This is a genomic window from Streptococcus taoyuanensis (genome assembly GCF_029589235.1).
In the GTDB taxonomy this organism is placed as follows: domain Bacteria; phylum Bacillota; class Bacilli; order Lactobacillales; family Streptococcaceae; genus Streptococcus; species Streptococcus taoyuanensis.
Genome location: NZ_JARQVW010000001.1, coordinates 115,343 through 229,377 on the forward strand (window position 1 = coordinate 115,343; position 114,035 = coordinate 229,377).

Here is a 114,035-nt window from a genome sequence, read left to right on the forward strand (position 1 = left end):
ACAGTTCCTCAACCTTCCTAGAGTAGAAATTGGCTTTTCGGAAGTTTAAAATCGAACGATAGATCAGCCAAATTCCTAAAGTAACTGGAAAGACAATCGGCAAGGTCTTGTAGCCATAGAGCAGTAAGTAGACCGCAAAAACCAAGGCGACCATACTGTGAAAGAGCTGTTGCTGCTGAATGATACCAGCTTGGCGCAATCGGTAATAGCGTGAAAAACGCGAAAGGGAGATTAAAAAGAAACCACAGGAAATCAACCAGCTAAACGAGCCGATGTGCTCAATTGGATTGATAAACAAGACAATACCGATAATGGTAAAAATAGTAGCTGAAATCCCAAGGGATATCCGGTTCAATTGATTCATAGGGCCTCCTTATTCATCTAATTCGCTCAGGTATTCATAGCGATCGTACTTCTCAAGCAATCGCTCATTTTCCTGATCCAATTCCTTTTGAAGGGCTGACAATTTGCCAAAGTCAGAGCCGTTTTCATTCATCTCCACTTCAATCTCTGCGATCCGATTTTCAATGGCTTCGATATCTGCTTCAATACTCGCCCACTCTTGCTTTTCCATATAGCTCATGCGCTTCTTCTCTTCTTTTGGCTTGACAGGTTTCTCTTTTTCAACCTTGTGACTGGCCGTTACTTGAGCTGCTTCAAAAGCTTTTTCATCCAGGTAATCCGTATAATTGCCAAAGAACTCCCGAATGCCCCCGTTTTCAAAAGCCAGGATCTTGCTTGCCACCTTGTCTAGGAAATAGCGGTCGTGGCTAACGGTAATAACGGGACCTCCAAAGTTTTGAAGGAAGTTTTCCAAAACTGTCAGGGTAGCGATATCCAAGTCATTGGTTGGCTCATCGAGGAGAAGCACATTGGGTTTTTCAATCAAGAGTTTTAAAAGAAAGAGGCGCTTCTTCTCACCACCGGAAAGTTTTTCGATCAAGGTTCCGTGCATGGAACGTGGGAAAAGAAATTGCTCCAAGAGATCTGCAATTGATGTCGTCCCAACGGTTGTCTTCACTTCCTCAGCAACTTCCTGGAGAAAATTTATCACGCGCTTGCTCTCATCCAAACCATCAATCTGTTGAGAGAAATAAGCCACCCGCACGGTTTCTCCGATAATGACTTGCCCTGACTGAGGCTGTAGTCGTTCGGCGATCAGATTGAGTAGGGTGGACTTGCCGACGCCATTATCCCCGACGATCCCGATGCGGTCCTTATTTTGCACCAAGAGGTTAAAGTCCTGTAAAATCGGCTTGTTTTCAAAAGCAAAACTCACATCTTTAAACTCGATGACTTTCTTTCCGATTCGGCTGGTCTCAAAGTTCATCTCCAAATCTGTCTGGTTGCTTTGACCAGACAAGTCTTGCTTAAGATCATGGAAACGATTGATCCGAGCCTGTTGCTTGGTCGCACGCGCCTGAGGTTGACGCCTCATCCAGGTCAACTCCTGCTTATAGAGTTGCTGCTTCTTATGAAGAAGGGCTGCATCACGCTCGTCTTGCTCAGCCTTTAAGCGAACATAATCCTGGTAGTTGCCCTGATACTCGATCAAGCTAGCTCGATCCAACTCAAAGATCCGTGTCGAGATATTATCCAAGAAATAGCGATCGTGGGTAATGAAAAGCACAGTTTTCTTAGAGTTCTTCAAGAAATTGGTCAACCATTCGATGGTATCAATGTCCAGGTGGTTGGTTGGCTCATCTAGTAAGAGCAGGTCGTGGTGAGACAGCAAAACTTGTGCCAGTTGCACCCGACGACGCAAGCCCCCAGATAGATCTCCAACTTTGGCGTTCAAGTCTTCAATTCCAAGCTTAGAAAGGACTGTCTTAACCTGACTCTCGATTTCCCAAGCATTAAGCGAATCCATCTCCGCCATGACCTTTTCAAGACGGGCTTGGTTCTCTTCTCGGTAATCCGCCATCAAGTATTCATAATCGCGAATGAGCTGCATTTCGCGCAAATCACTAGATAGCACCGTATCCAGAACCGTCTTTTGATCATCAAAGTCAGGTTCCTGCGTCAAATAACCAATCGTATAATCACTCTTGGCAGAAAAAGGACTCACATCTCCATCAAAGCCAGAGCGACCCGATAACACATCTAACAGCGTGGTTTTTCCAGTTCCATTGACCCCGATCAATCCGATCCGATCCAAGTCATGAATGATAAAGGAAATCTCACGAAAGACGGTCTTATCTCCGACAGATTTGGTTAATTTATCGACAATAAAATCGCTCATTTTTCCTCCTCTTTTGCTTGCTGGATATAGGCGATGATGGCCTCTTTTTCATTGGCCAGTTCCCCATCGACAATGGCATATTCAATTTTTGTCAAAATCTCTCCCAAGGCTGGACCTGGTTGAAAACCATATTCTTTGATCAGCATACCGCCATTGACCACCACTTCATGCTTATCATGAATGGTCAAGCTATCATAGACACGCTCAATGGCCAAATAATCCACACTCAAGGCATAGGCTTCACGGAGCTCTTCAGCCACTAGCAACAAACGCTTCTCATACTTGTAACAGGCACGCTTGTCTAGACTTCCTTTTTCTCGGAGTTTTAGAATCTCCACGATCTGCTCCACCGTCTTGGCAAAGTCTCTAGAGGTCTTCCATTTCTTAAAGAATTTTGGAATATCTTTAATCTCTAGTGCTAAGACCAAAGCAGCCCAGGCTTGCTCAGAAGTTGAAAAGGTATATTCTAGCTCTATGTCAAACAAACGCTCGATCGCTTCTTTACGATCCTTCATCTCTGGCAGATAGTGATAGGCTCCACTGGCCAGCATAGCCTCCAAACCTTGTCTCCAGTATGGAGAAAGCAAGAGTTTATCAAACTCGATGAAGGTACGCTCTACTGAAATCTTCTCAAGTAAGGGAGCACACTCCTTCATAGCGTCAAAGGTTGCCTCTTCTAATTCAAAGCCGAGACTGGCCTGAAAACGAAAGCCTCGCATGATCCGGAGAGCATCTTCGTTAAACCGTTCATGAGGAAGGCCAACCGCCCGAAGGACCTTGTTTTCTAAATCTTCTAGTCCATGAAAGAGGTCAACAATCTCTCCTTTTTCATTTAAGGCAAAGGCATTAACCGTAAAATCACGACGCTTGAGGTCTTCTTCTAGCGAGCGCACAAAAGACACGGAGCTTGGACGGCGATAATCTACATAGACATCCTCCGTCCGGAAGGTCGTGATTTCATATTCTTGCCCATTTTCAAGGACCAGGACGGTCCCATGTTCGATACCGACATCTACTGTGCGTTCAAAAATCGCCTTGGTCTCTTCTGGGTATGAGGAGGAAGCGATATCGACATCGTGAATGGGACGATCCAAGAGGGCATCTCGGACAGATCCCCCGACAAAATAGGCCTCAAAACCAGCTGCTTTAATCTTCTCTAATATTGGTAAAGCCTCCTGAAACTCAGAAGGCATCTTTTCTAATCTCATAGTAAGTGTTCCAAACCATAAACAAGCTCATGACGCTTGACAACTTCTTTAATTCCTAGATTTACTCCTGTCATGAAGGAAACACGATCGTAGGAATCATGACGGAGAGTCAACCCTTCGCCTTGGCTACCAAAAATCACCTCTTGGTGAGCGACTAGGCCAGGCAATCGAACCGAATGGATGCGCATCCCTTCAAACTCTGCTCCTCTTGCTCCAGGCATCAACTCTTCTTCATCTGCTGCACCTTGCTGGATCTTCTCGCGCTTCTCAGAGATCAACTCAGCTGTCTTAATTGCTGTTCCACTCGGTGCATCTTTTTTCTTATCGTGGTGCAATTCGATAATTTCCACATTCGGGAAATACTTGGCTGCTTGCGCTGCAAATTGCATCAAGAGCACGGCTCCGATGGCAAAGTTCGGCGCGATCAAGCCACCCAAGCCCTGTTCACGTGAAAGGTCTGTCAATTCTTGGATCTGCTCGGGAGTGAATCCAGTCGTTCCCACAACAGGCGCAAAGCCATTCTCAATTGCAAAGCGAGTATTCTCGTAAGCGACCTTGGGCATGGTAAAGTCCACCCAAACATCTGCCTCTAGACCCGCAACATCTTCTTTGCGGTTAAATACAGGGACTCCTGCAACCTCTGTCTCATCAGTAAATGGATCGATCAAGCCGGCTAATTCTAGCTCAGGATCTTCTGAAACCATCTTGTAGGCTGCTTGTCCCATTCTTCCCTTGAAACCTGCGATAATGACTTTAATTGACATAGAATTCTCCTTAAACGATAGGGATATACCCAACTGCTAAGCTATGGTCACCTAAGTGCGTCCCGATAACCCCTCCAAAGGTAGCAAAAGGAATATCACCTTCCACTCCTTCTTCAATGAGCAGTTGGCGAAGTGCTTCTGCTTTTTCAGGGACATTGGCATGGATGACAAAGACTTGGTAATGACCATCTGCGATATCTGATACAACAATCTCTACCAAGCGTTTCATGGCTTTCTTTTCCGTCCGGACTTTCTCAAAGACCTCAATCACACCTTCATCATTAAAATGAAGAATAGGCTTGATGCTCAAAAGGTTCCCAAGAATAGCAGCCCCATTTGACAGACGGCCACCTTTAACCAAGTGGTTCAAATCATCCACCATAATATAGGCGGAGGTTCCATCAATCTGGTGTTGGACATTGGCAACAATCTCATCAAAGGAACGGCCTTCACCAGCCCATTTCAAGCAGTCTTCTGCCATCATCCCTAGAGGAGCACTGGTGATTTTTGAATCCGGAAATTCGACGGTCAAGCCTTCGAATTCGTCCTTCAAATATTGGATATTTTGGTAGAAACCTGAGATACCAGATGACAAGAAAAGACCGATAGCATGCGTATAGCCCTTAGCTGTCAAACCAGATAAGACTTCTTCTAACTCTGCAACACTCGGCTGGCTAGTCTTTGGCAATTCCTTAGAGGCAGCCATCTTTTGGTAGAACTCATCGTGTGTCAGGTTCTTCCCTTCAACATAAGACTCCCCATCGATATAGATCGGGATCTCTAAAATAAATAAGTCGTCGTGATGGAGCACGTCTTGCGTTAAATAGGCAGACGAATCCGTGATCACTGCTAATTTCATTGATTAAAACTCCAAATTAATACCCGGTAAATCAAGGGCAATTTCTGTGACTTCGTAAGTCAAACGGTTGAGCATATTCAAGCAAGGGCGAGCCAATTCTTCCACTTCGTCTTTGCTGAATTCGCTTGGTTCATTGACATAACGACCAAACAAGTGGTTGATTTGAGTGATGGTTCCGCTGATCACAAAACCGTCAAAAACGATCATGTAGCTCAAGATGACAATCAAAGAAGTTGTGTTTTGTTCTTGATCACGATTGATCAATTGAAAGTTTACATCTACTTTTGTTTCAGGGATGCCATTTTCTTTTTCCCACTCAAAATTACGAGCATCATAGTGGTATTGGCTGACAAATTCTTTTTCACGTTGAATATCCATTTTTATTCTCCTAAAAATATGCGATAGGCTTATTATATCATAATTCAGCTCAAGATACCAACGTAGAATGAGGTGATTTTTTCGCTAGTACAAGAAGAAAAGGTTGGGAGTCCCCAACCTTTTAATCATATTTAGTTTTTAGGTTTGCGAAGCAATCCGAACAAGATACCACTTACAACTGCACCGATCAATACGAACAAGATGTAAAGAAGTGGATTTGATGTTAGGGCGATAACGAAGATTCCTCCGTGAGGAGCCATGAGTTTCAAGCCTGCAAGACCAACAAGGGCACCTGTCAATGCTGAACCTGCGATGAAGCTTGGGATGGCACGAGCTGGGTCAGCTGCACCAAATGGAATGGCACCTTCTGTGATGAAAGAAAGACCCATAACAATGTTTGTCAAACCAGAATCGCGTTCTTCTTGTGTGAATTTATCTTTAAACAATACAGTTGCTACGAATACTGCCAATGGAGGAACCATACCAGCTGCCATAACAGCTGCCATAACAATAGAACCACCTGAAGCAACAGATTCAGCAAGTGTACCTGTAGCGAAGACATAAGCGGCTTTGTTAACTGGTCCACCCATATCGACAGCCATCATACCGCCGACGAGAAGTCCAAGAAGGACAGCTGAGCTACCTGACAAGCTTGAAAGGAAGTTGTTAAGACCAGTATTAATGGCAGCCATTGGAATATTGATGAGGAACATCAAGAATCCTGTCAAACCAACACCAAGCAATGGCAAGAGAAGGATTGAACGGATACCATCGAGTGAACGTGGAAGACCTGCAAGGGCTTTGCGAAGTAAGAGAACAATTCCACCTGCAAGGAAACCACCTACCAAAGCTCCAAGGAAACCTGATGATACGGCTGCTGGTAATTCACCTTTAGCAGCACCGTAGGCGATATTTCCAAATGCTGACCCTGAGCTAGCAATAGATCCAGCGATAAACCCTGCTACAAAACCAGGTTTTTCAGCGATTGAGAATCCAATGTAACCTGCAAGTACAGGAAGCATAAAGCCAAAGGCTACTCCACCAATTGTTTTAAATTGTGCTGCTAATACATGATAAGAACCAAGACTAGACAATTGATCTTGAGGCACACCCATAACTTGGTCAATCAAGAAAGCAAGGGCGATCAAGATACCACCACCGATAACGAATGGAAGCATTTGAGAAACCCCACTCATCAGGTGTTTATAGAAGGCTCCACCCAAGCTCAATTTTTCTTGGCTAGCGCTAGCTTGTGCAGCATTTTCAGCGTGGAAGACATCTGCTTTGCCATCCAAGATGGTTTGGATCAATTCTTCTGTCTGACGGATACCGGCTGCGACTGGTTTAGAGATCAATTTTTTGCCATCGAAACGAGCGGTTTCAACTGCTTTATCCGCTGCAATGATCACTCCTTCAGCTTTGGCGATTTCTTCAGCTGTCAAGCGGTTGCCGACACCAGATGCACCGTTGGTTTCAACGCGGACCGTAACACCCATTTCTTCACCTTTTTTGATGAGGGCTTCTTCTGCCATGTAAGTGTGGGCGATCCCTGTTGTACATGCTGTAACGGCAACGATGAGAGGTTTGTCAGATGAAGCTGCTTCTTTGACTGCTTCTGCTTTTTTCGCTTCTTCAGCTGCAGCTTCTTGCTCTTCTGCATCAAAGGCAGCGATCACTTGATCAGGAGTGCTTGCTTGGCGAAGTTTGTCCGCAAATCCTGGTTTCATCAAGTACTTAGACAATTCAGCAAGGGCTGCCAAGTGAGTGTCGTTTGCTCCTTCTGGAGCTGCGATCATGAAGAACAAGTCTGTTGGTTGTCCATCAAGCGAAGCATAGTCCACACTCTTGTTAGATTTCGCAAACAATACCGTTGCTTCTTTGACTGCTTCATTTTTGCTGTGGGGCATAGCAATTCCGTCACCCAAACCAGTTGAGGTTTGTGCTTCACGGTTCATAATCCCAGCTTTGAAAGTTTCAAAATCTGTCACCACACCATTGTCAACGAGCGATTGGATCATCTCATTGATCACGCCTTCTTTATCTGTTGCTTGAAGATCAAACAACATCACGTTTTTATTTAAAACGTCTTGAATTTTCATAGTTTTTCTACCTCTACTTTTTCATAAGTTTCTTTAATATAGTCCGCTGTCGCCAAATCATCTGAGAAGGTGGTCGCTGTTCCACAAGCCACGCCCCATTTGAAGGCTTCAATGACATCTCCTGTCGTTGCGAGCTTCCCAGTGAAGCCTGCTACCATAGAATCTCCAGCTCCGACTGAATTCTTCACTTGCCCTTTGATTGGTTTTGCGAAGTAAGTACCGCTTGGACTGACAAGGAGAGCACCATCACCCGCCATGGAAATAATGACGTTTTGTGCTCCTTTGGCCAAGATTTCTTTGGCATAGCGTTCGATTTCTGGCAATTCCGTCAAGGTAACGCCAAAAATATCTCCCAACTCATGGTTGTTTGGTTTGACCAATTGTGGATTAAACTCCAAGGAATCAATCAAAGTTTGCCCTTCAAAGTCGCAAACGACTTGTGCACCTGTCGCACGAGTTGCTGCGATCAATTGTTTGTAAATGGCATTTCCAAGTGAAGATGGGGCAGATCCTGCAAAGACTACCACATCATCTGCTGTTAAGCTCGATAAGATGTTGAGCAATTCTTGCAACTGAGCTTCCGTTACTTCTGGACCATTCCCATTGATTTCTGTTTCCTCATCAGCCTTGATCTTGACATTGATCCGTGTATCTTGGTCCACTGTCACAAAGTTGGTGGAAATGTCTTCGCTGGTCAGTACGTCTTCAATGAAACGTCCGGTGAAACCACCGATAAATCCAGTCGCTGTGTTCTCGATATCGAGACGCTTCAAAACACGACTGACATTGATCCCTTTACCACCGGCAAATTTATCTTCCGAAGCCATCCGATTGACCGCTCCGGTCTCTACATGATCGAGACGGACAATATAGTCAATTGCTGGATTCAGTGTAACTGTATAAATCAAACCTCTATAACCTCCGTTTTTTCTTTTAAAACCTTTAATCGTTGCGGTTCACTTTGATTGGTGATAATCATGGCTCGCTTAATAGGAGCCACTTTGACAAAGGATGTCACCCCAATTTTCGAATCATCCGCTAGGATATAGGTTTTTTTCGCATTTTCGATAATCGCACGCTTGACAGATCCTTCTTCCAGGTCTGGAGTGCTGTAAAATTCATCATCGATTCCATTCATTCCAAGAAAAGCCTTGTCAAAATTCAACTGACCGATTTGATTGAGCGCGATCCCTCCGATACTAGCATCTGTAGAAGATTTTACCTTCCCACCGATGATGACCGTCGGAACATTTCGCTCGACCAACTTGGTCGCATGGTGAATCGAGTTGGTCACCACGGTTACTGTTGGATTGACAATTTCTTGTACCAAAAGTTCATTGGTCGTCCCGGCATCGATAAAGATCACATCATGATCTTTGATCAATTCCGCTGCTTTTACAGCGATCTTTGACTTAACTTGAATGTTTTTGATAGATTTTTCTTTATTGCTTTCTTCCTCTTGAAGAAAATGCAGGCTTTCCGCACCGCCGTGAACCCGGCGAAGTTTACTTTCAGCTTCTAATTCATCCAAGTCACGTCGAACTGTTGATTCAGACGTCCCCAGCTCTTGTACAAGGGTTTCTAAGGAAACAAATTTTTCCTTCAGTACCTTCTCGAGGATGAATTGTTTTCGTTCAGACTTAAGCATTTCTCCTCCTTTTGCAATCGATTACAAGGACTATTATACTCCATCTCCAAAAAATGTCAACACTTTTTATCATTTTCTGTCATTTTCTTTCAAACATTCTAAAAGTGTACAAAAAAAGCAGGAAAGAACTCATTTTGTTAAGCGAGTTCTTTTCCCACCCTCATATATCTTCTTTGAAGATTTTAAGCAATAAAGTGTCTAAGCATCCACTCTATCTTCGGTATGTCTTAATCATTTTTTGAAGATTGTTTCTTTTTCTTAAAACCAAACAATCCAGCAAGTAGCCCGACAGCAACACCTGTTGTTGCTACTGCATATTTAGAAGAATCTGCACTTGCCACAGCTTGGCTGTTTTCTTTTTTCGGTTTGATTTCTTCTACTTTGGCTTCTTGTTTTGGAGCTGGAGTAGCTGTTGGTGCTTGCACTTGTGGACTATTGGTAGTTGTTGGAAGAACCGTTGGTCTATCCGAGAAAGTTGTTGGATTGCTTGAGCGGATATCCATTGGCATATCTGCTGCTTCTAAAATAGCTGGATCCATTCGTGACGCTAGATCTTCATATTGGGAATTCAACAGTTCCACGACACTTTGATAAGATTGAAGAGTTGTGAATTCTTCTTCCAATTTTTCTTTTTTATTCTCTAAATTAGCCACCGCAGCTGATAAAACGGATTGGGCTTTGACCAATAATTCTGGAGCATTTTTAAAGTCAGAAAGACGTTTTTCAGCTGCAACCAGGCGCTCTTGAGCTGCCTTCAAGCCCTCATGCGCTTCTTGAACGACTTGGGCTTTTTCTGCTTCTTCTGCTTTTAAACGATCTAATTTCTCACGCGCAGCCGCTAACAAATCTTTCGCTTTTTGAAGGGCTGCTTCTTTTGGTTGGATCGCTACTTCAATCCGACCTCGAGATACATCAAGAGTCGCCTTCGCCTTTTCAACCGCATGGTCCTTGCTAACGAGAAGAATCTTGTAATTTTGGATGGTCTTTTGGACATTGGCCATCTCTACTGCCACATTCGAATTGGCATGGCGGGCATCTTCTAACTTACCTTGCAAGATAATGATTTGAGACTCTTGATTGGCCTTGTCCAGCTTGAGATTAGCGACTTCATCAGATTTTGCTTTCACATCTGATCTTGTCGTCGTGGCCCCAGCTCCCTGACGCAATTGGTAAGCGAGTGCACTGGTTGACACTGCTGAATGGACCGGGCTGTGTAAGAAAGCTGCTTCTGACATGGCATTGCTAGGGTCATAAGCGACTGATAAAGCTGTCGCTTTGTTGTCTACCATTTGGAGGTAATGACCAACCTTAGCAAAGGCCTCAGCCCCAATCTTCATATAGATATCGTTGGCATCAATTTGAGTTTCGTCTGTTGGTAGACCATATTGAGCCGCTACTTCTTGATAAGCCGCTTTTTCATTGTACCAAAAGTCAACCGCACCAGCAGGTGAGAAGCCATATGCAATGTTCTCGTTTGGCAAATACTTAAACATATGCCAGTTGGCTTTTTTGAAGTATTCCAACTGTACTTGACTGGCAGGAAGGGAATAAGGATCCAGCTCCAATTCAGGCAAGCCGGCATTGCGACGATAGCTATTGATGGCATCCGCAATTTCAAGAGCTCGAAGGTTGGCTTGCAAAGATCCAGACTCTCCAACTGTCAAGCCATCTTCTTCCCGACCACGCTTGTAGAGGGCTAAAGCACTCGCTGCAGCTTCATTGCCATTCTCGGCTAAGTGTTGCAAATAACCTTCATAAGTCGCTTGACTCAACTGAACTGGGCTATTGGCCGCTGCTTGTTCTAAGGCTGCCAATTCTGTTTCCTTGGTAGCGATGACCGCTTTCAAATCTGTCAGACGCGTTTGAGCCAGTTGAATATCGTTCTCAATTTGAGCCACTGCATCTGAACCGGTTTGCTGACTCGCTTGCAAGGTTGCCAGATAATTTTGAGATTCTCGAATACTTTGCTCGACTTGACTTTGCTCTACCAAGGCTTGGTTTAACACATTCTCATCATTAGAAATTGGCGCTTTGGCTTGATTTAATTCATTTTGTGCTACGTCAACCAAAGATTCTTGAGCTGTGACCTGGTTTTCTTGTTGACGAACAGCCTCTACGACTTGGTCATGTGCAGCTTCCGCCTCTTGAACCTTATTCTCTTCGATGGTCACATAGGCTTGCGCCACCTTAACGTCATTTTCTGCTTTCTGAACTTGTGCATTCGAAGTCGTTGCGATGAGGTTTTCCGCCTCTGTCACTTCAGATTTCTTTTCTTCCAACTCTTGACCAGCCGCCCTAACATCCGTCTGAGCATCGATCACTTTTTGCTCTTGGTAGTGGACATCTTTCACCACTTGCCCTTTTTGAGCTGTAATTTGCTTCAACTCATCAACTGTAATTGGTTTTTCGACTACTTCCGTACTGTTGGTTTCTGGATTATCATTTTGCTTGACCTCTTCCGCACTAGCCTTATGATGAAACATTCCAGACAGTACCGTTGTCGCCGCAACTCCTGTCGTAAAAACCGATTTTCCTAATTTCTTTCCCATTAACCTCACCCCCAAAACTGAATCATTTTCTTGAAGTTTCTCTACCCCCTAGCATACCACATTTTGTTACCAATAACTAGTAGGTTTAAAAAGTTTTTTTCATAAAATTTTGGGGCAAAAGAAAAACAGTTGACGCTGTTAGTCTTCTTGTTTAATTTGTTCCAACATCTTCACTTCTTCTGCTGTCAATTCGTAGTTTTCTAGCAGGTCAGGGCGACGCTCCAAGGTCTTTTTCAAACTCTGATAGAGGCGCCATTGACGGATTTTTTCATGGTGGCCACTCATGAGGACATCAGGAACCGTCATTCCTCTGTATTCATAAGGCCGTGTGTATTGAGGGTATTCTAGAAGGCCAGAAGAGAAACTGTCATCCTGGTGGCTGGACTCTTTGCCGATCACTTCTGGAATCAAGCGGACTGTCGCATCAATCATGGTCATGGCAGCAAGTTCCCCACCTGTCAGGACATAATCCCCCAGTGAAATCTCATCCGTTACTAAGGTTTTGATCCGCTCATCGTAGCCCTCATAGTGACCGCAGATAAAGATCAATTCATCTTCTTGAGCTAATTCTTCTGCGTAAGATTGATCAAAGGTCCGACCTGCTGGATCAAGTAAGATCACGCGCGGATTCTTTTTCTCAATCGCATCAAAGGCGTCGAAGATGGGCTGAGCACGTAAGAGCATGCCTTGGCCGCCACCATAGGGCTCATCATCCACATGCCGCGCCTTCTCAGCATTTTCACGGAAATTATGGTAGTTGATCTCAAGGAGTCCCTTTTCACGCGCCTTTCCGACAATCGAATGCTCCAAAGGCGAAAACATCTCTGGAAAGAGGGTTAAAATATCAATCTTCATCGTCTAACCCTTCTAAGATATCCACATCCACTCGATTTCCTGGAATATCAATATTGAGGACCACTGGTGGGATATAAGGCAGGAGAAGGTCACGTTTTCCTTTGCGTTTCACGACCCAGACATCATTGGCACCTGGTTGCAGGATTTCCTTGATTTGACCGATCAGCTGGTCATTTTCGTAAACATCAAGGCCGATGATCTCATGGTAATAAAACTCGCCATCCTCCAAATCCGTCAAGTCTTCTTCCGCAACCTTGAGGCTAAAGCCTTTGAATTTCTCGATGGCATTGATATGGTACATATCCTTAAACTTGATGATATCAAAGTTCTTGTGCTTGCGGTGACTAGCAATGGTTACCGTTTGGACAAAACGATCCTTTTCATCAAAGAGAGCCAACTCTGCTCCTTTTTTAAAGCGCTCTTCCGCAAAGTCTGTCACAGACAAGACCCGCATCTCACCTTGTAAGCCTTGGGTATTGACAATTTTCCCAACGTTAAAATAATTCATGATTTCTCCAGTGTAGTTTATTCACTCTATTTTATCACGTTCAAGGGATTTTCTCAAATGCTCTTTTCTGCTAGAAACTGCTCCAAATCCTTCTCGTGCTGGTATTTGACAGCTGCTGTTTTATCCTTTTTAAAGATGGTTTTAGTGAGGTCGATGTCATTGATAGCTGCGATAGCGACTGTATAGTGAATGATATCAGCCAGTTCTTTGGACAATTCCTCATTTGAGTCCTTAACCCCTTCTTTTCGTCCAGAACGACCATTTAAGACCTCGGCAACTTCCCCAACCTCTTCGACGAGCTTGATAAACAGACCTTCTTCCGTACGACTGTCTTTGTAATGTTCTTTTAAATAGGCTTGTAATTGCCGAATGGTCACTTCTTTCATAGCTTCTCCTTGTAACAAAAAAACGGGACAGAGTCCCGCCTTTTATTTTTCGTCAATAACGATTCTTACTTTTTTATCTTCAGTTGGGACAGAGTAGACAATCGTTCTTATCGCAGAAATGGTGCGACCTTTTCGACCGATTACACGACCAACATCGCTAGGATCAAGGTCAAGATGGTACTCCAAAAATTCAGGAGTATCTTCGATCTTGATGGTTAAAGCATCCGGTTGTGAAATCAAGGGTTTCACAATTGCAATAATGAGATTTTCAATCGTATCCATACATCAACCTACTTAAAAAATTATTTTGAGAATTTAGAATCGTGGAATTTCTTCATCACACCAGCTTTTGAAAGGATGTTGCGAACTGTATCTGAAGGTTGAGCTCCGTCAGCCAACCATGCAAGAACGCGATCTTCTTTCAAAGTTACTTGGTTTTCTTCAACAAGTGGATTGTAAGTTCCAACTGTTTCGATGAAACGTCCATCACGTGGTGAACGTGAATCTGCTACGTTGATACGGTAGTAAGGTTTTTTCTTAGAACCCATACGAGTCAAACGAATTTTAACTGCCATTTTTATAAGTCTCTTTTCTATATTTTAATTTTCGGTGAAATAGACAAGCTATTTAGCACATGATCTATTATAACACATTTTATAGACCTGTCAAGAAAAAAACTTGACAGTATTTAAATTTTTTTATTTTATCAGTAGATCGGCGATTTCTTGATAGTTGCTAACGGTATAAGTCGGCACTGCTTGGCTGGTATTTGCCTTGTGATCAGGATTATACCAGACAGTATCAATCCCCGCAGCATTTCCTCCTGTGATATCCGCCGTCAAAGAATCTCCGATCATAAGGGTCTCTTCCTTGCTGAACCCTGGAATCAGTTGGCCAACTTTTTCAAAAAATGCAGGTTCAGGTTTCTGAGTATGAAGCTGCTCAGAGATAAAGACCTCTTTGAAATAAGGTGCGATTGTAGAATGAGCCAAGCGTCCTTCTTGAATGGCTGTCACTCCGTTCGTTGCACCATAGAGCTGGTAACCCGCTTTTTCAAGTCGAGCCAGTAATTCCTCCGCACCGTGGAAAGACTGCCCTTGAAGACTGATGTAATCTTGGTAGCGAAGAGCTATCTCAGCTCCATCAACTGTGATTCCAAAGTGGGCAAACCCAATAGCAAACCGACTATCCACTAGCTCTTGCTTGGTCAACTTCTTTTGCTCCAAATCCTTCCAGAGACCTTGGTTCATGGGTTTGTAGTAATCCTTAAAGGCCTGTACATCTGGAAAATTCATGTCTTCTAACATCTGAGTCAAGGCTGTTTCTTCAGCAGATTCAAAGTCCAACAAGGTATGGTCCAAATCAAAAAGTAAAAATCTATATGCCATTACAAACGATCCTTCAATTTTTCTACAAATAAATAAGCTGCCGGGCAAGTGAGGGTATTCTTGATGGTCAGATGGTTGATCTGATAAATCTTCTTGCGATCGGTGTGAGGGAATTCCCGACAAGCTTTTGGTCGAACATCATAGATGGAACAGAGATTGTCCCCACCAAGAAAGGGGCAAGGCATGGATTTAAAAACCTTGTCCCCATCTTCGTCAACTTGAAGAAATTCAGCCTCAAAGGCAGGAAGCTTCATCTTGAAATATTTGGCGATCCGTGTGATATCGGCTTCCTTAAAATCGGGCCCTAAGGTTTTGCAGCAATTGGCACAAGCCGTACAATCGATTTCTTGGAAAACTTCATCGTGGATTTCTTGCGCTATTTTATCTAAATTCTTAGGTGGCTTCTTCTTGAGATTTGCCAATACCTTGCGGTGCTCCTTTTGCTTTTGGAGAGCTAACTGATGGTATTTTTCAATATCAATTTCCTGTGTCATCCTCTATTTCCTCTTCTAAACAATAGAAGCATTATACCACAAAGACCGTGAAAAAGGGAGTGGGACAGAACTTCGACTAATAAGGAGAGTTCGTTTTCCCACCCCCGCACAGTTGATTAGGCTATCTTTGGAGCTTAAAAAGCGAACAAAGATACCAATCAACCACTGCGTCATACTGTTATTCTTATCAAATATCGAAGACTGGATAGTTTAAGCCAACCTTCCTCTTGATTAATCGGTCACGGCACCTGTTCCATCTAGGCTCCAAGTGTTTTCAATGTATGGGATAAAGGTTTTCAAGGTTTCTGCATCCCCTTCAAAAGAAATGGTATAAACTTTTTCACCCTTCTGGAAGATCCAGGTAATCAGGTATTGACCAGATTTCATGACAATTTGAAGCTGGTAGGCGTCCAGACCTGCGACTTTAGTCCGCGCTCCCGTCATCTTCCCAACATCCTGATTATCTTGCCACATTACGGCCAGTTTCTTGGCTAGAAATCCAGCATTAAACTCGATATCCGCAGGAACTTTGGCCTTTTCCCGCGTAAAGCTGTTCAAGGTGACAATATTATAGCCACTGCCATCTGTATATTGGACAGCTTCTGTCCCATCGATATCCGTGAACTTGAACCATTTACTTGGAATATCGATGTATCCATAATCTGCATTACCAATTCGCTTGGTTTCTTGACTGGAAGTGTTTTTCTTTGTAGAAGAAGTATCCTTTGACGAAGAGCTGCTTGTTTGCTTTTCGACTTTGCTGCTACTTTCTTTTGTAGAAGAAGCTGCTGTGTCCTTTTGAGTAGTGTGACTACAAGCCATTAATGTGCAGGCAGAAAGAATCGTCAATGATGTGACCAATAATTTACGTTTCATGCTCAACCTCCTTGAGAACGTTTTCTTTCCTCTAGTCTACCATGAAAGTGGGTATTTTAAAATAGGATAAGTGTCACATCTGATGGAACCTTTCTATTTCAGTTCATTTTTTTCAAGCCTAAAACAAAAAGTGCCCTTTTGAGGCACTTTAAATGTTATTCTTCATCCATTGACAAGACAGATAAGAAGGCTTCCTGTGGTACTTCTACAGATCCGATGGCCTTCATCCGTTTCTTACCAGCTTTTTGTTTTTCAAGAAGCTTGCGTTTCCGTGAGACGTCCCCACCATAACACTTGGCCAAGACGTTCTTACGAAGGGCCTTGATATCTGTACGGGCCACGATCTTATGACCGATGGCTGCTTGGATAGGCACTTCAAACTGTTGACGAGGGATAATCTTCTTGAGTTTCTCAACAATCAACTTACCACGCTCATAGGCAAAGTCCTTGTGAACGATAAAGCTGAGGGCATCGACGGTATCGCCATTGAGAAGGATATCCATTTTAACCAATTTAGATGGACGGTATTCAGACAACTCATAGTCAAAGCTCGCATAGCCACGAGTAGAAGATTTCAATTTATCAAAAAAATCAAAGACAATTTCTGCCAGGGGAATTTGATAGATGACATTCACCCGATTTTCATCGATGTAATCCATGGTCACAAAATCCCCACGTTTGCGTTGGGCCAGTTCCATCACAGCCCCGACAAACTCTTGTGGCACCATGATTTGTGCTTTGACATACGGTTCTTCGATCGATGCGATCTTGGTTGGATCTGGAAACTCAGAAGGGTTTGAGACATCCAGTGCTTCTCCATCTGTCAAATTGACCTTGTAGATAACAGACGGTGCTGTCATGATCAAGTCAATGTTGAACTCACGCTCCAAGCGCTCCTGGATAACGTCCATATGAAGGAGACCCAAGAAACCACAACGGAAACCAAAACCGAGGGCCTGAGAAGTTTCCGGTTCAAATTGAAGACTGGCGTCATTCAATTGCAATTTTTCCAAGGCTTCACGAAGATCATTGTATTTGTTAGATTCGATTGGGTAAAGACCGGCAAAGACCATTGGATTCATTTGCTTGTATCCATGTAGTGGCTCACTTGCCGGATTGGAAGCTAGGGTCACCGTATCCCCGACGCGGGTGTCCGCAACGGTTTTGATAGAAGCCGCAATATAGCCGACGTCTCCAGTTGCAAGGAAATCACGTCCAACTGCTTTAGGAGTAAAGATCCCAACTTCTGTGACATCAAAGGTCTTACCATTGCTCATGAGTTGGATCTTATCGCCTGGTTTAACCATTCCATTGACCACACGGACCTGAAGAATTACCCCACGATAGGCATCATAAACAGAGTCAAAGATCAAGGCTTGAAGAGGGGCTTCAACATCCCCAGTCGGTGCTGGAACTTTCTCAACGATCTGCTCCAAAATCTCTTCAATCCCAATACCAGCTTTGGCAGAGGCTAGGACAGCTTCACTAGCATCCAAGCCGATGACATCTTCTACTTCTGTGCGCACACGTTCTGGATCTGCAGCTGGCAAGTCAATCTTATTAATGACTGGCAGGATTTCCAAATCATTGTCCAGCGCCAGGTAAACGTTGGCTAGAGTCTGGGCTTCAATCCCTTGAGCGGCATCCACTACGAGAATGGCACCTTCACAGGCAGCAAGCGACCGCGAAACCTCATAGGTAAAGTCCACGTGTCCTGGTGTGTCAATCAAGTGGAAGATATAGGTTTCCCCATCTTTAGCCGTGTAGTTCAATTCGATGGCGTTCAGCTTAATAGTAATCCCACGTTCCCGTTCCAGGTCCATGCTATCTAGGAGTTGGGCTTGCATCTCGCGACTAGACACGGTTTCGGTTTTTTCTAAGATTCGATCGGCCAAGGTTGACTTTCCGTGGTCAATATGGGCGATGATCGAGAAGTTCCGAATCTTCTCTTGTCGTTTTTTTAATTCTTCAAAATTTGGCATAATCATCTTCCTAGTAAATTTAATCGTACTCTTCATTATAACAAAAAAGATAGGCCTTTGCCTATCTTAATTCATTATTTTCAAAAATCGCTTTTGCGTTTTATTTCCCTCATATCCAATCCGTTCATAAAAGACATGCGCTTCTTTACGATGAGAGGCAGAATTTAAACGGATAAAAGCATAATGCTTGCTTTTGGCAAGTTCTTCAACTCGCTCCATCAATTGGCGACCGATCCCACGTCCTTGAGCAGAAGGGAAAACAGCAAGTCCCAAAACATTTAGACCAGCGTCACTATAGAGACTTTCATAAACTTCCGCTTCCACATAACCAAGAATACGTCCTGTTTGGTCCTCTTCATAAACAAAGCAAAAGTGACCCGAATCTGGCGAATTAAATTTATCAATCTGAGCTGCCACTTTCTCCAGGGTCGAATCATACCCCAATGCTTGGTGACATAAATCTCTAATTTGACCTGCATCTTTGACTTGAACAGTACGAATCATACCTTCACCTCCATGAACCCTATGGTATTATCTTAGATCATTTTCCTCAAAAAGTAAAGGAATATCTGATAAAATTCAAAATGAAAATCCGATTTAGATCAAATTCATCTTTTTTCGCATTTCTCAGGGATTTCTATTTACTTTTTCGATTTAATTCATTATAATAGTAAGGGTAAATACAAGGAGGTGAGTACGTTGGCCAGAGGTCGTGGAAAAGCAAGCCCTCAAGACAAAGAGGCATTACGGATTATATCGGAAAAGATTAGAGAATTACTGAAAGAACAAGGGAAAAAGCAGATCGAATTATCTCGTATTACTGGAATCCCTGCAAGTACCCTGACTGGATATGTAAAAGGAACTTCTCTTCCCGTTCCCGAAAATTTAGAGAAGATTGCAGCCTTTTTCCAGGTAGCAGTTGCTGATATTGACCCTCGATTGCGCAATGATTTTGTAGTCATTGATTCAGAGATTGAACGATTATATAAACAGCTCGATGAAGGAAATCAAGAAAATCTTCTCTCTTATGGAAAAAGTCTCTTGACCCATCAAAAAGAAAGACAGAAGATTGAAAAGCAATACCACTCTTATTCTGTCTATGATTCTTTTGCAGCATACCAAAATAAGAAGCAAGCTGATATCGTGTGGTTTGATCAAAAGATTCCTTACGATTTGGCTTTTTGGATTCATACGGATTCCCTCGAGCCTAAATACGAAAAAGGGGCCGTTGTGTTAATCAAGCAAACCTATTATGATCAGGCAGGGGCTATTTATGCCATTGATTTTGATGGACAGACCTTGATCAAACGTGTCTTTCGTGAGGCCAACGGTATTCGACTGGTTTCCCTCAATAAGAAATATAGTGATCAAATCATTCCACTAGATGAGGAACCTGGTGTGATTGGAAAAGTGATTGATGGCTTTGTGCCTCTTGATTTGGAGGAAATCAAATGATTAAATTAATTGCGATTGACTTGGACGGAACTCTTTTGCATGAGGATAAGACTCTCTCTAAAGGCAATATTGAAGCTCTTCACCGGGCCCATAAAGCCGGCTATGACATTGTGATCTGTACTGGGCGCCCTTTAGCGGGTGTACGTCCTATCTTTGAAGAGATTGGACTACCTGATGGTAACTACTATATGATTATCAATAACGGGTGTACAACCTTGTCTACTCAGAATTGGGAAATCATTGGCAAGGAAGAATTGAGCCTTGAGGACATGCACCGGTTGCAAGTTTTGACGGAAGATACAGACGTTCAGCTAACCTTATTTGATATGGATCACTACCTAGTGGTTGCACCTGAAGCCAGTGAACTTGTCACGATGGATGCGGGCATTGTTAATAGTAAACCGACACCTGTCTCAGAAGAAGATCTGCCTGACCTTGTTCCTATTTTTCAAGCCATGTACGTAGGAGCTCCTTCTGCTATTGATGACTTCCAAGCTCAGCACGAGGCTGCATTAGAGTCCGATTTTAACACTGTACGTTCACAGGATATCTTGTTTGAAATTCTGCCAAAAGGTGCCAGCAAGGCTTCTGCTCTTCAAGCATTAAGTCAAACATTAGGTTACAGGAGAGACCAGGTCATGGCTCTTGGAGATGCCAATAATGACCTTGAAATGCTACGTTTTGCTGGCTACAGCGTCGCTATGGGAAATGGCAATGCTGCTGTCAAGGAAATCGCAGACTTCATCACCCTGACCAATGATGAGGATGGCGTGGCCCATGCTATTCACAAATTAATTGAAACTGAAAAAGGAGAATGATCATGAAATACCAAAATTTGTTGGACCGTTTTATTACCTATGTAAAAGTTAACACACGCTCAGACGAAAATTCTACAACCACTCCAAGCACCCAATCACAAGTTGATTTTGCAACAAACGTCTTGATCCCTGAAATGAAACGCGTGGGTCTTCAAAACGTCTACTATTTACCAAACGGCTATGCTATTGGAACACTTCCAGCTAATGATCCAAGCTTTACACGCAAGATTGGATTTATCTCTCACATGGATACCGCTGACTTCAATGCCGAAAATGTCAATCCACAAATTGTTGAGAATTATGATGGGGGTGTCATTACCCTTGGTGACTCTGGTTTCACACTCGATCCAGCTGATTTTGCTCATTTGAACAACTACAAGGGACAAACCTTGATCACGACGGATGGTACTACTCTTCTGGGTGCAGACGATAAGTCAGGTATCGCTGAAATCATGACAGCTATTGAATACCTGACAGCTCATCCTGAAATCAAACACGGAGAAATCCGTGTCGGCTTTGGTCCAGATGAAGAAATTGGAGTCGGGGCAGATCAATTTGATGCAGAGGATTTTAACGTAGACTTTGCCTATACTGTCGATGGTGGTCCTCTTGGAGAGCTTCAATACGAAACCTTCTCAGCAGCTGGAGCTGAAATCACCTTCAAAGGACGCAATGTCCACCCAGGTACAGCCAAAGGTCAAATGATCAACGCTCTTCAATTGGCCATTGATTTTCATAACAAACTCCCTGAAGGAGCACGTCCAGAATTAACTGAAGGCTATGAAGGCTTCTACCACTTGATGAACATCGATGGAACTGTCGAGGAAGCAAGTGCCAGCTACATCATTCGGGACTTTGAAACTGAAAGCTTTGAGAAACGCAAAGACCTTATGCAATCTATTGCTGATCAGATGAATGCGGAACTCGGTAGCGAACGCGTTCTCCTCACCCTCAAAGACCAGTACTACAACATGAAGCAAGTGATTGAAAAAGATATGACGCCGATTACCCTTGCTAAGGAAGTCATGGAAGATCTTGGAATCACTCCAATCATTGAACCGATCCGTGGTGGTACAGATGGATCTAAAATTTCATTTATGGGGATTCCAACACCAAATATCTTTGCCGGTGGCGAAAACATGCATGGTCGCTTTGAATACGTTAGCCTCCAAACCATGGAACGCGCCGTTGATACCATTATCGGTATTGTGACCAAAAAATAAGAAACAAAAAAGGATTCGGATTGATTGTCCGGATCCTTTATTGTCTATTAGAAAGCTTGACAATATCTTTGACCTGATCAATTTTCTGAATCAGGTGAAGGCTTGTCTCATTGATCGGAAGATAGTAGACTTTATCTGCCAAAGATTCTGTAAAAGGACGATTCGTGAGTAAGATCACCTGTTGTCCTTTTTCTATCAGCTCTTTCGTCTGCTTTCGCACCTTTTGGTAAAAATGCTCATCACGGATTTCTAGATCATCCACCAAGACACAAGCAGCATCCAAACTCAATGATTCATTGGTTCCGTTTTGGGTCAGATAATAGGCTGCTCCCGCTTTGACCTCATATAAGCCAGCTGATGGCTCAACCGGAAGAAAGGCTGGACTTGTCTCAGCCTCTATTCCTTTATCTAACTCCACTAGATTGGCCAAGACCTGCAAATAAACAGGTGCTAATTTACTCAAATCCAAGAGTTCCTCAAACTCAAAACCACGTTTCAAAGCTTCTAAGATATAGAAGAGCCGGTGTGGCATATGACGAGCAATTTTCTGGATTAATTCATCATCGCTCATTTCCTCAGGAAGGATGGTCAGCAAGTTCTTATCTTTAATGGTTTCTAGGGCTTGTTGATAAGCTTCATCGATTCTCTTCCCAAATCCATAAACTGCCCCATAAGAGTGAATTTGGGTATTGAGACGGGCATTTTTAGCAGCATCAGAAAAAATCGGGATCTTAAAGAAGATATAGTCCAAACTCGGTTCGTAAACAGCCTTTAGATCTTTTAATAGGGGATGAGGCAAATGCTCGAGAGACCGCCCTAATTGCAACTGTACTCCTTGCTCAAACAAGGAATAGCCCAAGCCCATAGAGGCCATTGAGATACTGTCTGAAGCAAATGGATTAACTTCTAGGATATAAAAAGCATAGCTCGTCGGATCCAAAGCAAACTTGATCGAAATGGCTCCTGTCAGCTTCAAATAGCGACTGATGTGGATCGCTGCTTCACGAAGATTTTGAAACTCCCGGTCTGTCAGGGTGACAGCTGGCATAAATTGATAAGAGTCACTAGAGTGGATCCCGACAGGATCAATACTTTCAATAGAGGCCGCCAGGTAGTGATTGTCTTCGCGATCGCGCATGACGACAAAATCCAATTCCTTAAAGCCATAGGTCGAAAACTCTAGCAAACACTGCTGACTTGGAGAGACTGAAAGTCCCGTTTCCACTGCTTCGCACAGATCATCCAGGTTATGAGCAATCTTTCGCCCCTGCCCTTGCTTACTCGCTACCGGCCAGATCATAATGGGAAATTGAATGCCTTCAGAAAACTCGATGGCTTCTCGAACTGAACCAACCAGTGCGGAAGCGGGTACCTGATAGCCCAGCTCTTGAAAGAGGCGTCGTTGATCCGCCTGCTGATAAAAGGTCCGGTAGCGTTGGAGGCTCGGTCCAATAATCCTAATCGATGCGTCTTTGAAAAATCCAGTTTCTTCCAAACGAAACAAGAGATTCAAAATCTGTTTATCCGCAAAGGCTAAGAGCAAGCGAGATCCAGTATAGGAAAGAAGAGTCGTCTTAAGAGCATCCAGCTTGAGCTTACAGACTACAACCTGATCTGCAGCTTCTTGTGTAAAAGCATTTTCTTCGCCCAGGTATAGGACAAGAGCATTCCCATCCTTGGCATTCAGTTTTTGTGTTTCCTGTACCGCAGCCAAGAGGCTAATATCCTGATAAGAATCTCCACATAGGAGAAGCAATTTCTGGTTTTGTTTCATCATTCCTTCTCCCTTCTACTTTCGTGAATTTTGGCATCAATCAACTCTAAAAATTCATCATAAAAATAGAGATTTTCCCTTGGGCCTGGACTAGCATCCACTTGGAATTGAACCCCAAAAATCGGTTGGTAACGATGGCGAAAAGCTTCAATACTATGGTCATTGACGTTTTCATGCGTGACCAATAAATCATGGGGTAGGCTATCGCGTGCGATACTATACAAGTGATTTTGACTAGTCATCTCAATTTTTCCTGTCGCAATTTCACGAACAGGAATATTTAATCCGAAGTGTCCAACTTCCATGGGAGCTAGCTCCGCTCCATAAGCTTGAGCTAGTACCTGTGCTCCCAAGCCCATGCCCCAGATCGGAATTTGACCATTGATTTTTTGGATCAAGCGACAGAGTTTTTTCACCTGATGGGGATCTCCAGGCCCACTGGATAAAATAACGCCATCGGGCTGCTGTTCCATCAGTTCATCATAAGAGATGTCATAGGGATAGACCGTGACATTACAGTCCCTTTGACTCAGCTGGCGTAAGACAGAGTGTTTGACCCCTAGATCGATCAAGGCAATACTCTTACCAAAACCCGGTACAGCATAGGCCGTTTTTGTCGAGACTTGACGCACTTGGTCTTTGGGAAGGACTGTCGCTCGCAACTGATCCAAAATATGCTCGATCGAATCCCCCTTGTTAATGACCGTTGCCTTCATCCGTCCATACTTGCGGACAATTTTTGCCACCTGTCTCGTATCAATCCCTACAATACCAGGGATTTTTTTTCGCTTCAAGAATTCATCCAAGGTCATCTGCTGCCGCCAATTGCTCGGCATCTCCACCAGATGCTGAACGACTACCGCCAAACATGTCGGCGTAATCGATTCAGAATCATCCCGATTGATCCCTGCTGCGCCAATAACTGGAAAGGTAAAGGAGAGGATCTGGCCACTAAAAGCCTGATCCGTGATCAATTCTTGATAGCCTGTCATGGCTGTCGTAAAGACCAATTCACCAGTCACATATAAGTCTGCACCAAAGGCTTCTCCTTCAAATACAGTCCCATCCTCTAGGACCAATAATCGTTTCATCGAACCCCTCCCTTCTTTTACACTAATCCAATTTTATCATAGTTCCTCAAAAAAAGGAAAGTCAGATTCCATGTAGCTCTCTACTCTGTCCTCTTTCTTTCCTTTCAATGAATTTTCAGTTATCTTATTTTGCACCGCGACCTTTAAGGACGGCTTCAATGATGGCCATACGAACAAAGACACCGTTGGTCATTTGTTCTACGATACGTGATTTAGGAGCTTCTACCAAGTGGTCCGCAATTTCAACGTCACGGTTGACTGGTGCTGGGTGCATCAGGATCGCTGTATCTTTCATACGGTCATAACGTTCTTGAGTCAAACCATGAAGACGGTGGTAGTTTTCTTTAGAGAAGAGTGATTCGTAATCATGACGTTCGTGTTGCACACGCAAGAACATCATCACATCTACTTCTTCAATGACTTCATCGATAGTGACGAAACTTCCATAGTCTTCAAATTCCGCACTTCTCCATTCGTCTGGACCTGCAAAGTAAAGGGTTGCTCCCAAACGTTTCAAGATTTGCATATTTGATTTTGCCACACGTGAATGATCCAAGTCCCCAGCGATACAAACTTTCAAGCCATCAAAGTGACCGAATTCTTGGTAAATGGTCATCAAATCAAGCAAGCTTTGGCTTGGGTGTTGACCTGAACCGTCCCCACCATTGACGATAGAGGCTGTGATCGTTGGGCTTTCAACCAATTCTTTGTAGTAGTCCACTTCAGGGTGACGGATGACACAGACATCTACTCCAAGAGCTGACATGGTCAAGATGGTATCGTAAAGTGTTTCCCCTTTGTTCACAGAACTTGTCTTCACATCAAAGTCAAGGAGATCACATCCCAATTTCAACTCTGCCACTTCAAAGGCTTTGTGGGTACGAGTTGAAGGTTCAAAGAAAAGGTTTGAGATGATGTGTTGGTCTTCGTAGGATGCTTTAGCTCCGTTTTTGAACTCAATCCCACGTTTGATCAATGCCATTACTTCTTCATTGGTAAGAGTTTCCATTGAGACAAGGTTTTTAAGAGCGATTTGATTTTCAGACATGTTGATTCTCCTTTTATAATGTGAATGCAAATAGTTTATAATTTGTTTAAGCTTCTTTGATGAGGACGCGGTCTTGACCGTCTAGCTCCACCATCTCGACAATGATTTCCTCTGACTTACTTGTCGGGATATTTTTCCCAACAAAGTCCGGACGAATCGGCAACTCCCGATGCCCACGGTCGACTAGAACCGCAAGACTTACTCGAGCAGGACGACCGTGACTGACCAGGTTGTCAATGGCAGCGCGTATCGTGCGACCTGTATAGAGGACATCATCGATCAAAATGACTTCTCTATGAGCGATATCAACTGGTAAGACCGTCGTATCTTCTGTCGCCTTCATGTCATCTCGGAAAGGCTTGGTATCTAGTTCTGCTACAGGGACATCGATTTGTTCCAGCTGAGAGAGGCGTTCTTGGATCCGGCGAGCGATGTAAACACCACGCGTCTTGATCCCCACCAGCACAATCTGGCTTAAATCTTTGTTTCGTTCAATGATTTCGTAGGTGATTCGGGTAATGGCCCGTTTCATCGTCAAATCATCAACGACTTCTTTGGTTTTCATTCAGTCCTCCTTAGTTGTAAAAGAAAAACCTCCTTTTTCAAGGAGGTTCAGCAAATGGATGGTCTAAGAGGATAGAGTCTCGCCCTATGGTCCTAGCCATTGTTTTTCACAGTCTCCTTGCCTGCCTCACGGGACAGGATTAAAGGATTTATTTAATTGAGATAACTATATCACAGTTTCAAATGACATGCAAGAAAAAACTCAACTTTTTTCAAAAAAATTTAAAAACATGACTTTTCGTCTGAATAATGTTCGGCTTTTACTCAGAAACATCCGATTTCCGCTTGATATTTTTGATCCCATAGAGCACATAGCCAGCTAAGAGGTAGGCGATAAAAATGATCACCACCCATTTGCCCACAAAGGCCCAGCCGTATTTAGTAACATTGATAAAGAAATAGGCAAAGGGACTATCTTTTGCACCTGGAATCAGCCACTTCAAGACTAACCCATTGAGAAGGGCAAAGAGCATGTAAGCCAGGGGAATCGAGGTCCAAAGGAAGGGATCGAACTTACGATATTGCTTGGCTTTATCAATCACTAGGGTATCAAAGAAGAACATCAAAGGAACGATGTAATGACAAAGGAAGTTTTCCAAACGATAAAACTTCTCTGGCGTCGCAAGAGGCGCCAACATAAAGTGGTAGATGACACAGGTGATCATAATGGACATGGTAACTGCGCCTTTCATACGAAGGTAGCCCTGAGTCTGGGTCGAACGACCTCGAACCATGCGCCAAACCATGTCTCCCATAAAGAACATGACCAACATGTTGGATAAAATGGTGTAATAGAGCATCATGCCAAAACCACCATGCTTGGTCAGTTGTAGATAAACGCCAAGTACACTCAAAATAAGCAATAGAAAACGATAGCTAAATAATAGTTTGGATTTCATAGTATTCTCCTGAAAGAAAATGGGCTAGGCCCTTTAGTTTAATCAGGAACTTTCCTTAAGTGAGGACGGACGTCAGCGAACTTCTACGAAGTTCCATGACTTAGTTTTGAACCTAAAGTTTCAAAACTCCCGAGTACTTGAAACAATACTGTTTCAAGTACTTTTCTCACAGCGGAAAGTTCCATTATAAACTTAAACAACTCTATTAATTTGTGTACTGTTCTTTAAATCTTCTTCACAAATTCTGATTTGAGTTTCATTGCACCAAAGCCATCAATCTTACAATCGATGTTGTGGTCTCCTTCCACGATACGGATGTTTTTCACGCGCGTTCCTTGTTTCAAATCTTTCGGTGCACCCTTCACTTTCAAATCTTTGATCAAGGTCACCGTATCGCCATCAGCCAATTTGTTTCCGTTGGCATCAATCGCTACGACACCCTCTTCTTCTTCGACCTCAGCTGGGTTCCATTCATAGGCACACTCTGGGCACACCAAGAGCGCTCCATCTTCATAGACATATTCAGAGTTACATTTTGGACAGTTTGGTAAGTTATTCATTTTTATCTCCTTATTCAAATTAACTTTCATAGTATACCATGAAAGCGAAAATTTGACAAATCCTGCTCGACTGTAGCATTTTCATGAAAAAAAGAGGCGACTTGGCCTCCCTACATCGATGATATTTCTCAATCTTCCTGCAATTCTTGAATATCTCGAATCACCCGCACACCTGCTTGATTCTTCTCGCGCAGTTCAGCATCAGAGTACGGGAAGGTATTGATCAAGATACTCTCCATCCCGATACTTTGGGCAACAGCGACATCTGTTGTAAAGTCATTCCCCACCATGACCGTTTTCTCAGGGTTCAACTGGTGTTCTTTCATCACTTCCAAGAGAAAATCTGGCTGAGGTTTTCGAATACCTGCATCAGACGACAAGTAAATGGCATGGAAAAGTTCTCTCAAGCCAACCAAATCAATCTCCGGATTGGTAAAAACTGCTTGGGCATTGGATAAGAGAAAGATTCGGCAACCTGCGGCTTTCATATCCTCTAATACTTCTTTCGTGTGAGGATAAAGCTCCAACCGTTTGCGAGAAAGGACACGGAAAGTCCGCGCAATCAAACGTCCCCACTCTTTGAGGTGGGAAACACTATTCCCGCTTGGATGACCTTCTAAATACAATTGCACAAAAATGACCGTCAGATCAATCTCTGGGTAGGCAACTTGTTTTTCCTTAGCCAAGTCTTCTTCGGCTTGTTGCACCAACTCTTTATAACGCAGTCGCAAGACTTCTCCTGTATAGCTTGCCCCGTAGGATTGGTAGATCTGAGCCATGGTATCCCATAAAATGGGACTCGACTCATCGGTTTCGATGTCGACCAAGGTTCCATAAAAATCAAAAATATAGTTTTTAAATGCGTACTTGTGCGGATTCATCTCTCACTCCCGTAACAAACATCGTAAAGGTTGCCTTGCAGACATTGGCCCCGTCTTGATTGGTAATATCGACATCCACTACTCGAGTCGTCCGTCCACTGTGGACACATTCGCCATGGATCGTGAGGACATCCCCCAGACGCCCTGCTTTCAAGTAATTGATCGAGGATTGCAAGGTCACCCCATCGACCCCTTGAGAAACCACGACCAACCCACTAACTTGGTCACACAGGGTAAAGAGATAGCCTCCGTGCGCATTTCCATAATAATTGAGAGATGATTCCACGACCTTGGTTGTCACCACTACATGACCATCTCTCATCTTTTCGATTTCGTAATTTTCAAATGCAGCAATTGCATCAAAGTGAAAATCTTTCATATTACTTGCCACCTTTTCTAGCATCTTTTCAACTCCTCTATCATACTACAATTAAGAAGCAGATACAAGCAAAGGGGCAATTCCTTAGAAGCAGAAAAGGAGACTCCAACTAAGTAAGAAGACGATACTAGGCACAATGTATTTTCTTGGGTGCTTCCAACATTCCCTCTTTAAATTCCATTTTCTTAAAGGGAAATAGATTTCAATCAGTAAGTGCAAAAAAGCTTCCACTACTGCTAGAATCATGACTCCTAGTAAAAATAGAATCCCCAAATTAGGCATGACCACCATTTTTAATAATAGAGCAACAAATAGATTCACAGCTAAGAAATAAGTCAGCAATACACGGTAATACATCAAGTAAAAGAACCGACTCTTAGGAAGTGACTTAACATGATCAATCAAATCTTTATCAGCGGAAATGAGAGTGGTTAATGGCGTATTGACAGAAGCAATCGTTAAAAGGATGATGATTTTTAATGGAGCCTCATAATCCTGTATCAGAATGAGAAGGAGGAAGATGAGAGTAAAGATAAAATTGATGGAAAAATAGCGCTCTTGAAACAAGGAAATCCAAAAATAATTTCCACTTCTTCTCTTTGAAACGAGCAGCTGATCATTTTTTGAAATCGCGATCAAGTCCTCATTTTTAAAAATAAAGACAGCAACGAGGGCTGAAAGTAAGATCATATAGGACACTTGTTGGACCCATAAAGAAGATACTGTGAGAACAGTCGTTACAAAAATGATACCCCCTCCTAGAAGACTTGGCCTGGTATTGAACTGGATAAAGACATAAAACACACTTAGTATCACCAGTAAAGAAAGAAGGACGAGCTTAAAGGATTGTAGCAGGTCTAACCTGACTCCTAAAAAGAGGATCAATAACAGCACGCGCTCTAGTAAATTGAGAAGAAAGGTTACCGTCAGAAAAGACCCTTTAAAACGATTGAGAGACAAAGGAAGCTGGTAGTATGCTTGGACCCTGTCCATCGAAAAATAGGAATACAGTAATTGAAAGGTTGATAGAGCAGTAACAATAGCCGTACTGATCAGCAAGACTTGAAAGCTTGTAGAAAATTTTGCCCCAACAAGATGGTAATAAAGAGCAAAGGCTAAGGAAGTTAAGAACAAGAAGAGCCGATTTTTGGATACCAAATCTCTAAAAATAGCTAGTAGCATGCTCTACCCCCTCTGACGATTGACGTCACGAAACCAATCTTCTAAATTCGATTCTATCGCGTCTAGGTGACCATCTTCAATAGAATAAGCTGTATCACACACCCGAACGATACTCTCTGCGATATGCGAACTCATCAGAATAGAGCCTTCTTCTTTATACTGCAATAGCAAACCATATAGAAATTCTGTCGCATCAAAATCAAGGCCATCAAATGGTTCGTCCAAAATAAGGAGAGGAGTTTTGAGATAAAAAGCTGTGATCAAGAAGACTTTCTTCTTATTTCCCGTTGACAAACTACCAATGTCGATGTTGAGAAATTCTTCAAAATGAAAGCCTGAGATCAGGTCCTGCAATAACGTTTCATCTCTCTTTCGATGATACAAACGACAGACAAAATTAAAATAGTGAACAAAATCCCAGTTTAAAAAACTATTGTTTTCAGTAAAAACTGTATAGGTACGGCTCTTATAGAAATTCGTATGAAAAGAGGTTGCCTTGTCTTCTATGGTAACAGTCTCAACTGCATACTGCCGATGATCAAAAACACTACTTAAAGCTTTTAGCAAGGTTGTCTTCCCAGCTCCATTTCGACCAATCAACCCTACTACAGAATGATTGGGTACAAGCAAATTCGTGTCTTTTATAACGGGCTTGTCTTTTTTATACCAAACATTTAGCCCCTTGATGTTTAAACACTCACTCTTCATCGACGTACTCCTTTATATAGGTAATAAGCCCCAACCAAAAGCAACAGCAAAGCGTATAACCATTCCTTTTTAAAGGCAAAGACTAAGGCACCGATCAAGAAGCAAATTCCTATCAGGATTCTAAATTGTAATTTCATATCTTGCCTTCTTTCTATTCACAGTATGAAAGATTACAATTGTATTTTATGCTTATACTATAGTACTTTTTCTGAGCAGATTCAAGCACGAATAGAATATTCTTTCTTCTTTTACCTTACAAGCAAAAAAAGCTAGATCCCTCTAGCCCTTTGCTTAAAATCTTAATTTTTCCCAGCCGTCATCTGTCCATTTGCGATAATAGTACTCGGACAAATCTGGGTCTTCCATCACTTCCAGCAAAGGAAGCATGTCGTAGGATAAATCCAACTTTTCTAATTGGTCTTTCTCAACCCAAGAAACTTCTCCTTCTTCAGATGATCTGAGTTGGCCTGAGAATCTTGTTGCCTTGTAGCAAAAGACAATATAGCGGCCTCCATCGTCTAATGGCCAATCTTTGACTGCGACGAGTTTTGGATCTGCAATTGTCAGTCCTGTCTCTTCGTAAACTTCACGAATGACGGATTCTGCAAGACTTTCACCTTCCTCGATATGACCTCCAGGAAAGGCATAGCCAGACCATTTCTTGTAACGCTCTGGCGAGCGGTATTGGAGGACTACTTTTCCATCCTTAGGATCTTCTACCAAACAAAGATTAGTAAGTACAGTAGATGTTGCGCGTGACATAAATTTCCTTTCTATGATATTAACAATTAATCAATATAAACCTTCTTTTGTATCTCTTTCTTCATCACAAAGGGATTTACCAGCTCATGGTATTCATCAAAAATATCCAAAAGAAAGCCTCTCTCAAAGACAATGGTCTTCTCTTTTAACGAATATTCCGAGTGAATTGTTACCGGACCATGGCCATCAAAGGTAAAGAACAACTCAATGAAAAATACCAGAATCACCATAGCAAAGAGACTCAAAAGAACACTAACAAGGTTCTTCCAATTTGGAGTATGTTTTCGATAGAAACGATACCAAATGTGACTAATAGCCGTCACAGCTCCTAGATACAGCCAGGGATTCCAAAGAAGTGGCGTAAATGCGTAGCCAAACAATCTTAATAGGAAGTTGACAAAAACAAAAAGTAGCAAAATCAGATACATGATCATAAACAGGTTCAGATACTTTCTCATGTTTGATCTCCCCTTCGTAATAATTGGTTTAAACTGGATCTCCTAAAGAAACATCAACAGAATATGATAACCCAATCGAATCCAATGATCAATTTGAGGCGCATCTGGATCATTTTTTTTACTATCTAAAAATAGACTTAGCGATAATAAAAGTAAGCTAAGAGCTATAACTATTCTAAGAACGAGTCTCATACCGCCAAGAGCAAAAGAAACTATAGAACCAATTAGTGGTAAAGGGGAAAATATAAATGCCACTAAGCCGAAATAGATCTTAACCAATGATAAAACCAATAAACTATAAACGACAATCTTCGTAATAAGAGAGACCCTTTTATCTTCTTTTTTCAGTTGTGAAATGGAATAGATGACATAGATCATATACATAAATAGAAACATATTTATTTCCCCTATTTCTAATAGATTTTATTCCTATTTTATCCAACATCCGTTAAGAATACAACCGCTTGCCTGGACATGTCCAACAAAGACGAGGACAGGATCAGAGTTTTTTCACTTCTTCTGCTACCTTTTGAAGATGCTTCTCTCGCATGCTAGCGGTGTTCACATCCCGACCGACTTCTCCCAAGATACAGACGCGCTTGGTTTTGATCCCACAGTGGTTCAAGACGGCATTCTTTAAGACAGAAATACCATAACTATCTGGAATGTTGAGAGGGCCTGAAAAGATCTTATACCACCAAGTAGGCGCCATGGAGGTCGCATAAATACTGGCTGTTTTCCCTTTAAGTAACTTCTTGAATTGCTTGCCTCTCAGGTAATTCCATATAAAACTCCCCTGATCATTAGCAGAGTAGGCAATCCCCGGTGTAAAGACCCGATCGATCCAGCCCTTCATGAGGCTCGGCATACTACTCCACCAGATAGGATAGACAAAGATCAGGTGATCCGCCCATTGTATCCATTCTTGAGAACGAAGGATAAAGGAATCTTCCTCCATCCGCTTTCGATAACCATAGCGAAGGACAGGATCAAAGTCCTCTTCATTGAGACTGATCACTTGGAGCTCGTGGCGATTTGATTCAATCGTTTCGACAATGGTTTGAAAAATAGCCTGACAGTAACTTTCCTTATCCGGGTGTCCATTGATGACCAGAATTTTCATTCGTCTTCTCCTTCATTTCTTTGGTTCATTCTATCTCTTTTATTTTTTTACTTGATTAATTGATAATGGTTCAAAGATTGATAGATAGGTCCTTTAGGAATTTTTATTCGAAGAACACTTCATCCGCAATTCCTTAACAGGTTTTCCAAGTTCAAGTATTTTTTCTTGGCCATCAAAAGTAAAACCCATTTTTTGATAGAAAGCAATGGCTCGCTTATTATCTTTCAATACCCATAAATAAATTTCAGAGAAATGATCGAGAACAGCAAATGCAGCATGCAATAACTGTTCACTCACACCTTTTCCATAGTAATCTTTTAAAACATATAAGGCGATGATTTCACCAGCTTGAATGGCCTCATCACGAAAATTTCCATAGCTGATAAATCCAACGACCTTCTTTCCATCCATCGCAATCAAGGTATTTTCTGGATACTTTTGACTAAAGAAACGACATCTATCTAATGTCATCGTCTCCTGAAATTCCGCGGGTAAAAGATCGTCATAAGCCTCTCTCCACGTTTGCCAATGAACGAGAGATTTTCCTTCTATCTCTTCAGGAGTTTCCATTGTTTTAATGATAATCTTCATTCGCTTTATCCTATCTAATCCAAAGCCTTGACTTCCAACATCATATCTCGGATTTGGGCTGCTAGTTCAAAGTCAAGCACTTCGACGGCTTCTTGCATTTGACCTTGCAGTTTCTTGACCAGTTCCTTGCGCTCTTGGCGGTTGAGACTGGTGATATCCACTTCCTTGTCCTCTTCCTTGGCCACAGCCTTGGTAACAGAAATGAGGTCACGGATTTCCTTCTTGATGGTTTGTGGTACAATGCCATGCTCTTCATTATAAGCCATCTGGATTTTCCGACGACGGGCTGTTTCATCGATGGCTTTTTGCATAGACTGGGTCATGGTGTCCGCATACATGATCACGTGACCTTCACTATTACGAGCAGCACGACCGATGGTCTGAATCAATCCACGCTCATTACGAAGAAAGCCTTCCTTATCAGCATCAAGGATAGCAACTAGGCTAACTTCTGGTACGTCAATTCCTTCACGAAGGAGGTTGATTCCGACTAAGACATCAAAGACACCCAGACGCAAATCACGAATAATCTCGGTCCGCTCCAAGGTCTTAATGTCCGAGTGCATGTATTTGACCTTGACCCCCATTTCTTTGAAGTAGTCGGTCAAGTCTTCTGCCATCTTCTTGGTCAGGGTGGTGACAAAAGTCCGCTCTCCCCGTTCAACACGCGCATTGATCTCACCCAAGAGATCGTCCATTTGACCCATGGTCGGACGCACTTCCACCTCAGGATCGAGTAGACCTGTCGGACGAATGATCTGCTCGATGACAGTATCGGTTTGTTCCATCTCATAGTCACCTGGTGTCGCTGACACATAGACAATCTGGTGGACATGGCTTTCAAACTCTTCCCGACGCAGTGGCCGGTTATCCAGAGCAGACGGCAAACGGAAGCCATAGTTGACCAGCATCTCCTTGCGCGAGCGGTCTCCATTATACATGCCCTTGATCTGTCCCATGGTCATGTGACTTTCATCGATCATGATGAGGAAATCTTCTGGGAAGAAGTCAAGAAGGGTGTAAGGAGGCTCTCCTTCACTCCGGCCATCCATATGACGGGAGTAGTTTTCGACGCCATTGGTGTAGCCCATCTCCCGCAGCATTTCAATATCGTACTCTGTCCGTTGTTTCAAGCGTTGAGCTTCTAGGAGTTTTCCTTCTTTTTCAAAGACCTTCAACTGCTCTTCTAGTTCCGCTTGAATCTTGGCAATGGCTACTTCCATATGGTCATCATTGGTCACGAAGTGAGTGGCTGGGAAAATAGCCAAGTGGTCCACTTCACCAAGGACTTGACCCGTCAAAGCTTCAACCTCACGGATGCGGTCAATTTCGTCCCCGAAAAACTCCACCCGGAAGGCATGTTCATCACGCGAAGCTGGGAAAATCTCGACCACATCCCCACGAACACGGAATTTCCCCCGTTGAAAGTCGATGTCATTGCGCTCAAACTGGATATCCACTAGGTCATTAAGCAGTTTATCACGAGAAATCTCCAGACCTGGGCGCAGGCTGACCACGCTGTCCGAGTATTCTTTGGGAGAACCCAAACCATAGATACAAGAGACAGAAGCGACAACGATCACATCGTTACGCTCTAACAATGCTGATGTTGCTGAGTGACGAAGCTTGTCAATCTCATCATTGACCGAACTATCTTTTTCGATATAGGTATCGCTAGAGGGCACATAAGCTTCTGGCTGGTAGTAATCGTAGTAAGATACGAAGTACTCAACCGCATTCTCAGGGAAAAATTCCTTGAACTCTCCATAGAGCTGGCCTGCTAGGGTTTTATTGTGGGCAATGACCAAGGTCGGCTTATTGACCTGAGCGATGACCTGGCTCATGGTGTAGGTCTTCCCCGTACCAGTCGCCCCCATCAGGATCTGAGCCTTTTCTCCTCCCTCGATGTTATCCACCAGTTGCTCAATAGCCTGCGGTTGATCCCCAGACGGTTGGTATTTGGATACTAGTTTAAATTTGTTATCTGTTACTCGATTAATCATCTCTTTGTCCTCACATATATAGACCTTATTTTACCATAAATCACTAGAATTCTCTGAGATGAGGAATGAAAGGGAAAACAACATATTACAAAATAATTAATTGGACACAAATTAGAGCGAAAACTAAACAAGACTCTCGCAATTACTTCGAAAGTCTTGTCTTTTATTCTAAAACAATGCAATACGTAATAAACATCAGTGTCCATGATATACAAAATTAGCAAGGTTTGCTCATCAGTATTGTTTTTACGTGATCAATTTACTACTTAACTTCTTGATTCCTTACCAAGAGGTAGAGAGTTGCTCCAAATGAGCATACAAGTCCAATAACGTAAGTACAGAGTTGCAAATTGGAAGCACTACCTAAAATGGTATCCGCAACAATATTATAAAATAGATAACTAGTCAATGGTTCCACTACTCTTTCTATGAATGGTTGTACCAAAATAGGAAATAGCAGCAAAATAGCTAAACTCCCCATTGGACTTTTGAAAAAATAACTTAAGAAGTAAGAAATTAAAAAATATTGGATGGAGCCAATCAAATAGAAACTGAAAAGTTCTAAACTGACACCATTTTCGCTACTAAAAAAATGAAACCATACAAGCAGTACAATGAAATATAAGGTTGATTGGATTAGTACATCACATAACTCTACGAACAGGATCCTAATTGAACTTAAGATCCTTTTTCCGCTTACCAAATAAACCAGTTTTGTTTCGTGAGCTTGTAACTCAACAAATGCATTAACACACCCAATACTAACAGAGAGCATTGATGCAAAAACAAGAGCTTGCTTTATAGATAATTGTACAACAGTATCATTGATTGAAACTGGTAAAACACCTAAGAGACACACAAAACCTATAAAAAGTGACTGTATAGCTATCTGGTACTTTACGGGTTTTAAACTATATTTTTTGACAATAAGACTAAAAAATATTCTTGCCATTCTTCCTCCTCATTCGAATCATTTCTACAAGCATTATGAATACCAAGAACAAGATCCCTTCAACTACTAAAAGTGTAAATCCATACAATTGGCTCGTTTGAGTCCCTTCAATTCGGCCAAAAGCAAATGACTTTGCTCCAATCAAAGGCAAGAGATTTTCTATTTTAGAGGAAATTCCTCTTAAAATACCTGATAAAGTGATTACCAATAACAAAACGTCTGCAATTAATGAAGTCATTGATTTTTTCGTTACTATTACTAAGAGTAAAGCTAATAGAGTAAGAACGATTGCAAATATCATAACTCTTACCGTAACATCTAAGAACAAAGTCAATTCTAAATAATTCTTTAAAGTTGAATCCAGAAAAACGAGTAAAACAACAGCATTTACTATAGAAAATACTAAAGTAGAAAGTATCGATAAGACAACCGAACTTGCAATAAAACCAGTAAGACGAACTTTCCAGTTAGGAATCAATAACTGAGTAAAACTATCATCACCAAATTGGTAATGGGTTGAATAAACAAGTGAAACCAAGATTGGTAAGAAAATAACACTTGCTTGGTAGGGGGAAGATAAAAGAGCATCCCTGACTGTATAGACTGGATTCGATGATAGCATAGATGGATCAAGGTTAACAGCCTGTCCATTTCCTTCTACTAAAGCATTTATCACCTGGATATTTTGAATTGAAAAAAATATGCTGACTCCCAAAATAAGAAAAAAAGTGAATTTAAAAGTAGGTAAACTACAATATTTATAGAGGTCACTAAAAAAGGAACGCTTCAACATATTATTCACCTTCTTTCCCTTCGAGTGCCTTAAAATATGCCTCCTCAAAAGATCCAAACTGTTTCAAAATGTCTTTGGTAGGAGCATCAATAACAATCTTCCCATTAGAAATCCCAACCAAATGATCTACAGTTAATTCTAACTCACTCATATAATGACTTGTCATTAATACAGTCTTACCTTCATTGACAAAAGACTGCAAAAAATTGCGTACCCAGCGTATTCCTTCTGGATCTAGTCCATTGATTGGTTCATCTAAAATTAAGATGTCAGGATTTGCTAATAAGGCTGTTGCTAAACCAAGACGTTGCTTCATTCCTAATGAATAGTCTTTTACTTTTTTATTTTTAGCTTCACTTAACCCCACCAACTCTAAACATTCGTTGCACCTATTTTTGTCAACGCCACAAGCCAAGCCAATCCACCGAAGATGCTGAAATCCTGTTCTAGTTGGATAAGGTTGACAACTATCTAGGAATGATCCAACAATACAAAAAGGATTATCTCCCAATTGAGAGTATTTTTTTCCATCGATCAACGCCATTCCCATTTGACTATTTTCTAAACCAAGTAAAATTCTAATTAAAGTTGATTTTCCAGATCCATTCGGTCCAATCAATCCGGTAATCTCACCTTTTTTGGCTTTGAAAGACACGTTTTGAAGGACAATTTTATTATTATATTCCTTATGTAGCTTTTGAATTGTTATCATTCATTCTTTTTCCTTTCTGACTTTTAGTGAAATTCCACCTTCACTTGGAGCAAGTATAACAGGAGAAAATCAGGAAATTCTCAGAATAATTATTTTTTTCATTTTCAACAAATTGCATTCTAGATTTGCTATAATATGCTCATATAATTGGAGGAACTATGAAGTATAAAATTTTAGCCATTGACGATGATGAAAAAATCTTACGATTAATAGCGAATACATTAAAAGCGAACAACTTTCACGTGGAAACTCGTAAAAATATAGAGGAGATTAATATCTGTGACTTTACTGGATTCGATCTAATTTTACTTGACGTCATGATGCCTATTTCTGGTTTAGAAATCTGTCGTTCCATTCGTTCACAAATTACTACTCCAATTCTATTTCTAACAGCTAAAGATTTTGAAGAAGATTTACTAAAAGGAATACAAGCCGGAGCCGATGATTACATCACAAAACCATTCAGCATAAAGGAATTGATTGCAAGAATTCAAATGCATCTTCGGAGGGAAGAAAGATCTCACAACGCCTCTAAAGAAGAGATGGATTCAAATATAACTTTTTATCGAGATAGTCAAGAAGTTTATTATCAATCAAAGAGAATTTCATTAACCAAGCGAGAGTTTGATTTACTTTATCTTTTAGCAAAAAATGAAAACCGAATATTTAGCATAGAAGAACTTTACAATTATCTTTATCCTGTAGACTCTGATGCACAACTACGATCCATTACTGAATACATCTATCAAATCAGACAAAAATTTAAGATTCATCAAATTGATCCCATCAAAACAGTATGGGGAGGAGGATACAAATGGAAAAAGAATTGACAATCAAGCAACTCATTAAGCGTACCTACCTTAAAATCATTTGGCAATTTCTTCTATGTCTGATACTTTTTTACATAGTTCCAGCTCTTCTATCTTCTGTATCTGGAATCAATGAGAAAAATGCTAATCGCTTTGCTTTATTTTTTAGCGTCAGTTCTTGGATTTATCTTTGCATCATTTTAATTTTTATCATTGTAATAAATATTAGACAATTATTAACCAAGATTCAAAAAGAAATGAACATGGTTTATCATAGTGGACTATATTTCACCAAAAATGAACATCACCATTTGCAGATTAAAGAATTCATTGAAACAAATGATCTGATCGAAAAAATGCAATCTGATATAAAAAATAGAATTCAAAATGAAAAAGATCAAAAAAAAGAACTCATGTTTCAAGTATCTAGTGCTGCACATGATCTTCGTAGCCCTCTAACTGTTATCAGAGGAAATGCTGAATTCTTACAATCCACCGAGCAAACACCTCAAACAATGGAATGTCTTATAGACCTTGAGCAAGCAAGTATTCAGTTAAACGATTATTTTAACCACTTTATCCAATACTCCAAAACCTTTTACGACCATGATATTCAACTTGAAAAAATATCAATTAAACAAGTAGCTCACCAATTGAAGGAACATATCACTCCTTTACTCCCCAAAAATACACAATTTGTTTTTTCAAACATAGTAACTCCATCAACACAAATTGCCATTCATTCCAATCTATTTTTTCGAGCAATCACAAATATTATTAATAATGCAATACAACATCAAAAAGAAAATGATGCAAAGATCCAGCTAACAATGTCACAAGAAAATAATCGATTAGTTCTAACCATATGGAACAATCAATCTACTTTTTCAAAAAGTGTTTTACAACATGCTGGAAATCTTTTCTATAAAGAGGACCAAGCAAGAACACCCTCTCAAGAAAGTCACTTTGGACTTGGTTTATCTTTCGTGAAACGTGTCATGAAACTTCATAATGGAACTATGCATTTAGAAAATATTGATAATGGTGCACAAGTGAAACTAATCATTCCCATTATTATATAGAAAAAGCCGAACTCATCATTATGTGTTCGACTCAAAACGCAGACAAACGTCATTTTTGGTGTTTGTCTTTTTCATATATGACTTTCAGACATTACACAGAGGTTAGTCAGCAAACTTTTCTTTCCTTTCCCCTAAGCGATAAACAATCACTAGGGATACAAGAAGAACCAAAGTGGTGATGATTGATCCTTCTGCTCCAAATGCCCCTCCGGTCAACCAATCAGGTCCATCTCCCATGGTAAAACTAAAGATAGACGCATCTGCGCCTGTACCACTGACTTGAAAACCAAGGAGATTTCCTTGTACATAGTTCCAAGTTCCGTGTTGGGCGACCACTAGCCAGATACTATCCGTATAGATAAAAAGCAGACCAGCCAGCACTCCATCGAGGATGATATTCAGAACGGATAAGAAGGTCACTCCTGCATTTCCCATATGCAGAATGCCAAAGAGACTACTAGAAATCACGATCGCTAAAGGCAGATTAGTTCTTGCAGCAATCCGAGTCAGGAGCCAGCCTCGTGTGGCTACTTCTTCCGTCCCCCCTTGCAGAAGCCAAAATGGAAATAATCCTAGGATAAAAAGCAAGGGCTCTATACTCAGCTCATTTAACACAAAATACCCTATGCCACTTACTTGGTAGACAAGCGCGATCACTCCCATTTGAACAAGTGAAATCATGATCCCCCAGACTAGATACTTGAGCCAATTTCTTTTTACAAAGCCTAAGCTTGATAAAGCATTCTTCTCTATGACCTTCACCCAAAAAATAAAGAGAAATAGTATGATTACAAAACTGAAAAGCTCATAATAGAGAAGATAATGGTAGAAAAATTCTTGAATACTTGCTGTCTCATTTCCTGGCGAAAAGAACTCCACTAGAAAACCTATAACTAAGGAAAATGGCCCCACAAGTTCACTACCAATCCAAAGGCCTCCTTCTATAAAGAGAGATGCTAATAATACATAAAATAGTGTAGAAATAAGAACTGGCCATGAGGTGTTAGTTTTTATATCCTGAATCATCTTTCCTTTCTTCATGATCAACCTCCATTTATCTGATAGTTCCATTGTAGCAAAGAAAATCTAGAGCTGCAATATCGTTTCGTGTTAGAAAACCTAACATGAAAACCGGGTTTTTCTTGCAAAGCAACGTCTTTTCTGATATAATAGCTCTTGTAGAAAAACATAAGACCATTCATACTCGTTTTGGTATGAATGATTTGTTTTTTTTAGGCCATCCTTTGGTCAATGTGCTCATGGGTCAAATCCCCTAAGAGAAAAGAATTTAAAGGAGACAGAAATGAAGAAAAAATTACTAGCATGTTTGCTTTTCTTATTTCCAATCGTTGCATTCGCTGGTCATGCTCATGCTGAAACGATCAAGGTCGTTTTCGATACAGCGTATGCACCATTTGAATTTAAGGATTCAGATCAAACCTATAAAGGAATCGACGTAGAGATCTTAGACAAGGTCGCTGAAATCAACGGCTGGGATTTGGACAAATCCTTCCCTGGATTTGATGCAGCAGTCAATGCAGTTCAAGCTGGTCAAGCGGATGCCATCATGGCCGGAATGACCAAAACAACAGAACGTGAAAAAGTCTTCACCATGTCTGATACTTACTATGATACAAAAGTTGTCATCGCGACTACGAAAGCTGACAAAATCACGAAGTACAGCCAATTAAAAGGGAAGACAGTCGGTGTTAAAAACGGAACTGCAGCCCAACGCTTCCTCGATAAAAACAAGGACAAGTACGGCTACAAGATCAAGACTTTTGATACTGGTGATCTCATGTATAACAGTTTATCAGCTGGTGCGGTCGATGCGGTGATGGACGACCAACCTGTTATTCAATACGCCATCCAAAAGGGTCAGGACCTAGCTATCAATATGGACGGGGAAGCAGTCGGTGGCTTTGCCTTTGGTGTTAAAAAAGGTGGAAATCATGAAAAGTTAATCACTGAATTTAACAAGGCTCTCGCTCAAATGAAAGCTGATGGAACACTTGATGAGATCATCAAAAAATGGACAGGTGAAAGCCAATCATCAAGTAACAGTGCCGTTCCAGAAACCACTACTCCTGCCGGTCAAAAAGCAACCCCTAAAAAATCAAAATATAGCATTTCAAGTGATTCTTCCTTTGCACCATTTGTCTTCCAAAATGGAAAAAACAAATACACAGGAATCGATATGGATTTGATCAAGGCTATTGCCAAAGACCAAGGATTTACCATCGAGATTGACAATCCTGGATTTGATGCTGCGGTAAGTGATGTCCAATCTGGTCATGCGCAAGGAATGATCGCAGGGATGACAGTAACAGATGCTCGGAAATCAACCTTCGATTTTTCTGAACCATACTACACGGCTAACTCTATTCTTGCAGTCCAAGAAGATAGCAAGATTGATTCGTATGATGATCTAAAAGGAAAGACAGTCGGTGTTAAAAATGGTACTTCCTCACAAAACTTCCTTGAAGAAAACCAAAAGAAATATGGTTACAAGATCAAAACTTTCTCTGACGGAGCTTCTATGTATGATAGTTTGAATTCTGGTTCTGTTGCAGCGATCATGGATGACGAACCTGTTATCAAATACGCTATTAAACAAGGACGTAAATTCAAAACACCTATCGAAGGAACTCCAAGTGGTCAACTAGCATTTGCCGTTAAAAAGGGTGAAAATCCTGAATTGATCGAAATGTTCAATAACGGTCTTGCAAACTTGAAGAAAAGTGGTCAATACCAAAAGATTCTCGATAAATACCTTAAAGCAGATAGCAAGTCAAGTACTTCAAGTACAACAGCAGATGAAACAACGATCTGGGGCTTGCTCCAAAACAACTACAAACAATTGTTAAGTGGTTTGGGTGTCACTCTTGCCCTTGCCCTTCTCTCTTTCGCCATTGCTATGGTGATCGGTGTTATCTTTGGGATGTTTAGTGTTAGCCCTTATAAATGGCTCCGCTGGACAGCAGAAATCTTCGTCGATGTCATTCGTGGAATCCCACTCATGATCCTCGCTGCCTTCATCTTCTGGGGAATTCCAAACTTGATTGAATCGGTCACAGGTCATCAATCCCCAATCAACGACTTTGTTGCAGGTACCATCGCCCTCTCCCTCAATGCTGCTGCCTATATTGCAGAAATTGTTCGTGGGGGGATCCAAGCTGTACCGATTGGACAGATGGAAGCCAGCCGAAGCCTTGGGATCTCTTATGGCAAGACCATGCGCAAGATCATCTTGCCACAAGCAACCAAACTCATGCTTCCAAACTTTGTTAACCAATTCGTCATTGCCCTGAAAGATACGACTATCGTTTCTGCGATCGGATTGGTAGAACTCTTCCAAACTGGTAAGATCATCATCGCTCGAAACTACCAAAGTTTCAAGATGTATGCGATCCTTGCCGTCTTCTACCTCGTGATTATCACCTTGCTAACACGATTTGCAAAAAAATTAGAAAAGAAGGTTAACTAATGGCTAAATTAAAAATTGATGTCCATGACCTCCACAAATACTATGGTGAAAATGAGGTCCTAAAAGGAATTTCAACAAAATTCTATGAAGGAGATGTGGTTTGTATTATCGGACCATCCGGTTCAGGTAAATCGACCTTCCTTCGTAGTCTCAATCTCCTCGAAGAAGTTACAAAAGGTCAAATTACAGTTAATGGATATGATCTAACCGATCCAAAAACTAATGTTGATCTAGTCCGTGAAAATATCGGGATGGTTTTCCAACACTTCAACCTCTTCCCTCACATGAGCGTCCTTGAAAATATTATGTTTGCGCCAGTAGAGCACAAACTGATGACCCGTGAAGAAGCTCAAAAAGTCGGGATGGAATTGTTGGAAAAAGTTGGACTCGCAGATAAAGCCGATGCCAATCCGAACAGCCTTTCCGGTGGTCAAAAACAACGTGTGGCTATCGCACGTGGACTTGCCATGAATCCAGATATTATGCTCTTTGACGAACCTACTTCTGCCCTTGACCCTGAGATGGTTGGAGATGTATTGAACGTTATGAAAGAGTTGGCAGAGCAAGGCATGACCATGATCATCGTTACCCATGAGATGGGATTTGCCCGCCAAGTAGCCAACCGCGTCATCTTCACCGCAGACGGTGAATTCCTCGAAGACGGCAAACCAGACCAAATCTTCGACAACCCACAACACCCACGTTTGAAAGAATTCTTGGATAAGGTTCTAAACGTTTAAAAAATAGTGCTTTTTAGACCCAAAAAAGCATTTTCAAATCTGAAAATGCTTAGATTGTGGACTAACTATTTTAAAATAAAATAAGTAAAGCGATTCTAAAAAGGAACAACAATGATTTTCAATTTTAAAAATGAACCAAGAAAATACTGAAACTTTCCGCTGTGAGAAAAGTGCCTGAAACAATTTAGTTTCAGGCACTCGGAATTATTGAGACTTTAGGCTCAATAATTAGTCTTGGAACTTCGCAGAAGTTCGCTGACGTCCGTACTCACCTAAGGAAAGTTTTGAATATGTCTTTATCTTCAATCTAAGCATTTTCAAGTTTGAAAATGCTTTTCATTTTAACTAATCTGTTGCTGAGCTGTCTGCATCTTGTAGTAAACACCTTGCGCTTGCATTAGCTCTTCATGAGTACCATGCTCAACAATATCGCCATCTACCATTACAAGGATCATATCAGCATTTTGAATGGTCGACAAGCGGTGAGCAATGATAAAGCTGGTCCGTCCCTTCATGAGCTGATTAAAGGCATCTTGAATCAAGACCTCAGTCCGAGTATCGATGGAGGATGTCGCCTCATCCAGGATCAAAATCTTAGGAACTGAAAGGAAAACCCGAGCAATCGTTAAGAGTTGGCGTTGACCTTGGGACAAAGACTCTCCAGCATCTGAAAGATAGGTATCGTACCCTTGTGGCAACTGCCGAATGAAGAAATCTGCATTGGCTGCTTTGGCTGCTTCTATGACTTCTTCTCTACTTGCATCTGGACGAGAAAAGGCAATATTTTCATGAATGGTCCCAACCTTGAGCCAGGTTTCTTGCAGAACCATACCAAACTGTTGGCGGTAAGAAGCACGGGTGTAGTCCGTAATTGGCACCCCATCAATCGTGATCTCTCCAGAATTAACAGGGTAGAAACGCATGAGCAGATTAATCAAGGTCGATTTTCCTGCTCCTGTAGGCCCTACAATGGCCACTTTACTGGCAGCTGGAACCTGAATGGTTAAATCTTTGATCAAAGTCCGCCCCAAATCATAGCCAAATGAGACATGCTCAAAACCAATCGCACCTTTGACATTCTGACTTTCCAGAACCCGTTGCCCTGTCTCTTCGACCTCAGCTTGATCCAAGACGCTGTACAAGCGCTCTGCGCAGGCAAGGGCACTTTGGAGTTCTGACAAGACAGAGGAGATATCATTAAAGGGCTTGGTGTATTGATTGACATAATTGAGGAAGGTCACCAATTGACCGACAGTAAAGTGAGATCCCGAAATAATGCGTACCGCACCAAATCCAGCCACTACTGCATAAATCAAGGCATTCACAAAGCGAGTGGCAGGGTTGACAGTTGAGGAATAAAAGACAGCGGATTGGGAATAATTGGCATAGCTTTCATTCGTCCCTTTAAAAGCCTTACGGAATTGATCCTGAGCATTAAAGGACTGGATCAAACTTTCCTGGGTCAAAGACTCTTCGATCAACTGGGTTTGAAGACCACGCGCCTTGGTCTGCTTTTGGAAAAGCGTATAAGAACGCTTGGCAATAAAACGAGCAATCAACAGGGATAAAGGGGTCAAGACCAGAACCGCCACCATCATAAAGAAATCCAATTCCGCCATAGTCACGATAGTGACAAGAATGGTTAAGAGGCCAACAAAGAACTGGTTAAAGACCATCAGAAGACCACTATTGAGTTGCTCTACATCGGTCGTGAGGCGACTGACAAAGTCCCCGCTCCCTTGTTTATCTAGATAAGACAAGGGCAATCGGTGTACTTTTTCCATCACTTCTGCTCTTAGGCTTTGGCTAAACCGATAGACCAATTGATTGTAGACAAGAGGATTGATCCATTGGATCAGGGTATTAGCCACAATGACCAGAACCATTTGGATCAAAACGGGCCATAAGACTGTCATTCCTTGAGGATTGATGACTAAATCAACCGCATGTCCGATCAGGATCGGTAACCAAACCGTTAAGGCCACTTGAGCAATGGTTCCAAGACTAGCTAGGATCAGGAGCCCGGGATGGTGAGCAAAATCTCTAAACAGACGTTTTAAATAACTGGAACGTTTTTGACTCATGCTTCCTCCCTCCCGTGTTGTGAATAATGAATTTCTTGATAAATCTCATTGGTAGACAAAAGGAAATCATGATTTCCCAGTCCTACTTGATGTCCCTTGTTCAAGACTAAAATCTGATCAGCAGTCTTGAGACTATTGGTTCGTTGAGATACTAAGATCAAACTCGTATTACTCAATTCTTCTTTAATCGATTTTAAGAGACGAGCTTCCGTCAAATAATCCAAGGCAGAAGTTGAATCATCCAAAATCAAGAAAGGAGCCTTCTTCAAAAGGGCACGCGCAATGGTCAACCGTTGACGTTGGCCTCCTGAGAAATTTCGACCAAAGGCTTCCACTGGCTCATCGAGTTGTCCTTCTTTTTCACGGACAAAATCAGCTGCCTGAGCTGTTTCTAGGGCCCACCACAAATCATCATCCGATAGATTTTCTTCCATCCCTAGTAAGAGATTCGAGCGGATAGTCCCTCTAAAGAGCTCTGCCTTCTGTGGAACAACAGCTACCCAGTCCCGCCACTCCTTGAGAGTTTTAGGAGAGTGAGCTTGATGATAGAGGGCTAATTTTCCTTGACTCACAGTATACAAATGACTCAATAACTGAACCAGGGTAGACTTCCCAGATCCTGTACCACCGATAATTCCCAACATCTGTCCATGATCCAGATCAAAGGAAATATCTTCTAGAGCTGGGCTTGAAGCCGTTGGATAAGTGAAAGTAACTTTCTGTGCGCTGATCGCTTCTTGCTCTCTTGCAGTTTCTTCTGGCAGAGCTTCTAAGAGGTCTTCTTCCTTCAAATCAAAAATCTCTTGAACACGCTTAGCTGAAATATAGCTGACATTTAAAGACGTGACCAGCATCGCCAGTTTGATCAATTCTGTTAAAATTTGTAATAAATAATTGACCAAAGCGACCAACATCCCTTGGGTTAAAAGACCAGCAGAGATATTCAATTGTCCTTGCCAAATGACACAAACCAAGGTCGTATTGACCACAAGGAAGGTCAAGGGACTGACCAAACTAGACCAGATACCAGCGCGAATTTGCCAGATCTTGTAGTCCTGATTGACCTCTCTAAAGTCCTCTAATTCACTAGACTGTTGTCCAAAGGCCCGAATCACCCGCATCCCTTGAAATTGCTGACGCGTCACTGTGACCATTCGGTCTGTGATTTTCCGGATCTTGGCAAAAAGAGGATTGACAATCCGAGACATGATCACAATAATCAAGGTTAAAATCGCCACCATCCCCAAGAACCAAAGGGTTAGTTTAGGACTGATGGTGAAAGCCATGATGATAGAACCAAAGACAATAATCGGTGCTCTCAAAAAGAGGCGCAAGAATTGGTTGATCCCAACCTGAATTTGATAGGTATCAGAAGTGAGACGGGTTACCAAACTAGAAGTCCCGATCCTATCGCGCTTGTCCTTTGGAAGTGATAAGATCTTCTCATACAAATCCTTGGTCATCTCGCGGGTAAAGCCGACAGCTGCTTTAGAAGAAAAATACTGGGCCGTAATAGCTACGACGACACCAAAGCTCGCAAATAAAAACAAAACACCGACCGTCATCACCACTGCGCTCGTTTCCTTTTTCGGAATGACCTGATCGACTAAGTGGGCGATGATTAAGGGGACACACAATTCAAAAATAGCTTCTAAAAGCTTAAACACGGGCCCTAGAAAAGTTTCCCATAGATAGCCCTTAAAATACTTCAATAATGATTTCATACAACTCGATTCTTTTTAAATAGGATATACCTATTTTACCACAATTATAACTGACAAAAAACTCTCCCTGCCAAGCAGAGAGTATGAGAACGTAGACAAACTGCTCTTTTATACAAATTAATTAACTTCTATAAAGATAAAATAATTTTATTTGTTAGAGCTATTCAATCATCTACTGAAACTTTCCGCTGTGAGAAAAGTGCTAGAAACACTATTGTTTCTAGCACTCGGAATTATTGAGACCTTAGGCTCAATAATTAGTCATGGAACTTCATAGAAGTTCGCTGACGTCCGTCCTCGCCTAAGGAAAGTTTCTAAGATGACTTTGTCTTCAATCTTACTATTCCTACATAGCATAGAAGGATTGTTCAGTTTTTCTGCTATTTAAATCTTGTTAGACTCAAGAACCCTATAAGTTTTATTCAGTCTTTGTCACCTCGCTTAAGGTCTTGCCCATTCTCCCTAAACCAATCAGTAAGAGAGGGAAAGATAGGAATGTTATAAGGCCTAGCACAAGAAAGACTGCTACAAATCCACAAGTATCGATCAACCAACCAGTCAGTGGGAAAATCACGATCATAGATAAACTAAACATCATCGAATTGATACTCAGCATGGTTGCTCGTACACTGGAAGGTAGATAGGCTTGTAAATCATTGTAGTAGATGGGTTGGTAAACGGCATAAAGGGCATTGGTTAAGAGATAGACACTCAAATAGGCGAATGGAGTCTTCGCACCTACCAAAAGCAAGGTCAACCCTGTCAGTGCAACCAGAATCGGAAAGACTTGATTACTATTCCATTTTTTCCCGATTTGACTGGCCAAATAAACCGCCAGGAGATTGAATCCACTACCAATTAACATGATGAGCGAAACTTGCCAACTGGCTAAGTCACTGATTTTCTGTTGGTAGTAAAAATAAAACATACACATGATGGTCCCTACCAACTGATAGGTGAGCATCCAGTAAAACAAGACTGGTTTTTCCTGCCATTCTTGTTTCACTACCTCCAATATCCGCTTTAAGGTCAAATGATTTCTTTCATCACTCTTGCTCTCTGGCTCCTTCATGAGAAAAATCAAGAGTATGGAAAGCACGGAAAGAGCAATAGCAATATAATAGGTCCAAGCCAATGCTCCGTGAATAAAGAAGCCTGCCACAACTGTACCTAAAGTTCGGGTGACTTCGGCCACACCAGACAAGAAGCTAGAAATCTGAAGATAACGGTCTTTTTGACCTGCTTCCACAGCTGAATCAAATAAGAAAGCTGTACTGGTCCCCGAGTCAAAATTATAAGACCAAGCATTGATTATCATAGCAATGGCATAGATCCAAAAATTCCCCTGACCAAATAAAATCAAGATCGAGGATCCAATACTGGACAAGCGAGCCAAATAGAGATTGGTCTTGTAGCTAAAGCGATCTGCTAACATACCAGACGGGATCTCACACAAGAGACTCGTCCCATGAAAGATACTCTCTAATAAACCAATCTGAAGCAAAGAAAGGCCATTCTGAATAAAAAAGAGAATCCAAAAACTGGTGATTCCAAAATAAGATGTAAATTCCAAACCTGCTAGGAGTGAAATATTGCGTTTGTAAGTTCTTTTAAACATTGTTTTTCCTCTTTCAATAGATTATATAAGTGTTTCTAAAAGACTTACTTAGATTTGCCTACATCTTCTCCACCTCCTTCAGTTTTTCTTGATTCATTTCTTGACGCAGCTGGGCCACTTGATTAGACAAGGACACCAACAATTCGGTTTGCAACTTTTGAATTTCCAGTAAATCCGTCTGGTCTTGTTGCACCATATGGTCAATCTTCGTATGCAGTAAGCGAATTTCTCTTTCTGACTCCATATTGACGTTAAAGTCATTTCGCGCTTGCAGGCGATCATAATCTGCTGCCCTGTTTTGGCTCATCATAATCAAAGGAGCTTGAATCGCCGCAATCGTAGAAAGCGCAAGATTGAGCAAGATGAAGGGATAAGGGTCAAAATTCCAGCCAAAGGGATGCAAGACATTGATCAACATCCAGATAGCCATCATCATGATGAAGCTAATAATAAAGGTCCAAGAACCACCGAAGCGCGCAACCGAATCCGCCACACGCTGACCGAAGGTATAGCTGGCTGTCAAGCGGTCTTCAACGTTAAAGGGACGCTCGCTTTCGGGCATGACACCTGTCACCTGCTGTTTAATCGCATCATTTTTATCATTGGCACGATCAATAATCTGACCTAGATAATCCATACAATATTGGCTCAAATTTTTATACGTGATAAAATCATCCATTTGACTTTCCGGGTAGGATGTCTTGAGCATCTGTTGAATGCTATGGTCTAGATCTGCGATCAAAGACCCCTGACCATCCTCGTATTCTTTCCCATCGATGATGTCTATTTTCAGCATTGAGTTTCCTTTCATAGTTTTTTGAAGCAGATAAAAGTGAAAAACGCCTAATGGCGTTTTTACGTCTATTAAGGTTTGATACGGTGCAACATACGTGGGAATGGAATGGCTTCACGAATGTGTTTTGTACCAGCCGCGAAGGTTACCATACGCTCGATACCGATACCAAAGCCACCGTGTGGGACTGTACCGTATTTACGAAGATCAAGGTAGAATTCATACTCTGTACGATCCATGCCAAGTTCATCCATTTTTGCAACAAGGGCATCGTAGTCTTCCTCACGCATAGAGCCACCGATGATTTCTCCATAGCCTTCTGGAGCAAGCAAGTCTGCACAAAGCACGCGCTCTGGATTTCCAGGAACTGGTTTCATGTAGAAGGCCTTGATAGCTGCTGGGTAGTTCATGACAAATGTTGGCACACCAAAGTGGTTTGAAATCCAAGTTTCATGTGGTGAGCCGAAGTCATCACCATGTTCCAAATGCTCGTAGTCAGCATCTTCATCATTTTCATGCTCTTGCAAGAGATCAATCGCTTCATCGTAAGTGATCCGTTTGAATGGCTCCGCAATATAGCGTTTCAAGAGCTCTGTATCACGTTCCAAGGTTTCCAAGGCTTGAGGTGCACGGTCCAAAACACCTTGTAGAAGAGCTTTGACATAAGCTTCTTGCAAGTCAAGTGATTCATCGTGTGTCAAGTAAGAGTACTCAGCGTCCATCATCCAGAACTCAGTCAAGTGACGGCGAGTCTTAGATTTTTCAGCACGGAATACTGGTCCAAAGTCAAAGACTCGACCAAGGGCCATAGCACCAGCTTCCAGATAAAGCTGACCTGATTGGCTCAAGTAAGCTGGTGTTCCAAAGTAGTCTGTTTCAAAAAGTTCTGTAGAATCTTCTGCCGCATTTCCTGAAAGAATTGGGCTATCAAACTTCATGAAGCCGTTCTTATCGAAGAACTCATAAGTTGCATAGATGATAGCATTACGGATTTGCATGACAGCGACTTGTTTGCGTGAACGCAACCACAAGTGGCGGTTGTCCATCAAGAAGTCTGTCCCGTGTTCTTTTGGAGTGATTGGGTAATCTTGTGATTCACCGATCACTTCAATATCTGTGATATCGAGCTCATAACCAAGTTTAGAACGCTCGTCTTCTTTAACAATCCCTGTTACAAAGACAGATGTTTCTTGGCTCAAGCGTTTGATGGTGTCAAATTTTTCAAGACCCACTTCTTCGCCGAATTTTTCAATAAAGTTTGGTTTAAAAGCTACACCTTGGAAAAAGGCAGTCCCGTCACGCAATTGCAAGAAAGCAATTTTTCCTTTACCTGATTTGTTGGCCACCCAAGCACCGATGGTCACTTCTTGACCAACATAGTCTTTTACTTCGATGATAGTAATCCGTTTTGTCATCATTCATCTTCCTTTTCTCGTTAAACTTGTCCGAAGACATTATCTTCTTAATTGTATCATAAAAAGGCTTTCAGTGCTAGGCTCTACCTGTGAAAACCAGATTTTTTTTAAAGAAAAAGATCCTCAGCTCATTACTAAGGATCTTGCGATTTTATTTTTCCATAAAGGCCTTGAGTCGGCGAACAGCTTCTTTCAGGGTGTCCAAATCTGTCGCATAAGACAAGCGAATATTTTCAGGGGCACCAAAGCCAGCTCCCGTTACTAAAGCAACCTCTGCTTCTTCTAAAATTGCAGTGGTAAATTCCGTCACATCCGTATAGCCCTTCATCTCCATGGCCTTCTTGACATTTGGGAAGAGATAGAAGGCTCCTTGAGGTTTGATGGCTTCAAAACCAGGCACTTCATTCAACAAAGGATAAATAGTATTCAAACGCTCTTCAAAAGCTTGACGCATGATCTCAATAGAAGATTGATCTCCTGTGAGAGCTTCGATTGCAGCATATTGGGAAACGGTTGTTAAGTTGGAAGTTGTTTGGCTGATCACCTTGGCCATGGCTCCAATAATCTCAGGATCACCCACTGCAAAACCAACCCGCCAACCAGTCATAGCATAGGTTTTAGAAACTCCGTTAATCACGATAGTTTGCTTGCGAATCGCTTCTGATAAGCTAGAAATTGGCGTAAAGGTATTGCCATTATAGACCAATCGCCCATAGATATCGTCTGCCAAAATCAAGATGTCATGCTCGACAGCCCAATTTCCGATTGCTTCGAGTTCTTCTTTACTGTAGATCATCCCTGTTGGATTGGATGGCGAATTCAGCAAGACAACCTTGGTCTTGTCTGTACGTGCTGCTTCCAGTTGCTCTACCGTTGCCTTGAAGTGATTTTCTTCTGTCGTTTGGAAAGTAACAGGTGTTCCTTCTACCATCTTGACCTGGTCTACATAAGAAACCCAGCAAGGTGTTGGAATGATGACTTCATCACCTGGATTGATAACAGAAGTAAAGAAGGCATAGAGGATAAACTTGGCACCAGTACCGACCACAACCTCATTTCGGTTCACTGCATAGCCATAAAACTCTTTCATATAGTCGCTAATGGCATCCTTCAATTCTGGAAGTCCAGATGCGACCGTATAAAAGCTAGCGCGACCATCCTCGATCGATGCGACTGCTGCTTCTTGAATATTTTTTGGAGTCGCAAAGTCAGGTTGACCAAGGGTCAAACTTAAGATATCACGACCTTCTGCTACCAAAGCTTTGGCACGCGCATTTGCAGCCAAGGTCACACTTTCTTCCATTTCCAATACACGATTTGATAATTTCATATTTCCTCCTCAAATCTTAAAAAACACCGGTGACTTTCCCAGTCTTGAAATCCACCACATAATAGGAGCTCCCGGCCTTGACTTCCCAGATCGGTTTGGCTTTAAAGCGTCCAAAAGTTACCCGATCAATCGCGTCCCGACTCTTCTCTTTGACGACAGAAGCTGCCTCTTTGGAACTAACTCCTTCTTTCAAAGGGTAGGTATAGACTGCATCATCCGCCTGCGCCACCAAAACCGCTAGATCTTGCCCCTCTTGGTCCTTGCCAATAAAGGAAAGATAGGCTTCTTTGCCATGAAAGAAACTCTCCGTCTCAATAGTAGCAATCGAAGAGTGAGACAGAGCTATGTTTCTTGCTTGCGCCATTTGATCCTGCAAGCGATCAGAAGTTTTTTCAGCAAGAAATAGCCAAGAAAAAAGAATCGTCAACACTAAGATACAGATTCCTATTATATGTTGCCATACTATAAAAAGATTATTTTTCTGTTTCACTCCCTCATTATACACCAAAGCCACCTAGAATTCTATAGATTTTCAAGAAAGAATTATTACTAATATTTCATACCTGTTACAATGTTTTAGTATAAAATTGTTTGATAAACAAAGTAAAATTAACATCTATGCTATCATTTGTTCATAGTTTAATAAATTTGTCACAATTTTGTAACTAATTTGAAAATAAAATTAAACGACAGAAATACTATTTATTGATAAAATATAGATATGGAAAATTTAAAGAGATTATTCAAAGAAGCAAACGTAGATTTAAAAACCATGATCGTCTTCCACAAGGCAGAACGATTGATCCGTGCGTCTGAGGCTCATATCTTTAAAAAGCACCAGTTGACACCAACTCAATTCTCTGTACTTGAGACCTTGTACAGCAAGGGCGATCTCCGCATTCAAGATCTGATTGATAGCATTCTTGCGACCTCTGGAAATATGACTGTGGTTATTCGCAATATGGTCCGCGATGGTTGGATTACACGCGAAACCGATCCAGAAGACCGCCGTGCTTATCTTGTATCTATTACAGATGCCGGTCGTAAAAAGATCGAAGAAGCTCTTCCAGATCATATCAAAAATATTCAACGCTTGATGCAAGTCTTTAATAGTGGCGAGCAAGCTGAGTTGACAGAACTCTTGAAGAAATTCAAACATATCGCCTAAACCTACTGCTCAAGACGATTCTGACTCCAAAATCCTCTATTTTGGAGTTTTCATCGTGCATTCTCTTTATCTAACAGATCAAAAAAATATTCCTGACGCTTCTCAGGAATATTTTTATTTATTCTTTCACAAAGACCCATTCTTTCGCTTGCGATAAATCCTCACGATAAGAGAAACCTGCTACTTCTAGTGATTTCAGATCTTCTAAATGGGTGATTTCTTCCTTCATCATAGCTGTCACCATGGCCCCACGTGCTTTCTTTGAAATCGTCGAGTGAATCTTCAGGGTCCCACCACGATTCTCCATGAATTTGATCCGAATCATTCGCTCACGAATGGCTTTTGAAAAGACCTGTTCAAATTCAGAGGACAAAAGGGATAAGATCTGCTCCTCACCTTCTACTGCCTGATCATAGTCCTCTTTCCAGAGTACCTTTAGAGATTTTCCAGCTGGTTTTAGCTTCATCATAAAATCCAAGCGATGGGGAGCAATCGCTTCATAGGCAGGTAGTACACCGTATAAAGCAGTCGTGATCAACAAATGCTCCTGCAGATAAGCCTGCTCTTTTTCGGATAAGTCTTGACGCTCGATACTACGGTACATGAGGCCATCAAACAGTTCCAAAGCAGGATAGGTTTTAGCACTCCCAGCTAACAGAGCCTCAATTCTTTCCTTTTCTACTAGAGCTCTTTCCTCTGAGATCCCGTAATAGGTCGCTAATTCTTCTAGGGAGAATGACTTCAAAGCTCGGAGGATGGTTTTTGTGTTCTCTGACAAGGGTTGGGGCTCGACGATACGAGCCTGTTCGTTCAGTTCTTTAGCGGATGGAATTAATAGTTTCATAGGTCTATTGTACCATATTTTTCAAATTTTCTTGACAGGAGTTTTTATAAATGTTATTATCTTGTTATGAAAACTAGATTAAAGAAAGGTGAAGATTTCGTGTCCACTTTTTCCTATCCAACGTGGGAGCAACTGCCTGAGCTAGACCTCTATCTCGATCAGGTCCTTCTTTACGTCAATAAAACCTGTGCACCTATTCTCTCTTCTTCAGACAAGGGCTTGACGGCTGCCATGATCAACAATTACGTAAAACATGGCTATGTCGAAAAACCAGATAAAAAGAAATACCAGCGTAGACAGGTGGCTCGCTTGATCGCTATTACAACCTTAAAAACGGTCTTTTCTATTCAGGAGATCGCTTCTACTTTAAATTTCTTGCAGGACCAGGCAAGCTCAGATCTTCTCTATAATAGCTTTGTCGCTTATCTCAATGAGCAAAAAGAGCCGATCGCTCCTATCATTCGCTCTGCCTGTCAGACGGTTCAACTTTATCTTGAAACCCTGTCTTATATTCAACCAGTAAAAACGGAGGAAGAAACTGATGAATTACACCATGAAACTAAGTAAAAAATTATCCTTTGGAGAAGAGATCGCAAATAGCGTAACCCACGCTGTTGGAGCCCTCCTCATGCTGATCTTACTTCCGATCTCAGCAGTCTATAGCTTTGAGCAACACGGTCTTCTCAGTGCTTTTGGGACTTCTATCTTTGTGATCAGTCTCTTTTTGATGTTTCTGTCTTCGACCGTCTACCATGCTATGTCTTACGATTCACCTCAAAAGTATGTACTTCGCATTATCGACCATTCCATGATCTACATTGCGATCGCAGGTAGTTACACACCGGTTGTCCTCACCTTGATGAACAACTGGATGGGCTACAGCATTATCTTGATCCAATGGGGGACCACCATCTTTGGTATTCTCTACAAAATCTTTGCCAAAAAAGTCAATGAAAAGTTCAGTCTCGCTCTTTACTTGATCATGGGCTGGTTGGTCATCTTTATTATTCCCCAAATCGTTAGCCAAACCAATCCGATCTTCTGGGGGCTCATGCTCATGGGCGGCCTGTGCTACACGGTTGGAGCTGGCTTTTATGCTAAGAAAAAACCATACTTCCACATGATTTGGCACCTCTTCATCCTGGCAGCTTCTGCTCTTCAGTATTTAGCCATCGTTTACTTTATGTAATACGCTCACCACTCTTATGAGTGGTTTTTTTGTGATTTTTTCTGTACAATAGAAAAAAACTGTATGGGGACAGTCAGGATGAAGACGAGTAAATACCAACAAATTATTCATGTACTAAAAAAAGCCATTCAAGATGGAGAACTAGAAACTGGACAGAAAATTCCTTCTGTTCGTCAATTAGCTAGTCAATTTTCTTGTAGTAAGGACACAGTGCAACGGGCCTTGCTGGACTTGACTTACCAGCACTTCCTCTATGCTAAGCCTCAAAGTGGCTACTATGTTTTGGAGCAAGAACCTGATCGACATGAGGATCTTCCACTAAAATTAGAGAAAGACCGCAACCAGGCTTTCGAGGACTTTCGGACCTGTATTAATGAAACCTTGATTGGACGGGAGAATTATCTCTTTAATAACTTTTCGGACCAAGCAGGATTACTAGAGGTACGCCAATCCATTCAAGGCTTATTAAAGGAAGAAAGTATTTATACGACTGCAGATCAGATTGTTTTGACTGCTGGTACCCAGCAGGCACTTAATATCCTCAGCCAGATTGACTTCCCCAATAAAAAGTCGCAGATTTTGATCGAGCAACCGACTTATCATCGGATGAACCAACTCTTGGATTCGCAGCAACTTGCCTACCGTACCATTCAACGTAATTTAACGGGGATTGACCTTGAGGAACTTGAAGAGATTTTTAAAAGTGGCCATATCAAATTCTTCTACACGATCCCTCGTTTTCACTATCCGCTTGGTCATAGCTATTCGACCAAGCAGAAAGAAGCGATCTTGCAACTTGCTGACCAATATGATGTCTACCTTGTTGAGGACGACTATTTGGGAGATCTTGATAGCAGCAATGCTCCATCTTTTCATTATTTGGATCAAAAGGACCGAGTCATCTATATCAAATCTTTTTCGACCAATCTCTTTTCTGCTCTTCGCATCACTTCCATGATCCTTCCCCAAGCACTTTTAAAGCCGGTCTTGACCTATAAGACGATTCTGGACTATGATAGCAATCTCATCATGCAAAAGGCCTTAAGTCTCTACATTGATAATGGTATGTATCTGACCAATAAAAAACGACTCCTAGCCAGAAAAAAAGAGGAAGAAGAAAGATTGAAGACCTTGATGGATCAGTCTTCTCTTCTCCCTCATCTGACCCTGACCCACGATGGGATCCTACTAGATCTTCATCAGGTCAAATCTCTTGCTGCCTTAAAACACAGTGGACTCCCGCTTGATTTCTTTGAAGCAGCCTACATCACTTCTTGTCCTTATCAACTCGCCAAGATCAAATCAGCAGATGCTGCCAACGTTTTACCAAAACTTACGCCTTTTTTTGAAAGAGAAACCCTCGTATAGACTATACGAGGGTTTTTCTTATTTCTTTAATTGCTCATAGATCAGTTTAGCATTTTGAAGGCCGATCCGATAATCGAGGCGAATCAGGCGAATCGCTTCCATCTCTGGTTCTTTGAGGTACTTCTCTTTTTGTTCCTTAGAAATACTACCTGGTTTAAGAAGATAGTGAGTGAATTGATTTCTGACTTTATTGAGCTCAACTTGAAGGGTGAAATAAAGTCCAAATAAGACAATCACAACTCCCATCATGATCAGATCGTTTGACATGGTTTATGCTCCCTTTTTCTGTTCTTTTCTTTATTTTACAGCTTTCAAGAAAGAAAAACAAGGTTAAATTTGCATTTAGACCTTGTTTATCCTTATTTCATCATACCAGCCTGGAGGTCATACATTTTCTTATACGTTCCTCCTAGAGCAATGAGTTGGTCGTGGTTGCCTGATTCGATGATTTTTCCTTTATCGAGAACATAGATGCAATCGGCATCTTGGATGGTAGAAAGGCGATGGGCAATGGCAATGGTTGTCCGCCCTTGGCGCATCTTCTTCAGAGAATTTTGGATCATCTCTTCCGTCTCTTGGTCGATGTTGGCAGTGGCCTCGTCCAAAATGAGGATCTTAGGCTGGGCAGCAATGGTCCGAGCAAAAGCCAGAAGCTGACGCTGACCGGTCGATAAGGTAGAACCCCGCTCTGTTACCGGATGGTCATAGCCACCAGGTAAACTCTCAATGAAGTCTGCTACATCCACAAATGCAGCTGCTTGTCGGATTTCCTCATCAGTCAGTTCTTCATGGTACATCCGGATATTAGAAGCAATGGTTCCATGATAGAGGAAGGGTTCTTGCAACACTAAACCAATGGACTTGCGCAAGGCTTCCTGGCTGTAGTCCTTGATATCCTGTCCATCAATCAAGATCTGGCCACGATCAAATTCATAAAAGCGCATGAAGAGATTGATAATAGAGGATTTACCAGAACCAGTATGACCAACAAAAGCGATGGTTTGTCCATTTTTGACTTCAAAGGAGATAGCTTTTAGGACATCCCGTTTGCCATCATAAGAAAAAGATACATGCTCAAAACGAATATCTCCCTGCTCGATTTCTTTTAGACTACCAGCTTCCTTGGGCTCATAGTCGTCTCGATCCATCATTTCAAAGACACGCCCTGCAGAAATGGTTGAGGTCTGTAAGGTTGCAAAATTTTGAGTGACATCAATCAAGGGCTGGAAAAGCTGGCTAACATACTGGATAAAGGCATAGATAAGACCGGCTGTAAAGCCAGAGTTACGCCAATTTAAGCCGAAAAAGGTTAGAATAACTGCATAAGCCAGGACCTGTAACAGGGTCATAGCTGGCCTCAAAAAGAGGGAATTGACATCTACAGATCGGTTGGCATAGTCCAAATGTTCCCCATTAATCTGTTCGAATTCATCCGTCAAGCGCTTTTCTTGACGAAAGGCCTGCACGATCCGCATTCCTTCAATGGATTCCGATAATTTCACATTGATATCTGATAATTTTTGTCGGGTCATCTTGACCAAGCGATTGGATAACTTGCGATAGAGACGGATGGAAAACCAAATGATGGGAAGAAAAGGCAGGACCCAAATGGTCAAATGCCAGTCCAAGCTAAACATGGTTACTAGAGTGACTAAAAAGAGTAAAAAGGATGAAACCAGGCTTGAAAAGACAGTAGAAAACATATCTGCTACTGCCTGGGTATCATTGGTCACCCGCGAAACAATCGAACCTGCTGCTGTCTGGTCATAAAAGGACATGCCCAGACTTTGTAGATTTTTGAAAATATCTAGACGAATGTCTCTTACGATAGAATTGGATACACGCGCAAAAGTTAATTGGCTCAGGTAGGTCGCCAGCACGCGCCCAATGAATAACCCATAGTAGAGAATCAAAAACTGAAAAGCTGTCAGAACTGGTGAGCCTGCTTCTTTTGGATCCACTAGGTGGTCAATATACCAGCGAGCTGCAAGAGGGATCGCCGTCAATAACAGACTAGTTAGAAAGGTAAAGGCTAAGGCTAGGGCTGTTAACCATTTATAACGCCACATGTAAGTCAAGAGCCGCTTCATAACATGAGCTTCAGATGTTTTCATTCAGCTTTCCCTCCATTTCTTCTGATAATTGTTGGGCTTGGTAGGTTTCATAGTACCAACCTTTTTGAGCCATTAATTCCTCGTGATTTCCTCGCTCCTTGATCTGTCCATTCTCCATTACTAGAATCAAATCCGCATGAACAATCGCTGATAGGCGGTGGGCTGTGATGATCGTTGTTTTCCCCTTGCGTTCCTGCTTCATATTTTCAATGATTTGGTGCTCCGTTTTAGCATCTACTGCAGACAGGGAATCATCCAGAATCAAGATCTCAGGATTCATGACCAACGCTCGACTCATGGCAATTCGTTGCTTTTGCCCGCCAGAAAGAGAGACTCCTCTCTCTCCCAGCACTGTCTCCATCTGGTCTGGCATGGCCAGAATATCCTCATAGACCCCACAAGTTCTCAGAGCCTTTATCACCTCTTCTTCCTCGATCTGTGGATCTGAAAAAGCGACATTCTCGCGAATGGTCATGGCAAAGAGGATCTGATCTTGAGGGACGTAGCCGATCAAGCTTCGAAGATCTTCTAAACGATAGTCTTTGATAGAGATTCCATTGAGCAAGATATCTCCCTGCTCCAAGTCATGCTCTCTAAGCAAGAGACGCAACAAGGTAGTCTTTCCAGATCCAGTTGGTCCTACAATTCCAAGGGTTTGCCCTTTTTCTAAATGAAAGGCAACCTTTTCAAGAACAGGCTCTTTCTCATAGGCGAATTCTTTAATGTCATATTCCAGATCTCCGTTTTGGATTTCTCTGACTGGTTGACTTGGATCTTGGATATCAGGTGTTTCTGCTAAAAGTGTCTCAATCCGATCATAGGAGACGCTAGCCCGCTGACTAATATTAAACAAGAAGCCCATGGCTTGAAGGGGCCAGACGAGCATATTAAGATAGGTAATAAAGGTTACAATTTGTCCAACCGTCAGGCTCCCTTCCTGAACAAATAGCCCCCCAAAGTAGAGGGTCAAGACATAGGAGAGACCGACAAAAAGAAGAGTAGTCGGATCAAACAAAGCATTGTAACCGGCTGAAGTCATATTCTTTGAAAAGACCATTTGATTAGTTTTTTCAAAAGCCCGAATCTCATCTGCCTGAAAACCAAAGGATTTGGTCACCTTGACTCCTGATACTGATTCCTGAACAAAGTTGTTCAGCTCTGAGAAGCCTTTTTGGGCCTCTTTGAAGGCTTTGTGGTTTTTGCGTCCAATGGCGGAAGTCACTACCACCATAACCGGTAGGGGCAAAATAGCCAAGAGGGTTAAGCGCCAATCAATCATGAAAAACATGCTGACTAGGGTCACCAAAGCGGTCACAGAAGCATCCACTGCAGACATAACCCCGCCACCAGCAAACATGGTTACCGCATTAATATCATTAGTAGCATGGGCCATGAGATCACCTGTCCGATAACGCTGATAAAAAGACGGAGACATGAGCGTAAATTGCTGAAACAAACGGTAACGTAAGATCCGAGCCAACTTATTGGCCGTTCCAAAAATATAACGTCTCCAGACAAAACGAAGGCCATACATGGCTAGAGCTGCGAGGACCAAAAGGGCGATATCCACAACTAACTGCCCCAGTGTCAGCCTTCTTTTATCGATCAAATCGATCACAAGTCCCATGATTCTTGGAGGAATGAGATTTAAAAAGCTAACCAAGATCAAGGACCCTATCCCGATCAAGTATCGCTTCTTCTCTAAATTAAAAAACCAAGATAATTTCCTCAACAGATTCATCTTATTTCCCCTTTTTGGTGAGGTGCCAGCTACTATTCACCAGAGCAAACAAGTCCTCATCAGCAATTGTTCCATCTAAGGGGATACTCACCCAATAGTTTTTATTCATATGAAAGGCTGGATAAATCCCTTTCTGCTGGATGAAATGGGCTACCTGATCAGACTTGACATTCAAAACTTCTATTTTCCCAGACTTGCTAGCATCCAATTTTTTCCAATCAATGGTCATAAAGACACCATACCACTTGAGGGTGTCTCGGTGGCGAATGGCACCGGATTCCGGAGATTTCTCCCACAAATACTCAATCGTTCCCTGATAGTGTAGGGAGATATAGGCCATGAGACGCTTGGCTTGAGGATAAAGAAATTCTTCTACCTTAAAACAAGCTTGGCGGATTCTTGCAAGACTTTCCTGACAGGCTTCCCTGACTTGGCCAACGAAATTTCCTTGTAGCTGTTCCAGATGGATCTGGATATACTCATCCCCTGTATCCTGATCATAGACCTGAAAAGAAATCTTCTGGTCGCAGACCTGGACCTTTAAGAGAAAAGTGTCAGATAAGACGGGACACTGGTACTCATAGCCTGCCCCTCTCTTTTCAAATCCGTAAGCCAATCCCTTTTCTGGCTGAAAAGTGTACCGGTCAAAATAATGCTCTAAAAACATTTTCTCTCCCTTATTCATTTTTGCACTAGAAGAGGTTGGAAACAACGTCCCCAACCTTGATAACAGATCCTCAAAACTACCTCAAGCAGTGATCGATTCTTCTTTAAAACACAATGCGCGTGCCATGCAGTTGACAAACACCCAATTGCTCCAAAAAGAGCTGACGATTGTCAAGGGTCACACCCCCACCTGGCAGGATCTGAATCTTTCCCTTAGCCGCAGCTAATAAACGATGATAGTGGGCAAAACGTTGCTCGAGTGTGGCACCTGGATTTCCACCTCGTGTTAAAATGCGGGCCACACCCTGATCAGAAAGCCACTCAATCGCTTCTAGCTGATCTGTATGAGCTAACTCATCAAAGGCCATATGAAAGACTACCTCTGCCTCTCCACAGGCTGCTAGTAAAAGCTGCATGACCTTCTGGTCCAACTTTCGATCGCTCGTCAGCGCACCCAGAACAAAACAAGTAACCCCTATTTCTTTCGCAGCACGAATATCCGTCAGCATAGCTTCGACTTCCAGATCAGTGTAGACAAAATCTCCACCACGGGGCCGAATGATCACACATAGATCCACAGACTTCGCTCTTGTCAGTTTGATTGCTTCATTGATCACACCTAAGCTCGGTGTGGTCCCGCCTACTGCCAGGTTGTCGCACAGTTCAATGCGACCTGCCCCAGCAGCAATCGCCTTATCAATATAAGTTAAATTCTCTGCACAAAATTCAAAGACAAGCATGACAACTCCAATTACAAAGACTTAAAACAAGGAGATACTAACTGTTACCTTCGCATTGCCATTTTCCACTCTCGCTTTTGAGATACTATAGCCTGCTTGAGGGATCTCAAGGGTGATTTGATCACCATTCACTGTAAAGCCGCCTCCATTTTGATTGGATTGATCCTTCAAATAGTTGAGAACCAAGAATTTTGGAATGGGCATTTTCCCTAATTTAGCACCGGTCACAGTCAAATTCATGACATTGTTTTCGACTTGACCGGTCATGGTTAAATCTAGATAGCTATCAACTGGCCCTAATGATACAGGAACTTTGACGTGAAGGTCATTGCCATCCATTCCTAGTGCCATCTTTTGATAGTCAGAATTGTCAAGGGCGGATCCAGCACTTGTTTTTACGACCTGACTTAATTGTACAGAATTGAGACTTAGCTCAGTTGAGAGCCCTTCAGTGCTCACAGAAGCGTTTGAAACTGCATTTTGAGCCAGCTCAATCAAAGAACTCCCTGCCTGCACATTTCTCAGTTGCTCCCCATCAGGAATAGATCCAGGGACCAATAAGATCACTAATAAAATAAATAAAACGATCACCATGCCAATCAGGCGTCTTATCCACTTAAACATCTGCTCCTCCAATACATGAAAAGTTGTATTCTTATTGTACCCTAAATCTAAAGAAATTGCGACTACGAGGGGCCTTTACAAAGCAAAAGAGAGCGTGGGACAGAAATCGGTAATTCGTTAGAATTCGATTTCGTCGTCCCACCTCCGCACAGTTGAGTAGGGCTGTAAAAGCTGATGAAATCAGCGTAGTAGAGCCCACTCAACCACTGCGTCTTACTCGACAATCCAAAAACAATTGAGAGGCTAGGACTTTTGTCCCAACCTCTCTCTGTGCATTATTTCGATTTAATGTAGTTAACACCATCTGCTTTAGGCGCAACTGCTTGTCCAAAGAAGGCTGCCAAGACAACCATGGTCAAGACATAAGGCGCAATTTGCAAGTAAATGGATGGGATACCTTTAAGCAAAGGCAATTGATTCCCGATAACTGCCAAACTTTGTGAGGCTCCAAAGAAGAGACTAGCCAGCATGGCACCGATTGGGTTCCATTTCCCGAAAATCATAGCTGCGAGGGCGATGAACCCAGGACCAACAATAGTAGTCACCGCAAAGTTAACGGAAATAGATTGAGCGTATATGGCTCCTCCAATACCAGCTAGGGCACCTGAGATCATCACTCCTAAGTAGCGCATTTTATAAACATTGATTCCCAATGTATCTGCTGCTTGTGGGTGTTCCCCAACTGAACGAAGACGCAATCCAAATTTTGTCTTGAACATGATGAACCAAGCAAAGAATGAGAAGAGAATCGCAACCCAGCCGATGATGCTGGCATTGTTGAAGAAAATATCCCCAATTACCGGAATTTTAGATAAGACCGGAATGGAAGTTTTCCCAAAGGCAACTTTGATATTATCCGTTTGCCCCTTGTTGTACATTGCTTTAACAAGAAAGACGGCTAATGGAGGAGCCATCAAGTTTAATACTGTACCTGAGACAATATGGTCAGCACGGAAATGAATAGTTGCCACCGCATGGATCAAGGAGAAGAGTACTCCAATCCCTGCAGCAACAATTAAGGACAACCATGGTGTCAAACTTCCTAACTCAGGCTCAAAAGTCAAGTTAAAGATAATGCCTGAGAAGGCTCCCATAACCATGATTCCTTCCAGACCAACGTTAACAACCCCAGCGTGTTCTGAGTAAGCTCCTCCGATACTTGTGAAGATCAGCGGCGCCGCATACACAATCATAGAGGAAACAAGAATACTTAAAATCGTTACAATACTCATTAGTTTGCTCCTCCTTTTTTAGCTGAACGCATCGAGATCATCTTTTCAATAATGTAGTGAGCACATACGAAGAAGATAATAGATGCTGTCACAATTTGAACGACTTCTTCAGGGATGGCAGCTGGCTTCATACCAACTCCCCCAATTTGAAGTGCACCAAACAAGAAGGCAGCAAATGGAATACCAATTGGTGAATTCATTGCAAGAAGGGCAACGGCCATACCATTAAATCCAACACTCATCGAGCTGGTTTGAACGTAGACATTTGAGTAAATCCCCAGACCTTCTGCTACCCCTCCGATACCAGCAAGAGCACCAGAAATGATCATAGAAAGGATAATGGTCCGTTTTGCAGACATCCCTGCATATTCCGCCGCATTCGCATTGAGACCAACGGCACGGATTTCAAAACCAAGTGTTGTTTTCTTCATCAAGAACCAGATGAGCACCACTGCGATGATGGCAAAGAAGATCCCGATGTTCATTTGTGATTTGTCCGTCAAATTACGCAACCACTCCGTCTGGTAGACAGCGTTGGCTCCCACATCAATGGTTGAGTCCTTGTTTTTCATCAAGGAAGCTGGGAAGCTATGAATCAAGGCATTCCCACCGTAGAGAACAATGTAGTTCATCATAATGGTGATAATGACCTCACTGGTTCCGAGATAGGCACGAAGGAAACCAGGAATCGCTCCAATAAATCCACCTGCGATAGCCGCAATCAAAACGGTCATCGGAATCATCAGTAAGCGAGGCATATTTGGGAAGGAAAGGGCAAACCAAGTCGCCATGATCCATCCTGCAAAAGCCTGACCAGGAAGTCCAACGTTGAAGAAGCCGGCCCGGCTAGCTACCGAAAATCCAAGAGCAACTAAAATCAGTGGCCCCATAGCACGGGAAATATTACCCCAACTCTTAATCGAACCAAAGGCTTTCTTAAACAGCAATTCATATCCCCAAAGGGCATCATAGCTGAAGGCCCACATAATAATGGCACCCAAGACCAATCCTAAAAGGACAGACACCAATGGAACAGCAATTTGTTTTAAATTCTTATTCATTTGATGCTCCCTCCTCTACTTTTCCTCCTGCCATTAAGATTCCAAGTTCTTGCTTATTCGTCGTTTCTGGGGTTACGATCCCTTGGATCTTCCCATCATGAATAACCGCAATACGGTCAGAAACATTCAAAATTTCATCTAATTCAAAACTGACAACCAGAACGGCTTTTCCATTATCCCGTTCTTGGATCAAGCGTTTGTGGATATATTCGATCGCTCCAACGTCCAATCCACGAGTCGGCTGGCTAACGATCAAGAGATCTGGATCGCGATCGATTTCCCGAGCGATAATGGCTTTTTGCTGGTTCCCTCCAGAGAGAGCCTTAGCAGGTACCACTTCACTGGCTGCACGAACGTCAAACTCTTCCATGAGCTTCTTGGCATAAGAGGTGATATTTGGATAATTTAAAATACCATTCTTGCTAAGAGGTTCTTTGTAGTAAGTTTGAAGAGCCATGTTTTCAGAGATCATCATATCAAGGACCAAACCATCCCGGTGACGGTCTTCAGGGACGTGCCCTACCTTCATTTCTGTGATTTGACGTGGACGTAGTCCTACAACATCCTTGCCTTTAATCTTAATTGAACCCGATTTTACCTTCCGTAGACCTGTAATGGCTTGGATCAACTCAGACTGACCATTTCCATCAATCCCTGCGATCCCAACGACTTCACCAGCACGAAGTTCCAGTGACAAATTCTTAACAGCTGGGACACCACGGTTTTCGTTTACAACCAAGTTTTCGATCGACAAGACCACTTCTTTCGGTTGAGAAGGACCTTTTTCAGTCTTAAAGGAAACAGAACGGCCGACCATCATTTCGGCCAAGTCTTGGTTAGTAGCTCCACCAATCTCCACTGTCTCAATAGATTTCCCACGGCGAATAACCGTTACGCGGTCTGAAACAGCACGGATTTCATCCAACTTGTGCGTAATCAAGATAATGGATTTTCCTTCATTCGCCAAGTTCTTCATGATTGTCATCAATTCTTCGATTTCAGCTGGTGTCAACACTGCAGTTGGTTCATCGAAGATCAGGATGTCGGCTCCACGATAAAGCGTCTTTAAGATTTCCACACGTTGCTGCGCACCAACGGAAATATCCTCAACTTTAGCATTTGGATCTACTGCCAAGCCATATTTTTTAGACAAATCAAGGATATCTTGGCTGGCTTTTTTAAGGTCCAAAACACCATGTTTAGTGGTTTCAGAACCAAGGATGATATTTTCAACAACAGTGAAGGCTTCAACCAACATAAAGTGTTGGTGCACCATTCCAATTCCTAAAGAAGCTGCTTTTGAAGGTGAGTCTAGGTTAACAGTATTTCCATTTACCACAATGTCTCCGCTTGTTGGTTCCAACAAACCAGCCAGCATATTCATCAGGGTAGATTTACCTGCACCATTTTCTCCAAGAAGTGCATGGATTTCACCTTTGCGCAACTGAAGATTAATCTTATCATTTGCTACAAAGTCACCAAATTTTTTGGTAATCTCACGCATTTCGATGACATATTCATGTGTCATGTGGGTGTTTTCCTTTCAAAATTTTTTATTTCAATAAAATCTGCTAGAGAACTAACAGATTTTATTGAGACAAAAATGTCTCACTTTAAAAGAAACGGCCCTTAAAGGGAGGGCCGCCCAATCAAATATTATTTTTCAGGAACTTTAAGAGATCCATCAAGGATTTTAGCTTTGGCATCTTCGACAGCTTTTTTAGCATCTGCAGAAAGGTTGTCAGTTGTCAAATCAACTCCACCATCTTTCAAGCTATAAGTAATCACTTTACCGCCAGGGAATTTACCGTCAGCAGCTTTCTTAGCCAAGTCTTTTACAGATTCTCCGACTTTCTTCAAGCTTGAAGCCAAGACAAAGTTAGATTTTTTACCATCTTTAGAAGTGTATTCACCTTCAGCTTTTTGGTCACGGTCCACACCAAGAACCCAAACTTTTTCGTCTTCATTTTTCTTCTCGTTCAAGTCTTTTGCTTCAGAGAAGACACCTGCTCCAGTACCACCAGCTACTTGGTAGATAACGTCTGCACCTGCAGCGTATTGTGCAGCAGCAATTGTTTTACCTTTAGCAGCGTCACCGAATGAACCAGCGTAGTCTACTTGAACTTTGATAGATGGGTCAACAGATTTAACACCAGCTTCAAATCCAGCGCGGAAACGAGTGATAACTTCACTTTCCATACCACCTACAAAACCAACTTGTTTAGTTTTTGTAGTTTTCGCAGCAGCGATACCAGCAAGGTAACCAGCTTCGTTGTCGGCAAAGACAGCAGATGCTACGTTCTTTTTACCTTCAATACGGTCGTCAATGATAACAAAGTTTGTTTCTTCGTTGTCAGAAGCCGCTTTTTCTACTGCATCACGCAAGGCAAAACCAACACCAAAGATCAATTTGTAGTCGTTAGAAACAGCTTCATCAAGGTTTGTCGCATATTGAGATTCATCTGTTGATTGGAAGTAGTCAAATCCGTTCCCTTTAGAAAGACCGTTTTCTTTCCCCCAAGCTTGCAAACCTTCCCAAGCAGATTGGTTGAATGATTTGTCATCCACACCACCAGTATCGGTAACGATAGCAGCTTTCAAATCAGTTTTTGATTCTGAGTTTGCGCTATCTTTTTTAGACGCACGATTTCCACATGCTGCAAGTCCGATAGCAGCGACAGTTACTAGACCAAGGCCTAGCCATTGTTTCTTGTTCATTACTGAACCTCCTAAATTATTGTGCAACATTGTTGCGAAGTATTGAAAGGGTCAAAAGACCGCCTCACAGAACTATTAAGTCAGGTCTGTAAAGGAATATGGAAGTAATTCCTTGACCGTCATCACGACCGTCGATTTATCTTTAGATACTAAGGTTACAGGAAGGTCTGGCTCAAAAAATTCAGCCATGACCTGGCGACAAGCACCACATGGAGAGATGGGCTTTTCTGTTTGCCCGTAGATAATCAGCTCTTTGAACTCGCGAGCTCCTTCAGAAACAGCTTTAAAAATGGCTGTCCGTTCTCCACAGTTGGTCAAACCAAAACTGGCATTTTCGATATTGACACCTGTATAGATTTCTCCATCCTTCGTTAGCAGTACAGCTCCAATTGGGAAATGAGAGTAAGGCACATAGGCTTGTTGACTCACTTCAACTGCTAAGTTGATCAACTCAGTAGTCGCCATGAGCCACCTTTCCTTCCATGATGGCTACACCAGAAGAAGTCCCGATACGGGTCGCACCAGCTTCGATAAAAGCAAGAGCATCTTCATAAGAGCGAGCACCACCAGAAGCCTTAACACCCATGTCGGGTCCAACAGTTTGACGCATTAAGTCCACATCTTCTACCGTTGCTCCTCCAGTTGAGAAGCCAGTTGAAGTCTTCACAAAGTCTGCGCCAGCTAACTTAGCAATTTGACAAGCAACGATCTTTTCATCATCTGTTAAAAGACAAGTCTCAATGATGACTTTGACCAGCTTATCACCGCTTGCTTCAACTACAGCTTGGATATCTTCCTCAACTAGTGCTAAATTCTTAGACTTAAGTGCCCCGATGTTAATGACCATGTCAATCTCATCGGCACCGTTTTGAATCGCATTTTTTGTTTCACACGCTTTGACAAATGGTGTATTTGCCCCCAAAGGAAAACCAATGACGGTACAAACTTTAACGTCTGAATCGCGCAAGCCCTCAACCGCAAAATTCACCCATGTCGGGTTCACACAGACACTCGCAAAATCATAAGCCTTAGCTTCTTCGATCAGCTTTTCGATCTGTTCTTGTTGCGCATCTGGTTTTAAAAGAGTGTGATCGATATATTTATTTAACTTCATACAATCTCCTGAGCTGCTTAAGATATTATTTCAATAATTTCTTTAACGCTTTCAGCCCTTTCTAGTATTTTAACATTTTTTTTGAATTCTGTAACTCTTTCTTGTGAATTTTTTTCATTCATGAAAATACGGGCAATGCGTTCCCCTTTTTTGACGTGCTCTCCCACTTTTTTGTCAAACACAATTCCTGTTTCGTAATCGAGAGGATCTGATTTGACAGCACGACCAGCACCCAGGCGCATGGCAAACAAGCCAAACTCCATGGCAGGTAAAGCAGCAATGACGCCATCTTGATCCGCTGTTACTTCAAGGACCTGATCCACTTTAACGGGACGATGTAAATCCTCTAAATCTCCACCTTGAGCTACCACCATTTCTTCAAACTTCGCTAAGGCTTGTCCATTGATTAAGTGTTCATGGATCGCTTCAATCGATTGTTCTACATTGGCCAATTTCAACATGATTTGCGCTAATTCACAAATAAACTCAGTTACGTCCGCTCGGCCCTGCCCTTTCAGAATATCCAAGGCTTCCAAAATTTCTAAACGATTGCCAATACTGGTTCCTAAAGGTTGGCTCATATCTGTAATGACAGCGATGGTTTTCCGACCCACTGCATTTCCAAGATCCACCATGGTACGGGCTAAGCGACGAGCATCCTCAATATTCTTCATAAAGGCACCCTCGCCCACTGTCACATCCAAAAGAATGGCATCCGCACCAGCAGCAATTTTCTTACTCATAACGGAGCTAGCAATCAATGGAATGGTATCCACTGTCGCCGTCACGTCACGAAGAGCATACAAAAGTTTGTCTGCTTTTACAAGTTGGTCGGATTGACCAATGACCGATAAGCCGATCTCCTGCACCTGCTGGATAAATTCCTCTTGGGTCCGTTCAATCTGGAAACCTTTAATGGATTCCAACTTATCGATGGTCCCACCTGTGTGTCCTAACCCACGACCGCTCATTTTGGCAACCGGCACTCCGAAACTTGCAACCAAAGGCACCAAGACCAAGGTTACCTTGTCTCCCACACCACCAGTCGAATGTTTGTCCACCTTGATCCCTGGAATAGCTGACAGATCAAACTGTTGCCCCGTTTGGACCATCTTCATGGTCATATGAGAAATTTCTTCCGTCGTCATCCCTTTAAAATAAACGGCCATAGCAAAAGCAGACATTTGGTAATCTGGTACTGTTCCAGCCACATAGCTCTCAATCAGCCATTCAATTTCTTCCTTGTTTAAGGCAAGACCATCTCTTTTTTTCTGAATGATATCTACTGCTCTCATGATTCTTTCTCACTTCTTAAAATATAATAGCCTTTGTCTTTTTTTACGGTCTCACAATTGCCAAACGTCTCTTCCATCTTGGCCTTAGCGCTCGGAGCCCCTTGTTTTTTCTGAATGACAATGGTCAAATCTCCACCTGGTTTCAAATGTTCAAAACTACCAGTGATCACTTGGTGAACCACTTTCTTACCTGCTCGGATCGGCGGATTACTGAGCACATGGTCAAAGACCCCTTCTACTGCTTCATAGACATCCGAAGAAAAGATCTGAGCTTCCACGCCGTTTCGGCTAGCATTTTTCTTAGCCAAGTCTAGTGCCCGCTCATTGACATCGACCATGGTCACTGCAACTCCCTGGGCTTTAGCTAGAGAAAGGCCGATCGGTCCATAGCCACAGCCAACATCGAGGACACTTTCCCCTTCTTGAAAATCCAAAGTTGATAAGAGCACCTGGCTTCCATAATCAATCATTTTTTTACTAAAGACACCGGCGTCCGTATAGAAATTCATCTTTTGCCCCAATAAAACAACAGCCAGATCATGAATATCATGGGCTGCATCTGGGTTTACATCGAAATACATTTTACTCATAAGGTTATTTTATCATAATTCATTCCTTTTTTAAATCGTTTACATGACCTCTAAAAATTGGTATACTAAAGACTACAATAGGAGTGACATATGGACAAAGAATTTCTACATTTTGAAAAAATTAATCGGGAAACCTGGCAAAATTTGCACCGCAAAACCACCCCACCACTCTCTCAAACAGAGCTCAATTCTATTAAAAGTTTTAACGACCGCATCAACCTCCAAGATGTACGTGACGTCTACCTGCCTTTGACAAACCTGATTGGAATCTACAAGCGTTCCAAAGAAGATTTGGCCTTCTCAAAAGGTATTTTTCTTCAAAAAACGAGTGAGCGCCAACCCTTTATCATTGGTGTTTCAGGAAGCGTAGCGGTTGGAAAATCTACCACTAGCCGTTTACTTCAAATCCTGCTGTCACGAACCTTCGAAGGCTCGACTGTAGAGTTGGTAACAACGGATGGTTTTCTCTATCCAAATGCTATCTTAAAAGAACAAGAGATCCTCAATCGAAAAGGATTTCCGGAAAGCTATGATATGGAATTGCTCCTTGATTTTCTCAATCAAATTAAAAACAACAAGAGAGTAGAAATCCCTGTCTATTCCCACGAAATATACGATATTGTCCCAGATGAGAAGCAAACCATTTTACCGGCTGATTTTGTCATTGTCGAAGGGATCAATGTCTTTCAAAATCCACAAAATGACAGTCTCTATATGACCGATTTCTTTGATTTTTCGATCTATGTGGATGCCGCGGTCGACGATATCGAATCTTGGTATATCGATCGCTTCCAAAAACTCCTTGCATTAGCTCAGAATGATCCTAATAACTACTACTATCGATTTACAGAGCAACCCCTAGAAGAAGTTTTAAGCATGGCCCATCAGGTCTGGGAATCCATTAATTTAGTCAACTTGCAGCATTACATCCAACCAACCAGAAACCGAGCTGATCTGATTCTCCATAAAGCAACCAACCATGAAATCGACGAAATTTATCTCAAACGTTAGATAAAATGGCCTGTTATCGGTACTTTTTAAAGGAAAAGCTATTTTAGGCTTGTCAAATCTTAACTTTTCATATATAATGAGATAGTTAGATTATCAATGGAGGTGAATAACTTGGCAAACATTAAATCAGCTATCAAACGCGCTGAATTGAACGTTAAACAAAACGAAAAAAACTCAGCTCAAAAATCAGCTATGCGTACTGCAATAAAAGCTTTTGAAGCAAACCCATCTGAAGAACTTTACCGCGCTGCTAGCTCAGCTATCGATAAAGCAGAAACTAAAGGTTTGATCCACAAGAACAAAGCTAGCCGTGATAAAGCACGTCTTGCAGCGAAACTTGGTTAATCAAGAACAGCATAAAAATCAAGCTCTCCGGAGCTTTTTTTGTGCCTAATTTTTTGAGAGGTGCTTATGAAAATTGTTATTATTGGCTATTCTGGATCTGGAAAATCTACTTTGGCTGAAAACTTAGCCCGCCACTACTCCATTCCCAAGCTCCATATGGACACCCTTCAATTTCAACCGGGCTGGATAGACAGTGACCGGGATTGGATGGAAGGTGAGATGAGACAGTTTCTCAGCGATCATAAAGACTGGGTCATTGATGGCAATTACTCTTGGTGCTGCTATGAGGAAAGAATGGAGCAAGCCGACCAGATTATCTTTCTAAACTTCTCTCGTTGGAACTGCCTCTTTAGAGCCTGGAAACGATACAGCCGTTATAAAGGCCGCGTCCGTGAGAGTATGGCAGCAGGCTGCCCTGAACGCTTTGACTGGGAATTCATCCGTTGGATCCTTTGGGATGGACGAACAAAAAGTGCTAGAGAAAGGTATCAAAACATCCACTCCACCTACCCCGAAAAATTTATCTCTCTCAAGAACCAAAAAGAGCTGGATGAGTTTCTAAAAAACATACAATAAAAAGGTTGGGATATCTATCCCAACCTTAAAATGTAGACAAACTATTTTAAAGTAAAATAAATTAAGCGATTCTGATAAGAAATAAAATTGAGTTCCATTTTTTAGATGAATCAAGAAAATACCAAAACTTTCCGCTGTGAGTAAAGTGCCTGAAACAATAACGATTCAGGCACTCGGAATTATTGAGACCTTAGGCTCAATAATTAGTCATGGAACTTCGTAGAAGTTCGCTGACGTCCGTACTCACCTAAGGAAAGTTTTTTATATGACTTTGTCTTCAATCTGAGGTTGGGGTTAAAATCCCCAACCTTTTTTATTTATCAACGTAATCGCCACCGGTGAAGCCATAGTATTCTTCTAGACTCAAACCTGAGTCAGCGATATCTTGTGCTTCTTTTCCGATATAGCGGAGATGCCAACTTTCAGGCATGTAGCCTGTTACTTTTTCTTTTCCTTCTTGGTAACGAACCACAAAGCCATATTTAGCAGCATTCTTGAGCAACCACTTACTTGGTCCAGGTTCTGTAACCAGATTACCACTGGTATCGATCAAATCAAAGGTCAAACCTGTCTGATGTTCACTATAACCCGGTCTTGCAGAATAACGATCTGCTGCCTCCTGACCATCTTGATTGACATAGTTTTGGTAGAGGCCAACTTGGGTGTCGTAGCTACGAAAACCACTATATTGGTCACTGATCGGATAACCTTCTGCCTGCATGGCTGCGATCAATTCATGAAGGGCCGAAACAGCTTCAGGATCTTCCCCTGGGTTAAAGTCAGGCGACAAGGGATAATGTTTGTTGGCGATCATGACCTCACCATATTTCCCTTTGACACTATAGTAAGAACCATTATAGCTGACACCAGAATCCACTTTGACATCTGACTTACCAGCTTTTGACGACTCTTCTTTGCCAGTTTCTTTTGACGTATCCTTTGCAGAAGACCTTTCTTTGGAAGACTTGGTTTGCGTTTGTTTGCTTTCTTCTTTTGCAGAAGATTTAGAACTAGTGGATTGAGATTGGGAGCAAGCTGTCAGGGTTAACAAGGCAACTGTCACCAAAGTTAATTTGGAAAATCTTGCTTTCATGAGGAATCTCCTATGATTCTTTTGTAACGACAATATCCGTAATCACATAACTTGCACCTACTTTTTTCAAGGTGTAGGTCTTGTACTTGCGGTTTTGTGAATCTGGATGGCTATCTGTATAATGCACGGTAAAGTCTTCATAAGTCTTGATCGTCACCACACCATTTTCTTCAGTGACACTTTGAATGTCCAATGCTCCTGGAGTATAGTAGTCAATTTTTGCCTTTCGAACACCATCACCAGTTGTGAATTCAACCATGTCCTTGTAGGCTTGACTTTGTGTATCATAGTATTTAGAGTAGGTGTTGTTTCGATTTGAAACTGAGCTAAAGACTGCGTCGCGGTACTCTTTCAAGAATTCTTCCGCCAAGGTCCGATTTTGTTCTTCTTTGGCTGCTTGCGCTTTCTTAGCATCTTGTGCACTCTTGATGCGTTTTAGGGTATCTTTGGCTAGTTTAAGTTCGATCGGATTGTTCTCACCCTCTTCAATCGTCACCTTAGCCTTTTCAGTTGTATAGGTTTCCCCATTCATGTTGAAGACAGCATGTACTTCAATTTCTTGATAAGGGATGCTGTCTACTTCAAAGGTCGTGCTGGTTCCGACTTCTTTGCCGTTGACCACAACCTTCACATCCGTTGGGTTTTCAACTTCATCTGGGAACTCAACTTCTAAATTGCGTTTTTCAGAATTCAACTGCAATTCTAAGTTGTTCTTAGTTGCTTTTTTAGGATTGAGATGGATCTTAGAAGTGACATTTCCGACCTCTGTTTTAGCAGTCAATTCCATTTCTTTTGTATTGTAATGGAAAGAACCAAGGTCTGTCACTGCATCTTTCTTCAAGGTCACCGTTTTATTGGCAGCCACTTTGAGTTTGGCTTGGTCCAAATTGGTCTTGACCTTGACTTGCACTGGATAGCTGGCCACACGGTATTCTTGGAAGATCCCAAATTTCTTGTCCGCTTTTTCCAAACCAAAGATCTTGTTTCCAGATTTATCCGTATAGCTGCCTTCTCCACCATTATCAATGATCTTGTTCAACTCTGTGCCGATATCGACCCCTTGATCTTCCATGCTAGTAATAAAGCTTTCGGCTTCATCCTTTGTCCATTTATCGTTATCGGTTGAAAGCAGATCTGCTGCTTCGCGATAATCCTTGGTGTCCACTGCCTTAATAAATTTATCTGCAGTCACTTCGACACGCGTTGTTGACTGGAAGTAAAAGAAGGCTGCTACCAAAGCGATCACAAGGACTGCGATAGCAGAAATAATCCCAATTTTCTTCTTGGAAAGTTTCTTTCCACCCTTCGTTTTAGGGGCCTTTTGTTTTTTCTGAGCTGGACCTGCTTCTGTGACATTTGGACCAGCAAAGACCTGCGTTTGCTCAGCAGCAAGTGGAGTCGTATACTCTTGAGTCGGCTGTTGAGGCACATATTCCTGTGTTACTTCTGTTGCATCTGGGTTCGCAAATTCTGCTTCAGGCACAGGTCCTACAAAAAACTCGAAGTTTTGACTTTTTGCAGCGGTAAATTCTTCTGCACTTGGCTTGCGGCCATAGGTTTCTTCAAAATGTTGTAACCAAGCCTGACGAGCTGCTAGAAGTGGATCGACATTCTTCACTTCTTCAACTGGTTCAACCACTGGTTCCTCAACAGGAGCGACTTCCTCTGCTGGGGCATTTCCTGCGATAGACTGAATTTGTTTCAAATCAAATCCACAAGCTTTCCCAGCCATAAACTCTTCTGGTGACGGTTTGCGACCGATCACTTTTTCAAATAATTCAACCCATTTCTTTTGCATGGATCTCTTCTCCCTCATTATAAAATAGGGAAAGTGGGTTCCCCCACCTTCCGTTTTGTGATATTGTTAGAATCCAAAGTTAGAGAAATTTGGAGCACTTGGAATAAATCCAATAGCTACTTGTTCTAAAATACGAGCATTCACATAAATGACAAAGATGGCAATGAGAAGCAAGACAACAGATGATGCTACTAGAAGCAAGAATTTATCTGCTTTAAAGCTTGTCTTGTTCAATCCTTGATGAACGACATAGCATGTTCCAACAAAGAACAAGAAGAAAATAAGGAAATTTACAAAGCCATAAAATTCATAAACCTTTACAAGACCTACTAAGAAAGCAAGAAGGGCAAGTGGCAAAGTGTAGACAGACAAACGTCCAAACTCTTCAAATGAACGACCGTAACTGTATTCCTTATCTTGAAGAACCACACGACGAACAAAGAATCCTGCTACTTGGAAGGCGTAAACGCTAAAGAATAGGGAAATCAATGTCAACATAAAGGCACGGAAATCCATTCCATAACCACCTGTAGCTCCACTAGCTGTGAAGAAAGTTGATAGGGTCAAGACAAAGGCAGTTAAGACATACTGTAAAATTCCGTTAAGAGCTTTTGAATTTTCTACAGCAGTTGGACGTTTCAAAGCTGAAAGGAACCAATTCCAGTAACCACCAACGGCTACACCAAATTGACTTGGTTGGCCAGGATAAGGTTGTCCTGGTTGACCTTGGTAAGGAGCTTGTTGATAAGCTGCTTGAGTAGGTTGTTGGTAGGCTTGTTGTGGAGCTTGTTGGAAAGCTGGCCCATTCGCTGGAGCAGCTTGAGGAGCCGGTTCTTGAACTGGAGCTGCAACTGGTTCTTCTGCAGGAGCAGCTGGCGCTGCGACAAACTCTGGAGCTTGAGGAGCTGCTGGCGCTGCAACAAACTCTGGGGCTTGTGGAGCAGCAACTGGTTCTTCCACAGGGGCAGTTGGCGCTGCGACAAACTCTGGAGCTTGAGGAACTGCTGGTGCTGCAACAAACTCTGGGGCTTGTGGAGCAGCAACTGGTTCTTCCACAGGTGCAGTTGGTGCTGCGACAAATTCTGGGGCTTGTGGGGTTTCTGGAACCACTACTTCTTCTTGAAATTCTCCTGCAGCCAGTGCTTGAGCAATTTCTTCTGCACTAGCAGAACGACCATTTACGGCTTCGAAATAATCCAGCCAATCTTGTTTTGACATAATGAATCTCCTTAACTATTGTTTATACTAGGGTATTATACAAAATTTCTGAACCATTTTCAATGAAAGACTGGAAAATCCCTGTAATATCTTTTGAAAAACATACAAATTCTACTCATATTTAGAAATTAGTAAAGAAAAAGGCTGGGACAAAAGTCCTAACCTCTCAATTATTTTTGGATTGTCGAGCAAGACGCAGTGGTTGAGTGGGCTCTACTACGCTGATTTCATCAGCTTTTACAGCCCTACTCAACTGTGCGGAGGTGGGACGACGAAATCGAATTCTAACGAATTACCGATTTCTGTCCCACTCTCTTTTTAGGATTCAAATGCATCCATGCCACCTTGGACGTTGGTCACATAATAGCCTTGCTCTTCCAGAAATTGGCAAGCACGTGCTGATCGTCGACCAGACTTGCAGATGACAGAATAGGGCTGATCCTTCTCTAATTCCTGGTAGCGATCTGCTAACTCAGATAAGGGAAGAAGACGAACCCCATCTAAGTGAAGCGCATCATATTCCTCCTGCTCGCGTACATCAAGAACGTGTAAATCTCCTTTTTGATAAGCTTGGTAAAAGCTTGAAAATGGAATTTCTTTCATGATTTCTCCTTTGTTATGGAAGGGTTAGAATTTGATAGCTAAAGTCAATAGACTCTAAAAATCGGAACAAGTCTTGGGTTTTAATAAAGATGGTTTTTTCGTTAGTATTGGGATGGAAGGTCATGATTTCCTCTGACACAATATCCTGATCAAAATAGACCCGAATATCTTTTTCTTCATTGTTCAATAAACCAAATGGAGAAACCGTTCCTGGCGGTAATTGCATTTTTTCAGCTAAAGAATCTGCTGAAGCCATGCGGATCCGGTTGGCTTCCACTTGCTCTTTGAAATCATCCATATCCAATGGCTTCTGGTCATCCATGATGAGCAGATAGTATTGGGTTTTCTTCTTGTTGGTCAAAAACATGGACTTGGTCCGGACACCTTCTAAGCCTTCAATATAAGAATCCGCCTGCTCCGTCGTGAATGCGGGTGGGTGTTCCACCACATCAAATGAAATTCCTAACTCATCTAATTTTTCTTTAACTTGTTGATAAGGATCCATCGTCGCTCTCCTTTATTTTTGAATAATCTGTTGTACTAAGGTTTGCAATTCTGGGACCACTTCTGCCTCAAACCAAGGATTTTTAGCCATCCAGATTTGATTGCGAGGGGAAGGGTGAACAAGTGGAAAATAGGTTGGCAAATAGTCTTTAAAATGGTGGACCCGTTCGGTTACTTTGCCACTAACCTTTTCATGAAGGTAATAAGCTTGAGCATATTGTCCAATTAAGAGGGTTAACTCAATATCCGGACACTCCTTGAGAAGTTGAGGGTGCCACTTTTCCGCAAAGCCTTTGCGAGGTGGAAGGTCACCAGATTTCCCATGCCCTGGGAAATAAAAGTCCATGGGAATGACCGCAAACAAACCAGAATTATAAAAGGTGTCTTCGTCAACTCCTAACCATTCGCGCAGACGATCACCACTCTTGTCCTTCCAGTAAATACCAGCTTCTTCCGTCTTCATCCCTGGAGCTTGTCCGATGATATTGATACGAGCTGTCTTTGGGGCTGCAAAGAGTGGCTCTATCCCTTTCTCTGTATATTCTTTATTTTGAGGATCTGCCATAATGGCTTGTTTAATGCTTTCAATCCTTGACATAAGTCCTCCTTCTATGGAAAAACTCAGCCAGAAAAACTGGCCGAGTAGTGGATTATTTGATTAGTTCATAGATGGCTTCTGCGTAAATAGCTGCTGCACGATAGAGATCTTCGACATCTGCGAACTCATTAGCTTGGTGCATAGTATTGACATAGTCTGGGAACATAGCACCAAAGGCAACCCCACGTTTCAAGAGACGACCAAAGGTACCACCACCGATCACTTGTTCATGTCCTTTGAGGCCAGTTTGTTTTTCGTAAACACGCAAGAGGGTGGATACCAATTCATCATCCATCGGAACATAGTGAGGTGTGTGACCGTGGGCTGACAAGCTTACTGTAGCCACTCCTTCGATCTTTTCAAGGGTGGATTTGATGGTTTCAGGATCTGTACCTTGAGGGTAACGGATATTGAGGGCAATAGTGTTGTCTGCTTGGCTTTCATCAAAATGGAAGACACCTGCATTCATGCTCAATGGTCCCATTTTGGCATCTGTATGGGCAATACCTAATTTTTCACCAGCAAAATCTTCGTGAAGAAGTGAGGCTGTCACATGAAGGTAAGCCTTAGCAGCACCACCAAAATCAAATTGGTTCAACAAGAGAGCCAAGTAGGTCGCACCATTGATCCCATCTTCAGGAGTTGATCCGTGAGCAGATTTCCCAACAATCGTAACGGTATAGGTTTCTTCATCGACAGTTGAGATTTCATACTTGAGCTGGTGTTCCTTAGCAAAGGCATCTAAGAGGCCAGCAAGATCTGGTAGTTGTCCAGAAACGACTGCAGTCGCTGACTCTGGTACCATGTTTTCACGAAGGCCACCTGTAAAGCTATGAAGATGGGCACTTCCTGTGTTGTCATTTCCAAAATGAAGGTACTCAGTGATGTTTCCTTTTTCCCCATTGATGATTGGGAATTCCGCATCTGGTGAGAAGCCAAAATCTGGCTCAGGAAGTCCGACGTGTTTGAAATAGTAATCCATGTCGCTCCAGCCTGATTCTTCATCTGTACCGACAACAAAGCGCACGCGCTTGGAAACAGGGAGGCCTAGGTCTTTAATGATCTTCAAACCATAGTAGCAGGCCATTGTAGGCCCTTTATCATCAGACGAACCACGCGCATAGAGCTTGCCATCGATAATTTCTGGTTTGTAGGGATCCGTTTTCCAGCCACTACCTGCAGGCACGACGTCCATATGGGCAAAGATCCCAAGCTCTTCTTCTCCTTCACCAAAAGTAAAGTGACCGGCATAATTGTCGACATTCTTGGTTTCATAGCCATCACGTTTGGCAATTTCCAAGAATTTTTCAAGAGCTTTTACAGGACCAGGTCCAAAAGGATGCTCTGCATCTGCCTTGCTGTCATCGCGTTCAGAATTGATTTCCAAGAGGCTGTATAGGTCAGCCATCATCTCATCGCGACGTTTTTCTACTTCTGCTTTAAAGTCAACTGTTGTCATGAATTCCTCCTCGATCTTCTATTTGCTAATTGGCTTAGCGTTTGTCAATGATTTCGTCCACTGGTAAGCGATAGCTTGGCTCTACTTTTTCAGCCGCATAGCCAACCGTAATCAAGACTTCCGGACGGAAACGCTCTTCGATGTCCAATACTTCATTGATTTTCGATTTATCAAATCCCAAAATAATATTGGTTCCAATGCCTTGGTCTGTCAAAGCAAGTACCAAGTTCATAGCCACAAGACCGGCATTCAAAGCCAAGTAATCACTTGTTTGTTGGGCATCATAGCGCGCAAATTCAGCAGGAAGATTTTGCATAAAGTATTGCAATTGCTCGTCTGTGAAGTTTTTCACCCCACCAACACGCGCAATCTTGCGAGCCCGTTTTTGCAAATCAGTATCTGTAAAGAGGGCGATGGTCACAGGTGCTTCCATGACTTGATCATAGTTTGAACCATAGGCTAATTTTGCCAATTCCGCATTTTTTTGACGAACGACCACAAATTTCCAAGGCTGGCTATTGTGGGCACTAGGGGCCAAGGTTGCGATCTCAATGGCAGTCCGTACATCCTTTGGATCGACCGGTTGGTCAGTGAAATGCTTGATCGTATGGCGTTTTTTATTGAGCTCTAGAAATTTCATAAGCTTCTTCCTTTTCTATTTCTGTTACCTCTATTTTAACACAAAATGAAAGAGCTTGCAGGGTTTTACAGCCTAAGATTGTGAAAAAAGAAGCGGACATTTTGAAGATCCGCTTCTTGGTTATAGGTTGAATACACAAGAGATCCACCTATGATTCATTGGAAAGATTGAAATAGGCAGCTACTTCTTTGGCATAACCGTATTTCTTAATTAAGCTCGTTAGAAGCTCGATGTTATGGCCCCGATAGTTATCCTCGCGTCTCAATTCTTCGTACATCTCAATAAAAGGAAGACCTTTGTCCTTAGCATCTTGGAGCTCTGCTTCATAGTCATAGGCCACCTTACGAAATTGCAGGTTGGTCACTCCGTCTTCTTCGACATCGATTAGAGCATACTGAGCTCTGTGGTTTTGAATTGGTTCCCAGTCAAAATAAGGCATGCCAATAGTCCCCGGATTGAGGATCTGCTGACCCTGGCTGCCATAGCGAAGCAACTGCTTGTGGACATGACCGTAGATCGCCATATCCGTCTGGTCATCCAGCAATTGGTCAAAGTTCTCCGTCGCATTTGCTGGACGTAAATCTCCACCATAATTCTTTTCTGGCAAATTGTGGGTCAGTGAAAAGCGAATACCATTGACCTCCTTCTTCTCTACCAATGGAAGGGCGCGAAGCCAATCGATCCGCTTAGGATCTAGTCCTTCCATGAGGTACTGAGTAAGACGGAGAAGCTGGATCTCCTGTGGATCCTCAAGTCCGTACTCGCCATCCAAGGCCTCTAGGACACAATCGTCCCAATTTCCACGAACAGCCGCTGTAATCGGAATCGCATCCAGCAACTCAAAAAGGTCCTCTCTTCCAGGCCCCGGTAGCAAAACGTCCCCTAAAAGCCAGTATTCTGTCGCGCTTTGAGCACGCGCATCCGCAATCACTGCCTTCAGGGCTGTTGTATCTCCGTGGATATCAGATAAAATAGCGATTCTATTGTTCATTATAAACTCCTTATGATTGGTATGGTTCAGAATCCTCCGCCACTTCCACCAAGGGACTTGCTTCTTCTTGCTTTCCTTGATGGAGCTTGTCTTGCACTGCCTCCGCGACTGCTCGTGGGATGCCAACTGTGACAATCTCATCTACAGTAGCTTCTTTGATCTTGGTCAGTGACTTGAAGTGTTTCATCAGCAACTGCTTGCGTTTTGGTCCCAAACCTTCGATGCCGTCCAGCTGGGAGGAGAAGGAATTCTTGGATCGGAGCTGGCGGTGGAAGGTGATGGCGAAACGGTGGACTTCATCCTGGATCCGTTGCAGGAGGAAAAATTCCTGCGAAGTCCGAGAGAGTTCGATGACTTGAAGGGGATCACCGAAGAGCAATTCATGGGTTTGGTGCTTGTCATTCTTTTGCAGGCCTGCGATAGGAATATCCAGCCCCAACTCCTCTTGGATGACTTGCTTAGCGATATTGACCTGGCCCTGACCCCCATCGATGACGATCAGATCTGGTGGCGTCAGGCCATCCCGCATGACCCGGCTGTAGCGTCTGCGAATGACCTCCCGCATGCTGGCATAGTCATCTGGCCCGACAACGGTCTTGATCTTGTACTTGCGGTAGTCCTTTTTGCTTGGCTTCCCATTGACAAAGACCACCATGGCTGAGACCGGACTGGTCCCCATGATGTTGGAGTTATCAAAAGACTCAATCCGCACAGGAGTTGGAATTTGCAGGAGTTTTCCAAGGTTTTCAATAGCACCTTGGGTCTTTTCCATGGATTTTTCAAGGAGATTGAACTTCTGCTCCAGACTGACTCGCGCATTCTTGATGGCCAGATTGACCAACTGCTTCTTTTCCCCGCGCTGGGGCTTGAGGACCTTGGTATCCACTAGGGCCTTGACCGCTTCCTCATCGATATCCTGAGGGATCAGGATTTCATTGGGGATCAGGTGAGATTTCTCCTGGTAAAACTGCCCCACATAGGTCAAAAAATCCTCGTCCGGATCATTGTAGTAAGGAAAAAGGTTGACGTCGCGCTCGATCAGCTTACCCTGACGGACAAAGAAGACCTGCACACACATCCAGCCTTTGTCCACGTAGTAGCCAAAGACATCCCGGTTCTGCAAATCCTTAGCCATGACCCGCTGTTTGGTCCGCAGGGTCCCGATGGCCTGGATCAGATCGCGGTACTCGGCTGCCCGCTCAAATTCCATGTTTTGCGCAGCGGTATTCATCTTGAGCTTGAGCTCATCGATAATCTTGTCATCCTGCCCCTTGAGGAAGTCAGAAACCTCCTGGGCCATGCCCTTGAAATAGGCCTCGTCCTTGTGGCAGACTGTGTGAGCCATACACTGCCCTAAATGGTAGTAAAAGCAGACCTTGGAAGGCGGATTGGTGCACTTGCGGAAAGGGAAAATCCGATCCAAAAGCCTTTTGATCTCATTAGCCGCTCCTACGTCTGGATAGGGACCGAAATAGAGACCGCCATCTTTTTTGACCTGGCGCGTGATGATAAGACGGGGATAACGCTCATTGGTAATCTTGATGAAGGGATAGGACTTATCGTCCTTGAGCATGATATTGTACTTGGGCTTGTTCTCCTTGATGAGGTTGATCTCAAGAAGCAAGGCCTCAATATTGGACTCGGTAACGATAAACTCAAAATCCACAATCTCAGATACCAGGGCTTCCGTCTTAGTATCGTGGCTTCCTCTGAAATAGGACCTCACCCGATTGCGAAGATTCTTGGCCTTCCCCACATAGATGATGGTACCGTTCTTGTCTTTGTGAATGTAACAGCCCGGACTCGTCGGCAAGAGCTCGAGCTTGGATTTAATCAAGTTATTCATACTTTCTATTATAGCAAAAAAGAGAGGGGTTAGCCTCTCTGTATGATGTGATAAGATGATTCATACATTTTGTCCATCTTTGATGAAATTTCATGATAAACAGGATCATTCATTCGTTGAAATCAGGAATCATCTCTAATTTTATAACCGTAACAATCCTATTCTCTCCAATTCTTTTAAAGCCTCTTCCTTCGAGAGCGATTGAGCATGCGCAAGGAAGTCTTTTACATCTTGTACATGATAATATAAATCGCAATTGATTTCTTTTAAATTCTCAATGAAAATCTCTATCAAAGAATCGTCAATGTTTTCTAAAGGGGACGGTAGCTCTTTATTCTTCTCAAATGAATAAGCTTCTTTTGCAGTGGTAGCTATCGCATAACTGATGTTATCCCAGGATGCAACATGCGACTCATTGTCATCTAATTGCATATAGATAAAAAGTCCGCCAAAGTCTGTGCCATCATCTAATAGAGCATAGAGCTCATCTCCACTTTTATCTCTCTTCTCCCAAAAACTCCAACACGCATCCAGGTCCGTCCGAATATGAGAGTTATAGGGCGAGCTCAACAGATGAGCAATTGCTTCAGAAAAAGTTAGCATAAAATAGCTGACAAACATATTCTCTCCTTGTCTAGTACTATCTGGACGTGTTAATTTTAGAACGTCCTATCGTCAATTTAAGACTACTGAATCATTGTTTCAACTTGATTTCTTGAAGCAACTCACCAAAGTAATTGGCAATCATGGGATCTTTCAACACCTGTTCAAGGTCTAATGCGGATAGTTGCTGCACTAATTGATTGTTTTCAGCTAGCAGTTGTCGGTAACTCGAAACATAAGCTTCTATCGTTTCCACATCCACACTTTCAATTGTTTGAGGCAGGTACTTTTCTCCAGATTGCTTATACAAATGATAGCAAACCAAGACAAAATAATTGGCAATGCAACTCCATACAAGAGGATCGGTCTCCTTATCCAGCTCCATAAATGTCAAAATATCCTTTTCATCCACATTCTCCAACCGACTATACAAAATATCTGGACAAATCTTACTATCCTGGTCAAGCGATTGATTAGCAAGTTTCAAGGAATCTAGAACGAGGTCCTTGTATTCTATATGACTGATTAAATCGACTAGATTAAAAGTCAATTCTTGAAGAAGGTATAATAAGCTATCATTACATTTCATTTGTTTTTCCTTTTATATCACTACCTTGCAATAAATAAACTAGATCTCTTTATATCTTACAGTTGCGATAAATCTTGTATTTTCCGTTACTATTTTATTGCCGCTACAATCATATAAATGACATATCAGACACTCATCCTCAATCCTTTATCTCCACTTGCCCTTTTTCGTATGCTGAATACCAACTGCTATCTGGACTGACATACTCAGGTAATTCCTTTTGCGGCTGATCTCCTGAAAGGGTTAAAAGTCCATCATATATCATACAAGAATACTTCTCTGAATCTCTTGTAAATTCTTCATTTTCAGGGTCATATGAGTAAGTATGCTCTGAACTACCTTCCTTTATGGTGATCTGCTCTCCTTCTATTTTGATCCATGACGTTTTATCTAGGGAGGCCGTTTTAGTAGATTCATTTTTTACTGTCAGATAATAAATTCCATCCTTTGATTTCATCTCATCAAGGTTAATCCTGATAATCCCTAAAATCATCAGTGCAGGAATCATCAACAAAAACCATTTCCATTTTTTAGATTTATTTTTCATCAGTAACTATTACTCCATTGTTAATCTTTTAAGTTGCGTTATTTACAAGTTTAAACTTCCCAGTTCTACTCTCTCTATTATAGCAAAAAAGAGGGATCTAAAAGGATCCCCCTTTACTAGCAATCGATAAACTTTATCCTTTGAGATTAGCCATCTGGAAGATCGGAATCACATAAGGAACAATAGACATCAGGATAGTAAATAACACGAAGAACCAGAACCAGAAGGACGCGAGGGCACGCTGGAAAACTCCCGGTTGAGGTTTATTGGCTTGAATATAAGCCTTGATAGCTGGCCATTTAGTCGCAAGAACCACTATCATGACAATGGAACCAATAGCTAAAACACCAATTTGGAGCCAATTCGCTAGTCCCTCGTCCACATGATAGGCCACATAATGCAAGCCTTGGGAAATCACAAAGTTATTGAAAATGTGATAGAAAATAGCCCACCAGATATTGTATTCAAAGGCAATGTATCCGAAACCTAGACCAATGATACTCGCGAAAAAGAGCTGATCAAAATTGGCATGGAAGAGACCAAACAAGATAGCCGTCATGACAATGGCAAAGACCTTGCCATACCGTTCCAAGCCTCGCAAGCCGGCCCCACGGAAGAAGAATTCCTCTGTGATTGGACCAAAAAATCCAGCATACAAGAGCATGGTCCATGATCGCTCAATCGTATCACCTAGATCTGGTGTTGGAGAATGAAGGCCAATGGTCTCAAACATGCGCTCAATCACTTGTGTCATCACAGATGAAAATACTTGAGAAAAGCCAAGAAAGGCGAGAAGAATAAAGAAGACTGAAAGAGTCATCTTACGTCCCTTGTGCTTAAGATCATATTTATAAAGGGCCTTCTTGCGATAGGCATTAAAGAGAAAGAGTCCAATGAAAATAGAGATGAGGTAGGGAATACCAGCCCAAACATTCAGGGCATTGAGTTTCTCCGTTACTTGACTTGGATCTTTTCTGAGAGAGCCTGCTATGGTCAATCCAAGGAGGACTTCCCACAGGACGGTTACCAAGGTCATTACCAAGAGATAAATGGCAAGTGTACCGGAATACCTTCCTATATCTTTTTTAGGGTCTAATAATCGGTTGTATTGGTTCATTTCTTCCTCCTAGAAAATAGATAAAAACTCGCACACATTCCTTCGTATAAGACAAAGAAAATCAAAAAGGCATGCATAAAGTAGTCTTCTGGTAATGCAAGAATAATCGAATCCACGCGCGGATCAAAGAGCCAAGTATTGTCCCCAGCAAATAAGACTTGATGAAAGAGCGTAAAGAATTGATCAAAGCCAATCATAACAGCCATCACTGCAAGCACTACTGGTAAAACCATCATCCAAAAGAAGAGACTACGGTACAAGGTAAGGTAGCCTTTTTTGACGACTGTCCGCATAAACTGGATAAAACCAGGTAGTGTGACCACAAAAACAACCGTCACTAAGTGAAATAAGTACTTGACGGCCTCAAAATGGTGCAGTCCATTTTTTGAAGAGGGGAATTGAGGCATCTTCAACACCCATTGAAAAGGATTGGTCAAGTAGTTCATCAAGACATTAAAATTCTTCATGATAACAGAAGCCGAAAAACCAGTCCGGCTTTGAATCCCCAACCAATGAATCTCCATGGGATAGAGGGCCCAGGCTAGGCCAATGGTGAGAAGGATTGCAGCTGACAAGATAAAGAAAAATAGGTTGATTGATTTCAAACTTTTAAGCATCAAAATCCCACTCCGCTAAGCTGGAAACAACATGTGTCGGTGCAATTGGTAAGGTCGGTACTTCTTCTGGTTTGGTAAAACCAGTCGTCACCAAAAGGGTTGGAATCCCATTGTCAATACCTGCACGAATATCTGTTAGGTAGTTGTCCCCAACCATGACCACTTCTTCTCTTGCAAGCCCCAGGTGTTCAATAGCCTTATCCATAATGATGGCCTTTGGTTTGCCAATAATCACTGGCTTGACCCGTGTCGCTGCTTCAACAAGGGCAATCAGAGATCCTGCTCCTGGCATCAAACCACGCTCTGTTGGAATGTTCAGGTCCGGATTGGTCCCAATAAAGTGTGCTCCTTTTTGAATCGCCAAGGTCGCAATAGCAAACTTCTCATAATCCACTTGCCAATCCAGGCCAATCACCACATAATCAGGTGCTTCTTCATCGATGATATAGCCAGCTTCTTCAATAGCGTCTTTGAGCCCCGCTTCTCCGATCACATAGACCTTTTTGCCCAAATTTTGGTCATTCATGTAGTCAATGGTCGCAAGGGTAGCTGTATAGATAGTCGAAACTGGGGTTTTTATATTGAAATGAGTAGCCAGCATATCCCGAACAGTCTCTGGTGTGCGGGTTGTATTGTTGGTCACAAAGAGATAGGGAATCTCACGCGCCTGCAATTCATGAACAAAAGCTTCTCCTGCAGGAATTCGTGATTTTCCTTTGTAAATAGTGCCATCCAAATCAATCAAATAGCCCTTATAGTGCATTTATTCTTCCTTTTCTGTTTCCGTTTCGTCATGTAACTTCTCTGCATCGACTCGTCCACCAGAACCATATAAGAGCAAGGCTCCAGCATAGAGGACAAATTGTAACACCAAACCTGTAAAATTAATCCCTTGACTTCCCGATTGGGTGAACAAGAAGGATGCTACCATGAGGATGACAATGGTCAATAACAAGCCTATCACGGTTGCCTGATCCACACTGATTTGATAAACCGTGCGTTTAGTGCTCCGATTTTTCCCGTCAGACTTAGTTTCTGGTTGCAAATTCTCGACAAAATCCGTCACTAAGGTCGCAGCGAGGCTGACTGTTGTGCTAAAGAGCACGCCTTGAGACAAGCGGTGATAGAAATTGGACCAGAAGGATCCTGATTGGCTAGTAATCCCAATCGAGAAGATCATGACCGGTAAAAGAAAGGCCAAGGTGAAATGGATCCAGACCCGATACCAGCGTATATCTTCTCTTAAAAAGCGATTAAAACTCTCTAAATTCAAGCGATAGCGGAAAAATTTATAAATTTCCTCTACCAGGATGATGCCCAAAGCACAAAGAGTCAAGAGCCAATCTCCCAACATGTACAAAGGGTTCTTTTGACGCTTGGCATAGGCCACAACCCGTTTTTGATAGCTTTCAAGTTCCTGTTTTTTATTTTTTAATCTTCTACTTTCCATAATTCCAACCCTTTTCTTCTACTTCTTCCCACTCAATTTCAGCTTGGGCATTGATCTGACTATCTGAAGTAATTTGGTGCTGAGTTTTCAAGCCCTCTTGTTCATATTGAGAGGTGATGAGACCTCCTGCTAGCACTTCTTTGACATATTTTAGATGAACTTTTTTAGGGATATGATGGGTCAAGAAGTCTGCTCCCATCACCTCAAAAACCCAGTCCAAGTACTTGCTATTGTTGACATGTCCGTTCATATCCAAGTCGTAAAACCGAACTCGGTATTCTTGTTCCACGCCACCTTCTAATTCTTTGAAACGGGGACCGCGGAGCATGGTTTTTGAAAATTCAGAGTCAAAGGCATCCGTGATTTCACTCATAACAGGATGAACCTTGCGTGTATCACGATCCATCAAGACAAAGGTCGCGACCATCTCAATGATAGTATTTCCTGCTTCATCCTTGATATTAAAGGCCCGGTAGCAGAAAAGTCGATTGTGACTCTTGGCATAGGTTTCAATAGTGATTTTCTCATCAAAAACAGGGAGACGCTCAATCTTCATATTGTAATCCGTGATAATCCAGACTAGATTGTAATTCTCTAGAATGTACATATCACTCATGCCCAGCTCAATCGATTGCATGCCTGATACCTGCAAAGACAGCAAGATCAATTGCGGAATTTTTATAAATCCATTGACATCGCTCATATCAAACGGAATTTTCATGCTGTATTCAAATGTTTTTGCCATTTTCTACTCCAAAATAAACTTCTCTGCTACAGTGTCTCCTAAAAAGAGACCTTTCTTGGTCATTCGTACAATGTCCTTGTCAGGTACCAAAAGGCCCTGCTGGATCAATTTCTCAACCACTGATCCATATTGTTGGTCAAAATTCACACCAAACTTTTCTTCGAAACGTTTCTTGGAAACGCCTGTTTTCTTACGCAGTCCCAGAAACATCTCTTCTTCCATCATTTCAGTCTGAGTCAGATGTTCCTCCTGGACACGCGCATTTCCCTCTTCGACCGCCTGCATATAGTGACGGATAGGCCCATGATTCTTGTAGCGAACACCGTTGACATAGCCGGATGCACCAGCTCCTAAGCCATAATACTCTGCATTATCCCAATACATGAGGTTGTGGCGACTTTCAAAACCAGGCTTGGAGAAATTGGAAATTTCGTAATGCTCAAAGCCCGCACGCTCCAACTCCTGAATGATGTATTCAAACATCTCCGCTTCTAACTCCTCTTTTGGTAGAGGAAGCTTGCCCCGTCTCATCCGATTCATAAAGACGGTGTGATTCTCTAGAATCAAGCTATAGAGGCTCATATGGGGAATGTCGAGGGCAAGAGCCTTAGCGACATTTTCCTGGACCTGCTCCATGGTTTGCGTCGGAAGGGCATAGATGAGGTCGATCGAAATATTGTCAAAACCAGCCAGCTTCAGACGATCGATATTGTCATAGATATCCTGCTCTTGATGGCTCCGACCAATCTTTTTGAGCAAGCGATTATCAAAGGTCTGTACGCCTAAAGAAACCCGATTAACCGGTGAATCCTTCAAAACAGCAATCTTATCCGGATCCAAATCACCAGGATTGGCCTCGATGGTCAACTCCTCCATCTGAGAAAGATCAAGTGACTTGGTCAGCTCCTTGAGCAGATACTCTAGCTGATCCGCAGTTAAGGCTGTCGGTGTCCCACCCCCAATATAGAGAGTCCGTAAATTTGTGATTTCTTCCCGACGAAATTCTTGGATCAAATGATCCAAATAAGCATCGACCGGTTGGTTCTTAATAAAAACCTTCGAAAAATCACAATAAAAACAAATCTGGGTACAAAATGGGATGTGGACATAAGCGGACGTTGGTTTTGTATGCATACCTTTAATTATACCATAAAATCCCCCTAAGTCCGAGAAGAAAAGGGTGGATGACGCAAGGATTTCCTTGACAAGAAGGAATGAAAAGAATAGAATAAAACTAATCACATTCGGAGGTAAGGAGATATGAACAACTAAGTTTCGTTAAATAAGATACTTTATTTAGTGGACTGCTTGTTCTATCTCTTTTCGTGTGCCCTCTCGCCTATTGTCCAACTTTTTGTTGGCTTAATAAGGTCTTTTTCTGTTTGGGTTTCACTTGAATACAGCTCTACTAAATAGGTAGAGCTGTTTTTTTGTCCCAGTAGAAAGGAATCTTATGCTAAAACTATCCCACCTCACCATCCGCCACACAAAAGATTTACGCGATTTGGTTCGCGATCTGTCCCTAACTATTCATGAAGGGGAAAAAGTTGCCATTATTGGCGAAGAAGGAAATGGAAAGTCTTCTTTGCTTCATGTCCTTATGTCCCCAAAATCCCTACCAGATTATATGACCATAGAAGGTGAAATCACCACTTCTTTTCACTCCTATGCCTATATTCCCCAGACTTTGCCGGAAGCCTTGAAGGGAAAAAGCTTGGAAGAATATTTTTTTGGAGAGGATGAGCTAGACTATGCCACCCTCTACAGACTGGCTGATCAATTGCAATTTGATAGCGACCGCTTTGCGAGCGACCAAGCTATTGGAAGTCTATCTGGAGGAGAAGCCCTCAAAGTCCAACTGCTTCACGAACTTTGCCGTCCTCATGAATTGCTATTTTTAGATGAACCTTCAAACGATCTGGATTTGGAAACCCTGGACTGGCTCCAGCAGATGATCCAAACGAGCCCCCAAACCATCCTATTTATTTCCCATCATGAGGATTTTTTGACGCAGACGGCGGATACCATTATTCATCTAAGACAGATCAAACACCGCAAGGAGGCTGAAACCATTGTAGAGCACCTAGGCTATCAAGACTACAGTAGCCAGAGGGAGCAACAATTCAAGCAACAGACTCAGCAAGCTGCCAACGATCAACGAACCTACCGAAAAACAATGGAGAAGCATCGCCGCGTCCGTCAGCAAGTTGAAACATCCTTACGAAACACTAAGGATAGCACTGCTGGACGTCTCCTGGCAAAGAAAATGAAGTCCCTCCTCTCACAAGAAAAGCGCTACGAGCGAGAATTCCAATCCATGACTCCCCAACCCTATGATGAGGAAGTCATCAATCTGCATTTTCCTCCCCTCACTCCCTTGTCTCCTCAAAAACGAGTCCTTCTATTAGATCAGGAAGAACTCGCCATTGGTGATCGGGTCCTGGTCAAGAACCTCTCCCTTACTCTTCTAGGACAGGATAAAATAGGGATTATCGGTTCCAACGGTGTGGGGAAATCCACTTTCCTAAAAATGATATGGAAAAGTCTACAGAAGAATGAAAGTATCCGCACTGCCTATATGCCACAAGATTACACTGAAGGCCTCCCTCTGACTCAGACACCGGTTCAATTTCTACAGCATTCAGGCGATCGCGAAGAAATCAACACCATTCAATTGCATTTAGCCTCCCTCAACTTTACTTATTCTGAAATGCACCATCCGATCTCTGAACTTTCTGGTGGCCAGCAAGGAAAACTCTATCTCCTTCAACTAGTGCTCACAAGTCCCCAATTTCTACTCTTGGACGAGCCTACTCGCAATTTTTCCCCCACTTCCCAACCAGAAATTCGACGCCTATTCGCAGACTACCCAGGCGGACTAGTCACGGTCTCTCACGACCGGACCTTCCTCAAAGAAGTCTGCCAAAAAATCTATCGTCTGACCGAAAATGGTTTGGTAGAAATAGATTCGCTCTAACGTAAAAAAGATTGGCCAAAAAACCAATCTTTTAAATTGAAAATGAAGTCCTCTTAGAAACTTTCCTTAGGTGAGAACGGACGTCAGCGAACTTCATAGAAGTTCCATGACTTAGTTTTGAATCTAAGGCTTCAAAACTCCCGAGTGCTTGAAACAATCCTGTTTCAAGCACTTTTCTCACGGCGGAAAGTTTCAATAGAGGATTGGATAATTCTTGATTTGTTAGCTTTGAATGAAAGAACAGTTTGTCAATGTTCTCCAAACTTGGTTTTGACCAATTATTTTATCTAATTTTGTTCTGCCTCTTGTCCCATTTCTTGGGTGCGTTTGTATGCAGCTTCCACTCCAGCAATGATGTCGCCCCGTAAGCCGACTTGTTCTAAGCGGTTGACTCCTGCGATGGTAGACCCACCTGGACTACAAACTGCATCTCGCAAGCGGGCTGGGTGCTCGCCTGTCTCTAGGACCATTTGACTAGCACCTTGGAAGGTCTGTGCAGCCATCTGCAAGGCTTGCTCTCGTGAAAGTCCTAATCCTACTCCTGCATCTGCCATAGCTTCAATCATCTGATAGACAAAGGCTGGCCCACAGCCTGCAACAGCCGTTGCAGGATCCATTAATTTTTCCTCGATCTCGTAGAGGGCCCCTGCTCCTGATAAGAGCTGGTTGACCTGGGCTATCTGCTGGTCTGTCACTGCTTGAGAGCGGGCTAGACTGATAACACCTTGACCAATGGCCACAGGCGTATTGGGTATGATGCGAATGAGCCCTAGCTGGTCGTTCTGGATCACGTCAGCCATCTTTTCTAGTTCCAAGCCTGCAGCCATGGAAACCAGTAAGAGATTGGAGCGTTGGGCTAAGATGCCCTGATACTCCTCTAGGAGAGGGCAAATCTGATAGGGTTTGACCCCTAAAAAAATCACTTCAGCCTCTTGAAAGACTTGTTCAAGATCAGACGCCGTTCCCCCATACTGGCTGATAAACTCTTGCACCTTTTGAGGAGAACGATTGACCAAGAGCAGGTCTTTCGCGTCCACTTCTTTTGCAACTGCTTTGGCTAGACTAGCCCCCATGTTTCCAAGACCGATAAATGCAACTTTCATTTCTTACCTCACTTGACCATTTCCACTGACGATATATTTGTAACTGGTCATTTCCCGGAGTCCCATCGGTCCACGCGCATGGAGTTTTTGGGTTGAGATCCCCATTTCACAACCTAGGCCAAATTGTCCCCCGTCTGTAAAGCGTGTAGAAGCATTGACATAAACCGCTGCTGAATCTACTTGCTGGGTGAAATAAGCGGCTGTCTCAGGATTTTCAGTCACAATAGCATCCGAATGATGGGTGCTATGAGCTTCAATGTGGTCCACCGCTTCCTCGACTCCATCAACGACCTTGACTGCTAAAATATAATCTAAAAATTCGGTATCAAAATCCTGTTCCTGTGCCGCTGTCCCAGAAATGATTGCTTGTGCTTGCTCATCTAGGCGCAACTCAACGGATCTTTCCCGATCATCCACTAAACGGTCTTTGACCAAAGGCAAGAAATCAGACGCGATCGCTCGATCCACCAACAAGACCTCCATGGCATTGCAGACAGACGGCCGACTAGTCTTGGCATTTTCGATAATGGCGAGGGCTTTCTGGAAATCAGCCTCCTTATCCACATAGACATGGACGATGCCAGTTCCTGTCTCGATCACGGGGACAATGGCATTTTCAACCACCGCCTGGATCAGGCCAGCACCACCACGTGGAATTAGCAAATCTAGATAGCCCTTAGCCTTCATCATAGCAAGGCTAGAAGCTCGACTCGTATCTTGGATCAGTTGGAGAAGATCTGGATTCAGTCCAGCTTCTTCCAATCCAGCCTTGAGGGCTGTCACGATCGCTTGTGCAGAATGAAAAGCATCCTTTCCAGTACGAAGGACCACTGCGTTTCCACTCTTGATGGCAAGCGCTGCAGCATCAGACGTTACATTTGGACGGCTTTCATAAATAATGCCAATAACACCCATGGCGACTCGAACTTTCTGGATTTCAAGGCCATTTTCCAAGACTTCAGTATCCAGCACTTCCCCAATCGGATCTGGCAGGTCTATTAAAGCACGAATTCCTTGTGCCATCCCTGCAATCCGCTCTTGATCAAGAAAGAGGCGATCCAGCATGACTTCAGAGATCTTCCCTCGTGCCGCTTCCATATCGATCTGATTGGCTACTAAAATGGCTTCCGTCGCTTTCAAAAGCTGGCTAGCCATGGCATCCAAGGCCTGATTTTTAAGAGCTGTACTGGCTGTATTGATGCTTTTCTTAGCTGATCTCGCTAAGGCTAATTGTTCTTGTGTCGTTCCCATACGTTTTCCTCTAGAATTCTGTAAAGAGTAGGTCAATCTCGGGAGTTACCGAGATCCAATCATCCCGGTGAATAAGGATTCCCTTAGCTTTTTTAGACTGGAGCATATCTCGCACAGCTGATTGGCCGAGACGGACCTTGCCTTTTCCTAGTAATTGACCAGTCTCTTGATGATAGACGCTGACGATGTCGTGATAAGAAAAATCCCCTTCTGCCTTGGTCACACCAGAAATTAATAAGCTCTTTCCATGATCCAACAGAGCTTGCGCTGCTCCAGCATCCACCCAAACGGCACCTTTGCTTTCTGCATAAAAGGCTAGCCATTGCTTCTGGGTTTTTAAACCCTTATCCTCTGCAAGGAAGTAACTGCCATTTGCTTGCTCTTCTGCTGCTTCGATCAAGGCATCCGGCTTGAGAGACGAGCAAATATAGACGGGAACCCCTGACTCGGTCGCAAGGGTCGCTGCCTTGAGTTTAGTCAGCATTCCACCAGTTCCGTTGCTACTGCCAGCACCACCAGCCATCTCGATCATCTCACGAGAAATGTGTTCGATTCGATCCAAGCGCTTAGCACTTGGAGCCTGAGAAGGATTGGCTGTATAGAGGCCATCTACATCTGTTAAAAGGACCAAAAGATCCGCTTGAACCATGGCTGCAACCTGCGCACTCAAGGTATCATTGTCTCCTACTTTTAACTCGGCAATCGAGACCGTATCGTTTTCATTGATGATTGGAATGGCCCCACGATTGAGCAGAACAGAAAGGGCCTGGTGGGCATTCTTATAACGGCGCTGATCCGCAAAGTCATCCTGGGTCAACAAAATCTGCGCAGAAACAATGTTGCGTAAGAGCAGGTTGGCTGTATATTCTTCCATCAGTAAGCCTTGCCCAACTGCCGCAGAAGCTTGCTTGTCTGCCACCTTGGTCGGCCGTTTCTTAAAACCAAGGGCACCAAATCCAGCAGCAACCGCCCCTGATGAGACCAAGATCAACTCATGGCCCGATTCGTGTAAGAGAGCCAACTGCTGCGTAATGACCTTGACCTTCTGTCTGGAGAGACTCCCGTCTGGATTGGTTAAAGACGAGGTCCCTACTTTAAAGACGATTCGTTTTGCTTTCATCGCTATGATTCTTTCTAATACTATTTATTTCGTATGTAATGAAAGTGACTGAATCTTCATTCAGCCATCTTCATTATCCTTTTCGAAGGTCTTCCAGCGTTTTCTCAAAGATCGCTGGTACTTCTGCTGTAAATTCCAAGGTCTCGCCTGTACGGGGATGGGTAAAGCCAAGTGTCCGTGCATGCAGAAACTGTCCTTGTCCTTTAAGTGTCTTCTTAGGACCATAAGCAGGATCTCCAGCCACGGGATGGCCAATATAGGCCATGTGGACCCGAATTTGGTGGGTCCGACCAGTCTCCAGTTGCAACTCTACCAGCGTGTAATCCCCAAAGCGTTCCAAGACTTGAAAACGGGTCACTGCAGGTTTTCCTTTAGCCGTCACTGCTTGTTTTTTCCGGTCCTTTTCACTGCGACCAATTGGTGCTTCGATCATGCCCCGATCGTTAGGAAGATTGCCATGGACAATGGCCCAATACTTCCGGAGAGATTTTTTGTCTTTGAGTTCCTCTGCTAAGGCGACGTGGGCTTGGTCATTTTTTGCGACCATCAAGAGGCCTGACGTGTCTTTGTCGATCCGATGAACGATCCCTGGACGCAATTCTCCATTGATCCCTGAAAGGTCCTTGACATGGTATAACAGTGCATTGACCAAGGTCCCGCTGGTGTGGCCGGCACTCGGGTGAACAACCATGCCTTGGGGTTTATTGACGACGACGACATCCTGGTCCTCATAGACGATGTCTAAGGGCAGATCTTCTGCTTCATAGCTGACCTCTTCCACTTCTGGGACTTCATACTGGATGATGTCTCCTTCTTTGACCGTATACTTAGCTTTTTTCACAGTTCCATTGACCAGAACTTTTCCTTCTTTGATCTGCTCATTGGCTACAGCTCGTGACAAGGGAGTCAAATCCGCCAAAGCCTTATCCAGTCGCGCACCGGCTACTTCGATTTTAATTTCCATGCGTTTCCTCTTTCAACATCAGGATCAGGAGCAAGAAAACTCCAACTGTCAAATAACTATCTGCTACATTAAAAATGGCAAAATTCATAAAATCCAGGTGGAACATATCGACCACAAAGCCCTGACGCAGGCGATCGATAAAATTCCCCAAGCCACCTGCAATCACCAAGGTCAAGCCCATCACCATCCAAAGCGACCCCTTAAGGTGCTTATAAAGATAGTAAAAGGCCCCTACCATCACGACTAGAGTGATGAGGGTAAAGAACCATTGCTGATTTTCAAGAAGTGAAAAAGCTGCACCTGTGTTTTGAAGATAGGTCAGGCTGACCACATGGGGAATAAAAGACTTAACGACACCCAGTGGAATGTTCTTGACTACATACCATTTGACCAACTGATCCAGTAGGACCAATAGCACAATTGCTACTGGAACCATTATTTTTCTCTTCATTTCTTACCTCTTTTGATCAAAATACTCTACCATGACCTCGACAAAATTCTCTGCTACAGGGGAGAGATCCATCTCTTCGCGTTTGACATAGACCATTTTATTGTCCAAGTTGTCTTCTAAAGGAATCACGGTAATACCATTCACGGACTGGCTATCTAAAAAGCCTGATCCTGTCGCATAAGCATCTGTCCGCTCCAAGATCCCATTCAAGGTGGCCCGGTCGGTTACATTGAACATTTGGGAGCTCGAACTGGTATCGACAAAATTCTCTGAATAATAGAGGTACTCATCTTTTTCTTGGGTAAAGCGAACAGTTGGCAATTGAGCTAGATCTTCCATGACCAGTTTTTTCTTCTTAGCCAGAGGGTGCCCCTTGCGAAGGTAAATATGAGTCTGAAAAGGAATCAAATCCACCACTTCAAGTCCTAATTTATCAACCCGTTGCATAATTCCCTTGGTATTTTGACGGTTGAGATAAATAATCCCCAACTCACTATGCCCTTGAGCCACTTCATCCAAAATTTGGACCGTCGTTGACTCAAAGATGCGGAAGTTTTTATTTTCCGGATAGCGGATCGAGAATTCCGTCATCAATGGTGGCAAGAAGTCATAGTGTTGACTAGAAATAGAGAATTCTTTCTTCTCTTCTTCAGGACTGGCATATTGATTTTGAAAAATATCAAACCCCTTAACCACGTCCTGCGCTTTTTCATAAAATTCCATTCCCCGACGGGTCAAAAATGTCCCCGAACTAGTTCGACGAAAAATTTTAAAGCCCAGTTCCTTTTCCAGATCGCGTACTGAAATAGACAAGCTCGGCTGACTCACATACATTTTTTCAGCAGCCTCACGAAAAGTACCACTATTGGCAATCGCCACTACATATCGTAATTGTTGTATATTCATTCTATTTTCCTTATTACAGTATCGATCTATTATACCATAAATTAGGGGCTGAAAGAAGAGATTCGTTTAAGAGACCTTCATCAAGTGAAAATAAAAAAACTGGAACTAAAACAGTTCCAGTTGATACTTATTCAATCACTTGAGTTTCAGCTACTTTCTTGTACCAATGAGCCGATTTCTTCGGATAGCGCTCTTGGGTTTCAAAGTCTACATAGAAGAGACCATAGCGTTTTTCGTAACCATTAGACCAAGAGAAGACGTCCATAAGAGACCAGATGAAGTATCCTTTGACGTTTGCACCATCAGCAATCGCATCCGACAAGACTTCCAAGTGTTGTTTCACATAATCAATCCGGCCATCGTCATAAACCGTATTGTCCACAAACTCATCTTTGTATCCAAGTCCGTTTTCAGTGATGTAGATCTTCTTGTAATTTGGATAATCTTTCTTGACACGCATGATTTGATCATACAAACCTTGAGGGTAGATGATCCAGTCCCAGTCAGTACGAGGTACATAGTCAGGAGCTACACGACGTCCAACACCTTTGATTTGGTATTTAGAGCTTCCTTTTTCCCCTTTACCATTATGAATGATTTCTGTTTCGCCATCAAAGGCTTCCATCCAATCACTCATGTAGTAGTTAATTCCAAGGAAGTCGTTCAAATCTTTAGCTGCTTCAAGTGCTGCAAAGTCTTCGTCCCGAAGATCCAGACTACCACCATTAACTGAAAGAATGTGGTTTACCCCTTCCATGGTTGCATCTGAATAGTGTCCGAGGTAAGTCGCATCCAAGATAAACTTGTTGTGGATGATATCTTCCAACTCAGCAGCACGTACGTCTGCAGGATTTTTAGGATCCAATGGATACTTAGTTGGAAGTGCGTGAACAACCCCGATTTCACCTTTATAACCTTTGTCTTTGTACAATTTCACAGCACGTGCATGAGAAACCATCATATTGTGGTGAGATTGGAAGACTTTGGCAAGGTCATATTGAATACCTGGTGGGAATTTACCAACCAAGTATTGACCATCACCGATTGGGCCAATTTCATTGAAGGTTGTCCAGTAGTTGACTTCTGGGAATTCTTCAAAACAGAAAGCAGCATAATCTACAAAGTGTTCGATATTTTCACGATTCAAGAAGTCTCCATTTGAGTGAAGAGCTTCAGGAGTATCAAAGTGGTGAAGAGTTACGAATGGTTCTACATGACGTTTATGGCATTCTGCAAATAACTTATGATAGAATTCTACCCCTTTTGGATTGACTTCACCATAGCCAGTTGGGAAAATACGTGACCAAGCAATAGAAATACGAATTCCGTTTACGCCATATTCTTCCGCCAACTGTAAGTCTACTGGATATTTATGGTAGAAATCACTCGCTGGTTCAGCAGTATACCAATAGTTGTCTGCTAAATATTTATCCCATGCAACAGGTCCTTTACCGTCTGTATGAGTCGCACCTTCTGCCTGATAAGCTGCAGTTGCGCCACCAAAAATAAAATCTTTAGGAAGTGTTTTTGTCATATTTTCACCTATTTCTTGATTGGATAAAATGAAAAGCGAGGGGAGAGGAGTTAGTGAGCCATCCATCTCCATCTCACTTTTTAGTTCTTATTCTTCAAATTGAGCTTGAACAAAGGCTAGAGCACCTTTTCCATCACGGGTTAACTTGATGTACTGAGCACCTTCTGTCTTCGCCAATTTGATGCCTAGTTTATCTGTTTCAGCCTTCATATCTTCGAAGTTGGAAGCAACCTGAGGCGCCAAGATAACAAGGTCAAATTCTGGCAACATTTCACGGTGGGCTCCATAGCCACCTGCTGCAGCTTTAACTGGAACTTTATACTCTTCTGCGGCTTTATTCAAAGCATTGGCAAGAAGACCACTTGTTCCTCCACCAGCACAAAGAACGAGGACGTTTGTTTCTTCAGTAATTGTATTTTGTGCTGAATCTACTCCAGCTTTTTCAAGAATAGCATCTGCTTTTGCAGTGTTAAAGTTTGCAGCTACCTTTTCTTTTAATTCATCATTAGTTTTACCTGAACGTTCTTCTTCAAGAATTTGTTCATCATAAACCTTGAGGAATGGATAGTAGATAACAATATCTACTACAATTAACAATGCTGCAAGAGCGAATGATAAGAACTGGAAGTTTGTACCAAGAACAATACCAAGAGGTCCTGGTGTAGTCCATGGAAGGTTGGCAGTAAATGAGTTCATGCCAAGTGTTTCAATAAAGAACTTAAAGATCCATACGTTTGCAATTGGTGCAAAGATGAATGGGATAAAGAAGATTGGGTTCAAAACAAGTGGTGCACCAAACAAGATTGGTTCGTTTACACCAAAGAATGTAGGAACTACTGAAGCGCGTCCAATAGCACGATTTCGTTTCGATTTACATAACCACATAAACATGAACGGAACAACAAGAGTTGCACCAGTACCACCCATAGTGACGATGAACATTTGTGTACCAGATGTAAGGATCTTATCAGCGTGCATACCTTGTTGAAGGAGGTTCAAGTTGACTTCGGCATTTGCATAAGTGATCGCTGCAATCGCAGGCTCAACGATAGATGGGCCGTGAATACCAATAAACCAGAAGAATGCAAAGGCACCGAAAATAATCGTAATACCAACATAACCGTCTGCTGCTGAGAATAGTGGAGCAAGAAGGGTACCGATTGATTCAGCAACCGTTACATGAAGGCTTGCTTTCACAACTAATTCAAGTGCATACAAGAGTACAACTGACAATGTAAATGGAATCAGGTCTTTAAATACTTGTGAAATATTTGGTGGAACCTCGTCTGGCATGCGAATCGTCACATTATTTTTCACACAGACCTTATAAACATTAACGGTAACAAAGGCTGCAATGAAGGCTGTCAACAGACCTTTTGTACCCATGAAGGCTGTTAAGAATCCACCTTCTTTAGCAGGTTCGGCAGCCATGAGCAAGAAGCCAACCATAGAAGCCAACATTGTAGAAATGAAGTTGATTTGGTTAGTTGCTGGAAGGTCGCGGTTCATTGAATCAGTCAAAGCCTTAGCCGTTGTACCACCAACGAAGAAGGCCAAGATGCCCATAGAATAGCTATATGGAGTCATCAAGAAAGTTTCAATATCTTTAGACCAATGGAATCCCCAAGCGTTTGGTACATACGCAATTAGGATGAAGATAGATGAGAAAAGGATAACAGGCATCCCTGCAATAAAGCCATCCCGAATCGCTCGCAAATATTTGTTTCGAGAAATCTTTTCAAAGAAAGGTTTCCCTTTTTCAATCAGTTCAATCAGTTTATTCATTATTTCGCTCCTCTTTTATATAGTTCAATCAGATGGTGAATCACGTCTTTTAATAGGATTGTTGTCATGAGATGGTCTTGACCATGCATCATGGTAATGCTATAGGGGATTTCTTCTCCTGCTGCTTCATGCGCTAGCATGGTCGTTTGAGATTTGTGAGCCTCAGCGATACAAGACCCCGCTTCTTCTACTAAGGATTCTGCTTTAGCAAAATCACCATTTTCAGCAGCTTTTAAGGCTTCCACTAATTTTGATCGAGCTTCACCGGCATAAGCGACAATTTCAAACCCAAGTAATTGGACTTCTTCTTTATTCATGTTGGTTCCTCCTTATGATACCTTTTGAAAATTTTTATAATAGACGTTGAATATGAAGGGCTAAATAGACTTTTTCATTAGGAGATATCTTGGCTCCTGTCTGTTCAGCGATGGTTTGGTAGATTTGATGACTAATCTCATAAGCCTTTGGATAACTTAGCTGAATCAGTTGTTCCATCTCGCTCAAACCTTCTGGATCTTCTCTTCCCTTATCTAGCGAATCTAGGAAATAATTGAGATGGATCATAAAGCGATCATAGAAATGACTGTTTTCTTCTTTCCGTTTCAATCCATTTTGAGCTAGTTTTTCTTCTACAGCTTTCAAAATAACTTGTCGGTCCTGAACATCTGGATCTTGCTCATGAATCATTTGCCCTTGTGCATTAATGAAATGATAAGCGATGCGATTCACTTCATCGTCAGGAAATTGATCCAAGAGCCGCTTTCGAAAGATCTCAATCGCTTCTTTTGCGATTTTATAGGGAATCGGATGCATAGCAGACACATCAGGAAGGTCACTGTATTTATATCTTCCCTGTTGAACTGCCTGGTAAGAACAAAAGATGTGATCTGTTAATGTCACATAGATATATTCTTGAACAGGATAGGCATATTTCTTAGACAAGGTATCAATCACTTCATAAGTGGTTGTAATGAAATCAAGAGGAACATTCTTTAGAAGGGCCATAAAGTTTTCTCTTGACTCATCCGTGTTTAAACGAAATACTTTTTCGACCTTATCATCAGCTACTAGATCATTTTTCTTTTTCCCAAATGCAATCCCACTCCCAATAACAATCAACTCTTGTTGTAGTTCATTTTGAACCAAAGCAACATTATTGTTCATTGGATGGATAATACGATACATGAGGCTCTCCTTTGTAAAATTTGTTAAAAGCAAATAAAAATGACCACGAAGCAACTGAAAAAACTAGCATACACTAATTGTTCAGTCTACTTGTGGTCACGCCTAATCTAACTTAGTAACGCTCACTGCTATTCAACTTATAAACTTATTCTATCATAAACTTTTTGTTTTGTAAACCCTTACAGCGAAAATTTTTAAACATTTTTTTATAAAAAATAAACAAGACCTTGAAATAATGAAGAGGCTGGGATAAAAGTCCTAGCCTCTCAATCATCTTTGGATTGTCGAGCAAGACGCAGTGGTTGAGTGGGCTCTACTACGCTGATTTCATCAGCTTTTACAGCCCTACTCAACTGTGCGGAGGTGGGACGACGAAATCGAATTCTACCGAATGACCGATTACTGTCCCACTCTCTAACTGTTGCTTTAGGAGGCAATCATCATTGAATCTTATACGCGTTCTGTCCAAGGTGTTGCTACTTTATCCAAGACTGCGTTCAATTCTTCAATATTTTGACGCCCTTCTGTACGAAGCCATTCACGAGCAGCTGCTTCTCCATCTTTGATGTAAGCTTCTACTGAACCTGCCCATGTCGCACGTCCACAAAGAACGCCGTTGAAGTTTGCACCAGATGCATGAGCAAATTCCAAGGTTTCTTGGAAGAGTTTTGCAGATACACCTGCACTGAGGTAGATGTATGGAAGGTTGGTTGCTTCTTCTTGTTCTTTGAAGAAAGCAGCTGCTTCTTCACGACTATAGACAACTTCTCCTTCTCCAAATCCTTCCACGAAGTTCACATTAACTGGAACTTCCACTTTCAAGACATCGATATTGAAACGAGGATCTGAAAAGACTTTCATAGCCTCAATCACCTTACGAGGTTTCACTTTCGCATATTCAGCAGAGGTTGCATCTGCAATTCCTTCATCATAAGCCAAGATTTCAAGGAAGAATGGAATATCTTCAGCAGCGCATTCAGAACCGATGCGTTCGATATAAGCTTGTTTTTCTTGGTTGAGTTCATCTGCACTGTCTACATCATAGTAGAGCAAGAATTTCACAGCATCTGCGCCTTGTTCTTTGATGCGTTTTGCTGACCAAAGGTTCAAGCAGTCTGGCAAGCGCTTGGTGCTTGATGTATCGTAACCTGTTTTTTCATAGGCAAGTAAGAGACCAGCATCTTTGTCCAAGGCTTTTGTAGCAGGTAGACCATATTCTGGGTCCAATAACATAGATGAAGCATATTTTGTCAATTCATCAGCTACAAGGACTTTTAATTCTTCCATTTGTGCTACTGTTGGTTCTGTGTCTTGATATTTGGCCATCAAGCGTTTCAAAGCCCCACGTTGGTCGAAGGCCAAAGCTGAAATGACACCGTCTTTTGTACTAAGACGTTCCAAATAGTTGCGTTTTTGTTCTGTTAATACCATTTTATACCTCTTTTACGATTAATTGTTGATACAAGGCATCATAATGCCCCATGTTGACATGTCCTGTTTGTGCTTCTTGCGCATTTAACATTCCAAGAACATTTGCTTTCTTGAGCAAGTCTGCGTCACTCTCATGATGATAGAGACCAGATGCAATCCCTGCAACAGTCGAATCACCAGATCCGACTGGATTGACGACATCGATCTTAGGAATATCTACCTTATAGAAGACATCCCCATGCTTAGCGAAAGCGCCATTTGCACCAAGGGAGACAATCACCCATTCGATGCCATCAAAGAGAGAATCCTGAAGAACTTCTTTTAAGTCTTCCACATTCTTACTCACTTCTTTTCCTAACAACTGAGATAATTCTTCATTGTTTGGTTTAATGACCGTAGGCTTGACAGCTGTTTGAATGGCAGCTTCTAAAGAAGCTCCCGAGCAATCAAGTACGACTGGTTTCCCAGCTTCCCTTGCAATCTTGACAAGGCTAGCATAGTAGTCCACTGGTAAACCAGCAGGAAGACTTCCAGAGATGGCAACAACCTCTACTTGTTCAACCAAGTGACGATAATGGTCGAGAAAGTCTTGGCCTTCTTTCTCAGAAATGGTTGGACCTTTTTCTAAGATTTCTGTTTGCTTGCCTTCGTGAAGGATGGCGATACAATTACGTGTATCTCCAGCAATTTCAAAGAAACGTTCCTCTATCCCTTCTCCTAAATGATCGAGAATGAATTGCCCCGTCCGACCACCAAGTAGGCCAGTCGCTGCCACTGGATCCTTGATCTCAGAAAGTACACGGGTAACATTGAGACCTTTTCCACCAGCTGTCTTACTCACCTCAGCTACACGATTGACTGTATCCAACTGGAGTACATCCAAAGGATAAGAAATATCAATCGAAGGGTTCATCGTGACCGTTAATATCATACGTCACCTCTTAGTCGTGGTATTCACCACGGTCCCATTTTTCAAGGAATTCTGTAAAGAAATCAGCATCCGCTTGATGAGCATTATGGGTTTCCACATGTTGGATCTTAGCGATCAATTTTTTATTTTCTTCAGTTGGTTTGTATTCAGCGTGGATGAATGCTTCAATGATATCGCACATGAGCAATTCACCAGTAATTTTACCCCCAAACCCGATGACATTCGCGTTCAATTCTTCTTTTGCATAAAGAGCAGTTGTCATATCGCGTACCAAGGCAGAACGGATACCAGGTACTTTGTTAACAGCATTGTTAATCCCAACACCAGTACCACAGATACAAACACCAAGATCTGCTTGGCCACTTGCTACGGCTTCACCGACTTTCTTACCAAAGATTGGATAGTGGGTACGTGTATGGTCATAAGTCCCAAAGTCGAGCACTTCGTATCCTTTTGATTTCAAAAAATCAGAAACAGCCATTTTTTCATTTGTCACAATGTGATCACAACCAATTGCAATTCTCATTTGAATTCTCCTCTCATTAGCACATCTTATTCAACATATCGACACGGATTTGGTGACGACCACCGTCGTATTTACCATTGACGAAGCCTTTGGCAATGTTCTTGGCCAATTCATCCCCAACAATTTCAGCACCCATGGTAATCATTCGAGAATTGTTGTGTCCACGTGTCATATAAGCAGAACGTTCATCTGAAACTTCTGCTGCTACCATTCCTTTGATTTTAGTTGCAACCATAAATGGACCAGCACCGTAAGCATCAATCACGATTCCAAGATTTTGATCGTTTTTGTTCACTTCGCTTGCAACTGCAAGTGTCACATCTACAAAATCTTGACCTTCAGCAGTTACATCCACAACATCAAAGTTTTCTTTTACAAGAAACTCTTTCACGAGATCTTTTAATCTTAATCCTGCAGCATCTGCACCAATTACAATAGACATGTCCTGTCCTCCTTTTGTTTGTTTCAGCAAATATTCCTGTTGTTAATTTTTCACAAAGAAACATTTTCTTACTTTTGATATTATATTACACCTATTTCGAACGAAAGTCAACATTAAATTGTTTATTTTCGAACATTTTTTAAAAATAAAAACACCATATCTAGAAAAGATATGGTGTCAGTTTTCAAACTACATGGAACGATTATTTTGCATTTGCAGCATATTCTTCGTTACGTTTGATCATTTGTTTTCTGTACCAAGCGAAGATTCCGATATAGAATGCCAAGAAGACAACTACACCAAGGATAGCTTTGATATCACCAGTTGTTGCGTTACCGATTGTCCAACCGAGCAATTTTTCAACTGGTCCTTCAAGAGTTGAGTGAGTGATCAATTGAGTAGAAGCTACCCCTTTAGGGAAGGCATCAACACTCTTAGCCAATTGAGTTGCAAATGGTGCAATCAATGTACCTGAAAGAAGGAAGAGTGGCAAGAGAAGGCTTCCGAAGATGATCATACGGATCAATTTACCGCGTGTTACAACCAACAAGGCTGGAGTTACACCCATAGCGATGATCCCTGCAAGTGGCAAGATACCATTTCCGACTTTAGAAAGAAGCACTGCTTCGATCAACATGATTGGTGCAAGTACGTTGGCACAAGCCCAGATTTCAGCACGACCAGCGATAAATGGCCAGTCCAAACCGATGTTGAATTTACGTCCTTGAAGACGTTTAGTAGCAACGTTTGTAATACCTTGTGACAATGGTTCTACTGCTGCGATGAACCAAGAACCGATCAATGAGAACAATTCCAAGCAGACACCGGCAGTCAAACCAAGGCTCAACCAACCTTTAATAACCAATTCCCATTTGTCAGCATCTTGCACACCAGCAACTGGATGTGGAGTACCCATGATACCGATGACGATACCAAGAAGGAAACCGATAAAGAATTTAGATCCCCAGAAACCGATCTTCTTGTTCAATTTAGCAGCGTCGAAGTCGTATTTATCAAGACCTGGGAAGAATTTGTCAAAGATTTTATCCAAGACCATGATAATTGGGTTCATCATGTAGTTCATGTGAGTAGATGTCATTGGTGATGAACTTGGTGCATTCAACAAATCATCAAATGTTGGTTTCATCAAGTCTGAGTTGATGATTTTCATAACCCCTACAAGGACAACGGCAAGAGTTGCAACGAAAAGTGAAACTCCTTGGCTGACACCGTTGTTGTCAGCATACCATTTGATCAAAAGACCAGTGATAGACAAGTGCCAGATATCGAAGATATCGACGTCAAGTGTATCAGTTTTCTTGATCGCAAGCATGATAACGTTGACGATCAACATAATCAACAAGAAGTAAAGTGTCCAGGCAGACCCCCAAGTGATGGTCGCAAGAGGTGCCCAACCAACGTCTGTGATATTCAATTGAATACCAGTGTTCTCAACGAATTTTGCAAGAGACGCTGAGAAAGCTCCATTCAACATACCGATGATGGCACCGATACCAGTAAGGGCGATGGCAAGTTTAATACCACCTTCAAGAGCTTTAGAGAATTTCACTCCAAACAAGAGAGCCAATAAAGTCAAGACGATCAACATGATGATCGGAGCACCCATGTCTAGGATGGGTTTGAAAAACTTATTGGCAAAATCAATAATGCCATTCATAATAAATCCTCCCGATTTATAATTTGTTATATTAGACTTTAATCGTTCCCAATTTTATCATTGGATAACGCTTACAAACTGTTTTAAAAAAATATTAACTTAATCCATGTTCTTTAATGGCAGCTTCGATGTTATCAAAGACTGGCGCACTCATCGCTGGAATACGGAATAAAATTGGTCCTGCTTCTACCACTGGAATACCAGGATCGAATCCCAAATCAGTTGCAGCAATTGGAGTAAAGATATCATAACCTGAAATCAAATCTTCATTGACATCTTTGACCATGACAGCGTCACAACGCACATCATAACCACGGTTTGACAACTCTTCTTCCAACGCATTCTTAATTTGGTGGCTAGAGTTAACACCTGCACCACAGGCAGCTAAAATTTTAATCATTTGGATGTCCTCCATTATAAATATTTACGAATGTTTTAGGAAATAGTTTCCGTAATGTATTGATAAAGCTTATCTTCACTATCTAATTTTGATAGAGCTTCGAGATTTCCATTGGATGTAAAGAAATCCATCAGCTGGGCCAAAATATTGGTTTGGCTAGAGCTTGAATTGTTGATAATGAAGAATAAAAGCGAAACTTGAACTTCCTTATCTGGAGCAATCATATTATGGAAGGTTACGGGTTGATCCAAACGAACCACGACCACATTCTCAGTGAGATTATGGAGAATGTCTGTGTGCGGGATCGCCACATTTGGTAAGTCTTTACCAAGAAATTCCATGTCTAATCCAGTCGGGAAAGACTTTTCACGCTCAATCAAAGCGGAACGATAGGTTGGTGTCACAATCTGTCGCTCTTCCAATAAGCTTGCTACCTGCTCAAAGAGATCTGTTTGATCCTTGGCATGTAGGCAAAATACAAGATCTTTGTTAAAGAGTTGATTTAATCCCATTGTTGCCACCTCCTTATCTAACTATTTATTTATAGCTTCAGTATATCACTATATTGATTGATTGTCAATCATTTTTTGTCGTATTTTGTTTATTTTTGTTTATATTCCTCTTTAAAGCGCTTCCTAACCGTCATTTTCTAACATTATTAAAAAAGTAAAAAGAGAGTGGGACAGAAATCGGAAATTCGTTAGAATTCGATTTCGTCGTCCCACCTCCGCACAGTTGAGTAGGGCTGTAAAAGCTGATGAAATCAGCGTAGTAGAGCCCACTCAACCACTGCGTCTTACTCGACAATCCAAAAATAATCGAGAGGCTAGGACTTTTGTCCCAGCCTCTTGATCTTAAATGATTTTCGTATAAAAGCCATATTTGTCTTTGATCTTCTTTGGAATACTATCATCGGTAATAATGGCATTCAGATCTTCCACACGATAGAAACTGTAGAAGGAATAACTATCAAACTTGCTGTTATCGGCTACCACATATTTCTCTATTGCATTGTTCAGAATAATGGCATTGCCATTTCCTTCTTCTTCATTAGCTGTGGAGACACTATGGCCATCGATTCCATTGACTCCGATGAAGGCTTTAGAAACCTTGATTTCTTTCAAGAGTTTATTGGCAAATTGACCGACAAAGGTTTGTGTCTTTACCCGGTAGCGACCACCAACTAAGATCAAGTCATAATTCGGGAAATCCTTGAGCTTCTCAAAAATAGGCAGGGAGTTGGTGACGATGCTAATTTCTTTCCCTTCCAAATAATCTCCGATAAAGTCTGTTGTTGTACCAGAGCCAATAAAGACGGTATCCCCATTTTCGATCAAGTCTGCACATTTTTTGGCAATGGATCGTTTCTCATCAATATTGATCAGATTTTTCTCACTGTGAGAAGCTTCTAATAAGCTATCTTTGACTTTTTTGTGGGCCCCACCATGTACGCGAACTAAAAGACCTTGTTTTTCAAGATCGATCAGATCTCGACGAATAGTCATGTCTGTCACCCCAAAAAGTTCCTTGAGCTCTTTGACCGATACCACACTTTTTCGATCCAGTTCCTGAAGAATTTCAACATGTCTGCTATCTTTCATGGTACTACTTCCATTCCTACTATATTTGTCTCTATTATACTACATTTTTCAAAAAACACAAATTCAAACATTATATTAACAAGAGTAAACATGATCTTTTTAAATAAATAAAAGAAAAAAAGCCTTCCGTCAATCCGGAAAGCTTTGATTTATGCTATTTCTAGCTTCCTCACCTTTGGATCAAGGCTCGGGATAAAAAGGTTAAGGAAACCTTTTTATTTTGCGATTGGGTAAACAGAAACTTGTTTTTTATCGCGACCTTTACGTTCGAAGCGTACTACGCCTTCAACTTTTGCGAACAAAGTATCGTCTCCACCACGTCCAACGTTCACACCTGGGTAGATGTGAGTACCGCGTTGACGGTAAAGGATAGATCCACCTGTTACAGTTTGTCCATCAGCTGCTTTAGCTCCAAGACGTTTTGCTTGTGAATCACGTCCGTTTGATGTAGAACCTCCACCTTTTTTGTGGGCGAAAAGTTGCAAGTTAGCAAGATTCAATTTCAACATAATTGTTTTCCTCCATGTTAGTTTTCTGTGATAACTCTTGTTTGGACGAACTCCGATGAGTTCTCCGATAAGTTTGCCATCCCTAAGAAAAATGATTCAAAGAATAGTTGGGTCATTTCTCTTTGATGTGGTGGAATATCCGTCGGGATCGTCACCCGCAGGAAGCCACCTTCTTCTTCGTTTAATTCTAGATCCGGTTCGTAGCCTGCAAATTTCTCAACAGAGTTGACAAAGTTAATGGCTAGAGTCGAAACCGATGCACACACGACATCAAAGCCGTATTCACCGCTTCCAGCGTGCCCAGTGATTTCTGCACTCCTCAGCTCGCCATCTTCGGCTCGTTCAAAGACTGCTTGTATCATGTGTTCTCCTAAAAATTAAGCGTTGATAGCGTTGATGACAACTTTAGTGTAAGGTTGACGGTGACCTTGTTTACGGTGGCTACCTTTTTTAGGTTTGTACTTGTAAGTAACAACTTTCTTTTGTTTTCCTTGTTTTTCAACAGTTCCAACAACAGTAGCTCCTGAAACAAGTGGAGTTCCGACAACAGTGTTTTCACCACCAACAAGAACAACTTCGTTAAATGTAACTTCTTGACCAGCTTCAACGTTCAATTTTTCAACGTAGACTGCTTGACCAACTTCAACTTTAACTTGTTTTCCGCCAGTTTTAATGATTGCGTATGTGCTCATTATGCACCTCCTATGTATTTTTGGGTTTCCCCGTATTTTGTGAAGACTCGCCTAGCATCGTGGGACGAACCACTTACTCTCATGGAAATGAGCGACGATGTTCGAGCGGTTGCACAGGCATGTGCATAGTCAACTCTCTTAGTATATCACTTCTATCAGACAATGACAAGTATTTTTGCGCTTTGAAAACGAATTTCTTTTATAAAATGGATGATTTTGTATCTTTTATGTTAAGATCACTTGTCAGTCCGACTTCTTCATCTACTTATCCTTAAATTTAAAGTCATTGAAACTCATTTTGGCTTTAGACGAATCATTCATGCTCTTCATTTTTTCTTCTTGTTCCTTGGTGATTTTGATAGGAATGGCTGCAGCCGTATTAGGTTTCAACACCCCTGATTCGCTCACTTCATAGTCCACTGTGACATCTTTAAAAAGTGGCTCTCCATCATATTCCAAATTTAGAACAAAGGATCCATCACGATCAATGGTTGTGGTGGTACGATTCACGATAAAGAACAAGGCGAAGCGGTTTTCCTCATTTCCAAAGGTATAGCCTGGGAAAAAGACAAATAATTTTCCAGGTTCTCCAAGCGTTGGATGTTCCTTGATAAATTTCTCAGAGGCTTCCAAGACTTCGTTGTCCTGATCTTTGTACTGGTCGGCTCTGACAAATGTGAGGGGTTCTTTTTTACTGCTGGTTGACTGGCTGGTCTTTTCTTCTTTTTTCGGACCAGTAAATGATACTTTGACGCAGCCTGTCAACAGAAGCAAACTTGTCATTAAAACGATAATTTTTTTCATCTTGTCTCCTTTAAGTTGGTTAGAAAAAGAGGCTGGATACTCCCAGTCTCTCCTATAGCAAATTCTCGATCAGGTCATCGACCTCATCTTTTTCTGCTTTTGGTGTGATCTCTGTTACGATGATGCCTGCTACCGCACGCTCAACCAAAGCTTCCACATCCATCCGTTGCTCATACTGCTCTGCATTTTTGAGTTTTGGATTGGTCTTTGGACGATCCGGTGCAAAGATGGTACAACAATCTTCGAATGGCTGGATAGAGATTTCAAAGGTATCAATGGCTTGGGCAATATCGATGATTTCCAATTTGTCCATGGTCACTACCGGACGAATAACCGGCGTATTGGTTACTGCATTGATGGCCTGCATACTCTCTAAGGTTTGGCTAGCCACTTGTCCCAAACTTTCACCATTGATAATCACCAAACCACCGCGAACCTCGCGAATGCGGTCTGTAATGCGCATCATAAAGCGACGGGTCAAAGTCATGAGGTAAGCTTCTGGTGCTTTTGCCTTGATTTCCTCTTGGATCTCTGTGAAGGGCACCTCGATAAATTGGATATTTCCCCCAAACTTGGTCAACTTCCGTGTTAAATCATGGGCTTTTTTAAGAGCACCTGGGCTGGTATAAGGCGGGCTAGCAAAGTGAACTGCCTCGATATCCACTCCACGCTTCAAGGCTAGGTAACCAGCTACTGGAGAGTCGATCCCACCAGAAAGCATGAGCATGCCCTTGCCAGACGTACCAACAGGAAGGCCACCAGCTCCCTTAATGGTTTCATATGAAATATAGGCTGCTTCTTCTCGGATTTCAACCTGCAAGTTGATATCTGGTTTTTTCATCTGAGCTTGGATAGTTGGGATCGCTTCAAAGACCGCACCTCCCAAGGTTTGATTGAGCTCGCGACTATCGAGTTCAAAGGTATGGTCACTGCGCTTACTTGAGATTTTAAAGGTCAAGCCGTCCTTGTAAATCTCCTTCATGATCTCTTGCACTGCCGCTTTTAAGGCTGGTACTGATTTATCAATCTTGTAAACGGGTGAAAAATTTTGGATTCCAAAAACCTGCTTGAGGGATTCGGCTACTGGCTCATAATCCGTCCCATGAAGATAAGCATGCGCTCGATCACGGTCGGCTGTCACTTTGACAGCTGGATAGATAGATAAAACATCTTGGATATTATTGCGAAGTTTATTGATAAAACGCATACGGTTCTTTCCTTTAGTAGAAAGCTCTCCATAGCGAATCATAATTTCTGAATAGGTTAAGGTCATGTTGATTTCCTTCTAAAATTAACGTACTTTTCGTGTTTGCTCGTAAATCAGTTTGAACTTGGTTAAGAATTGCTCGACTTGGCTCATGTCGTTTTCAAGATCGAGACTCAAGCGAACAGCTGTCTGTGCGATACTCTTATCCACTCCCATAGCAATCAAGGTTCCAGCTGGCTTACCAGCTTTGGACGAGCAAGCACTGGTTGTCGAGATGTAAATATCAAACTCTTCAAAGGCATGGACCACTACTTCTCCACGAACTCCCTTGATCCCGAAAGTCAAGATGTGAGGCGCAAAGTGATCCTCACCAGAAAAGATGGTGACATCTGGATAGTTGGCCAATTCTTTGCGGATGACTTCTTTCATC

At 42.3% G+C, this 114,035-nt stretch carries 120 protein-coding genes and 1 other annotated feature (2 of these 121 running past the window's edge); of the genes, 15 read left to right on the forward strand and 105 right to left on the reverse strand.

The window, feature by feature from the left end; translation table 11 throughout:
- From P5Y91_RS00515 to P5Y91_RS00610, 20 genes are all read right to left on the reverse strand, one after another.
- Positions 1-364 carry the 5' portion of a hypothetical protein gene (locus P5Y91_RS00515; protein WP_024055631.1) on the reverse strand. It extends 155 nt beyond the left edge of the window, so only the first 364 of its 519 coding nucleotides appear in the window; its start codon is at positions 362-364; its stop codon lies beyond the left edge, outside the window.
- Between the two features lie 9 nt (positions 365-373).
- Positions 374-2,242, reverse strand: coding sequence for an ABC-F family ATP-binding cassette domain-containing protein (locus P5Y91_RS00520; protein ID WP_277838707.1), 1,869 nt, complete (start codon positions 2,240-2,242; stop codon positions 374-376).
- Positions 2,239-3,450, reverse strand: coding sequence for a CCA tRNA nucleotidyltransferase (locus P5Y91_RS00525; RefSeq protein ID WP_277838708.1), 1,212 nt, complete (start codon positions 3,448-3,450; stop codon positions 2,239-2,241). The genes P5Y91_RS00520 and P5Y91_RS00525 overlap by 4 nt, the downstream gene beginning before the upstream one ends.
- Positions 3,447-4,214 carry a 4-hydroxy-tetrahydrodipicolinate reductase gene (gene dapB, locus P5Y91_RS00530; RefSeq protein ID WP_277838709.1) on the reverse strand — a complete coding sequence of 256 codons (768 nt, stop codon included), beginning with the start codon at positions 4,212-4,214 and terminating at the stop codon, positions 3,447-3,449. The genes P5Y91_RS00525 and dapB overlap by 4 nt, the downstream gene beginning before the upstream one ends.
- Positions 4,215-4,224: 10 nt before the next feature.
- Positions 4,225-5,073, reverse strand: coding sequence for a DegV family protein (locus P5Y91_RS00535; protein ID WP_003010964.1), 849 nt, complete (start codon positions 5,071-5,073; stop codon positions 4,225-4,227).
- Positions 5,074-5,076: 3 nt separating this feature from the next.
- Entirely contained in the window at positions 5,077-5,451 is a 375-nt protein-coding gene (locus tag P5Y91_RS00540) for a DUF1149 family protein (protein ID WP_003001888.1), read from the reverse strand.
- Positions 5,452-5,582: 131 nt separating this feature from the next.
- Entirely contained in the window at positions 5,583-7,550 is a 1,968-nt protein-coding gene (locus tag P5Y91_RS00545) for a PTS fructose transporter subunit IIABC (protein ID WP_277838711.1), read from the reverse strand.
- Complete coding sequence (gene pfkB, locus P5Y91_RS00550; protein ID WP_031573073.1) at positions 7,547-8,458, reverse strand: 1-phosphofructokinase; 912 nt, start codon at positions 8,456-8,458, stop codon at positions 7,547-7,549. Before pfkB ends, P5Y91_RS00545 begins: the two co-directional genes overlap by 4 nt.
- Positions 8,455-9,198, reverse strand: a complete 744-nt coding sequence (locus P5Y91_RS00555; protein ID WP_031573070.1) for a DeoR/GlpR family DNA-binding transcription regulator — start codon at positions 9,196-9,198, stop codon at positions 8,455-8,457. The genes pfkB and P5Y91_RS00555 overlap by 4 nt, the downstream gene beginning before the upstream one ends.
- Positions 9,199-9,425: 227 nt before the next feature.
- Entirely contained in the window at positions 9,426-11,747 is a 2,322-nt protein-coding gene (locus tag P5Y91_RS00560) for a CAP domain-containing protein (RefSeq protein WP_277838712.1), read from the reverse strand.
- A gap of 138 nt (positions 11,748-11,885) precedes the next feature.
- On the reverse strand, positions 11,886-12,602 hold the full coding sequence (gene trmD / locus P5Y91_RS00565; protein ID WP_031573066.1) for a tRNA (guanosine(37)-N1)-methyltransferase TrmD: 717 nt from the start codon (positions 12,600-12,602) through the stop codon (positions 11,886-11,888).
- Entirely contained in the window at positions 12,592-13,110 is a 519-nt protein-coding gene (rimM, locus tag P5Y91_RS00570) for a ribosome maturation factor RimM (RefSeq protein ID WP_014713408.1), read from the reverse strand. Before rimM ends, trmD begins: the two co-directional genes overlap by 11 nt.
- 53 nt (positions 13,111-13,163) lie before the next feature.
- Positions 13,164-13,496, reverse strand: coding sequence for a MazG nucleotide pyrophosphohydrolase domain-containing protein (locus P5Y91_RS00575; protein WP_277838713.1), 333 nt, complete (start codon positions 13,494-13,496; stop codon positions 13,164-13,166).
- Positions 13,497-13,538: 42 nt separating this feature from the next.
- On the reverse strand, positions 13,539-13,778 hold the full coding sequence (gene kphA, locus P5Y91_RS00580) for an RNA-binding protein KphA (RefSeq protein WP_003001620.1): 240 nt from the start codon (positions 13,776-13,778) through the stop codon (positions 13,539-13,541).
- A gap of 20 nt (positions 13,779-13,798) precedes the next feature.
- Positions 13,799-14,071, reverse strand: a complete 273-nt coding sequence (gene rpsP, locus P5Y91_RS00585) for a 30S ribosomal protein S16 (protein ID WP_003007475.1) — start codon at positions 14,069-14,071, stop codon at positions 13,799-13,801.
- A 123-nt stretch (positions 14,072-14,194) separates the two neighbouring features.
- Complete coding sequence (gene pynA, locus P5Y91_RS00590; RefSeq protein WP_277838714.1) at positions 14,195-14,884, reverse strand: pyrimidine 5'-nucleotidase PynA; 690 nt, start codon at positions 14,882-14,884, stop codon at positions 14,195-14,197.
- Positions 14,884-15,378, reverse strand: a complete 495-nt coding sequence (locus P5Y91_RS00595) for a YkgJ family cysteine cluster protein (RefSeq protein ID WP_003001664.1) — start codon at positions 15,376-15,378, stop codon at positions 14,884-14,886. The genes pynA and P5Y91_RS00595 overlap by 1 nt, the downstream gene beginning before the upstream one ends.
- A gap of 231 nt (positions 15,379-15,609) precedes the next feature.
- Positions 15,610-16,254 carry a hypothetical protein gene (locus P5Y91_RS00600; RefSeq protein WP_277838715.1) on the reverse strand — a complete coding sequence of 215 codons (645 nt, stop codon included), beginning with the start codon at positions 16,252-16,254 and terminating at the stop codon, positions 15,610-15,612.
- Between the two features lie 155 nt (positions 16,255-16,409).
- Entirely contained in the window at positions 16,410-18,236 is a 1,827-nt protein-coding gene (gene lepA / locus P5Y91_RS00605) for a translation elongation factor 4 (protein ID WP_031577086.1), read from the reverse strand.
- 66 nt (positions 18,237-18,302) lie between these two features.
- Positions 18,303-18,740: a GNAT family N-acetyltransferase gene (locus P5Y91_RS00610; RefSeq protein ID WP_277838716.1), complete on the reverse strand. Its 438-nt coding sequence runs from the start codon at positions 18,738-18,740 to the stop codon at positions 18,303-18,305.
- Between the two features lie 195 nt (positions 18,741-18,935).
- Here P5Y91_RS00610 and P5Y91_RS00615 point away from each other — a divergent pair, with 195 nt between their 5' ends.
- Genes P5Y91_RS00615 through pepT form a run of 3 tightly spaced genes read left to right on the forward strand, consistent with a single transcriptional unit; the run spans position 18,936 to position 21,732 of the window.
- Positions 18,936-19,691, forward strand: coding sequence for a LexA family transcriptional regulator (locus tag P5Y91_RS00615; RefSeq protein WP_195487576.1), 756 nt, complete (start codon positions 18,936-18,938; stop codon positions 19,689-19,691).
- Positions 19,688-20,509 carry a Cof-type HAD-IIB family hydrolase gene (locus P5Y91_RS00620; protein ID WP_277838717.1) on the forward strand — a complete coding sequence of 274 codons (822 nt, stop codon included), beginning with the start codon at positions 19,688-19,690 and terminating at the stop codon, positions 20,507-20,509. The genes P5Y91_RS00615 and P5Y91_RS00620 overlap by 4 nt, the downstream gene beginning before the upstream one ends.
- A 2-nt stretch (positions 20,510-20,511) precedes the next feature.
- Positions 20,512-21,732: a peptidase T gene (gene pepT / locus P5Y91_RS00625; RefSeq protein WP_277838718.1), complete on the forward strand. Its 1,221-nt coding sequence runs from the start codon at positions 20,512-20,514 to the stop codon at positions 21,730-21,732.
- A 37-nt stretch (positions 21,733-21,769) separates the two neighbouring features.
- Here the strand turns inward: pepT and P5Y91_RS00630 are convergent, their stop codons facing one another.
- The 19 genes from P5Y91_RS00630 to P5Y91_RS00720 all read right to left on the reverse strand — a co-directional run bounded on the left by P5Y91_RS00630 (position 21,770) and on the right by P5Y91_RS00720 (position 38,212).
- Positions 21,770-23,509: an ATP-binding protein gene (locus P5Y91_RS00630; protein WP_277838719.1), complete on the reverse strand. Its 1,740-nt coding sequence runs from the start codon at positions 23,507-23,509 to the stop codon at positions 21,770-21,772.
- Complete coding sequence (locus P5Y91_RS00635; protein WP_277838720.1) at positions 23,506-24,597, reverse strand: carbamoyl phosphate synthase small subunit; 1,092 nt, start codon at positions 24,595-24,597, stop codon at positions 23,506-23,508. The genes P5Y91_RS00630 and P5Y91_RS00635 overlap by 4 nt, the downstream gene beginning before the upstream one ends.
- Positions 24,598-24,721: 124 nt before the next feature.
- A complete protein-coding gene (locus tag P5Y91_RS00640) occupies positions 24,722-25,645 on the reverse strand; it encodes an aspartate carbamoyltransferase catalytic subunit (protein WP_003001617.1) in 924 nt (307 codons plus the stop codon).
- Between the two features lie 46 nt (positions 25,646-25,691).
- The gene (gene pyrR, locus P5Y91_RS00645) at positions 25,692-26,210 is read right to left on the reverse strand and encodes a bifunctional pyr operon transcriptional regulator/uracil phosphoribosyltransferase PyrR (RefSeq protein ID WP_003001719.1); all 519 of its coding nucleotides are present in this window, start codon (positions 26,208-26,210) and stop codon (positions 25,692-25,694) included.
- Between the two features lie 259 nt (positions 26,211-26,469).
- The gene (locus P5Y91_RS00650; protein ID WP_277838721.1) at positions 26,470-27,108 is read right to left on the reverse strand and encodes a Pr6Pr family membrane protein; all 639 of its coding nucleotides are present in this window, start codon (positions 27,106-27,108) and stop codon (positions 26,470-26,472) included.
- A 224-nt stretch (positions 27,109-27,332) separates the two neighbouring features.
- Positions 27,333-27,668, reverse strand: coding sequence for a zinc ribbon domain-containing protein YjdM (locus P5Y91_RS00655; protein ID WP_003016288.1), 336 nt, complete (start codon positions 27,666-27,668; stop codon positions 27,333-27,335).
- 128 nt (positions 27,669-27,796) lie between these two features.
- Positions 27,797-28,549, reverse strand: a complete 753-nt coding sequence (locus P5Y91_RS00660) for an HAD family hydrolase (RefSeq protein ID WP_277838722.1) — start codon at positions 28,547-28,549, stop codon at positions 27,797-27,799.
- Complete coding sequence (locus P5Y91_RS00665; RefSeq protein ID WP_003016342.1) at positions 28,524-28,928, reverse strand: PaaI family thioesterase; 405 nt, start codon at positions 28,926-28,928, stop codon at positions 28,524-28,526. Before P5Y91_RS00665 ends, P5Y91_RS00660 begins: the two co-directional genes overlap by 26 nt.
- A gap of 84 nt (positions 28,929-29,012) precedes the next feature.
- Positions 29,013-30,110, reverse strand: coding sequence for a hypothetical protein (locus P5Y91_RS00670; RefSeq protein WP_277838723.1), 1,098 nt, complete (start codon positions 30,108-30,110; stop codon positions 29,013-29,015).
- A gap of 3 nt (positions 30,111-30,113) precedes the next feature.
- The gene (locus tag P5Y91_RS00675) at positions 30,114-30,818 is read right to left on the reverse strand and encodes an ATP-binding cassette domain-containing protein (RefSeq protein ID WP_277838724.1); all 705 of its coding nucleotides are present in this window, start codon (positions 30,816-30,818) and stop codon (positions 30,114-30,116) included.
- Between the two features lie 291 nt (positions 30,819-31,109).
- Positions 31,110-31,580: an 8-oxo-dGTP diphosphatase gene (locus P5Y91_RS00680; protein WP_277838725.1), complete on the reverse strand. Its 471-nt coding sequence runs from the start codon at positions 31,578-31,580 to the stop codon at positions 31,110-31,112.
- A 26-nt stretch (positions 31,581-31,606) separates the two neighbouring features.
- Positions 31,607-32,038 carry a hypothetical protein gene (locus P5Y91_RS00685; protein ID WP_277838726.1) on the reverse strand — a complete coding sequence of 144 codons (432 nt, stop codon included), beginning with the start codon at positions 32,036-32,038 and terminating at the stop codon, positions 31,607-31,609.
- Positions 32,039-32,080: 42 nt separating this feature from the next.
- Positions 32,081-32,434 (reverse strand): diacylglyceryl transferase, encoded by a 354-nt coding sequence (locus P5Y91_RS00690; protein ID WP_150906204.1) that lies wholly within the window; start codon positions 32,432-32,434, stop codon positions 32,081-32,083.
- 103 nt (positions 32,435-32,537) lie between these two features.
- Positions 32,538-33,161: an NAD(P)H-dependent oxidoreductase gene (locus P5Y91_RS00695; RefSeq protein ID WP_118397705.1), complete on the reverse strand. Its 624-nt coding sequence runs from the start codon at positions 33,159-33,161 to the stop codon at positions 32,538-32,540.
- A 93-nt stretch (positions 33,162-33,254) separates the two neighbouring features.
- On the reverse strand, positions 33,255-33,752 hold the full coding sequence (locus P5Y91_RS00700; protein ID WP_023918260.1) for a GNAT family N-acetyltransferase: 498 nt from the start codon (positions 33,750-33,752) through the stop codon (positions 33,255-33,257).
- 14 nt (positions 33,753-33,766) lie between these two features.
- Entirely contained in the window at positions 33,767-35,755 is a 1,989-nt protein-coding gene (uvrB, locus tag P5Y91_RS00705; protein ID WP_195623197.1) for an excinuclease ABC subunit UvrB, read from the reverse strand.
- 262 nt (positions 35,756-36,017) lie between these two features.
- Complete coding sequence (locus tag P5Y91_RS00710; protein ID WP_023918263.1) at positions 36,018-36,707, reverse strand: hypothetical protein; 690 nt, start codon at positions 36,705-36,707, stop codon at positions 36,018-36,020.
- Positions 36,688-37,500, reverse strand: coding sequence for a hypothetical protein (locus P5Y91_RS00715; RefSeq protein WP_023918265.1), 813 nt, complete (start codon positions 37,498-37,500; stop codon positions 36,688-36,690). Before P5Y91_RS00715 ends, P5Y91_RS00710 begins: the two co-directional genes overlap by 20 nt.
- A 1-nt stretch (position 37,501) precedes the next feature.
- Positions 37,502-38,212, reverse strand: a complete 711-nt coding sequence (locus P5Y91_RS00720; protein ID WP_023918267.1) for an ABC transporter ATP-binding protein — start codon at positions 38,210-38,212, stop codon at positions 37,502-37,504.
- 158 nt (positions 38,213-38,370) lie between these two features.
- On the opposite strand from P5Y91_RS00720, the gene P5Y91_RS00725 reads away from it, so the two are divergent.
- Both P5Y91_RS00725 and P5Y91_RS00730 read left to right on the forward strand, forming a co-directional pair.
- The gene (locus tag P5Y91_RS00725) at positions 38,371-39,042 is read left to right on the forward strand and encodes a response regulator transcription factor (protein WP_031575109.1); all 672 of its coding nucleotides are present in this window, start codon (positions 38,371-38,373) and stop codon (positions 39,040-39,042) included.
- Positions 39,027-40,103, forward strand: coding sequence for a sensor histidine kinase (locus tag P5Y91_RS00730; RefSeq protein ID WP_277838727.1), 1,077 nt, complete (start codon positions 39,027-39,029; stop codon positions 40,101-40,103). The genes P5Y91_RS00725 and P5Y91_RS00730 overlap by 16 nt, the downstream gene beginning before the upstream one ends.
- Positions 40,104-40,205: 102 nt before the next feature.
- Here P5Y91_RS00730 and P5Y91_RS10360 read toward each other — a convergent pair whose 3' ends face one another.
- On the reverse strand, positions 40,206-41,144 hold the full coding sequence (locus P5Y91_RS10360; protein WP_347272182.1) for a CPBP family intramembrane glutamic endopeptidase: 939 nt from the start codon (positions 41,142-41,144) through the stop codon (positions 40,206-40,208).
- A 262-nt stretch (positions 41,145-41,406) separates the two neighbouring features.
- Here P5Y91_RS10360 and P5Y91_RS00740 point away from each other — a divergent pair, with 262 nt between their 5' ends.
- Positions 41,407-43,590 carry an amino acid ABC transporter substrate-binding protein/permease gene (locus P5Y91_RS00740; protein WP_277838728.1) on the forward strand — a complete coding sequence of 728 codons (2,184 nt, stop codon included), beginning with the start codon at positions 41,407-41,409 and terminating at the stop codon, positions 43,588-43,590.
- The gene (locus P5Y91_RS00745) at positions 43,590-44,330 is read left to right on the forward strand and encodes an amino acid ABC transporter ATP-binding protein (protein WP_003007564.1); all 741 of its coding nucleotides are present in this window, start codon (positions 43,590-43,592) and stop codon (positions 44,328-44,330) included. The genes P5Y91_RS00740 and P5Y91_RS00745 overlap by 1 nt, the downstream gene beginning before the upstream one ends.
- A gap of 341 nt (positions 44,331-44,671) precedes the next feature.
- On the opposite strand, the gene P5Y91_RS00750 is transcribed toward P5Y91_RS00745, so the two are convergent.
- The 7 genes from P5Y91_RS00750 to P5Y91_RS00780 all read right to left on the reverse strand — a co-directional run bounded on the left by P5Y91_RS00750 (position 44,672) and on the right by P5Y91_RS00780 (position 53,724).
- Positions 44,672-46,414, reverse strand: coding sequence for an ABC transporter ATP-binding protein (locus P5Y91_RS00750; RefSeq protein ID WP_277838729.1), 1,743 nt, complete (start codon positions 46,412-46,414; stop codon positions 44,672-44,674).
- On the reverse strand, positions 46,411-48,138 hold the full coding sequence (locus P5Y91_RS00755; RefSeq protein ID WP_277838731.1) for an ABC transporter ATP-binding protein: 1,728 nt from the start codon (positions 48,136-48,138) through the stop codon (positions 46,411-46,413). Before P5Y91_RS00755 ends, P5Y91_RS00750 begins: the two co-directional genes overlap by 4 nt.
- A gap of 418 nt (positions 48,139-48,556) precedes the next feature.
- Positions 48,557-49,756: an MFS transporter gene (locus P5Y91_RS00760; RefSeq protein WP_118228107.1), complete on the reverse strand. Its 1,200-nt coding sequence runs from the start codon at positions 49,754-49,756 to the stop codon at positions 48,557-48,559.
- 58 nt (positions 49,757-49,814) lie between these two features.
- Entirely contained in the window at positions 49,815-50,552 is a 738-nt protein-coding gene (locus P5Y91_RS00765; protein WP_277838732.1) for a DUF1003 domain-containing protein, read from the reverse strand.
- Between the two features lie 68 nt (positions 50,553-50,620).
- Positions 50,621-51,967: an asparagine--tRNA ligase gene (gene asnS, locus P5Y91_RS00770; protein ID WP_182322018.1), complete on the reverse strand. Its 1,347-nt coding sequence runs from the start codon at positions 51,965-51,967 to the stop codon at positions 50,621-50,623.
- Positions 51,968-52,115: 148 nt separating this feature from the next.
- The gene (locus P5Y91_RS00775) at positions 52,116-53,294 is read right to left on the reverse strand and encodes a pyridoxal phosphate-dependent aminotransferase (RefSeq protein WP_277838733.1); all 1,179 of its coding nucleotides are present in this window, start codon (positions 53,292-53,294) and stop codon (positions 52,116-52,118) included.
- A 16-nt stretch (positions 53,295-53,310) separates the two neighbouring features.
- Positions 53,311-53,724 (reverse strand): cell wall elongation regulator TseB-like domain-containing protein, encoded by a 414-nt coding sequence (locus tag P5Y91_RS00780; protein ID WP_277838734.1) that lies wholly within the window; start codon positions 53,722-53,724, stop codon positions 53,311-53,313.
- Positions 53,725-54,015: 291 nt separating this feature from the next.
- Between P5Y91_RS00780 and P5Y91_RS00785 the strand changes: the two genes are divergently transcribed.
- Positions 54,016-54,462 carry a MarR family winged helix-turn-helix transcriptional regulator gene (locus P5Y91_RS00785; RefSeq protein ID WP_003001765.1) on the forward strand — a complete coding sequence of 149 codons (447 nt, stop codon included), beginning with the start codon at positions 54,016-54,018 and terminating at the stop codon, positions 54,460-54,462.
- A gap of 118 nt (positions 54,463-54,580) precedes the next feature.
- Here the strand turns inward: P5Y91_RS00785 and yaaA are convergent, their stop codons facing one another.
- Positions 54,581-55,306, reverse strand: coding sequence for a peroxide stress protein YaaA (gene yaaA / locus P5Y91_RS00790; protein WP_277838736.1), 726 nt, complete (start codon positions 55,304-55,306; stop codon positions 54,581-54,583).
- 66 nt (positions 55,307-55,372) lie between these two features.
- Between yaaA and P5Y91_RS00795 the strand changes: the two genes are divergently transcribed.
- The 3 genes from P5Y91_RS00795 to P5Y91_RS00805 all read left to right on the forward strand — a co-directional run bounded on the left by P5Y91_RS00795 (position 55,373) and on the right by P5Y91_RS00805 (position 57,863).
- The gene (locus P5Y91_RS00795) at positions 55,373-55,873 is read left to right on the forward strand and encodes a DUF1836 domain-containing protein (protein WP_277838737.1); all 501 of its coding nucleotides are present in this window, start codon (positions 55,373-55,375) and stop codon (positions 55,871-55,873) included.
- Positions 55,848-56,495: a PAQR family membrane homeostasis protein TrhA gene (trhA, locus tag P5Y91_RS00800; RefSeq protein ID WP_003011253.1), complete on the forward strand. Its 648-nt coding sequence runs from the start codon at positions 55,848-55,850 to the stop codon at positions 56,493-56,495. The genes P5Y91_RS00795 and trhA overlap by 26 nt, the downstream gene beginning before the upstream one ends.
- A 63-nt stretch (positions 56,496-56,558) precedes the next feature.
- A complete protein-coding gene (locus P5Y91_RS00805) occupies positions 56,559-57,863 on the forward strand; it encodes an aminotransferase-like domain-containing protein (RefSeq protein WP_277838739.1) in 1,305 nt (434 codons plus the stop codon).
- Positions 57,864-57,881: 18 nt separating this feature from the next.
- Here P5Y91_RS00805 and P5Y91_RS00810 read toward each other — a convergent pair whose 3' ends face one another.
- The 14 genes from P5Y91_RS00810 to P5Y91_RS00875 all read right to left on the reverse strand — a co-directional run bounded on the left by P5Y91_RS00810 (position 57,882) and on the right by P5Y91_RS00875 (position 71,758).
- Positions 57,882-58,130 (reverse strand): hypothetical protein, encoded by a 249-nt coding sequence (locus tag P5Y91_RS00810; protein WP_023918292.1) that lies wholly within the window; start codon positions 58,128-58,130, stop codon positions 57,882-57,884.
- Positions 58,131-58,222: 92 nt separating this feature from the next.
- The gene (locus P5Y91_RS00815) at positions 58,223-59,977 is read right to left on the reverse strand and encodes an ABC transporter ATP-binding protein (RefSeq protein WP_277838740.1); all 1,755 of its coding nucleotides are present in this window, start codon (positions 59,975-59,977) and stop codon (positions 58,223-58,225) included.
- Entirely contained in the window at positions 59,964-61,718 is a 1,755-nt protein-coding gene (locus P5Y91_RS00820) for an ABC transporter ATP-binding protein (protein ID WP_277838741.1), read from the reverse strand. Before P5Y91_RS00820 ends, P5Y91_RS00815 begins: the two co-directional genes overlap by 14 nt.
- A gap of 1 nt (position 61,719) precedes the next feature.
- Positions 61,720-62,385, reverse strand: a complete 666-nt coding sequence (locus P5Y91_RS00825; RefSeq protein WP_277838742.1) for an MmcQ/YjbR family DNA-binding protein — start codon at positions 62,383-62,385, stop codon at positions 61,720-61,722.
- Between the two features lie 103 nt (positions 62,386-62,488).
- Positions 62,489-63,124, reverse strand: a complete 636-nt coding sequence (locus P5Y91_RS00830; RefSeq protein WP_277838743.1) for a copper homeostasis protein CutC — start codon at positions 63,122-63,124, stop codon at positions 62,489-62,491.
- A 21-nt stretch (positions 63,125-63,145) separates the two neighbouring features.
- Positions 63,146-63,748 carry a hypothetical protein gene (locus P5Y91_RS00835; protein ID WP_277838744.1) on the reverse strand — a complete coding sequence of 201 codons (603 nt, stop codon included), beginning with the start codon at positions 63,746-63,748 and terminating at the stop codon, positions 63,146-63,148.
- Between the two features lie 275 nt (positions 63,749-64,023).
- Complete coding sequence (locus tag P5Y91_RS00840; protein ID WP_003007618.1) at positions 64,024-64,980, reverse strand: ABC transporter permease; 957 nt, start codon at positions 64,978-64,980, stop codon at positions 64,024-64,026.
- Complete coding sequence (locus P5Y91_RS00845) at positions 64,980-66,041, reverse strand: ABC transporter permease (protein WP_070662360.1); 1,062 nt, start codon at positions 66,039-66,041, stop codon at positions 64,980-64,982. The genes P5Y91_RS00840 and P5Y91_RS00845 overlap by 1 nt, the downstream gene beginning before the upstream one ends.
- A complete protein-coding gene (locus P5Y91_RS00850) occupies positions 66,034-67,569 on the reverse strand; it encodes an ABC transporter ATP-binding protein (protein ID WP_129824579.1) in 1,536 nt (511 codons plus the stop codon). Before P5Y91_RS00850 ends, P5Y91_RS00845 begins: the two co-directional genes overlap by 8 nt.
- A 128-nt stretch (positions 67,570-67,697) precedes the next feature.
- Positions 67,698-68,759 carry a BMP family lipoprotein gene (locus P5Y91_RS00855; RefSeq protein WP_003001669.1) on the reverse strand — a complete coding sequence of 354 codons (1,062 nt, stop codon included), beginning with the start codon at positions 68,757-68,759 and terminating at the stop codon, positions 67,698-67,700.
- A gap of 75 nt (positions 68,760-68,834) precedes the next feature.
- Positions 68,835-69,224 carry a cytidine deaminase gene (locus P5Y91_RS00860; RefSeq protein ID WP_155198879.1) on the reverse strand — a complete coding sequence of 130 codons (390 nt, stop codon included), beginning with the start codon at positions 69,222-69,224 and terminating at the stop codon, positions 68,835-68,837.
- A complete protein-coding gene (deoC, locus tag P5Y91_RS00865) occupies positions 69,211-69,873 on the reverse strand; it encodes a deoxyribose-phosphate aldolase (RefSeq protein ID WP_277838745.1) in 663 nt (220 codons plus the stop codon). Before deoC ends, P5Y91_RS00860 begins: the two co-directional genes overlap by 14 nt.
- A 17-nt stretch (positions 69,874-69,890) precedes the next feature.
- Entirely contained in the window at positions 69,891-71,168 is a 1,278-nt protein-coding gene (locus tag P5Y91_RS00870) for a pyrimidine-nucleoside phosphorylase (protein WP_277838746.1), read from the reverse strand.
- A complete protein-coding gene (locus P5Y91_RS00875; protein ID WP_277838747.1) occupies positions 71,165-71,758 on the reverse strand; it encodes a class I SAM-dependent methyltransferase in 594 nt (197 codons plus the stop codon). The genes P5Y91_RS00870 and P5Y91_RS00875 overlap by 4 nt, the downstream gene beginning before the upstream one ends.
- Positions 71,759-71,848: 90 nt before the next feature.
- On the opposite strand from P5Y91_RS00875, the gene coaA reads away from it, so the two are divergent.
- The 3 genes from coaA to P5Y91_RS00890 all read left to right on the forward strand — a co-directional run bounded on the left by coaA (position 71,849) and on the right by P5Y91_RS00890 (position 73,690).
- Positions 71,849-72,769: a type I pantothenate kinase gene (gene coaA, locus P5Y91_RS00880; RefSeq protein WP_070466090.1), complete on the forward strand. Its 921-nt coding sequence runs from the start codon at positions 71,849-71,851 to the stop codon at positions 72,767-72,769.
- Positions 72,770-72,865: 96 nt separating this feature from the next.
- Complete coding sequence (rpsT, locus tag P5Y91_RS00885; protein WP_003007640.1) at positions 72,866-73,114, forward strand: 30S ribosomal protein S20; 249 nt, start codon at positions 72,866-72,868, stop codon at positions 73,112-73,114.
- A gap of 66 nt (positions 73,115-73,180) precedes the next feature.
- Entirely contained in the window at positions 73,181-73,690 is a 510-nt protein-coding gene (locus tag P5Y91_RS00890; RefSeq protein ID WP_277838748.1) for a DNA topology modulation protein, read from the forward strand.
- 313 nt (positions 73,691-74,003) lie between these two features.
- Here P5Y91_RS00890 and ldcB read toward each other — a convergent pair whose 3' ends face one another.
- From ldcB to hemW, 19 genes are all read right to left on the reverse strand, one after another.
- Positions 74,004-74,783: an LD-carboxypeptidase LdcB/DacB gene (gene ldcB / locus P5Y91_RS00895; RefSeq protein WP_003016191.1), complete on the reverse strand. Its 780-nt coding sequence runs from the start codon at positions 74,781-74,783 to the stop codon at positions 74,004-74,006.
- 10 nt (positions 74,784-74,793) lie between these two features.
- Positions 74,794-76,581, reverse strand: a complete 1,788-nt coding sequence (locus tag P5Y91_RS00900; RefSeq protein WP_277838749.1) for a TcaA second domain-containing protein — start codon at positions 76,579-76,581, stop codon at positions 74,794-74,796.
- Between the two features lie 66 nt (positions 76,582-76,647).
- Positions 76,648-77,799 (reverse strand): DUF6574 domain-containing protein, encoded by a 1,152-nt coding sequence (locus P5Y91_RS00905; protein ID WP_277838750.1) that lies wholly within the window; start codon positions 77,797-77,799, stop codon positions 76,648-76,650.
- A gap of 318 nt (positions 77,800-78,117) precedes the next feature.
- Entirely contained in the window at positions 78,118-78,402 is a 285-nt protein-coding gene (locus P5Y91_RS00910) for a rhodanese-like domain-containing protein (protein ID WP_277838751.1), read from the reverse strand.
- Between the two features lie 13 nt (positions 78,403-78,415).
- On the reverse strand, positions 78,416-78,907 hold the full coding sequence (locus tag P5Y91_RS00915) for a prolyl-tRNA synthetase associated domain-containing protein (protein ID WP_277838752.1): 492 nt from the start codon (positions 78,905-78,907) through the stop codon (positions 78,416-78,418).
- A gap of 12 nt (positions 78,908-78,919) precedes the next feature.
- Positions 78,920-79,504: a uracil-DNA glycosylase family protein gene (locus P5Y91_RS00920; protein WP_227247808.1), complete on the reverse strand. Its 585-nt coding sequence runs from the start codon at positions 79,502-79,504 to the stop codon at positions 78,920-78,922.
- 52 nt (positions 79,505-79,556) lie between these two features.
- Entirely contained in the window at positions 79,557-80,963 is a 1,407-nt protein-coding gene (gene pepV, locus P5Y91_RS00925) for a dipeptidase PepV (RefSeq protein ID WP_277838753.1), read from the reverse strand.
- A 34-nt stretch (positions 80,964-80,997) separates the two neighbouring features.
- The gene (locus P5Y91_RS00930) at positions 80,998-81,603 is read right to left on the reverse strand and encodes a nitroreductase family protein (RefSeq protein ID WP_277838754.1); all 606 of its coding nucleotides are present in this window, start codon (positions 81,601-81,603) and stop codon (positions 80,998-81,000) included.
- A 148-nt stretch (positions 81,604-81,751) separates the two neighbouring features.
- Positions 81,752-82,594 carry a metallophosphoesterase family protein gene (locus P5Y91_RS00935; protein ID WP_277838755.1) on the reverse strand — a complete coding sequence of 281 codons (843 nt, stop codon included), beginning with the start codon at positions 82,592-82,594 and terminating at the stop codon, positions 81,752-81,754.
- Between the two features lie 10 nt (positions 82,595-82,604).
- Complete coding sequence (gene uvrC / locus P5Y91_RS00940) at positions 82,605-84,440, reverse strand: excinuclease ABC subunit UvrC (protein ID WP_195623172.1); 1,836 nt, start codon at positions 84,438-84,440, stop codon at positions 82,605-82,607.
- Positions 84,441-84,581: 141 nt separating this feature from the next.
- Positions 84,582-85,061 carry an Imm6 family immunity protein gene (locus P5Y91_RS00945; RefSeq protein WP_277838756.1) on the reverse strand — a complete coding sequence of 160 codons (480 nt, stop codon included), beginning with the start codon at positions 85,059-85,061 and terminating at the stop codon, positions 84,582-84,584.
- Between the two features lie 73 nt (positions 85,062-85,134).
- Positions 85,135-85,632, reverse strand: a complete 498-nt coding sequence (locus tag P5Y91_RS00950; protein ID WP_277838757.1) for an Imm6 family immunity protein — start codon at positions 85,630-85,632, stop codon at positions 85,135-85,137.
- A gap of 139 nt (positions 85,633-85,771) precedes the next feature.
- Positions 85,772-86,179, reverse strand: a complete 408-nt coding sequence (locus P5Y91_RS00955; protein ID WP_277838758.1) for a hypothetical protein — start codon at positions 86,177-86,179, stop codon at positions 85,772-85,774.
- A 133-nt stretch (positions 86,180-86,312) separates the two neighbouring features.
- Entirely contained in the window at positions 86,313-87,296 is a 984-nt protein-coding gene (locus tag P5Y91_RS00960; protein ID WP_277838759.1) for a CPBP family intramembrane glutamic endopeptidase, read from the reverse strand.
- Entirely contained in the window at positions 87,293-87,913 is a 621-nt protein-coding gene (locus tag P5Y91_RS00965; protein ID WP_277838760.1) for a TIGR01906 family membrane protein, read from the reverse strand. The genes P5Y91_RS00960 and P5Y91_RS00965 overlap by 4 nt, the downstream gene beginning before the upstream one ends.
- Positions 87,906-88,676: a TIGR01457 family HAD-type hydrolase gene (locus P5Y91_RS00970; RefSeq protein WP_277838761.1), complete on the reverse strand. Its 771-nt coding sequence runs from the start codon at positions 88,674-88,676 to the stop codon at positions 87,906-87,908. Before P5Y91_RS00970 ends, P5Y91_RS00965 begins: the two co-directional genes overlap by 8 nt.
- Positions 88,677-89,363, reverse strand: a complete 687-nt coding sequence (locus tag P5Y91_RS00975; protein ID WP_049474586.1) for a hypothetical protein — start codon at positions 89,361-89,363, stop codon at positions 88,677-88,679. It abuts the gene before it with no gap.
- A complete protein-coding gene (locus P5Y91_RS00980) occupies positions 89,353-90,108 on the reverse strand; it encodes an acyl-ACP thioesterase domain-containing protein (protein WP_049491865.1) in 756 nt (251 codons plus the stop codon). The genes P5Y91_RS00975 and P5Y91_RS00980 overlap by 11 nt, the downstream gene beginning before the upstream one ends.
- Positions 90,109-90,111: 3 nt before the next feature.
- Positions 90,112-91,242 carry a radical SAM family heme chaperone HemW gene (gene hemW / locus P5Y91_RS00985; protein WP_024055621.1) on the reverse strand — a complete coding sequence of 377 codons (1,131 nt, stop codon included), beginning with the start codon at positions 91,240-91,242 and terminating at the stop codon, positions 90,112-90,114.
- Between the two features lie 319 nt (positions 91,243-91,561).
- Between hemW and P5Y91_RS00990 the strand changes: the two genes are divergently transcribed.
- On the forward strand, positions 91,562-93,085 hold the full coding sequence (locus tag P5Y91_RS00990) for an ATP-binding cassette domain-containing protein (protein WP_277838764.1): 1,524 nt from the start codon (positions 91,562-91,564) through the stop codon (positions 93,083-93,085).
- A 287-nt stretch (positions 93,086-93,372) separates the two neighbouring features.
- Here P5Y91_RS00990 and proC read toward each other — a convergent pair whose 3' ends face one another.
- The 24 genes from proC to P5Y91_RS01110 all read right to left on the reverse strand — a co-directional run.
- Complete coding sequence (gene proC / locus P5Y91_RS00995; protein WP_277838765.1) at positions 93,373-94,188, reverse strand: pyrroline-5-carboxylate reductase; 816 nt, start codon at positions 94,186-94,188, stop codon at positions 93,373-93,375.
- A 3-nt stretch (positions 94,189-94,191) separates the two neighbouring features.
- Positions 94,192-95,439, reverse strand: a complete 1,248-nt coding sequence (locus tag P5Y91_RS01000) for a glutamate-5-semialdehyde dehydrogenase (protein ID WP_277838766.1) — start codon at positions 95,437-95,439, stop codon at positions 94,192-94,194.
- 10 nt (positions 95,440-95,449) lie between these two features.
- Positions 95,450-96,559, reverse strand: coding sequence for a glutamate 5-kinase (gene proB, locus P5Y91_RS01005; RefSeq protein ID WP_277838767.1), 1,110 nt, complete (start codon positions 96,557-96,559; stop codon positions 95,450-95,452).
- A gap of 73 nt (positions 96,560-96,632) precedes the next feature.
- Positions 96,633-97,523, reverse strand: coding sequence for an RluA family pseudouridine synthase (locus P5Y91_RS01010; protein ID WP_023918361.1), 891 nt, complete (start codon positions 97,521-97,523; stop codon positions 96,633-96,635).
- Entirely contained in the window at positions 97,513-97,974 is a 462-nt protein-coding gene (gene lspA / locus P5Y91_RS01015; RefSeq protein WP_023918362.1) for a signal peptidase II, read from the reverse strand. The genes P5Y91_RS01010 and lspA overlap by 11 nt, the downstream gene beginning before the upstream one ends.
- A 3-nt stretch (positions 97,975-97,977) precedes the next feature.
- Entirely contained in the window at positions 97,978-98,880 is a 903-nt protein-coding gene (locus P5Y91_RS01020) for a LysR family transcriptional regulator (protein WP_277838768.1), read from the reverse strand.
- A 127-nt stretch (positions 98,881-99,007) separates the two neighbouring features.
- Positions 99,008-100,414: a 6-phospho-beta-galactosidase gene (gene lacG / locus P5Y91_RS01025; protein WP_049474595.1), complete on the reverse strand. Its 1,407-nt coding sequence runs from the start codon at positions 100,412-100,414 to the stop codon at positions 99,008-99,010.
- Between the two features lie 87 nt (positions 100,415-100,501).
- Positions 100,502-102,199, reverse strand: a complete 1,698-nt coding sequence (locus P5Y91_RS01030; protein ID WP_023918364.1) for a lactose-specific PTS transporter subunit EIIC — start codon at positions 102,197-102,199, stop codon at positions 100,502-100,504.
- Positions 102,199-102,516, reverse strand: coding sequence for a PTS lactose/cellobiose transporter subunit IIA (locus tag P5Y91_RS01035; RefSeq protein WP_277838769.1), 318 nt, complete (start codon positions 102,514-102,516; stop codon positions 102,199-102,201). The genes P5Y91_RS01030 and P5Y91_RS01035 overlap by 1 nt, the downstream gene beginning before the upstream one ends.
- 34 nt (positions 102,517-102,550) lie before the next feature.
- Positions 102,551-103,384 (reverse strand): PRD domain-containing protein, encoded by an 834-nt coding sequence (locus P5Y91_RS01040; protein ID WP_049472541.1) that lies wholly within the window; start codon positions 103,382-103,384, stop codon positions 102,551-102,553.
- 450 nt (positions 103,385-103,834) lie between these two features.
- Positions 103,835-104,815: a tagatose-bisphosphate aldolase gene (gene lacD / locus P5Y91_RS01045; RefSeq protein ID WP_155124826.1), complete on the reverse strand. Its 981-nt coding sequence runs from the start codon at positions 104,813-104,815 to the stop codon at positions 103,835-103,837.
- Position 104,816: 1 nt separating this feature from the next.
- A complete protein-coding gene (locus P5Y91_RS01050; RefSeq protein WP_155124825.1) occupies positions 104,817-105,746 on the reverse strand; it encodes a tagatose-6-phosphate kinase in 930 nt (309 codons plus the stop codon).
- A gap of 10 nt (positions 105,747-105,756) precedes the next feature.
- On the reverse strand, positions 105,757-106,272 hold the full coding sequence (gene lacB, locus P5Y91_RS01055; RefSeq protein ID WP_003002763.1) for a galactose-6-phosphate isomerase subunit LacB: 516 nt from the start codon (positions 106,270-106,272) through the stop codon (positions 105,757-105,759).
- 16 nt (positions 106,273-106,288) lie between these two features.
- A complete protein-coding gene (lacA, locus tag P5Y91_RS01060) occupies positions 106,289-106,714 on the reverse strand; it encodes a galactose-6-phosphate isomerase subunit LacA (protein WP_003007724.1) in 426 nt (141 codons plus the stop codon).
- Positions 106,715-106,916: 202 nt separating this feature from the next.
- Positions 106,917-108,392, reverse strand: coding sequence for a PTS galactitol transporter subunit IIC (locus P5Y91_RS01065; protein ID WP_049498245.1), 1,476 nt, complete (start codon positions 108,390-108,392; stop codon positions 106,917-106,919).
- A 94-nt stretch (positions 108,393-108,486) separates the two neighbouring features.
- Positions 108,487-108,792: a PTS sugar transporter subunit IIB gene (locus P5Y91_RS01070; RefSeq protein WP_003002828.1), complete on the reverse strand. Its 306-nt coding sequence runs from the start codon at positions 108,790-108,792 to the stop codon at positions 108,487-108,489.
- A gap of 35 nt (positions 108,793-108,827) precedes the next feature.
- A complete protein-coding gene (locus P5Y91_RS01075) occupies positions 108,828-109,304 on the reverse strand; it encodes a PTS sugar transporter subunit IIA (protein WP_277838770.1) in 477 nt (158 codons plus the stop codon).
- A 342-nt stretch (positions 109,305-109,646) separates the two neighbouring features.
- Positions 109,647-110,393: a DeoR/GlpR family DNA-binding transcription regulator gene (locus P5Y91_RS01080; protein ID WP_061455169.1), complete on the reverse strand. Its 747-nt coding sequence runs from the start codon at positions 110,391-110,393 to the stop codon at positions 109,647-109,649.
- Between the two features lie 215 nt (positions 110,394-110,608).
- A complete protein-coding gene (gene rpmA, locus P5Y91_RS01085; RefSeq protein ID WP_003002805.1) occupies positions 110,609-110,902 on the reverse strand; it encodes a 50S ribosomal protein L27 in 294 nt (97 codons plus the stop codon).
- Positions 110,903-110,919: 17 nt separating this feature from the next.
- On the reverse strand, positions 110,920-111,264 hold the full coding sequence (locus P5Y91_RS01090) for a ribosomal-processing cysteine protease Prp (protein WP_003002581.1): 345 nt from the start codon (positions 111,262-111,264) through the stop codon (positions 110,920-110,922).
- Between the two features lie 15 nt (positions 111,265-111,279).
- A complete protein-coding gene (rplU, locus tag P5Y91_RS01095) occupies positions 111,280-111,594 on the reverse strand; it encodes a 50S ribosomal protein L21 (protein WP_003007734.1) in 315 nt (104 codons plus the stop codon).
- Between the two features lie 33 nt (positions 111,595-111,627).
- Positions 111,628-111,715 (reverse strand) — a sequence feature (ribosomal protein L21 leader region).
- A gap of 140 nt (positions 111,716-111,855) precedes the next feature.
- A complete protein-coding gene (locus P5Y91_RS01100; RefSeq protein ID WP_070594946.1) occupies positions 111,856-112,398 on the reverse strand; it encodes a membrane lipoprotein lipid attachment site-containing protein in 543 nt (180 codons plus the stop codon).
- Between the two features lie 52 nt (positions 112,399-112,450).
- On the reverse strand, positions 112,451-113,671 hold the full coding sequence (thiI, locus tag P5Y91_RS01105; protein WP_277838772.1) for a tRNA uracil 4-sulfurtransferase ThiI: 1,221 nt from the start codon (positions 113,669-113,671) through the stop codon (positions 112,451-112,453).
- Between the two features lie 18 nt (positions 113,672-113,689).
- Positions 113,690-114,035, reverse strand: the 3' end of a protein-coding gene (locus tag P5Y91_RS01110; RefSeq protein ID WP_277838773.1) for a cysteine desulfurase family protein. Its footprint extends 797 nt past the window's final position; only the last 346 of its 1,143 coding nucleotides appear in the window; its start codon lies off the right edge, out of view; it ends in the stop codon at positions 113,690-113,692.

Excerpts from the sequence above, each read along its gene's own strand:
- P5Y91_RS00900 (WP_277838749.1), bottom strand. The coding sequence starts at position 76,581 with ATGCAAAAGAAATGGGTTGAATTATTTGAAAAAGTGATCGGTCGCAAA.
- P5Y91_RS00755 (WP_277838731.1), bottom strand. The coding sequence starts at position 48,138 with ATGAAATCATTATTGAAGTATTTTAAGGGCTATCTATGGGAAACTTTT.
- rimM (WP_014713408.1), bottom strand. The coding sequence starts at position 13,110 with ATGAATTATTTTAACGTTGGGAAAATTGTCAATACCCAAGGCTTACAA.
- hemW (WP_024055621.1), bottom strand. The coding sequence starts at position 91,242 with ATGCATACAAAACCAACGTCCGCTTATGTCCACATCCCATTTTGTACC.
- P5Y91_RS00965 (WP_277838760.1), bottom strand. The coding sequence starts at position 87,913 with ATGCTTAAAAGTTTGAAATCAATCAACCTATTTTTCTTTATCTTGTCA.
- P5Y91_RS01040 (WP_049472541.1), bottom strand. The coding sequence starts at position 103,384 with ATGTATCGTATTATCCATCCAATGAACAATAATGTTGCTTTGGTTCAA.
- P5Y91_RS00560 (WP_277838712.1), bottom strand. The coding sequence starts at position 11,747 with ATGGGAAAGAAATTAGGAAAATCGGTTTTTACGACAGGAGTTGCGGCG.
- P5Y91_RS00610 (WP_277838716.1), bottom strand. The coding sequence starts at position 18,740 with ATGATTCGTACTGTTCAAGTCAAAGATGCAGGTCAAATTAGAGATTTA.
- P5Y91_RS00830 (WP_277838743.1), bottom strand. The coding sequence starts at position 63,124 with ATGCTTGTCTTTGAATTTTGTGCAGAGAATTTAACTTATATTGATAAG.
- P5Y91_RS00845 (WP_070662360.1), bottom strand. The coding sequence starts at position 66,041 with ATGAATAAGAATTTAAAACAAATTGCTGTTCCATTGGTGTCTGTCCTT.
- P5Y91_RS00860 (WP_155198879.1), bottom strand. The coding sequence starts at position 69,224 with ATGGCGACTACTGAGTTGATCAACTTAGCAGTTGAAGTGAGTCAACAA.
- trhA (WP_003011253.1), top strand. The coding sequence starts at position 55,848 with ATGAATTACACCATGAAACTAAGTAAAAAATTATCCTTTGGAGAAGAG.
- P5Y91_RS00630 (WP_277838719.1), bottom strand. The coding sequence starts at position 23,509 with ATGATGAAACAAAACCAGAAATTGCTTCTCCTATGTGGAGATTCTTAT.
- P5Y91_RS00805 (WP_277838739.1), top strand. The coding sequence starts at position 56,559 with ATGGGGACAGTCAGGATGAAGACGAGTAAATACCAACAAATTATTCAT.
- P5Y91_RS00820 (WP_277838741.1), bottom strand. The coding sequence starts at position 61,718 with ATGAATCTGTTGAGGAAATTATCTTGGTTTTTTAATTTAGAGAAGAAG.
- thiI (WP_277838772.1), bottom strand. The coding sequence starts at position 113,671 with ATGACCTTAACCTATTCAGAAATTATGATTCGCTATGGAGAGCTTTCT.
- P5Y91_RS00930 (WP_277838754.1), bottom strand. The coding sequence starts at position 81,603 with ATGAAATTTCTAGAGCTCAATAAAAAACGCCATACGATCAAGCATTTC.
- P5Y91_RS00810 (WP_023918292.1), bottom strand. The coding sequence starts at position 58,130 with ATGTCAAACGATCTGATCATGATGGGAGTTGTGATTGTCTTATTTGGA.
- ldcB (WP_003016191.1), bottom strand. The coding sequence starts at position 74,783 with ATGAAAGCAAGATTTTCCAAATTAACTTTGGTGACAGTTGCCTTGTTA.
- P5Y91_RS00935 (WP_277838755.1), bottom strand. The coding sequence starts at position 82,594 with ATGAACAATAGAATCGCTATTTTATCTGATATCCACGGAGATACAACA.
- lacA (WP_003007724.1), bottom strand. The coding sequence starts at position 106,714 with ATGTCTATTGTAATTGGTGCAGATGCTGCAGGATTAAGATTAAAAGAT.
- P5Y91_RS00775 (WP_277838733.1), bottom strand. The coding sequence starts at position 53,294 with ATGAAATTATCAAATCGTGTATTGGAAATGGAAGAAAGTGTGACCTTG.
- P5Y91_RS01020 (WP_277838768.1), bottom strand. The coding sequence starts at position 98,880 with ATGAATATACAACAATTACGATATGTAGTGGCGATTGCCAATAGTGGT.
- P5Y91_RS00715 (WP_023918265.1), bottom strand. The coding sequence starts at position 37,500 with ATGTTGAAGCGTTCCTTTTTTAGTGACCTCTATAAATATTGTAGTTTA.
- P5Y91_RS00700 (WP_023918260.1), bottom strand. The coding sequence starts at position 33,752 with ATGAAGATTATCATTAAAACAATGGAAACTCCTGAAGAGATAGAAGGA.
- P5Y91_RS00740 (WP_277838728.1), top strand. The coding sequence starts at position 41,407 with ATGAAGAAAAAATTACTAGCATGTTTGCTTTTCTTATTTCCAATCGTT.
- proC (WP_277838765.1), bottom strand. The coding sequence starts at position 94,188 with ATGAAAGTTGCATTTATCGGTCTTGGAAACATGGGGGCTAGTCTAGCC.
- P5Y91_RS00540 (WP_003001888.1), bottom strand. The coding sequence starts at position 5,451 with ATGGATATTCAACGTGAAAAAGAATTTGTCAGCCAATACCACTATGAT.
- P5Y91_RS00875 (WP_277838747.1), bottom strand. The coding sequence starts at position 71,758 with ATGAGTAAAATGTATTTCGATGTAAACCCAGATGCAGCCCATGATATT.
- P5Y91_RS00910 (WP_277838751.1), bottom strand. The coding sequence starts at position 78,402 with ATGAAAGAAATTCCATTTTCAAGCTTTTACCAAGCTTATCAAAAAGGA.
- P5Y91_RS01010 (WP_023918361.1), bottom strand. The coding sequence starts at position 97,523 with ATGGAAATTAAAATCGAAGTAGCCGGTGCGCGACTGGATAAGGCTTTG.
- P5Y91_RS00730 (WP_277838727.1), top strand. The coding sequence starts at position 39,027 with ATGGAAAAAGAATTGACAATCAAGCAACTCATTAAGCGTACCTACCTT.
- P5Y91_RS00815 (WP_277838740.1), bottom strand. The coding sequence starts at position 59,977 with ATGAAAACATCTGAAGCTCATGTTATGAAGCGGCTCTTGACTTACATG.
- P5Y91_RS00710 (WP_023918263.1), bottom strand. The coding sequence starts at position 36,707 with ATGGCAAGAATATTTTTTAGTCTTATTGTCAAAAAATATAGTTTAAAA.
- rpsT (WP_003007640.1), top strand. The coding sequence starts at position 72,866 with ATGGAGGTGAATAACTTGGCAAACATTAAATCAGCTATCAAACGCGCT.
- P5Y91_RS01090 (WP_003002581.1), bottom strand. The coding sequence starts at position 111,264 with ATGATACAAGCAGTCTTTGAACGAGCCGAAGATGGCGAGCTGAGGAGT.
- P5Y91_RS00675 (WP_277838724.1), bottom strand. The coding sequence starts at position 30,818 with ATGAAGAGTGAGTGTTTAAACATCAAGGGGCTAAATGTTTGGTATAAA.
- P5Y91_RS00520 (WP_277838707.1), bottom strand. The coding sequence starts at position 2,242 with ATGAGCGATTTTATTGTCGATAAATTAACCAAATCTGTCGGAGATAAG.
- trmD (WP_031573066.1), bottom strand. The coding sequence starts at position 12,602 with ATGAAGATTGATATTTTAACCCTCTTTCCAGAGATGTTTTCGCCTTTG.
- P5Y91_RS00640 (WP_003001617.1), bottom strand. The coding sequence starts at position 25,645 with ATGTCTGAAAATCAAATCGCTCTTAAAAACCTTGTCTCAATGGAAACT.
- P5Y91_RS00905 (WP_277838750.1), bottom strand. The coding sequence starts at position 77,799 with ATGTCAAAACAAGATTGGCTGGATTATTTCGAAGCCGTAAATGGTCGT.
- P5Y91_RS00720 (WP_023918267.1), bottom strand. The coding sequence starts at position 38,212 with ATGATAACAATTCAAAAGCTACATAAGGAATATAATAATAAAATTGTC.
- P5Y91_RS00870 (WP_277838746.1), bottom strand. The coding sequence starts at position 71,168 with ATGAGAGCAGTAGATATCATTCAGAAAAAAAGAGATGGTCTTGCCTTA.
- P5Y91_RS01080 (WP_061455169.1), bottom strand. The coding sequence starts at position 110,393 with ATGAAAGATAGCAGACATGTTGAAATTCTTCAGGAACTGGATCGAAAA.
- P5Y91_RS01100 (WP_070594946.1), bottom strand. The coding sequence starts at position 112,398 with ATGAAAAAAATTATCGTTTTAATGACAAGTTTGCTTCTGTTGACAGGC.
- P5Y91_RS00960 (WP_277838759.1), bottom strand. The coding sequence starts at position 87,296 with ATGAACCAATACAACCGATTATTAGACCCTAAAAAAGATATAGGAAGG.
- P5Y91_RS00635 (WP_277838720.1), bottom strand. The coding sequence starts at position 24,597 with ATGAAACGATTATTGGTCCTAGAGGATGGGACTGTATTTGAAGGAGAA.
- pyrR (WP_003001719.1), bottom strand. The coding sequence starts at position 26,210 with ATGAAAACCAAAGAAGTCGTTGATGATTTGACGATGAAACGGGCCATT.
- P5Y91_RS00855 (WP_003001669.1), bottom strand. The coding sequence starts at position 68,759 with ATGAACAAGAAACAATGGCTAGGCCTTGGTCTAGTAACTGTCGCTGCT.
- P5Y91_RS00555 (WP_031573070.1), bottom strand. The coding sequence starts at position 9,198 with ATGCTTAAGTCTGAACGAAAACAATTCATCCTCGAGAAGGTACTGAAG.
- P5Y91_RS00765 (WP_277838732.1), bottom strand. The coding sequence starts at position 50,552 with ATGCTGAAAATAGACATCATCGATGGGAAAGAATACGAGGATGGTCAG.
- P5Y91_RS00945 (WP_277838756.1), bottom strand. The coding sequence starts at position 85,061 with ATGTTTGTCAGCTATTTTATGCTAACTTTTTCTGAAGCAATTGCTCAT.
- P5Y91_RS00670 (WP_277838723.1), bottom strand. The coding sequence starts at position 30,110 with ATGCTACTAGCTATTTTTAGAGATTTGGTATCCAAAAATCGGCTCTTC.
- P5Y91_RS00650 (WP_277838721.1), bottom strand. The coding sequence starts at position 27,108 with ATGAAATCCAAACTATTATTTAGCTATCGTTTTCTATTGCTTATTTTG.
- uvrC (WP_195623172.1), bottom strand. The coding sequence starts at position 84,440 with ATGAATAACTTGATTAAATCCAAGCTCGAGCTCTTGCCGACGAGTCCG.
- P5Y91_RS00760 (WP_118228107.1), bottom strand. The coding sequence starts at position 49,756 with ATGTTTAAAAGAACTTACAAACGCAATATTTCACTCCTAGCAGGTTTG.
- P5Y91_RS00690 (WP_150906204.1), bottom strand. The coding sequence starts at position 32,434 with ATGTTTCTATTTATGTATATGATCTATGTCATCTATTCCATTTCACAA.
- yaaA (WP_277838736.1), bottom strand. The coding sequence starts at position 55,306 with ATGAAACTATTAATTCCATCCGCTAAAGAACTGAACGAACAGGCTCGT.
- P5Y91_RS00970 (WP_277838761.1), bottom strand. The coding sequence starts at position 88,676 with ATGCACTATAAGGGCTATTTGATTGATTTGGATGGCACTATTTACAAA.
- P5Y91_RS00680 (WP_277838725.1), bottom strand. The coding sequence starts at position 31,580 with ATGTCACGCGCAACATCTACTGTACTTACTAATCTTTGTTTGGTAGAA.
- P5Y91_RS00575 (WP_277838713.1), bottom strand. The coding sequence starts at position 13,496 with ATGAAAGAAGTGACCATTCGGCAATTACAAGCCTATTTAAAAGAACAT.
- lspA (WP_023918362.1), bottom strand. The coding sequence starts at position 97,974 with ATGAAGAGAAAAATAATGGTTCCAGTAGCAATTGTGCTATTGGTCCTA.
- deoC (WP_277838745.1), bottom strand. The coding sequence starts at position 69,873 with ATGAAGTTAAATAAATATATCGATCACACTCTTTTAAAACCAGATGCG.
- P5Y91_RS01050 (WP_155124825.1), bottom strand. The coding sequence starts at position 105,746 with ATGATATTAACGGTCACGATGAACCCTTCGATTGATATTTCTTATCCT.
- P5Y91_RS00620 (WP_277838717.1), top strand. The coding sequence starts at position 19,688 with ATGATTAAATTAATTGCGATTGACTTGGACGGAACTCTTTTGCATGAG.
- lepA (WP_031577086.1), bottom strand. The coding sequence starts at position 18,236 with ATGCCAAATTTTGAAGAATTAAAAAAACGACAAGAGAAGATTCGGAAC.
- P5Y91_RS00725 (WP_031575109.1), top strand. The coding sequence starts at position 38,371 with ATGAAGTATAAAATTTTAGCCATTGACGATGATGAAAAAATCTTACGA.
- P5Y91_RS00660 (WP_277838722.1), bottom strand. The coding sequence starts at position 28,549 with ATGAATCCGCACAAGTACGCATTTAAAAACTATATTTTTGATTTTTAT.
- P5Y91_RS00535 (WP_003010964.1), bottom strand. The coding sequence starts at position 5,073 with ATGAAATTAGCAGTGATCACGGATTCGTCTGCCTATTTAACGCAAGAC.
- P5Y91_RS00890 (WP_277838748.1), top strand. The coding sequence starts at position 73,181 with ATGAAAATTGTTATTATTGGCTATTCTGGATCTGGAAAATCTACTTTG.
- P5Y91_RS00955 (WP_277838758.1), bottom strand. The coding sequence starts at position 86,179 with ATGAAAAATAAATCTAAAAAATGGAAATGGTTTTTGTTGATGATTCCT.
- P5Y91_RS00990 (WP_277838764.1), top strand. The coding sequence starts at position 91,562 with ATGCTAAAACTATCCCACCTCACCATCCGCCACACAAAAGATTTACGC.
- lacB (WP_003002763.1), bottom strand. The coding sequence starts at position 106,272 with ATGAGAATTGCAATTGGTTGTGATCACATTGTGACAAATGAAAAAATG.
- P5Y91_RS00795 (WP_277838737.1), top strand. The coding sequence starts at position 55,373 with ATGAAAACTAGATTAAAGAAAGGTGAAGATTTCGTGTCCACTTTTTCC.
- pepV (WP_277838753.1), bottom strand. The coding sequence starts at position 80,963 with ATGACAACAGTTGACTTTAAAGCAGAAGTAGAAAAACGTCGCGATGAG.
- P5Y91_RS01030 (WP_023918364.1), bottom strand. The coding sequence starts at position 102,199 with ATGAATAAACTGATTGAACTGATTGAAAAAGGGAAACCTTTCTTTGAA.
- P5Y91_RS00685 (WP_277838726.1), bottom strand. The coding sequence starts at position 32,038 with ATGAGAAAGTATCTGAACCTGTTTATGATCATGTATCTGATTTTGCTA.
- pepT (WP_277838718.1), top strand. The coding sequence starts at position 20,512 with ATGAAATACCAAAATTTGTTGGACCGTTTTATTACCTATGTAAAAGTT.
- P5Y91_RS01075 (WP_277838770.1), bottom strand. The coding sequence starts at position 109,304 with ATGGGATTAAATCAACTCTTTAACAAAGATCTTGTATTTTGCCTACAT.
- P5Y91_RS00950 (WP_277838757.1), bottom strand. The coding sequence starts at position 85,632 with ATGAAATGTAATGATAGCTTATTATACCTTCTTCAAGAATTGACTTTT.
- dapB (WP_277838709.1), bottom strand. The coding sequence starts at position 4,214 with ATGTCAATTAAAGTCATTATCGCAGGTTTCAAGGGAAGAATGGGACAA.
- P5Y91_RS00665 (WP_003016342.1), bottom strand. The coding sequence starts at position 28,928 with ATGAAAGATTTTCACTTTGATGCAATTGCTGCATTTGAAAATTACGAA.
- P5Y91_RS00850 (WP_129824579.1), bottom strand. The coding sequence starts at position 67,569 with ATGACACATGAATATGTCATCGAAATGCGTGAGATTACCAAAAAATTT.
- P5Y91_RS01070 (WP_003002828.1), bottom strand. The coding sequence starts at position 108,792 with ATGATTAAAATTTTAGCTGCCTGTGGTGCAGGTGTTAACTCTAGCCAC.
- lacG (WP_049474595.1), bottom strand. The coding sequence starts at position 100,414 with ATGACAAAAACACTTCCTAAAGATTTTATTTTTGGTGGCGCAACTGCA.
- asnS (WP_182322018.1), bottom strand. The coding sequence starts at position 51,967 with ATGATGACAAAACGGATTACTATCATCGAAGTAAAAGACTATGTTGGT.
- P5Y91_RS00745 (WP_003007564.1), top strand. The coding sequence starts at position 43,590 with ATGGCTAAATTAAAAATTGATGTCCATGACCTCCACAAATACTATGGT.
- P5Y91_RS00980 (WP_049491865.1), bottom strand. The coding sequence starts at position 90,108 with ATGGCAAAAACATTTGAATACAGCATGAAAATTCCGTTTGATATGAGC.
- proB (WP_277838767.1), bottom strand. The coding sequence starts at position 96,559 with ATGAAAGCAAAACGAATCGTCTTTAAAGTAGGGACCTCGTCTTTAACC.
- pynA (WP_277838714.1), bottom strand. The coding sequence starts at position 14,884 with ATGGCATATAGATTTTTACTTTTTGATTTGGACCATACCTTGTTGGAC.
- P5Y91_RS00840 (WP_003007618.1), bottom strand. The coding sequence starts at position 64,980 with ATGAGTATTGTAACGATTTTAAGTATTCTTGTTTCCTCTATGATTGTG.
- P5Y91_RS00655 (WP_003016288.1), bottom strand. The coding sequence starts at position 27,668 with ATGAATAACTTACCAAACTGTCCAAAATGTAACTCTGAATATGTCTAT.
- P5Y91_RS00595 (WP_003001664.1), bottom strand. The coding sequence starts at position 15,378 with ATGACACAGGAAATTGATATTGAAAAATACCATCAGTTAGCTCTCCAA.
- lacD (WP_155124826.1), bottom strand. The coding sequence starts at position 104,815 with ATGGTATTAACAGAACAAAAACGCAACTATTTGGAACGTCTTAGTACA.
- P5Y91_RS00975 (WP_049474586.1), bottom strand. The coding sequence starts at position 89,363 with ATGGAAAGTAGAAGATTAAAAAATAAAAAACAGGAACTTGAAAGCTAT.
- P5Y91_RS00600 (WP_277838715.1), bottom strand. The coding sequence starts at position 16,254 with ATGAAACGTAAATTATTGGTCACATCATTGACGATTCTTTCTGCCTGC.
- P5Y91_RS00750 (WP_277838729.1), bottom strand. The coding sequence starts at position 46,414 with ATGAGTCAAAAACGTTCCAGTTATTTAAAACGTCTGTTTAGAGATTTT.
- P5Y91_RS00525 (WP_277838708.1), bottom strand. The coding sequence starts at position 3,450 with ATGAGATTAGAAAAGATGCCTTCTGAGTTTCAGGAGGCTTTACCAATA.
- P5Y91_RS01000 (WP_277838766.1), bottom strand. The coding sequence starts at position 95,439 with ATGGGAACGACACAAGAACAATTAGCCTTAGCGAGATCAGCTAAGAAA.
- P5Y91_RS00835 (WP_277838744.1), bottom strand. The coding sequence starts at position 63,748 with ATGTTTAAGTGGATAAGACGCCTGATTGGCATGGTGATCGTTTTATTT.
- rpmA (WP_003002805.1), bottom strand. The coding sequence starts at position 110,902 with ATGTTGAAATTGAATCTTGCTAACTTGCAACTTTTCGCCCACAAAAAA.
- P5Y91_RS01035 (WP_277838769.1), bottom strand. The coding sequence starts at position 102,516 with ATGAATAAAGAAGAAGTCCAATTACTTGGGTTTGAAATTGTCGCTTAT.
- P5Y91_RS01065 (WP_049498245.1), bottom strand. The coding sequence starts at position 108,392 with ATGAATGGCATTATTGATTTTGCCAATAAGTTTTTCAAACCCATCCTA.
- rpsP (WP_003007475.1), bottom strand. The coding sequence starts at position 14,071 with ATGGCAGTTAAAATTCGTTTGACTCGTATGGGTTCTAAGAAAAAACCT.
- P5Y91_RS00920 (WP_227247808.1), bottom strand. The coding sequence starts at position 79,504 with ATGTCAAGGATTGAAAGCATTAAACAAGCCATTATGGCAGATCCTCAA.
- P5Y91_RS00915 (WP_277838752.1), bottom strand. The coding sequence starts at position 78,907 with ATGGATCCTTATCAACAAGTTAAAGAAAAATTAGATGAGTTAGGAATT.
- kphA (WP_003001620.1), bottom strand. The coding sequence starts at position 13,778 with ATGGATACGATTGAAAATCTCATTATTGCAATTGTGAAACCCTTGATT.
- uvrB (WP_195623197.1), bottom strand. The coding sequence starts at position 35,755 with ATGATTAATCGAGTAACAGATAACAAATTTAAACTAGTATCCAAATAC.
- coaA (WP_070466090.1), top strand. The coding sequence starts at position 71,849 with ATGGACAAAGAATTTCTACATTTTGAAAAAATTAATCGGGAAACCTGG.
- P5Y91_RS00825 (WP_277838742.1), bottom strand. The coding sequence starts at position 62,385 with ATGTTTTTAGAGCATTATTTTGACCGGTACACTTTTCAGCCAGAAAAG.
- P5Y91_RS00545 (WP_277838711.1), bottom strand. The coding sequence starts at position 7,550 with ATGAAAATTCAAGACGTTTTAAATAAAAACGTGATGTTGTTTGATCTT.
- P5Y91_RS10360 (WP_347272182.1), bottom strand. The coding sequence starts at position 41,144 with ATGAAGAAAGGAAAGATGATTCAGGATATAAAAACTAACACCTCATGG.
- P5Y91_RS00785 (WP_003001765.1), top strand. The coding sequence starts at position 54,016 with ATGGAAAATTTAAAGAGATTATTCAAAGAAGCAAACGTAGATTTAAAA.
- P5Y91_RS00695 (WP_118397705.1), bottom strand. The coding sequence starts at position 33,161 with ATGAAAATTCTGGTCATCAATGGACACCCGGATAAGGAAAGTTACTGT.
- rplU (WP_003007734.1), bottom strand. The coding sequence starts at position 111,594 with ATGAGCACATACGCAATCATTAAAACTGGCGGAAAACAAGTTAAAGTT.